The following is a 114325-nucleotide window of genomic DNA, read 5'->3' as shown; positions in this document are numbered from 1 at the left end:
AAGCAGGAGCATGGTGCAGTGCAAGATTCAGCATAGGCGGTGATTCGCCAAAGTCAAGTTGTCAGGTCACTTACTACTGGGCCCTGTCAACTCCCTCACCTTGACAGTTTCAGCTCCAGTCTGAAAAGGTGAGTTTTATATACTGTCCCCGCAACTCCTGTCCGCAAATGGAAGGATGGGGTCGCCACTTCTTTCTGCTAGTTCTTGCTATCGGTACTGACGTGCAGGGCCATCAATCGCGAGAGCATCACGGCGATATAGAGCTGTCCGGCCAGGGCTTCGGAGGTGGCAAGCGAACGTGCGATCGGGTGAACCGGCGTGATGTCGCCATAGCCCATGGTGGTGAGCGTCACGAAGCTGTAGTAGATCCACGTCAGCGCGCCGGGCGCGTCGCCGATCTCGCCGCTGAAGGCATCGGGATGAATCAGATGCACCAGTTCGTAGGCATCCGCATAAACCAGCCCGATCAGCAGCAACACTGCGATGGCGCCCTGGATGCGGTAATGGGTGACCGGGCCGCTGCGATACGCCCGTGCTGCAACGACCGCAGCAAACAGCAGGAGCATAACGAGGGTAGTGGCTTCGCGCCCGATGGCCAAGGCGTTCGAGGGCGATCCGGCGGCGGCCCAGCGCACCAGCAGCGTGGCCGCCGTCAAGGCCACCGCGGCGAGCCGCAGCCGGCGCGTTTCAGCAGTGGTGAAGGCGCCCGCGAGCAGCAGCATCGAAAAGGCAAACTCGGCCCCCCGCCGTCCTGCCGGGTCCGGGTTCAGCACTACGGGCAGCACAAAGATGATGACGGTGAGGAGAACAAGGACGATGGTCAGGCCGCGGTCAGCTTCCCAGAACCGCCGCACCCGCTCCCAGCCATGGGGTCTCATCGGCGAGGGGACGCTGTGGGCAGCGTGTCAACGGTATGGGTCAGCACAGATGTCTCTCCGTTCGCGATAGGGTGGGAAAACCAGTTTTTCAAGTTTACGTCAGGTCGTGCATTGACAGCCGGATTTGAAGGCCCAGAGTTTTCGGATGGGGCGCAACGATGAAATCGAGCTTGCGTCCGCAAGAAGCATGACCGCGAAAAGCGCGCTGCTGGAAAGGTAGGGATGCTGCGAGCGACACAACCAAACTGCTTGTCGAGCTGGCCGGCGATTCCCCCGAGAAAGGTCACCGGGATGACTACCGCGCAGCGTACCGGGATGAACTCGCTGGTGACGGACGGAACGGAAGTCTGCTAGCATTTTGCCTGCTGCTGCAGAACCGCTCCGCTGTTTCGCCCTGTGCTTGGCCCCCTCTTTCGCCCTTGCGGCAGACCTCCCATGCCATGACCCTGCTACACGATACCGACCACAGCCTGCTGGGGATACTGTTGCGCCTCAGCGAGCTGTTGCCGCCGGCGCACGCGCGCTTTCGTCCGCTGCTGGCGGACGCGCTGCTGTTCTTTCTCGACCACCTCTCGCCCCGCCGCCAGCAAGATATCTTCGCCGCCCAACTGGCGCTGCCGGCCAACGCCAGCCGTTCGCGGCGGCTTCTCGCCCTGTTTCGTCTCTGCCCCACCCTGCACAAACTGGGACAGGTCGTTGCCCACGACCGGCGCCTTTCCGGCGACCTGCGCCGACGCTTGCAGGAACTCGAGACGCTCGTCCCGACGGATTCGCTGGTTGCCGTCCGGCCGCTGCTCGAACGCGCGGTGAGCGATGTGGCTGGCCTGCACATCGCGAAAAAGGCACTCGCCGAGGCCAGCGTCGCCGTCATCGTGCCATTCGTCTGGCGGCCGGCCGGGAACAGCGCGCCGCAGCAGGGCGTCTTCAAGGTGCTGCGGGCAGGCGTCCAGGACAGGCTCGAAGAAGAACTCGCCATCTGGCCGGCGCTCGGAACCTTCCTCGAGGAACGCTGCGTCGCGCATGGGCTGCCGGTGTTCGACTACGCCAACACCCTCGAGAGCGTTGCCCACCTGCTCGCCAATGAAGTCCACCTCGACCGCGAGCAGGCCCATCTGCGCCAGGCGGCCGAGTTCTATGCCGGCTCGCCGGACATCGTCATTCCCGGCGTGTTCCCCTTTTCCACGCCCACCGTCACGGCCATGCAAAGGGTCGATGGCTGCAAGGTGACGTCCCAGGACTTGCCGGCGGGGGAGATGCGACAGCGCGCCGAACGACTGATCCGGGCCTTGCTGGCCCAGCCCTTCTGGAGCTGCGGCGAGGCCGGAGCGATCTTCCATGCCGACCCGCATGCGGGCAACCTGCTGGCGATGCCGGATGGGCGACTGGCCATCCTCGACTGGGCCCTGACGACGACCCTCACCAAACGACAATGCGAGTCGGTAGTGCAACTGGTTCTCGGCGCCCTGACGCTGAACGACCGGCGCGTCTGCGCGGCGATCGCCGCACTCGGCCAGTCGGTCGATGACGCCCAGGTTCAGGCCGCCGTCAGACAGGCGATCGGCCAGGTGCGCGGTGGCAGTTTCCCGGGATTTGAGTGGATGACCTCCCTGCTGGACTCCCTGGCTGCGACCTCGACGGTCCGCTTTGCCGAAGAAGTCAGCCTTTTTCGCAAGGCGCTGCTGACCCTGTCGGGCGTCGCCGCCGATGTCTCGCAGGAGATGACGATGGATGGCGTCCTCATCCGCGAAGGCGCGAGCCAGTTCATCAGGAGCCTGTGGTGGCGGCCCTGGGTCTGGGCGGACTCGCGCCGCAGCGGCAGCGCCCATCTCTCGAATGCCGACCTGTTCGGTCTCGGCGCCGAGCTACCGGCAAGCACGCTCCGCTTCTGCACACTCCCGAGTTGGCGCACGGCGCCGCGGCCACCGCGCAGTTGGGACTTCTTGTAAGATCTCGCCTCCGTTGCCGGGGGACTGGAGATGTCGATGAATCTGAGAGAAGCGCTGGGATACCTCACTGTGCCGCAGTTGAAGGAGCTGGTGAGCTACCTGCCGAGCGGCGCAACAACCGCGCGCAAGGACGACCTGATCGAACGAATCGTCGTCGCCATGCTCGGCCCTGAACTGAAGGCAATCTGGTCGGCGCTTGACGAGACGCAGCAGGCGGCCGTCGCCGAAGCAGCGCACCACCCGCTCGGCGAGTATTCCGATCGGCGGTTTCGCGCCAGGTACCAGCGCGCACCGGCCTTTCACGTGGTGGCGGCAAAGTCGTACGGCTATTCCAAGGGCAAGAGGACGGCCTTGTGCCTGTTCATCCAGTACTCGCCGGATGAGGCGCGCTACGTGGTGCCGACCGACCTGCGGCCCCGCCTGCAAGCATTCGTGCCGCTCCCCGCACCGCCCGGCATCGAGGCCTCGGAAGCCCTGCCGGAAAACCCGCGCTTGATCGTGCGCCTGACCGAACGCGAAGCCTTGCAGGAAGCAGTCATCATGTTGCGCACCATCGAGCAGGCGCGCGTGCAGGTCAGCGACAAAACGGCACTGCCGGGCAGTGCCACGCAGCGCCTGCTCAGCGACAAGCTGGCCGGTGGCGACTATTACGCCGCGGAAGAGAAACGGAACGAGTGGGACCAGGAAATCGGCCCGATCAAGGCCTTTGCCTGGCCCATGCTGTTGCAGGCCGGCGGTCTGGCGGTTGGCGTGGCAGGCAGACTGCAACTCAGCCCGGGCGGCGTCAAGGCCCTCAGCATGCAGCCGGCCCAGGTGCTGCGCGGGCTATGGCAGAAGTGGCTGAAAACCACCGTGTTGGACGAATTCAGCCGCGTCGACGCGATCAAGGGACAGAACTCCAAGGGGCGGGTGATGACCGCCGTCGCTCCCCGGCGGGCGGCCATTGAAGCCACCTTGCAGGCGTGCCCGATCGGCCGGTGGATCGCCGTTGAGGAGTTCTCGCGCTTCATGCGGGCGACAGATCGGGTCTTTGCCGTGACCCACGATGCCTGGAAGCTCTACATCTGCGAACGCCAGTATGGCAGCCTCGGTTATGACGGATCGGGCGGCTGGAACATCCTTCAGGATCGCTACATCCTCGCCTTTCTGTTCGAGTACGCGGCAACGCTCGGCCTGGTGGATGTCGCCTACTTTCATCCCGCCCAGGCGCGCGCTGACTATGGCGGTCTGTGGGGTGCCGACGATCTGTCCTTCCTCAGCCGCTACGACGGCCTCAGCGCTTTTCGTGTGACCCCGCTCGGGGCGTACCTGCTTGGTCGCGAGGCGGCCTACCAGCCGCCGGCCGTCGCCAGCAGCGTCGCCTTGTCGTTCTCCCCGGGGCTGTACGTCGAAGTCGTGCGAGGTGTCCTGGCGGCCGAGGAAACGCTGCTGCTCGACAACTGGGCAATCCCGGTGCAGGCCGGCACCTGGCAGCTCGACCGCGAAAAGTCGCTGTCCGCGATCGAGAAAGGTCACGACATCGCCGAACTGAAGGGCTTTCTTGAAAGCACCGGTGGCCTGCCGCTGCCCGCGCCGGTCGAATCGTTCATCAGGCTTTGCGAGCACAATGGCAAGGCGCTGAAGACGCTGGGCAGCGCCCTGCTGATCGAGTGCCGCGACCCGGAAATCGCCGCGGAGATTGCCGGCCGCCCGGAAACGTCCTCGCTGTGTCTGCGCGCCGGGCCCAGGACGCTGGTGGTTCGCACCAACCAGCTCACCAGGTTCCGCGAAAGGGTTCGTTCGCTGGGCTTCGGGATGGTCGCCTGAAGCAATCTCAACGTGCCGGCGGCGCAGGGCGGCAACGGCCGGACTCCTTCCCCGGCAGCAAGTGGTAGGCGCCCTTCCCTGGTCATCCTGGAGAAACACCCACATGTCGCACTGGACCTACCTGGCGATTGCCATCGTCGCCGAGGTAATCGGCACCTCCTTCCTCAAGAGCTCGGAAGGTTTCACCAAATTGCTGCCATCGGCGATTGTCGTCGTTACCTATGTGATCGCCTTCTACTTCCTGGGACTCACCCTGAAGACGCTGCCTGTCGGCATTGCCTACGCGGTCTGGGCCGGCGCCGGCGTGGCCCTGATCACGCTGGTCGGCTACCTGTTCTTCGGCCAGGCACTGGATGCGCCCGCGCTCATCGGCATCGTGCTGATCGCCTCGGGCGTGGCCGTCATCAACCTCTTTTCCGCCAGCGTCAGGCACGGCGGGAGCTAGGAACACAGGGCTGGCGCCTCGGCCGAAGCGAGCGACGGCAGCAGGGTGACGAAGGCCTTGGCGGGGACGCCCGCTTGCGGCGCGACCTCTTCTGACCTATGGCCATCCGCCGGTGAAATTGACAACCTGACCGGTGGTAAATGGGGAACGCCCGGATGCCAGGAATGCGATCAACTCCCCGATTTCCTGCGGCTTGCCGAGACGCCCCATGGGAACCTTGCTCGCGATCTCCCCGCGTCCGGCAGGGTCGTCGATGAATCGCGCACGCGGGTAATAGGCTTCGCTGTAGAGGTAGTTCGGTGCCACAACGTTCACCTGTATCCCGAATGGCGCTGCCTCTTTCGCCAGCGCCAGGGCGAAGGCCGTTGTCCCGGCACGCACCGAGGTGGCGACGGAGAACCCTGGTTCCGGCTGCAGATAACGCGCCGATGTGATGAAGACGAAGGTGCCGCGACGCGCCAGTTTCATCGGCGGCAACAGCAGTTGCGTCAGACGATACGGAAAGACGAGCAGGGCCTCTACGCTCTGGCGCAGCGTTTCAAGCGAGACCTCTTCTATTGGCAACGGCGTATTGGGAAAGACATCGTTGGAAACCACGGCACCGATCGTGAGCCCGCGTTCTTTCAACTCTTCGGTAATAGCATCAGGTGTTTGCCCGCGCAGCGCCACGGCGCCCGCATGCGCGATTTCAAATTCCGGGCAACGTCCGGGTCGACAAAGCCGGCATCGTGACAAACCAGCCGGGGTTGCTCTCGGAGTAATACTGGAACCGCTCCGGGGCCAACATATTGGCGTGCATGCGTCAGCAGCATGGCATCCATGATCAAGGTCCTCCGTTCACTGATAGATTATGGTCACAGCAGCGATGCTCGTCTGTTCGAGCGGCGTCGTTTCAGTTTCCTGTATGATCGGGCACCTCCGCGCTGGTCAGCACTTCCTCATCCGGCGTGGCCTCGTAGACCTTCTTGAAACCAGGACTACTTCTTGCCGCATCAGATGCCAGTGCGGCTAGCGCACAACTGTCGGCCAGGTCGTCGCGATGCGCCATCGCAAAATAGCGTTTGCCCAGCCGCACCAGGCGACTCGGCCAGGACTCTTTACGGGCCTGCCCGACTCCTGATTGACGAAAACTGTGGACGTCCATGAATGGCCTGTATTGCGTGCAGGTCTGCATTTCCGCCTGTGGCCGAGAGAGCCGCCGCTCGACAAACGGCTTCCAATCCTGGCTGCGCATGATCTGTCGACCTGGGTACCGCTGACTACTCTGAATAAGGGGCTGCGCCGGACACCGGCGCAGCATCGGCCAGGATGAAGAGCAGCACATTGCCGGGCTCCGACGTGGCGTCGCTGCGCAGGCCACCGATAAGGCCGTTGACCGGGCTGCTGTATTCCGCCACCACTTCGCCGAAAGCGTTGCGCTGGATGGCGACCTTTTGTCCTGGCGTGACCTTGGTATTCAGTTTGACCAACAATTCGATGAATCCACCGTGGGTGGTCAGCACGGGAATCGCATTCTTCCCGATGTAGACATTGGCATCGACTGCGGTGCGTCCGATCGCCCCGGGAACCATGCCGTAGTGCTTGAAGACGTTCATCGTGCCTTCGACGAAGATCGGAATCATGTCGAGATCCAGCCGCCGCGCCACACCCACCTCGGGCGTAAAACAGGGAATGCCCGCATCGATGTAGGCGTTGTGCAGCACACCAGGGTAGACCGGGTTGTCCCAGATCGCCGGAACGGGGTAGAGCATCATCATGGTCTTCACGTCCGGGATGCGCATGTCACCGATGTGAAAGGCGGCTGCGTCCAGGCCGGTGGTGCCGGTATGGAAGTCGATGGCCAGGTCGGTATTGGGCTTCAGCAGCCGGTTGAACACCAGCCCGGCCTGGCGGCTGACGGCACTGAAGCCATTTTCATTGCCGGGCCATTCGCGGTTCATGTCGGTCAGCTCGAAGCCGCGCCCGGAACTTGGCCAGCGGCGCTGCATGCTTTCCATTGCAGGGCGTGCAATGTCCAGCACCGCCATCACCGTGCCCGACATTTCAGCGGGGTTCAACTGGTTCATGACCGTTTGCACGGTGTGCACCGAACTCATCTCGTCGCCATGTACCCCGCTCGTCAGGGTAAAGCGCTTACCGGGCTTAGCCCCCTTGGCGACGATCACCGACACGTACCAGTACTGCCCGGTGGACATCTGCACACCCTGGAAGTACAGGAGGTGCTTCTTGCCAGGCGCCAGATCACTGGTGTTCAGAGAACTCACCACTTTCTTGCCATTGATCACATCCCCGGTGTAGACGGTGCTGATGCTGGCCGGGGCTGCAACGGCACTGCTTTGGGCTTGCGCCATGCCGATCCCTGTAAATGCGATAGCGGTGAGCAGGTTGACAAGCAGGAAAACAACCGTCTTCGTTTTCATGAGTACTCCTTCATCTGCGATTGCGCCGGGCGGCTTGCAGCATGGCAAGCTTGCCTCTACGCCCAACTTTGGTATCGGGAGACCGTTTTTCGCCATAATAAGGCCGCCAGCCGGACCTCTCGTAGAGGGATTCACATCACGCTGACCGCTTCCTCCTCCAGCGTGGGGTAATCGACATACCCTTTGGCACCACCCTTGTAGATCGTCGCCGAGTTCCACGGCGCCAGCGGCGCCTCGATTCGCAGACGTTCGACTAGGTCGGGATTGGCAATGAAATGCTTGCCGAAAGCGATCAGGTCGCCGCAGTCCGCTCGCAGGGCAGCCTCCGCGCGCTCACGATCGAAGCCACCGCAGAGGATCATCGTCTTCGAGTAGCAGGCCCGCAAGTGTTGCAGGAGATCACTTTGCGGGTCGTGCATCCAGCTGCCGGACTGGTCATAGACGTGGAGATAGCCAATCCCCAGCCGGTCGAGCTGGCAGGCGAGATAGCCGTAAGTAAAAAGGGGCGCCGGGTCGAACTGCATCTCGTGCGCCGTCCCAAGCGGCGAAATTCGGACGCCGACACGCTCCTTGCCGACGGTGGCGGTGACAGCCTCGACCGTCTCGATGAGAAAGCGCCAGCGCCCGCTGGTGGCCCCGCCGTACTCATCTCTACGGTCGTTGAGGTAGGGGCAACGGAACTGATCGAACAGATAGCCATTCGCGGCGTGGATTTCGACACCGTCGAAACCCGCTGCCATCGCGTTGTCGGCAGCTCGCGCGAAATCAGCGACGATCGCCTTGACCTCGCCGGTAGTCAGCGCCCGCGGCGGGTCGCAGGGAGCCAGTACCGGCTCACGGCTGCCCGTGAGTATCGGTACGCGGTCGTTCTCCAGACAAACCGTGCTCGGCCCAACCGGTGGCGAGCCATCGGCGCGCAGGCTGCAGTGACCGACGCGGCCAACATGCCAGAGCTGCAGGTAAATGCGGCCGCCTTCGCGATGCACCGCGCGGGTCACGTTCTGCCAACCGGCGATCTGCGCCGCACTGTAGATGCCAGGGGTACGAGCGCAGCCGCGCGCCTGCGGCGAGACAGGTGTCCCTTCGGCGATGATCAGGCCGGCCGAAGCGCGCTGTGCGTAGTATCTGGCAGTCATCGCCGTCGGCGCGAGGTGCCAGTCGCTGGCACGGTTACGGTTCATCGGCGCCATGACGACGCGGTTGGGCAGCGCCTGTGCGCCGAGCGAATAGCGGGAAAACAGTTTCTTGGACATTATTGGTTCACCTCCGTGGATGCGCTTTCCCGTCGGTATTGAAGCCACCTGCTTGCCATGCTCCTTGGGCGCTGGTGGCCAACAATCGGTCGGGAAGATTCATCGGTAGCGCGGGTTTCCCGCGCCGGGGAGAGCACTCGGTACTCTCGATTGTCAGGATGGCCAGGTGGCCATTCAGGGTCAGTGATCAGTTCGGTGGATGCTCAAGCGGTTCGGCAGAAATGATGGCTTCCCCAGGTTTCGGTTTGATGGCGGATCAAGCCGCGGCTGGCGGTCTCTGAACACGCCACAGCAAACAGGGAAACCAGACGCACCCCCAGGACAAGCCGTGCTCCCGCCTGTCAGGCGTCAGTGGACGCCAACTTCCCGCAAAGCGTTCGCGAACCAGCCAAGGATCACGAGTTGGCCCATGCTTCCCTGGGCGAAACCAGGATCAGCGCCTGGCCACCCAGCATACAACGCGCTCGCCGGCCTGCGGTTGACGGCGGGCAGATGAACAGCAAACGCCGGGCGCGATGGCGGACCGCGTCAATGCCCGCCTGGTCAAGGCTCGGACGATGCCCATGAGGTGGCGCGGATCACCGGCGAGATCGCCCGGAGCAGCGGATCGATCGGCGAAATCGCCGACCGCCAAGGCGAGGATCGACGCCGGCTGCAAACCCGCTGGCGGGTGCTGGCAGGTCGGGAAAGAACCGCCACCGGCGCATGGGCCAGACTCGGCAGTACAGCTTGCAGACCTGCCCATGAAAAGACGGCACCAGGGTGGGATACCCGGCCCCACGCCTGTCAACCATCGATTATTCTGGTCTATCGAACCACAGGTACAATACCCCCGTACAATTTTTCAGGAAAAGCGAAACATGTTTAAAGCCTACGTGCGGACCCTGGTCCTTATGGCTTCGGCATTTGCTCCGGTTGCTGCCATTGCCGGCGGGCCACAGTTGATCTGTTTTGGCAATGAGCCGTCGTGGAGCCTGCAATTCAGCGAACGAGGGCGGGCACAACTGATGCTGCCGGAGCGCAAGCCGCTCGACTACCGGGGGCGCGAGACGCGCCTCGATGCACTGAAGGAACGCGCCTGGCGCGGCCAACCCGCTTCCGGCAAGGGCGGTGAACTGGTCGCCTTTCTTCGCGAGTCGGCTTGCAGTGACGGCATGTCGGACACGCAGCATCCGGTGATGGTGCGGGTTTCGCTACCCGATGCCCGGTTGCTCGCCGGATGTTGTCGTATCCCGGCTTCGCCCAGTGCGAGTGCGCCCGCGCCACTCGCTCTGCAAGGGCCAACGTGGCAGCTTGCTGCCCCCGGCACTCAGGGGGCAGATCTGGCCGGTACGAAAACGCCTCCCGTGACAGCGCGCTTTGAGGGTGGCCAGGTCAGCGGCTTCTCCGGCTGCAACCGGTACATGGGCACGTTCACCCTCGATCGCGACAGCGTGGTTATCGGCCCACTGGCGGGAACCATGATGGCCTGCCCCGAACCGCAGATGGCAATCGAGAAAGCCTTCCTGGGCGCATTGACCGGCACCCTGCGCTATGCAATCAGCGGTGACGGGCTGACGTTGACCCCGGTTTCAGGCGTGCCGCTGGTTTTTCAGGCCGAGCCTGCACCGACGCTGCTGGGCGTCACCTGGAGCGTGACCGGTTTCAACAACGGCCGGCATGCGGTCGTCGGTCCCTTGCTCGGGACCACCCTGCGTATGACTTTTGACCAGGGCCAGGTTCACGGTAGCAGCGGCTGCAATACCTACCGCGCAGCCTACACCAGCGAGGGAAACCGGCTCGCCATCGGGCCCGTAGTCAGCACGCGCAAGGCCTGCTCTGCTGAAGGCGTGATGCAGCAGGAGCGCGAATTTCTGGCGGCGCTGGAGTCCGTCAAGGTGTGGACCATCAGCGGCGGCATGCTCGATGTACACCGCGCCGATGGCGAACGGGTATTGAACGCGATCAAGGCCCCCCGGTAAACATGCGCGGCCATAAGCGCTTGGACAGGCGCTGAAACAGCGAAGGCATGACCAAGGCTCACATCGGACCCGGCGGCAGGAGCGATGGGCGTGTTTCTGGTGAACCGGGTGCGCTTCGCATTCACGCGTCAGCGGCAACTCTGCCGCCTGGTCTTTTTTGGCCGGTTTGCTGTCGCCGGCAGGTCTGGCGAGCAGACTCCCGCACCCGACAACGAGCGGCTGTTTGTTACAATTCGTTCCTCAAGCCGGCTGGCTGCATTCGAATGAAGGAGTCATCATGCGCTATGTTTACATCGCTCTGATCATTGCGGCAACGGCGGTTGTCCTGCTATTCAAGATCCAGAACCTCACCTCCGTCACGGTTTCGCTGTTCAGCATGAGTTTGACTATGCCCGTTTCACTGCTGATGATCGGCGTCTACATTCTTGGCATGCTCTCCGGCAGTGCGCTGTGGTCGCTGCTGCGCGGCTGGGTGCACGGCGCAACACGCAAGGTGCCGTGACGCTTCCCGTCGAGCTGCTTCACATGATTGGCCATGAAGCTCAGCCAGAGTTCAGACCGTCATTCCCGCGCGTCCCAGAGTGATTGCCTCGGGCCAAGAGCCGGAATACAGAAAGCATGCGCGACAATCCCTCGGATGGCGGCTCTCGCCGAAATGGTTCGAAGCCTCGCCGCGGGCCGCGGCAAGAAAAGAGCCCTTGCATCACCTCTTTGTTGGGCAGCTGAATTTCGTGGCGAATCAGGAGACGCTTTGTCTTGCGTTGGGTTGGTTTTATTCATTGGGTTAAATCAAGGAAATTTTTTAACATGAGCAACTTTTGGGATTTGATCTGGCTGATCGTGTCATCCTTCGTTTTTATCGCTTACCTTCTGGTGCTGTTCCAGATTGTTGCCGACCTGTTTCGCAATACGGAAATGGGGGGAGGTTCAAAGGCCGTGTGGATCATCGGACTGGTCTTTATCCCGATGCTGACCGCCGTGGTCTACATTATTGCCAACGGCGGGGGTATGGCCAAACGCCAGCGCGCTGCCGTCGAGCGCGCCAGGTCTGATACCGATACCTACATTCGGCAGGTGGCCGGAAAGTCACCGGCAGAGCAAATCGCTGACGCAAAAGCGCTGCTCGATGCGGGCACGATCAATGCCGATGAATTCGCCCGGCTCAAGACGAAGGCGCTCGCCTAGGGATTGACGGAACCGTCTTCTGAAGCAGAAAAGTCAACGAGGTGCGCCCGGATGGGATGCGACCAAGCGGCTGCAAATGCTCTGCAAACACCGCTTTTTTCCCCTGCGCCTTGTAACACGCCACACGCAGAGGTGACGCAACCGGCATATTTTCTCACTGTTCCCTGCCCCGAATTTAGACATTGACAGGTATGCAGAGGGCAATGATACTTTGTAAACAGGACTTGTTTTATCAACCTGTGACCAAGCCGAGAGTTCAGCAGGTGGCTGCCTTTAAGGTGCGCTGGCGGCTGCAATGCGGCCAGTCTAAGCGGACGGCGGTGGTTTTCTTCGATGTTTTTTTTTCATGGAGAGTGCGATGGTGATGAAACAAGGTTTTCGGGCGGCGCTGTTCGGCGCCTGCGCGTTGTTGTCTGTGGCTTCGACCAGTGTTCTGGCCGATGAAGTTCCCCTGGTCACCGGCGAAATGTGGAGCAAGTCGTCGGCCGAGTTGAAGAAGGCGTATCTCATTGGCGTTGCCAACACACTCCAGGTCGAAGTGGCCTATGAGGGGGCGAATCCGCCACCCGATAGCCAAAGTCTGATCCCGCGCACTGCCAAGGGCTTGAAAGGCCAGTCGCTTGACAGTGTCACTGCAGCGCTCGACAAATGGTACGCCGCGAATCCCGGCAAGTTACAGCGACCGGTCCTCGAAACCATCTGGTTCGAAATCATCGTACCGGGACTTCAGAAATACAAATAACGGAGGCATGACATGACAAGAGTTCGTTTGATGGTGGTCATCGTGGCGGCGTCGAGTGTGATCGGCTGCACCAACATGAGCACACAACAGCAGGGAACAGTTAGTGGCGCGGCTATTGGTGCGGTTGCCGGAGCCGGCATCGCCTCCGTCGCCGGGGGCAGCGCCTGGACTGGTTTGGCGATCGGCGCCGCTGCCGGTGGTGTCGCTGGCAATATCAAGGGTAGTCAACGATAGCCACAAGGCCTGTCCGGCCAGCGCCATGGGCGTCGCTCCGGCGGTACCAATGGTGTTGGCCGCGTGCGCACGCGCGCGGATACGGGCTTCGACCAGCGCAGAGCAATGAGGGAGTTGATCGATGAACAGCCATGTCTTCTGTACGCTTGTCGCCCTCCTGCTTTCTGCAACGCTGCAACCCGCCTTTGCACAGAGCAGGCAAACCTTGAAGCAGCTTGACGAGCTCGACCGGAAATGCGAGGCAGCAAGAGACGCGGTCCTGCCCGGCATCCGGGAACAGTTGATTGCGGAGTGCATTTTGCCGCCGCCGACGCGACGAGTGCGCGCGCGGACGCTGGAGGAGTGCGAGCACTACTGGAACGACTTCGGGGTGATGCAGCGACAACGTGCCGCCCTCGACCTGCCCGAGTGCCAGGAAGCCTTCCAGGCGAGACAGCAGCATCGTTCGCGCTGACCTGCCGGGATCCCCAGCAAGGGTAAAGGCGATTGAAATTCATGCGCGCCTTTTCCGCGAGTCATTCCGGCTTGCACGACAGCAACCCAAATCCCAAGAGGCTTCCTGGAAGCTAGCGCCAGAGCAGTATGGCTGAGCACAGAATCCATTTCCCCCTGGCTCGGTTTGTGCCCGTAGGGGGGCGACCCCCTCAACTCCAGCGCCGGTCGGCAGTAAACAGGATGCTGAGCCAGGCCTGCTCGAGCGGGAAGCCAATTCCCTCCCAGATTCGGGCACGCAGCTTGTCGAGTTCAGGAACGCTGCCTGGCTTGAAGTCGGGCCCGACCACTATGTTGATCTCGATGAAGTGAATGCGCCCGGTCTTGGCGATGTGGGAGCTGTACTCGGCGATATCGTGCTCGGCCCGGATCTGTTGCATCACCGCTTCAACGCGCTGCACGATCTCATTATCGGGATGGGTGATCAGCAACACCTCGCGCAGATTGCTGTGCAGGATCATCACCGGCAGCGGAAGCAGCAGCAGGGCCATCACTGCCACTACCGCGCTGTCGGCGTAGCGCGCCCACCACTCGCGATAGGGTTCGGGCAGCACCCAGACCATGGCGAATCCAAGCAGCGTGACGAGGCTGAAGCCCAGGCTGATCATCCACTCGCGAGCATCGTTGCGAACCAGTTGCGAGCCGGTTCGATTGGCTACGCGCTTCTCGTAGATCCAGACGAGGGCGCAGACGACAGCGCTGACCAAGCCGTAGAGCACCACACTGAGCGTGTCGACCTTGTTACCGCCACTACGCAGGCCTTCGAGACCGTTGCCCAGGGCATAGAACAGGACGACCAGCAGGATCAGGTTGTTGAAGCTGTTGACCAGCGGTTCAATATGCGCGTAGCCATACTGGAAGCGCCGGTCGGCCGGTTTCTCGACGACCCGCGCGGCCAGCAGATAGAGGCCGGAACCGACCAGGCTGGTCAGCGCATAGAAGCCGTCGAGCATGACCGCCTCGGAGCCGATGTAGAGACCGTAGCCAATGCCGACAACCGCCAGCCCGATGATTGCGAACAGAGACACTCGCAGCGTGCGCTGCTCAAGCTGGTTGGACTGCTGCCTGGAAAGTCTGCGGTACATGCGTGGTAGGAAGGCTCGGGACAGCGGATCGAACATCACTTTGGCGAGTGTTCCGGTTTTTTCTGAGGAAGTCAATCCGGGGCAACCGAGTCAAGCGGAGCCATTGGCCAATGGCACGGGAGGGGGTTAACGTCCATTCCAAGCGCCCACACAGAGGCCGTCGCGAAGGGTTGCCGCGAGTGAGGCGTCTGCGTCGTTGCTCATCGTGCCCGCACCCTTCCCCGCCCGCGACAAGGATTTCCATGGTCGCCGCTCGGGAAGGGCCGCGCAACGCTCCGCGGGCGATGTACCCGGCAGGATTGGCGTTTTTTTGTGCCATTGCCACGACAGAAACGCCAGTCAAAGCCGGCAGGCCGTCAATCTCCATTCGCCTGCACGCGGGTCAACGCTATCATTCAGCCATCTGACCCCTACCGACGGAGAACCGCATGAATTCAACTTATTGGGGCGTTCCAACCCTGACAGTCCTGGCAACCCTGTTGGCGGTCGCGGGTTCTGTGCACGGGAGTGAAGCGGGTAACTGGCAAAGTTTCGTTTCGGTCACGCCGGTCTACCAGGGCAACGCCGACCTCGACCGCGGCGGTGATTTCAGCGTTGGCGGCGCGATCCTGCGCGGTGGGGTTGCCAAAGACCTCGGCGGAGGTAACCGCGCGGGTGTCACCCTCACCTACGACTACCTCGACTATTCGTTCTCCAACTCAGGCGCTTTCGGCCGCGTCGAGCCGTGGGGCATTGTTCAGCGTTACGGCGTGTCGCTACCGCTTTCGTTCGCGGTCGGAGACGGCTGGAGCGTAGGAGTCGTGCCCTCGGTGGACTGGTTCAAGGAAAACGGGGCGGACACCGGCGATTCGCTGACGTGGGGCGCCACGCTCTCCGGGTCCAGGCGCTTCGACGATGGCAATCGTCTCGGCCTCGGCGTCGGGGTCTTCGACGGGATCGAAAAAACCAGCGTGTTCCCGTTCCTGGTCGTCGATTGGCGCTTCGGGGACCGCTGGCGCCTGATCAATCCTCTTCCCAGCGGCCCGACCGGGCCGGCCGGCCTGGAACTCGACTACCGCTTTGATGGCGACTGGACTGCCGGTGTCGGCGTGGCCTACCGGGTGCTGCGCTTTCGCCTGAACGAGACCGGCCCGGCGCGTAACGGCGTCGGCGAAGAGAGCGGCGTGCCGGTATTCGTGCGCGTGACGCGCAACTTCACCGACCAGATGGCGCTGCACCTCTATGGCGGCGTCGTGGCCGGCGGCAAACTGCGCGTTGAAAATTCGTCCGGCCACAAGCTGAGCGACGAGGACTTTGACCCGGCGCCGCTCTTCGGCGCAACCTTCGTCGGACGCTTCTGAGAAATTGTACCGCGAGTCTTTAGTTTCCAGAGATTTTGCTGGCCAGCGATCGTCTGCTGCCGGTCGGGGACGATAGTTGAGCTAACGGGGTTTCAATGAATACCTTTCCCGCCTGCATGCGCGCAAAGCATGCCTTGCTTGCCGCCATGGCCCTCTCTGTTGGCGTGCTCGCCAGCGGCAAGGCAATCGCCGGCGGCATCATTCTTTATGAAGTCGGCACCGAGGACGTGGGCCTTGCCGCCGCCGGTTACGCCGCGCGCGCGCAGGACGCGACCACGGTATTGACCAATCCGGCGGGAATGGTGCGGCTGGACGGCACCCAGGTTCAGCTCGGTACGCAGTTGCTCTACAGCAACCTGAAGTTCTCCAATAGTGGCGCCAGCTCGCTCGCGCTTGGCAATAACGGCAGCGGCAATATCGTTGGCAACAACGGCTGGTTTCCGGGCGGCGGTCTGTTCATCAGTTACAGTGTCTCGCCCGATCTGAAACTCGGCCTGGCCGCGACCAGCACTTTCGGTTCGGTGCTCGACTATAACGACAACTGGGCCGGTCGCTACTACGTTCAGCAAGCGACCCTGATCGGTGCTTCGCTGCTGCCTTCGATCGCCTTTCGCGTCACTGACAAGCTCTCGCTTGGCGCCAGCGTCAATGCGATGTACGGCTATCTGAAGAACGAGACAGGAATAAACAACATCTTCGGCGCCGACGGCAAGCTCAGCATGAGTGACGGCACGTGGGGCTGGGGCGGCAATCTCGGCCTGATGTACGAGGCGACCCCCGGCACCCGTTTCGGCCTGACCTACAGCTCGCGGGTCAAACTCGATTTCGAACCGCAGGCGCGGTTCAGCGGCACCGGGCCATTGCTGACCGCGCTGCTTGATGCGCGGGGCTTGAACAGGACTACTGTCGACTTGGGAATCACGGTGCCGCAACAGGTGATGGGCAGTGTGTTTCATACGGTGAACGACCGCCTGGCGCTGCTCGGCAACGTCGGCTGGCAGCAGTGGTCGAAATTCGGCGATGTCGAAGTCGGCTTGGCGGACATCAACAATCCAACCAGCGTCACGACCAAGCTGGATTTCAAGGACACCTGGCACGTCGCAGTCGGCGCGCAATACCAGATCAGCGAGCCGTGGCGGCTTAATTTCGGTATCGCCTATGATTCGGCCTTTCAGTCAGGCAACGTATCGCCAATTCTGCCGACCAACCAGGGCTGGCGCTTTGGCGTCGGCGGCCAGAACCAGGTCGACAAGACTTTCGGCTGGGGACTCGCCGCAGAATACATCTACGGCGGTACCGGTGACGTGAACAAGCAGGCGCCGCTGCCGGTTGTTCTCGGCGGTCGGGGCAACCTGGTCGGTTCGTACGACAACATCGGCATACTTTATATGTCGGCGAACTTCAACTGGAAGTTCTGAGCGCGCTGCAGACTTCGTAGCTCATCGTCTGACGAAATAACCATTGGGACGGTTGCTCGACCCTGGCCTCGTCGATCAGCTGATTCGGCGCGCGGCTGACGGCTGACGGGCCTTCAAACTTGATCGACGGCCGAGCGGCATAACCGGCGCGGGCGTCGATCGATCAGGGCGCGGGCAGCGCCGTCCACGACGCGTCGGGATCGAATCGCGTCATCGCGCCAGCGATGGCCGCAGACCTCGGGCCCAGATCCTTCTGGTAAACCGTTCCGTCCTGGTTGACGACGAAGCTAACCAGGCCAGTCTCGCCATAGCGGGCTGGCCATCCGACCAGCGCGAAACCTTCGGTCATTCGTCCAGCGTTGACATAGTTGCGGGCGCCACCCTGTGCTGCTCTTCCCTGGGCCTTGAGAATCCTGAACCGGTAGCCATGGTAGCCATCCTTCAGGTCTTTCGTCTCCAGCAACGGACCCGCCGGGCTCTCCGGCTCGTCGGCAGCCGTTGGCCAGGAGAGGCCGTCCTGCTTGCCTGGTGAACTCAGTATCTTTTGCGCAAACTCGAGGACGCCGTCGCCGTTGCGGTCCTGCGCGGCGTACTCCCGTTGCGCATCCACGTAGGCGTACATGGTTTGTATCGCAGCCAGTTCATTTCGTCCGATACGGCGAGTACGCATTTCTTCCATTCCGGCCCGTGTATCGAAGATCCAGCCGCTGCCGCTGCGCACAAGCGGAATCGGCAATGTCCAGCCGCTGCTCACCTCGAGGCGCGCCAGCGTGTCGCTTTCGCGCAGGATGCTGTGTCCTCTTGCCCAGGCAGCGAGAAAAGCCAGGCGATCCTCGCTTGCCAGATCATCGAGCGACAGCAGGCGTTCGTCCTTGGAGCCTAGAATCGCCCGCATTTCGGCGTCGTCATTGCGCGCGAGACTATCCACCAGGGCTTCCGCTGCAATTTCCGGCGAGGCGAAAATCTTTTGCGTACCGGCGACAGCGCAGGAGACTGACATTGCCAGTGCGCAGATCAGCGCGGTTGTGGCCTGCAACCATCGATTGCTCATCATTGGACCTTTCATGGTCGGCCTCTTCCTATTGATTGCGCCGCTGGGCGGCGGCACCACCTGCGGGGCGCGAAACGTTGGCTTGCCGCTGCGGTGCATTGTGCCGCTGGGCGGCCTGGCTTGCGCGGCCACGGTCGATCTGTTGCTGTGTCTGCCTGCCGTTGTTGGCACCACGCAGCGCATTGTCGCGATTGGTTCGCGCAGCGCTTTCGTTGCGGTTCTGCGTCTGTCTGCGGTCGACGTTGCCTGCCCGATCCGGCACACGGCTGCGATCGATGTTGCTCGCACGGTCCTGAACCTGGCTGCGGTTCACATTGCTGGCTCGGTCCTGCGCCTGGTTACGGTCGATATTGCTGGCGCGGTCACGGGCCTGGCTCCGATCGATGTTGCCTGCCCGGTCCTGCACTTGACTGCGGTCGATGTTGCTGGCGCGGTCACGGGCCTGACTTCGATCGATGTTGCCTGCCCGATCCGGCGGCTGCGATCGATGTTGCTGCAAACCTGGCTGCGGTCGATGTTGCCGACCCGGTCGCGGGCCTGACCGCGGTCGATGGCGGCGGCGCGGTCGCCTGCCGGCGTTCTGTCGCCTCCCGGTGTCCGCTGTGGAATCTGGCTGCGGTCGATGTTGCGTAGCGCTTCGCGGTCCAGATTCTCGGCGCCGACGCGGTCGGACAGCGCAGCCCTTGCCTGCGCCCGTTGATCCTCGCGGCCGCGATACTCCTGGCGGCCGCCACGATCGCCGAGCCTGTCCTGCATGCGATCGCGCGTATTGGCGTCGCGATAGGGAACACCGCGGCGGTTGCCCGGGTTGTGGTTCCAGTTTACGTTCCGGTTATTGGAGTTGATGCGGTTATTGACGTTGATGTTGTTCCACTGATTGACGTTGATATTGACGTTACGCCGCCGCCAATCGACGCCACCCCACAGCGCGTACGTCACGCCAATGCCGACGCCCCACCAGATAACGGTGCTGACGGGGTTCCAGCCGAATCCCCAGCGCACTGGCGGCGGGAAGAAAAACGGCGGGAAGAGCGGGTGCCACCACGGGCCGAAGACATGGACCGGGTTGTAGATCGGCACGAAAATGACCTGCGGATTGGCCGGTGCGATGGTGATGATCTGGGTTGGTGGGGGCGGCGCCGTGGCGACGATGGTTTGCCGCGCTGGCGCTCCGGCTTCAAAAGTCACGATCTGTTGTTCGTTGGAGCTCAGGTTGCCGGCATCCTTGGCCTTGGCGCGCAGCAACTGCACGGAATCCATGACATCTTCCGGTTGCGCCAGGAAAGCGTCGCCAAGGTCCTGCACCCATTCAGGCTTTTCGCCAAGCATGGCAAGCACTTGCGGAAAGGCAACCAGCGACTGCACGCTGGGATCCCACGGCTTGTCCTGCACCGCCTTCACTGCATCGTCACCCTTCAGGCTGCGGTTGGCGAACGCCCAATCGGCAGCTTCCGCAACATCCTTCGGATAGGTGGATGCCATCAGCACCTGCGACAGCAGCGCGTCGGGAAAGAGCGCGACCGGCGCCAGCATCTGGTCGAGTCGCTCAGCGTTGAACTTGGGAGGGTCCGCGGCACGTGCCGGTGCCGCCAACAAGAGGAGCACTGCAGCAAATAGCGCGGCGACGCCACGCAGGATCGAATGCATTATTTGAGCTCCTTTTGGGCGATACGGGGCAAGACCCGACGACTTGCGCATTGTGGGAGGGAAACCGGGGCAGGTCAATCCAGCACGCTTGGCGGGCCATAAACTGCGCCCGCCGCACCCCGTGGTTATGTTGCGATCAGTCGCCCGCCGAGTTCGGCGGCAACAGCTCGGGCACTTCGAAAGGCTTCCCGCCAGCTGAAGGTACTTTCGGGGCCGTGCCCGGCAATATCTCGAAGTTCGGATGGAACACCACCATCAGGCTGCGCAGTTGGTCGAATGGCTTGCGGTCGCCCTCGAACTTCGCCTTGCCGGCCTTGATCAGGTCGTCGAAGGTGCTGGCGCCCATCATCACCTGGTTGAGGTCGCTGCGGTTCAGCGTGATCGTCAGATCCGGCTTCGCCGCCTGTTCGCCCTTGATGTTGGTCAGCGTCGCATTGCTCAGTTCGATCAGGTATTTTTCGCCGTTGTCGGGTGTCACCAGGTTGATCGTGAAACGCATGCCCTCGGCCTTCCTCGGGTCCATGCTGATGCCGAGGAAGTCGAGCCACTGCTCCGTGGACATCGCGCGGATCACGTCGGGCCCGGTCGTCCTGACCGGGTTGCCGCCGGGCAGCCCGTTGCGCAGTTCATAAGCCCCTTGCAGGTAGATGTTGCGCAGGGTCGGGCTTTCCTTCTGGTAACCGAGTTGCTCGAAGGCATCCGCCAGCAGATCCTTGGCCGGCTGGTTGCGCGGTTCGGCGAAGACCAGGCGATTCAGGATTTCCGTGGCCTCGCGGTATTTGCCCTGGGCGATCAGTTGCTTGCCCTTGGCCATGATCTTGCCCGAGCCGCCCATCATCTCGACGTACAGTGGCGCCGAATCCTTCGGCGAGAGCGGCACGATGGTAGCCGGATTGCCGTCCCAGTAGCCGAGGAAGCGATTGATGACGCCGCGACTGTTGTGCTGCTCCGAGCCGTGGTAGCTGTGCGCTGGCCATTGCTTCCACAGGCTGTCGGGAAGCTTGTACACGTTCTGGATCTCGTTGACCGTCACGCCGAGGTTGGCGTAGTGCAGCGACTGGTTGTTCAGGTTGGCGTAGGTGTCGCGCTGGACGCGCATCACTTCCTGGATGCGCGCATTGCCCCAGCGCGGCCAGCTATGCGAGGCGAACATCACTTCGGCTTCCTGGCCGAATTTCCACAGCGCGTTGTTGATCTGCTTCGACCAGTTCAGCGCATTGCGCACCGGCGCGCCGCGCGGCGTGTAGACGTTGTGGATGGTGCCGGTAATGTTTTCCGCCGCCCAGAAGGCCTTGAACTGCGGGAACCAGGTGTTCATCTCGACTGGCGCCTCGGTGTCAGGAGTATTCTGGAACACCATCTTGACGCCGTCGAGCGTCACTTCCTCGAAGTCCTTGCTGATGATCAGGTTGGGCGGGATCAAACCGACATTGCCATTGGCCACGTTCTTGCCGATCGACTGGTCTGCGTGGCCGTGCGGGTCACGCGGCAGCAGCACGGCGTACGAGTACTGTGTGCGGCGCGACATGGCGTTGCCCGAAAAGACGTTCTCGGAAATCGCCTCATGGAGGAAGCCCTCGGGGGCGATGATCTTGACCTTGCCGCTTGCCACGTCGGCCTCATCGACCACGCCGCGCACGCCGCCGAAGTGGTCGATGTGCGAGTGCGAGTAGACGACGCCGACGACCGGGCGCTTGCCGAGCTTCTCGTTGATGAGTTCAAGTGCGGCGCGGGCGGTTTCCTTGGCCGTCAGCGGGTCGAAGACGATCCAGCCGGTATCGCCCTTGATGAAGCTGATGTTGGCCAGATCAAAGCCGCGTACCTGGTAGATCCTACCCGGGACGACCTCATAGAGCCCGTAGGCCATGTTGAGTACGGCCTGGCGCTGCAGTGACGGGTGGATGCTCTGGAAGTCCTTGCCCGCCAGCAACCACTGGTAGCTGCCCATGTCCCAGGCCACGTGGCCGGCATCGGCCATGATCTTCTTGTAGGGTGGCTCGGCGATGAAGCCCTTCTTGGCCTCGTCGAAGTCACGCTTGTCCTCGAACGGCAAGGTAGCGGAGATACCCTTGCGCAGCTCGATGGTGAATTTCGACGGCAGGGTGCCCTTGGGGTCGAAGTGCTGGCCTTTTTCAGCGCCAGGGTTGGCCGTGCCGCTGCCATCGCCTGCGGCGACAACAGGGGGAGCAGCAGTCGCAACCATGAGGGCGAGCGCGAAGGCTGTCCTGGATCTGACTCTTGATTTCATTGGGTAAGCTCCTGTGTTCTCAGTTTGATCAAAGCGGTCTATATACCCGCATCAACGCATCACTTCTTGGCATCCGCCTTCCTGGGTGATCTGTTACCGTCGTTAGTGACCTCGTCCAGGAAAACTCTACACGGAAATATTACCCGCTTTCCTTTTTTTTGCTCTTGAATGCCGGCAACATTCACCAAGGGTACTGTTTTGGCGAATATGGCAAACCCGCAATACCCACAACTCCGGGCACAAAAGTATCCGCGGAGCAACGCTAAAACTTCACGAAGGGACAAGCCATCCGCTCGCCAAAATTCGGTGGAACATCGTGTTTTCGGGGCAGACAGGGCCCCGACAGGTTGACGCTTCGGTGCATTGTTCCGTCTGACGCATGAATCAAGGTCAGCGCCCTGAGCTACCCGTCATTCCGGTTTCGCGACCACGCTTGTTGCAGTAGCCCGCCGCAGAGCATGGCGCCGAGAAAGACGAGCACCTCCTCGTTGCCCAGCGCCAGGCCGGCAAGCGCCGGGCCGGGACAATAGCCCGCCAGCCCCCAGCCGACGCCAAAGAGCATGGCGCCCATGAGCAGTGGCCGGTCAATCGATTTCCTGGGCAAGGCCGGAAACTCAGCCTCAAACCAGGGCTTGTCCATGCGTCGCGCAAACTGGAAGCCGATCAGCGAGACGAGGACGGCGCTACCCAGCACACCGATCAGATCCGGGCTCCAGACACCGGACCAGTCGAGGAAGCCAAGCACCTCGCCGGGATTGGTCATTCCCGACAGCATCAATCCCATGCCGAACAAAAGCCCTGCTACCAGCGCCGACAGATCCGTTTTCATGTTGGCACCCCCAGCCAGTGGCGCAACAGGCTCGCCGCGAAAATGCCGGCTGCCATGAAGACCAGAACGGCCACCAGCGAACGCGGCGACAGACGCCCAAGTCCGCAGACCCCGTGTCCACTGGTACAGCCACTGCCCTGACGGGTTCCCCAGCCAACCAGCAAGCCGGACAAGATCAATACCCAGGACCCGGGATGCGGGCGGCTGACGATGTTCAGTGAGGGAAACAGGTGCGCTACAATCCCGGCGCCCGCCACAATACCGCCGAGAAACAGCCAGCGCCACAGCCCGCCCTCTTTCAGCCCGGTGAAGAGAATGCCGCTGATGCCGGCAATTCGCCCGATCGCGTGATAGAGCAGCACCGCCGCCGCGCCGATCATCAATCCCCCCAGCATGGTAAAGAGGTGGATGCCGGCGATCTCGCCGACAAGCCAGTGCGATGCGGGATCAAGCGAGGTCAGCACGGTGTTTCCCTGGCTTCAGCGTTACGGCGGGGCAAAGCCGGGCCCGGCAAATGCACAGCCGGATTAGGAAACTGGCCAGGTCTGCAGAATCGACCGATTCGGCGAGAAGCTGGCGCAGCGGTTTGTCGCCGGCAGTCGAGAGCTGGCCGCGACTCCTCGCGCAGCCGGCCCAGGCGAATGTGCCATGCGAGCCACCGCCGTGCGGTGCAAGGCCAAGCCACAGGAGTTTGCGAGGCAGACCGGGGGGCGGGGCCGCCACCAAGGTCTTGGCAGTATCAGCGCTCATTCTTCCTCTCTCAAAGAGTCATTCAACGGACAGCGGGAAGCAGGATGGCCATTTTAAACACCTGGCGCCTCGTTGCGAGCGCTTGCTGCCCTCGACGTGCGACCACTCTTGACCTTTTCTCGAAGAGCCCCTTGAAAAAAATCTCGCCGCTGCACGTGGAGATGAGGGCAGAATATGGAGTTATCCCGGTTCTCCAGGCCGGACTTTTCGGCATTGACCGTGCTCAGGAAGGCAAGGATACTTTGGGTTACTTCGGGTCGCTCTGGATTGTCGGGTTGAAATTCCTTTCCTTTGCCGAACGCGCTCCGCATCGGCATTCGACGCGCTGGCTTCGATGATCCGCTGGCGCTGGTTCCTGGTCTCGATCAGGGCGCTCGTCGGTCTGCCGCTCGCCGTAGCGCTCGCCACCATCGTCGCGTTGTTGGTGACCGGGGTGACAATCGACGTATCGCGCTGGCGCGACGCATCCGCGGAGCGCGTGTCCACTACACTCGGTCGCACGGTCACCCTGGAGGGGCCTTTCGAGCTGTCGCTGGGCCGCGCGGCGGAGCTGCGCATCGGCGGCGTGCGCATCCTCAACCCGTCAGGATTCGCGGCGGAGGCGTTCCTTGTGCTCGCTGAGGCACGCGTACGGATTGACCTCCTCGACCTGCTCGACACCCTGCGCGGTGACTTGCACCTGCACAGCATCGAGGCCAGCGATGTTCGCCTGTGGGTCGAGCGGGCAAGCGATGGGCGAAACAACTGGGAGCCGGCGCAGCAGAGTGCGCCGGCTCCCCCTCGGGGAACGATCAGCGTCGGGCAGATCACGCTGCATCGGCTGGCCATCGACTACTACGATGCGCGCACGGCGAGGCGCCACATCGTCGACCTGGACGAGCTTTCGGCGGGCGCAAAGTGGAACGAGGCGCTACGCCTGGCTGTGCGTGGCCGCCTGGGCACTGAGTTTCCGTTCGCTCTGACGGTCGAGGGCGGGCCTCTCCGGCTGCTCCAGGAAGCATCCGGGCCATGGCCGTTCACGCTCGACTTCGCATCTCCCGGCACGCGACTGCAAGCCAGCGGCACAATCGACGCGAGCAAGGGCGAGGCACACGTCAACTTCGGCGCCGATGCGGCGGCGCTCGTGCCGGCTGGGCGGCTCCCCGATACCAGGCTGCTGCATTTTAGTGACGGCGTGCTGAATGGCACACTGGTCGCGCCGGCCGATGCCGTCGCTGAATTGCCGGACAGCACGACGACGAACGAGCTTACCGGGGAACTCACGCTCGCTTTCGGCGGCGCCCGGCCACGCCTCAGCGGCGCGCTCAGCGTCGCCGCCCTCGACCTCCGCCCGTTCCTCGCCAGCGGTCAGGGCACACCGGACAAAGCGCTTGACTCCGCCGCGCTGCAGCGGCAAGTGCTGCCCCTGCGCGATCTTGTGCCGCTCGACGTCGAGGTTGATTTAAGTGTCGGCCGCTGGCTCGGGTTGCCCGTCGACATTCGTGACGCGAAGTTGGATCTGCGCGCCGACGCCAATAGCGTGCGAGTGCCAACCAGCGTCACGATGGCCAGCGCCCGATTCTCGGGTCGCCTCGACCTGGACACGGCAGCACCGACGCCGACGCTGGCGCTGCGTTTCGCAGCGAAGGAGGCCGCACTCGGCGACCTCGCGCGGGAGCTGACGGGCGCGACCGAGATTGAAGGCAGACTCGGGCACATCGACCTGCGCCTCGACGGACGTGGCGAAACCCTTGGCTCACTGGTGAGTGACCTTGAGCTTTCACTCAAGGCGGCGAACGCACACTTGAGCTACGGCAAACTGGCCGACGCACGCCCGATGGTCATCACGGTCGACACGCTCGACCTTGCGCTGCGCCGTGGCCAGCGACTGCGCGGCAGCGCGCGCGGGACGCTGCTCGGCGAGCCTGTGAAACTCTCGATGCGCGGCGGCACACTGCCCGAGATGCTGCGCGAGCTGGCAACCCCGATCGAACTCGAGATCGCGGCGGCGCCGGCGAAACTGCGCATCGAGGGCACGCTCGAGCGCCCCGACGCCGCGCGCGAAACCGCTCTGAGCTTCGCTTTTGAGGCCCGCCGCACAGGGGACCTGGCGCGCTGGCTGGGCGTCGCGCCGGCATCGAAACTGCCCCTCGCCCTGCGCGGTCGCGCGCGGATCGCCACTGACGCCTGGTACCTTGAGCAGACCAAGCTCAAGCTCGGTCGCAGCGAGCTGACGATTGATGCCAAACGCTCCCGCGTCGGCGATCGGCCGATCACCGTGGCGTCTGTGCGCGGTCCGCTGATCGATGTGCCGGAACTCGCGACCTTGCGCGCCAGCACCAGCCGGAGCAGCGACGAGCCGGTTTTTCCCGACGCCGCTGACCTTCCTGACGCTGACCTCAGCCTGGCATTGCAGCACGTACGCCTCGGCCGTACTGATCTCGAGGACGTCGCTTTCGTCGGCCGCGTCCGCGAGGCGCGTCTACTGCCGTCAGCGCTCAGCGGCACGGTCGCCGGCGTACCGTTCACGGGGCTGGTTGCGCTCAACCTGCGCGGCGACGTACCCGAAGCACGGCTCGATCTCTCCACAGGCGAAATCGACGTCGGCGCACTTCTGCGCGACATCGGCGCCGCAGAGGACATCGATGGGCGCGCGGACAAGGTGCAGCTCACCCTGCGCGGGCGCGGCAAGACCCTGCGCGAGCTCGCCAGGCTCTCTTCATTCGAGGCGCGCGTGATCGGCGGGCGCCTCAGCGTCCTCGGTGCGCTGCAACGTCCGGTCACCGAGTTCGGCGTTACCGAGGCCAGGATAGGTGCCCTGCCGGGCGAGCCGATCCGGGTTGCCCTCAACGGCACGCTCGACGAGACTGCGCTCGATATCAGGCTCAGCAGCGGACGACTCGTGGACATGCTGCGCGATGCGACGCATCTGCCCTTCTCACTGGTGGCGCAGGCAGCGGGGGCACGCCTGACGCTGGAGGGCGAGGTGGCACTGCCGCTCGGGCGCTCCGGTCAGATTACCTTCGAGATGAGCGGCGAGCGGCTCGACTCGCTCAGCGAACTGGCGCGGGTTGAACTCCCGGCGTGGGGTCCCTGGTCGCTGCGCGGCCCGCTGCGCATGACGCCGACCGGCTACGAACTGCAGGGGCTCTTGTTGAGCGTCGGGGAAAACCGACTCGAGGGAACGGGCACGCTCGACATGAGTGGAGCACGGCCGCGGCTCGACGTGCGGGTGAACGCGCCCAGCATTCAACTCGATGACTTCCCTCTGCCGGAACGTCTTGCCGAGGAAACGCCCAGGGCAAGCAGGGCCGAAGCCCTGCGCCTGACGGCAAGCAAGGTAGTCGGGCAGACCGAGCGCCTGCTGGGCGCCGGATTCCTGCGCCGGCTCGATGCCTACCTCGATGTGGAAGTACAGGAGGTGCTTTCCGGAAGCGACCGGCTTGCCGACGGTTCCCTGCGCGTCCAGGTTGTCGACGGGCGTCTGTTCCTCGGCCCGGCCATGGTCAATATCCCTGGAGGAACCCTGCGGCTCGCCGTTGCCTACGACCCGACCTTGTCCGAGATCGAGCTGGCCGCAGGCGCTTACGTCGAGCGCTTCGATTACGGCATCATTGCCCGCCGCCTGAGCCGGAAGGACGACACCAGAGGACTCTTCAGCATGAATCTGGAGTTTTCGGGCCGGGCACCGTCACTGAATACGATCATGCACCACGCCAACGGAAGAGTTGACTTTGCCGTTTGGCCGACGGAACTGCGCACTGGCATCTTCAGTCTGTGGTCGGTGAATCTCGTGCTTTCGCTGGTGCCCCTGATTGATCCAGGCGGGGACGCCCACCTGAACTGTGTCGTTGGCCGCTTCGACCTCAAGGACGGCAAGCTGCCCGACGACAAGATGATTATCGATACGACCCGGGTGCGCATTCGCGGCGCGGGCAGCGCCGACCTGGCGAGCGAAAAACTGGCGTTCGTCTTTCGCCCGCGCGCAAAGGGTTTCGCTCCGTTTCGCCTGCAAACCCCGTTGCGGGCCAGCGGAACGTTCACCGACTTTCGTTTTGGCATCAAGCGACGCGACCTGCTCGAATCGATTCTGCGTCTGATCGCGTCGCCGATCCTCCTCCCGATCGAGTGGCTCACCCTGGGCCCGCTGCCGCGCGACGGCGCGGACGTATGCACGAACCCGCTGCGAGCGATTGATCGCGAGCGCTGACTGCACCCGCGCGGGCGAGGCCTCGCAGACCGGTTCCCGGCGGCTGAAAAAACGGGATCAGCTGCTTCCGCCCGTTGCCGATCAGGTCGGCGCGCCCCATCTGCTTGAGGGCCTCGCGCAGCAACGGCCAGTTCTCGGGGTCGTGATAGCGCAAAAAAGCCTTGTGCAGGCGGCGCTGACGAGCCCCGCGCACAGTTTCGACGGCTTCCGAATCGCGGTCGACCTTCTTCAGCGGGTTCCTGCGGCTGTGATACATGGCCGTGGCGATCGCCATCGGCGTCGGCAGGAAGGTCTGTACCTGATCCAGACGGAAGTTGTTGCGCTTCAGCCATAGGGCGAGATTTAGCATGTCCCGGTCGGTGGTCCCGGGATGTGCCGCGATGAAGTACGGGATCAGGTACTGCTCCTTGCCTGCCTCCCTCGAGAACTTCTCGAACATCACCTTGAACTGCTCATAGGAACTCATGCCGGGCTTCATCATGTGCGCCAGCGGGCCTTCTTCGGTGTGCTCCGGGGCGATCTTGAGATAGCCGCCGACGTGGTGCGTGACAAGCTCCCGGACGTACTGCGGATCGCGCACCGCGAGGTCGTAGCGCAGACCAGAGCTGATCAGTACCTTTTTCACCCCGGGCAGCGCCCGCGCCTTGCGGTAGAGCTGGACCAGCGGCGTGTGGTCGGTGTCGAGGTTCTCGCAGATACCGGGAAAGACGCACGACAGACGGCGACACGCCGACTCGATCTTCGCGTCCTTGCACGCCAGGCGATACATGTTCGCTGTCGGTCCGCCGAGATCTGAAATGATGCCCGTAAAACCCGGCGTCTTGTCGCGGATTTCCTCGATCTCGTGCAGGATCGACTGCTCGGAACGGCTCTGGATGATTCTCCCTTCGTGCTCGGTGATCGAGCAGAAAGTGCAGCCGCCGAAGCAGCCACGCATGATGTTGATCGAGAAGCGGATCATCTCGAAGGCCGGAATCCTGGCCTCGCCATACGACGGATGCGGCCGGCGCTGGAAAGGTGAGGCGAAGACGCCATCCATCTCCGGCGTCGTCAGCGGGATGGGCGGCGGGTTGAGCCAGACGTCGCGCTCGCCGTGCGCCTGGACCAGCGCACGGGCATTGCCCGGGTTCGATTCGAGATGGAAGACGCGCGAAGCGTGTGCGTAAAGCACCGGGTCGGCGGCGACCTGTTCGTACGACGGCAGGCGGATTGCAGTCCGCGCCCGATCAAGCCTCGGCATGCGCTGGTGCGACTGCCAGTGCATCCGGATCACCTGCCCCCGGGCCTGTCCTTCGCTGCTGGCCGCCGGTGCGGGCTTCGCCGAACAGGCCGCTTTCTGGCCACCTTCCTGGCCAGCTTCCGGGGTCATCGCGTACGGGTCGGCATGGCGAATCAGCAAGCCCGGTGTATCGACCTCGGTCGAGTCGATTTCGGCCCAATCCTCGCCCGGCAGCCAGCCGCGCGGCACCATGAAAGCGGTGCCGCGCAGATCGTGGATGCCGGCGATCGGCTCGCCGGCGGCAAGCCGATGCGCAAGTTCGACGATCGCCCGCTCGGCGCTGCCATAGATCAACAGATCGGCCTTCGAATCGGGCAACACCGAGCGACGTACCTTGTCTGACCAGTAGTCATAATGAGCAATGCGTCGCAGGCTGGCTTCGATCGAGCCGATCACCACATTGCTGCCGGGAAAGGCCTCGCGACAGCGCTGTGCATAAACGACGACCGCGCGGTCCGGCCGCCGGTCGGGCTCGCCACCGAGTGTGTAGGCATCATCGGAACGGGGCTTGCGATCGGCAGTGTAGCGATTGACCATCGAATCCATGTTGCCGGCGGTCACGCCAAAGAACAGGTTCGGCTTGCCGAGCGTCCGGAAAGCCCTGGCCGACAGCCAGTCGGGCTGGCTGATGATGCCGACGCGAAAGCCCTGCGCTTCGAGGAGACGCCCGACCAGCGCCATGCCGAAGCTCGGATGGTCGATGTAGGCGTCACCGGTGACGAGAATGATGTCGCACGAATCCCAGCCGAGTTCGTCCATTTCGGCGCGCGACATTGGCAGGAAGGGTGCCGTGCCGAAACGGCTGGCCCAGTACTTGCGGTACGAGAAGAGGTTGCGGGGGGCGCTGCCCGGAGCCGCGTTTCGGAGAGTATTCATCGGCCCGCGATTCTACAGGAAGGGGATGCCAATCACCGGCACTACGACCGAATCGCCGCGCCCCTGATCCTGGAGAAGCGGGCTTAGCGCCGGCTGCCTGCAATACCCTTGACCTCGAGTTTGGCTCCGGTTGCATGATTGCTGCACCGCAGCTTGCCAAGCGCGAATTCAGTCTGTATCGTCGCGATCAACAGCTTATATCGTATACGATCCTCGGAGTTCCCTCGCCGCCGATGCCTTCAGTTCTTGAGCTTGTCGCCGCCCAGAAGATGCCACGCCTCAGCGCGTCGGATCATGTTGCGCAGACGCTCAAGAAAGCGATTGTCGATGGCTTGCTGCCGGCCGGTGAACTACTCCGGCAGGACGAGATCGCAGCCCATTTTCACGTCAGCAAGATTCCCGTTCGCGAAGCACTCAAGCACCTCGAGGCAAAAGGCCTGGTGACCTTCCTGCGCAACCGCGGCGCCGTCGTCGCTTCTCTGTCGACTGCCGAAATCGACGAGTACATGGAAATCCGGGCGATGCTCGAAGCGCGCGCGGCGCGTCTTTCAGCGCCCCTGATCAGCGACCAGGTCATCGAGCAGGCGCGCCACCATCTTGACGAGTTCGGCGGCGCCGGCGACGCCGGCCGCTGGGGCGAACTGAACTGGCTCTTTCATTCGACGCTCTACGCGGCAGCCGGACGACCGATCCTGCTCGCCGAAATCCGTTCCCTGTACAACAAGGTCGAGCGCTATGTACGGGCGCTCCTGTCCGTTACCACCGAAATGCCCAAGACCCAGCACGAACACGCCGAGATTCTCGGCGCGTTCGTCCGCCGGGACCCCGACGCGGCGGCAGAACTCACTCGGGCGCACGTGCTCGATGCGGGTGCGTCACTTGTCACTTACCTTAACGACCACCGTAGCAGAGGAGGCAACACATGAACAAACACATTCTCGCGACCGGCTTCAGCCTGTTCGCCCTCGCCGGCAGTAACGCCTGGGCCGATCACCTGGTCGCCATTGCCGGCCCGATGACCGGTCAGTACGCGTCGGCGGGCGACCAGATCCGCAAGGGCGCGGAGATGGCGATCGCCGACATCAACGCCAAAGGCGGTGTCGTCGGCCAGAAGCTGAAGCTCGAAATCGGCGACGATGCCTGCGACCCGAAGCAGGCCGTTTCGGTCGCCAACACGATGGTCAACAAGAAGATCATCTTCATGCACGGTCACTGGTGCTCGTCCTCGACGATCCCGGCGTCCGAAGTTTACGTCGAGGCCAACATACCGGTGGTCACCGTGTCGACCAACCCCAAGGTGACCGACCGCGGCCTCAAGAACATCTTCGCCATCGCCGGTCGTGACGATCAACAGGGCCAGGTGGCCGGTGCCTACCTGGTGGAAAAGTTCAAGGGCAAGAAGATCGCCGTCGTCGATGACAAGAGTGCCTACGGCAAGGGACTGGCTGACGAAGTGGCCAAGGCGATGGAGGCCAAGGGCGTCAAACCGGCGCTGCGCGAGTCGATCACGGCCGGCGAGAAGGATTACTCCGGACTGGTCAGCAAGCTCAAATCCTCCGGCATAGAGGTCATGTCCTACGGCGGTTACCATACCGAAGTGGCGCTAATCCTGCGTCAGGCACAACAGGCCGGCCTGAAACTGACAGTGATGGGCGGCGATACCATGTCCAACACCGAGCTGGCGACTGCGGCTGGCCCGGAAGCGAACAACGTGCTCTTCACCTTCGGCCCGGACGCGCGCAAGAACCCGAGTGCTGCACCGGTCGTCAAGAAGTTCCACGACGCCAAGGTTGAGCCGGAAGGTTACGTTCTTTATGCCTACGCCGCTTTCCAGCTCTTCGACCAGGCTGCCACCAAGGCCAAGAGCACGAAGTTCGCCGACATCGAGAAAGCGCTACGCAACGGCACCTTCGACACGGTGATCGGCAAGCTGTCCTTCGACGCCAAGGGAAACAGTTCGGCGCCGGCATTCGTCGTCTACCAGTGGAAAGATGGCAAGTACGACTACGTGAAGAAGTAATCGTCCGGGCGTGTCCGCCGACGCGCGGACACGCCCGCGCCCTGCCCCGGACGCTGCAGCGGGCCCTTCAGCTTACCGCAGCGCCGACCGCCGCCGTCCGGCGGAACTGAGGTCAAACCCGCGCGACACCTGGTGTCGACGCCGAATCCAATTGGAAGGTACGATGAGCGACGCCCATACCCCTCTACTACGCCAGCGTCTGCGCGAATATCATCGGATCGACGAAGCACAGGTCGTCGAGGAACTGATCGCACTGGCCCGTTTCACTCATTCCGAGCAGCGCGGCATCCACGACCGCGCCGCGCCGCTGGTCCAAACGGTGCGTGACAGCCGCCAGAACACGGGGGGCATCGACGCTTTCCTTGCCACTTACGACCTCTCGTCGCGCGAGGGGGTCGTCCTCATGTGCCTCGCCGAGGCGTTGCTGCGCATCCCCGATGCGGTGACCGTCGATCGCCTGATTCGCGACAAGATCGGCAACACCGAATGGGAGAAACGGCTCGGCGCCTCGCACAGCACCTTTGTCAACGCCGGCACCTGGGCACTGATGCTCACCGGCCGCATCGTCAATCTTGACAACGAAGACCGCAACCTCAGCGGCACGCTCAAACGCATGGTCGCGCGCGCCGGCGAACCGGTGATCCGGCAGGCCGTGATCACCGCCATGCGCATCCTCGGCAAGCAGTTCGTCATGGGCCGCAATATCCACGAAGCGCTGGACCGTGCGCGCAGCGCCGAGAAAGCCGGTTACCGTCACTCCTACGACATGCTCGGGGAATCGGCGCGCAGCAGCGCCGACGCCCTGCGCTATTTCGAGTCCTACAGCAAGGCGATCCGGGCGATTGGCGACGCCGCGGAAGGCCGCCCGGCTTTCGAGGCGCCGTCGATCTCGATCAAGCTCTCGGCGCTGCATCCGCGCTACGAGGTTGCCAACGAGGATCGCGTTCGCCAGGAGTTGCTGCCGGCGGTCAAGGAACTGGCGGTGCGGGCCAAGGCGCGCAACGTCGGCTTCACGATTGACGCCGAGGAAGTCGATCGGCTCGAAATGTCGCTCGACCTGATCGAGGCACTCGCCACCGACCGCGAACTCGCCGGCTGGAACGGCCTGGGACTGGCGGTCCAGGCCTACCAGAAGCGTGCGCTGCCCGTCATCGACTGGCTCGCCGACCTCGCCCACCGCGCCAACCGGCGGCTGATGGTCCGCCTGTGCAAGGGCGCCTACTGGGATGCCGAGATCAAGCTGGCGCAGGAACGTGGTCTCAGCGACTACCCGGTGTTCACCCGCAAGGTGTCGAGCGACCTGTCGTACCTCGCCTGCGCCAGACGCCTGTTCGCTGACCCGGCGGCTTTCTACCCGGCGTTCGCGACGCACAACGCGCACACGCTGGCCGCCGTCGCCGAGATCGCGATCAGCGCCGGCGGCAGCGACGAATGGGAATACCAGCGCCTGCACGGCATGGGCGAAGAACTTTACGACCAGATCGTCGGTGAAGACCGCTGGGGCCGCGCCTGCCGGGTCTACGCACCGGTCGGCAGCCACGAAGACCTGCTGGCCTACCTGGTGCGTCGCCTGCTGGAGAACGGCGCCAACTCGTCGTTCGTCAATCGCATCGCCGACGCCACCCTGCCAATCGACGACCTGATCGCCGATCCGGTAGAAAAAGCCGCCGCCCTGGCGGTCAAGCGCCAGGTACGCATCCCCTTGCCGCGCAACCTCTTCGGCGCTGAGCGCGCCAACAGCGAAGGACTGGACATGAACGACAAACCGACTCTCGAAAACCTGCGCAGCGCCATCGAGCAGAGCGCCCGCGTCAGCTACGTCGCCGCACCGCTGATCGGCGGCAGGCAGCGCAGCGGCAGCAGCAAGCCCGTTCGTTCGCCTGCCGACCAGCGCGAGGTCGTCGGTCAGGTGACCGAGGCCAGCGTTGCCGACGTCGCTGCGGCCATGGCCGCGGCGCAGGCAGCCTTCCCGGCCTGGGAGGGAACGCCTGCCAGCGAGCGAGCGGCCGCCCTCGACGGCGCCGCCGACCGATTGCAGGGACGCCTGCCGGAACTGGTCGCGCTGATTGTCCGCGAGGGCGGCCGGACGCAGGCCGACGCGGTCTCGGAGGTACGCGAGGCGATCGATTTTTGCCGCTACTACGCCGCGCAGGCAAGGGAGAAATTCTCGCAGCCGATCCCCCTGCCCGGCCCGACCGGCGAGCGCAACAGCCTGTCGCTGCACGGCCGCGGCGTCTTCGTCTGCATCAGTCCGTGGAATTTCCCGCTGGCGATTTTTGTCGGCCAGATCGCCGCGGCACTGGCGGCCGGCAATACCGTCGTCGCCAAGCCGGCCGAGCAGACGCCACTGGTCGCCGCCCTCGCCGTCGAGCTACTCCATCACGCCGGCATCCCTGGCGGTGCGCTCGCCTTCCTGCCGGGGGATGGCCGCATCGGCGCGGCGCTGGTCGCCGCACGCGAGTGCGCCGGCGTGGCGTTCACCGGGTCTACCGAGGTCGCCCGACTCATCGCCCAGGCCCTCGCCGGCAAGGAAGGTCCGCTGGTGCCGCTGATCGCCGAAACCGGCGGCCAGAACACCCTGATCGCCGATTCGTCGGCGCTGCCCGAGCAGATCGTGCGCGACGTCGTCGCCTCGGCCTTCAACTCAGCCGGACAACGCTGCTCGGCGCTGCGGGTGCTTTTCATCCAGACCGACATCGCCGACCGGGTGTGCGAAATGCTCGCCGGTGCGATGCAGGAGCTGCGCATTGGCGACCCGGCGGACCTGCGCACCGACGTCGGCCCGGTCATCGACGAGGCAGCACGCGGCGTGCTGCAGGCGCATGCGCGCTGGCTCGACAGTTTTGCCACGCCGATCTCCACCTGCCCGCTCGACGAGGAAGCGACGCGCCACGGCACCTTCTTTGCCCCGCGTGCCTATGCCATCGACAGCATCGCGCGGCTCGAGCGCGAAGTCTTCGGGCCGATCCTGCACGTCGTCCGCTGGCGTGCCGAGGATCTCGACCAGGTCTGCGAGGCCAGCGCCCATACCGGCTACGGGCTGACGCTGGGCATCCACAGCCGCATCGATGAAACGATCAAGCGCATCACCGACCGCCTGCACGTCGGCAACACCTACGTCAACCGCAACATCATCGGCGCCGTCGTCGGCGTGCAGCCATTTGGTGGCGAGGGACTTTCGGGCACCGGTCCGAAGGCCGGTGGCCCGCATTATCTCTACCGATTTGCCAGCGAACGCACGGTCTCGGTTGATACTACCGCGGCCGGCGGCAATGCCGGGTTGATGGCGCTGGATGCCGGCGAGTAATGCGAGTGCCACGATGCCGACCATACTCGTCCTGTTGGGCTGGCGTTTTTTCTTCTATGCGAATGAAGGAGACGAGCCCATCCACGTGCATTGCAGAAAAGGCGGCGTGGAGTGCAAGTACTGGCTTGATGTCGACAATTTTGATATTCAAGAGGCCTATTCTTACGAAATGTCAGCACGCGACAAGAAGCAAGTACGGCAAATAATATTCCAGCATTTCGATTATATTACCGACCAATGGCGGGACTTCCAGGAAAGGCGGCAGAGGTGAATAAACATCATCAAGTCGAGAATGTATCCATAGAGAGCGGCATGTTGAGCCTCGTGGTTGACGGCAAGAGAATTCAGCGTGAACTGAAGGAAGTCTCCCCACTCCTGGCAGCGGCAAGCGAAGAAGAACAGCAGGGATTTAGAGTTTCGCCGTCGGGATATGGCATTCACTGGCCGCTGCTTGATGAAGATATCTCAATAGATGGTCTACTTGGTATCGCGCATACGCAACAAGGAGGAGGACCATGGCTCTCGCATTACAACAACTGATCAACGGCCTGACGCTGGGTGCCGTCTATGGCCTGATCGCCATCGGCTACACGATGGTCTACGGCATCATCGGCATGATCAACTTCGCGCACGGCGACATCTACATGGTCAGCGCCTTCATCGCGGTCACCGTGTTCACCCTGCTCGCCACCTTCGGCATCAGCTCGATCCCGCTGTCGCTGCTGCTGGTGCTGCTGGTCGCCGTGCTGTTCACCTCGGTCTATGGCTGGACGGTCGAACGCATCGCCTACCGGCCGCTGCGCGGTTCGAGCCGCCTGGCGCCGCTGATCTCGGCGATCGGCATGTCGATCTTCCTGCAGAACATGGTGCAACTGACGCAGGGCGCGCGCGTCAAGCCGATCGCGCCGGTGCTGGTCGGCGGCATCGACCTGCTGACCATCGACGGCTTCACGGTTCGCCTGGCGTACTCGCAGATCCTCATCGTCTTCGTCACCGTCGCCCTGATGGCCGGCTTCACCTGGCTGATCACGCGCACCTCGTTCGGTCGGCAGCAGCGCTCGTGCGAGCAGGACCGGACGATGACCGCGCTGCTCGGCATCAACGTCGACCGCACGATCTCGCTGACCTTCATGCTCGGCGCGGCGCTCGCCGCGGTCGCCGGCGTCATGGTCACGGTCTATTACGGCGTCGTCGATTTCTACATCGGCTTCGTCGCCGGCATCAAGGCCTTCACCGCCGCCGTCCTCGGCGGCATCGGCTCGCTGCCGGGGGCGATGCTCGGCGGCCTGCTGATCGGCCTGATCGAGGCGTTCTGGGCCGCCTACCTGTCGGCCGAATACAAGGACGTGGCGACCTTCAGCATCCTGATCCTGGTGCTGATGTTCCGCCCTCCGGCCTGCTCGGTCGTCCTGAAGTGGAGAAAGTCTGATGACCACGCTCGTTCTCGCCCATCAAGGCATCTCGCCGGCCGAACGTTTCAAGGACGCGCGGCGGTCTCCCTCATCGCCCTGCTGCTCGGCATTCCGATGATCGGCCTGACCACCGTCGACCAGGGCGGCGCCTGCGCATCGCCACCCGCTGGCCGACGCTGTTCGCCTTCGTCGCCGCCTGCTTTGCCGGTCGCCTGCTGCTGCGCTATGGGCTCGACCACTGGCGGCTGCGCAAGCTGGCGCGTGAGCAGGCCGTGCGCGGCGGCGGGCGCCCGCAGCCTGGCGGCCAGTCCGCTGCTGACCTGGATCGGCTGGGGCGCACTCGGCGTCTCGCTGGTGCTGCCGATCGTCTTCTCCGACAACCGCTACGTCGTCGATACCGCGACCACGGTGCTGATCTACGTCATGCTCGGCTGGGGGCTGAACGTCGTCGTCGGCCTGGCCGGCCTGCTCGATCTCGGCTACGTCGCCTTCTACGCCGTCGGCGCCTACACCTACGGCGTCCTGGCGACCCAGTTCGGCTGGACCTTCTGGCAGGCGCTGCCGGTTGCCGGCTTGATGGCGGCGGCCTTCGGCGTCCTGCTCGGCTGGCCGACGCTGCGCCTGCGCGGCGACTACCTGGCGATCGTGACGCTCGGCTTCGGCGAGATCATCCGCGTCATCCTGGTGAACTGGACCGAGCTCTCCGGTGGGCCCGAACGGCATCAGCTCGATCCCCCGCCCCTCGTTCTTCGGCCTGCCGTTCAAGCCGCCCGGCGACGATCCGACCTTCGCCTCGTTCTTCGGCCTCGAATACTCGCCGAACCAGCGGATCATCTTCCTCTACTACCTGATCCTGGCGCTGGCGCTGCTCACCAACCTGTTCGTTTCGCGCATGCGCAAGCTGCCGATCGGCCGCGCCTGGGAAGCGATGCGCGAGGACGAGATCGCCTGCAAGGCGATGGGCATCAACGCGCGCAACGTCAAGCTCTCGGCCTTTGCCATCGGCGCCATGCTCGGCGGCTTCGCCGGCGTCTTCTTCGCCGCCCGGCAGGGCTTCATCTCGCCGGAATCCTTCACCTTCAACGAGTCGGCGATCATCCTCGCGATCGTCGTCCTCGGCGGCATGGGCAGCCAGCTCGGCGTCGTCCTCGCCTCGCTGGTCCTGGTGCTGCTGCCCGAACTCGGGCGCGATTTCGCCGAATACCGGATGCTGCTCTTCGGCGCGGCGATGATCCTGATCATGGTCTGGAAACCGGGCGGCATTCTCTCGCACCGCGAACCGACGCTGCGCTACCTCGGCGGAGGCAAGCAATGAGCGCCGCCTCTCCGCTGCTCAGCGTCGAGCGCCTGACGATGCGCTTCGGCGGCCTGCTGGCGATCGACGACCTGTCGCTCGACGTCGCCGCGCGCCAGATCACCGGCGTCATCGGACCGAACGGCGCCGGCAAGACGACCTTCTTCAACTGCCTGACCGGCTTCTACAAGCCGACGATCGGCAGCGTCCGCCTCAACCACCCGCAGCGCGGCGTGATGCGCCTCGAAGAGCTGGCCAGCCACCAGGTCGCGCGCACGGCGCAGGTCGTGCGCACCTTCCAGAACATCCGCCTGTTCCCGAAGATGACCGTGCTCGAAAACCTGATCGTCGCGCAGCACAACGCCCTGCAGCACGCCTCGCGGTTCTCGCTCGCCGGCATCTCTTCGGCCTGCCCGGCTATCGCCGCGCCGAACAGGCGGCGATGGACAAGGCGGTCGGCTGGCTCAAGCGCCTGAACCTGATCGACAAGGCCGACACCGCTGCCGGCGACCTGCCCTACGGCATGCAGCGGCGGATCGAGATCGCCCGCGCGCTCTGCGTCGACCCCCTGCTGCTCTGCCTCGACGAACCGGCCGCCGGCCTCAACCCGCGCGAATCGGCCGAACTCAACGAACTGTTGAAGCATCTGGCGCGCGACGAAGGCATCGCCATCCTGCTCATCGAACACGACATGAGCGTGGTGATGAATGTCTCGGACCACATCTGCGTCCTCAACTACGGCCGCAAGATCGCCGAAGGCACGCCGCTGCAGATTCAGCGCGATCCGAACGTGATCAAGGCCTATCTCGGCGAGGAAGACGCCGACGAAGAACTGCACCCGGAGGCCGTCCAATGATGCTGCAACTGTCGGGCGTGCATGCCCACTACGGCTACATCCACGCGCTGCACGGCGTCGATATCGATGTCCAGGTCGGCGAGGTGGTGACCCTGATCGGTGCCAACGGCGCCGGCAAGTCGACGCTGATGATGTCGATCTTCGGCCAGCCGCGCGCCTCCGGCGGGCGCATCGTCTTCGACGGCGAAGACATCACCCAGCTGCCGACGCACGAGATCGCCCGCCGCGGCATCGCGCTGGTTCCCGAAGGCCGGCGCATCTTTTCGCGCATGACGGTGCTCGAGAACCTGCAGATGGGCGCCGTCCTCGGCGAGGAGATGAACTTCGCGGTCGACCTGAAGCGCATGTACCAGCTCTTCCCGATTCTCGAGGAACGCTGCCAGCAGCGCGCCGGGACGCTGTCCGGCGGCGAGCAGCAGATGCTGGCGATCGCCCGCGCGCTGATGAGCCGGCCGCAACTGCTGCTGCTCGACGAACCCTCGCTGGGCCTGGCGCCGCTGTACATCAAGAAGATCTTCCAGATCGTCCGCGAACTGAACCGCGACCACGGGATGACCATCCTGCTCGTCGAACAGAACGCCCACCACGCGCTGCGCGTCGCGCATCGTGGCTATGTCCTGCAGCATGGACAGATCATCCTCTCGGGCACCGGGCGTGAGCTGCTGGCGAATCCGGAGGTGCACGCCGCCTACCTCGCAGGCGGCCACGCCGCGACGGCCGCCTGAGGCGTGGACGGGAGCAGACCGCCGCCGCGCTGGCTCCCCTTTCTGGTCCTCGGCGTCGGGCTGCTGGCGATCTCCTTCGGCGCCATCCTGGCGCGCTTCGCGCAGGGCCATGGCCTGCCCTCGCTGACCATCGCCACCCTGCGCCTGGGCCTCGCGGCGCTGATCATCACCCCGATCGCCCTCTGGCAGTCGGGCCGGACGCTGCGCACGCTGAGCCTGCAGCAAGCCCTGCTGACCTGTGGCGCCGGCTTCTTCCTGGCGCTGCATTTCGCCACCTGGATCACCTCGCTCGAATACACCTCGGTGGCCAGCAGCACCGCGCTGGTGACCACCAACCTGCTGTGGATCGGCATCGCCTCGTTCCTGCTCTTCGGCGAAAGGCCGAGCCGCCTGATGCTCGTCGGCATCATCATCTCGCTCTCCGGCAGCCTGCTGATCTTCTGGAGCGACAGTCGCAGCAGCGCCCCCGGCAGCAATCCGCTGCTCGGCAACTTCCTCGCCATCGTCGGCAGCTGGTGTTTCTCGGCCTACCTGCTGATCGGCCGCCGCCTGCGCGCCAACCTGCCGCTGCCGGCCTATGTCTGGCTGGCCTACGGCAGCGCCGCGATCTTCCTGCTCCTCGCCTGCCAGACCAGCGGCACGCCGCTGACCGGTTACACCCACGCCGCCTACCTGGTCGCCCTGGGCATGGCGCTCGGCCCGCAGCTGCTCGGCCATACCTCGTACAACTGGTCGCTCAAGCATGTCTCGCCGACCTTCATCGCCGTCGTCACGCTCGGCGAACCAGTCGGCAGCGCGCTGCTGGCCTGGATCTTCTTCGGCGAGTCGTTTGCCCTGATGCAGGGGGTTGGTTTCGTCCTCCTGCTCGTCGGAATCTATCTGGCGGCGCGGGGTGAGGGTCAATGACCAGAGCCCAAACGCCTGACAAGGTGGGAGCAGATTCCTGCAACCGAAGACGGTAGGCGGTGTCGCCCGCGTCTGCTCGACGCGGCGGCGTCAGTACGTCGCGACCCGAGCGGCCAGGCTGCCAGCTTGCGAACACACGGTTGGTCTACGCCAGCGCGTCGAGCGGACTGCGAACGCCTCGACCGCCCCGGCTGAGCACGTGCGTGTAGATCATCGTCGTGGCCACATCCGAATGACCCAGCAGCTCCTGCACCGTGCGGATGTCGTAGCCGGTATCGAGCAGCGATGTGGCGAACGAATGGCGCATGGTATGCGGGGTGGCCAGCTTGCTGATACCGGCATGGCGTAGCGCGTGGCGCATTGCGCGCTGAATGCTCTGGGCTTCGACGTGGTGTCGGCGTACCGCCCCCGAGCGCGGGTCGACCGATCGCTTGGCGGCGACGAAGACGTACTACCACGCCCATTCGCGTCCAGCATTGGGATACTTCCTCGCCAGGGCCCAAGGCAGGTAGACTTCGCCGTAACCTGCGGCAAGGTCTTCGTCGTGCAGCGCCTTCACCCGCGCCAGATGGGTCTTCAGCGAGGCGATGAGCGTGTCGGGCAACATGGTGACCCGGTCCTTGAAACCTTTCCCCTCGCGCACGAGGATCTCGCCGCGCGCGAAGTCGACATCCTTCACCCGCAGGCGCAGACACTCCATGATGCGCATGCCCGTGCCGTAGAGCAGCCGCAGGATCAGGCCGGCGGTGCCCTCGATCAGCGTCAGCAGGCGCCCGACCTCTTCCGGCATGAGCACCACCGGCAAGCGCTTCGGAGCCTTGGCCGATTCAACGTCATCCAGCCATGGCAACTCGGTCTCCAGAACCTCCTTGTAGAGGAAGAGCAGTGCGCTCTTCGCCTGATTCTGAGTCGATGCCGAAACCCGCCCGGCGACGGCAAGGTGAGTGAGAAACGCCTCGACCTCGTGCGCCCCCATTTCACGAGGATGCCGCTTGTTGTGAAAGAGGATGAAGCGTCGCACCCAGCCGCTGTAGGCCTGCTCCGTCCGTATGCTATAGTGCTTGAACCGGATGCGGTCGCTGAGCTGATCGAGCAGCCGCCGGGGTGGTTGCGGCGCATGGGGGGCATTGACGCAATTGCCGGATTTTTTAGGGGAAGGATCCATGGCGCACCTCATTGTTTTGTCAGAGACTTTTTCGTTTACTGTAACTATGTACAGTATAGTGACGCAAAGCTTTGCGTCAAGTAGGATTGCTACTTCACGTCAGGCATTTCATCACTTACCCAGCACCAGAAAATGACTTTCGATATCAAGGCCGGCGTTAAACGACTTGCTAGGAGAGCGCTCTCGAACTCGAGTAGCGGCCTCGCAGTTAAGGCTGAAGTACATCAGTTCAATGCACTCCTCGACGAAGCGAAGAAAAGATATCCAGAAAGCATAGACCTTCAGGCTTTGCAATCACAGTCGGATGTCAGTGGAACCTGGAAAAATGTACTGACCGATTTGATTGATCGGTTGAGTGATGCTCTAGATGCAGTGGACGATGATTTATTGGGGGACTCACCAAAGCTATCGGCAAAGTTTGGGATACTCCGTGCGGAAAGCCAATTGGACAAGGATTTTTCTGAATATGCATCAGAGTCTCGCCAATTAGGCCTATTGTTCTTCGATATAGATCATTTCAAATCACTAAATACTGAATTCACGGAGACGGTCGTAGATACAGAGATATTGGAACCGTTCCAACACTTTCTTATCGATCTGTTGCATCTACGGGGGTTTGGATATTCAGTAGGTGGCGACGAATTCATCGTTCTACTTCGTAACGTAGATCAAGCCGAGACAATTGCATTTGGAGAACGACTTCTTCGTGCAACTTCAGCACACCCCTTTAAAGTAGGTTCTAAAGAGGTTCAATTTACGCTTTCCATTGGAGTTTCCTGTTACCCGCAAGATGGACAGGCCTTTAGTGATCTTCGTCGTCACGCGAATGTCGCAGAAAACACTGCTAAGAAGGACGGTCGCAATAGAGTTGTACATATGTCGCACCGGGAATCTTCGCGTACACACTCTTCCGGATTGTCCGAACCGGACACTCGAAGATCCCCATCCGATGACCATTCAAGCCAGCTACCCAAGTTTACTTCTTCAAGTGAATGCTCATTTTTTGCAGAGCGATTCGCCGGAGCATTTCCTGGCATTCGCGGTCAAACGTGGTTCTCGGGCGAAGAGGCAGTGAAACGGCTCACAATTTTGCTGAAGCCTCCGTTTCGATTTTCTTCATCAAACGGAGGAGAAGTGACGCCAATTTGGTGGTTTCGATTCGGTAACAATGCAATAGATCATTTTGAGACATTAACTAACACTTCTGTTCTGATTGACCATCAAGAGATAAACGTAAGCCGCATTTGTGCGGTTCATTCCGAAAACTACAAGAACCTATTTGTTTATTTGGAGGCTGATCCTTCACCACCTACGGGCCTTTACCCACGTACAGAAGCGGAATTTGATGAGGCTCTTAGTAACTTCGGATACGTTTGGGAAGAGTATGGGTTGTTTCGTGGCACGCATCTCGTAAGTAGAGCTGAGTATGACGATGGCAGTACAGTAATTGATGGAGCGGTTGTGCCCATGAATGGGGAGTGCTTAATTAGGACCAGATACATCTCAAAGTACAACCTGATTATCTGTGCTAACCAATCGCCTATCAACGATCACCGCTTCGATCAGCGTTTGGAGAGTTTCTTGAATCGCCTGCTAACGGGCGAGGACTGTATCTCTGAGCTCCGTGATGAAGTGAGGCGTCTACCAAATGCCTAACATTTCATTCCACCGGACCTGCGCGAAAAACCGCGCAGGCCGGTGAATTCAAACGTTATGTGTCACAACCATGGACGAGCAAATGCTGAAACAGCACCCGCAATTCTTTGATGCTCAAGCATGGGCGCGCGTTTCGCTTCGAGAGGCACCACAGTTACAACCAGCCACTCTTGAAGTGGTTTCAGGGTTTACATTCCTCTGGAATTTCTTTGAAGGAGTCACCTGCAACGGAAGTGTATCTGTTCAAAAGTTGGGCCAGGTGGCGGAGCGCATGGCGAGTTCGCCAGCACTCGCAAACGATAGCGTTGAGCATTGCCTATCTTTTTATCGCTTTCGCTATCTAAACGGCGATCAATTGCAAGAGCGTTTCTACGGCCTGAACTTTCGTACAAATGACAGGCACGAACTCGTCGAAGCCGTCCTGAGAGGCACTGAGTCCGGTCTTAACACCAAATTGCACGCCCTACTTATCATTGCATACCGCATCCGAAACAATATGTTCCACGGCTTAAAGTCCGTGCACATCTGGGATGACCAAGCACAAAATATTTCCGAGGCAACCCGCATTCTTTCAATTGCGCTGGAAGCATTGAATACTTACATCGTTGAGCGCCCTCATGCCACATAACCCGGCGCTCCACCTCGCTCCCTATGGTCGCTGGACGCTGCGCGATAAAGCCGCGCAGGAGATAAAGCAGGAGATAAAGAGCAGGAGATAAAGGGGCCAGGGTCAATTAAAGGCCCAAGTTTTCATTCAACCCGGACTGGCGCGATAAAGCCGCGCCAGCCGGTTAATTCAGACGTTAGCCGGTTATTAACACCCCATACGCATATTTCCTGTTTTTCAGGCGGGGCTCGACTCTAAGCCATTGATTTTTCTAGTCGTTGGTTTTTCTGTCGTTTTGTAGTGCCATAATCGTATGCTGTTTTGGCCGATCCCCTTGCTTTTGTTGTACGATCGTGGGCATGTTCATACGACAGACGAGAACCGGCAACAAGGCGACGGGTGAAAGCTACGTCAGCTACCGACTGGTGCGCACCGAGCGCATCGGTGGCAAGGTCCGTCAGATCACGGTGTTGAACCTCGGCCGCCACTTTCCGATCAAGCAGGAAGACTGGCCGATCCTGTGCAGCCGCCTCGAGCAGTTGCTCAATCCGCAGGCGGTGATCCTGCCTTTGGAATGTTCGGAATCGATCGAGCGCACGGCGCAGCGTTACCATGCGCAGCTGGTTGCCCGCGCACCGACGATTTCGTTGGCGGCAGAGGGTGCGGCCGGATCGGCCGGCGACCCTCGCCCGCCTGCGGACTTCCAGGAAGTCGACGTGGACTCGCTGCAGGTGACGCAACCCCGGTCGGTGGGCGTCGAACACGTCGGTCTGCATGCGGCAAGCGAGCTGGGTTTGATCGAGACGCTGAACGAACTGGGCGTCAATGGGGTGGTGCAGGCATCGATCCTGGGCAACCTGATCGGCAGAATGGGCCAGCCGGGGTCGGAACTGGCGACCTGGAACTGGTTGCAGCAGCACAGCGCGCTGGGCGAGTTGATCGACGTCGACTTCCTGTCGATGTCGCACATGGGCCTGTATCGCGCCTCGGACGTCCTGATGAAACATCGGGAGGTGATCGAGACGCGTTTGTTCCGCACGGCCCGGACGCTCTTTGAACTGCCGGAGACGGTCACCCTGTATGACCTGAGCAACACCTATTTCGAAGGCGAAGCCAAGCTAAATCGCAAGGCCAGGCGCGGGCGTTCGAAGGAGAAGCGCAGCGACTGCCCGTTGGTGACGCTCGGTCTGGTGCTCGACGGCAGCGGCTTCGTCCGGCGCTCACAGACCTTCGCCGGCAACGTTGCCGAGCCCGGCACGCTGGCGTCCATGCTGGCCGGCCTGGGGACGCCGGCGGGAGCGCTGGTGGTGATGGATGCCGGCATTGCCACCGAGACCAACGTCGCCTGGCTGGTCGAGCACGGCTATCGCTATCTGGTGGTGCGTCGCGGGGGGATGCGCCAGTTCGATGAGACCCGCGCCGTGACCATCGAGACCGCCGGCGAGGCGTGGCTACATCTTCAGAAGGAGCTGAGCCCGGATGGCCAGGAGCTTTGCCTGTATTGCCACTCGCCGACCCGGCAACTCAAGGAAGAAGCGATGCTCGCGCTATCCGGTGGGCGCTTCGAGGCCGGATTGCAGCAAATGAGCGATGGCCTGCAAAAACCGAAGAGCGAAAAAGGCCTCGACAAGCTGTTGGAACGTCTCGGCCGACTCAAGCAGAAGAGCCGCGGCGCCAGCCAGCACTACCAAGTCAATCTCGTCACCGAGGATAGCGGCAAGACGGTGACGGCGATCACCTGGCAGAAGGTGCCGGTTCCCGGCACGATGGCGACGCATCCCGGCGTCTATTGCCTGCGGACCAACGAACTCGCCTGGGATGAAGAGAAACTCTGGCGTACCTACACGATGCTGACCGACCTGGAGAGTGTGTTTCGCAGTCTGAAAAGCGAGCTCGGCTTGCGACCCATCTACCACCACAAAAGCAAAAGGGGCCAGGGTCGCTTTAACTGGCAGAACCTGCTATCCTCAACGACATGCCCCGGCGCCCCCGCATTCATCTCCCAGGTCTTCCCCTGCACGTCGTTCAGCGGGGACATAACCGCGACGCCTGCTTCTTCGCCGAGGAAGACTACCTCGCCTACCGCGAATGGCTGGGCGAGGCTTGCAAAGCCACCGGCTGCGCACTGCACGCCTACGTCCAGATGACCAACCACGTGCACCTCTTGCTGTCTCCGCCGGAGTCCGAGGCTGTCTCCCGGCTGATGATTTCGCTGGGACGGCGCTACGTGCAGTACATCAACAAGACGTACCATCGCACCGGCACCCTGTGGGACAGCCGCTACAAGTCTTCTCTGGTGCAGGCCGATACCTATCTACTTCTTTGTCAGCGCTATATCGAACTCAATCCCGTACGCGCAGCGATGGTCGATGACCCCGCGCATTATCGCTGGAGCAGTTATCGGGCGAACGGACTGGGGCAACCTGACTCATTGCTGACTCCGCATGTGGTGTATTCCAGTCTCGGGGCAAACGAGGCTGACCGGTTGGCGAACTATCGGTCCTTGTTCCGCCCGGAACTGGATACGAACGCAATCAGCGACATCCGCATGGCCTTGGATCAAGGGCAGCCGCTCGGGGATGCGCGGTTTATCGACAGTATCGAACGGGCCACTGGACAGCGGCGCGAAATTCGCCCGCGGGGTCGGCCACGGAAGGCAATGCTTGAAGAAACGGGGCCACGGGACCAGATGTCACCTGATGTGTGGTAGAGTAGAGAACAGACTTGTCATTCTTTAGGCATAACCTAGCTGTTACCGCCCCTTTCGTCTGGCGGTGCCTCAATAGCCTTGCCATAGTTTGCGTCGCCTGCCCTCCCTCATCAAACCGTGCATGCGATTTGCCCGCACACGGCTTTCCGATGTTCTTCACACCGAGGCATGCGCCGTGTTCCAGCCTGCCGTCATCGGGACTTTGTACAGCCCATAGTTCGCATAGAGCTTCTGACGCGGAAACCGTAATAGCGCGGTCCCCCGATCACTGATCTTGTAACGGTTCATCAGGTGCGTCCGCAGACGTTCTTCCGCCTGCGTTTTCACCTTGCCGAGCACCTTGCTGGAATTCCGGTAGTGGAAATAGGCTACCCACCCGCGAAGGCTGGCATTCATATTCCTCACCACGTCACCCAGCGGCACTGGCGTGAGCCGTCGATCCGTCTGTTGCTTGATACGTTCCTTGATTTTCGCAAGCGATTTTGGCGCCGGGCAGACATGCGGATAACTTTTGCCCGACTTCCAACTCTTGCTCACCCTGATTGCAAATCCCAGGAAGTTGAAGCTTTCCTTCCGGGCATCAATGATGCGGGTCTTGGTCTCGTTTAACGTGAGTTCAAGTCGATCCAGCACTCGCCGCACCGTGGCGAGGGGCGCGTCAACTTCGCCCCCGCACAGCACGACAAAATCGTCCGCATAGCGAACGATCCGCGCCTTCAATTTCCAGCAGAGTTGATGCCTGTCCCAGATCCGATCCAGCAGATGCAGGTAGCAGTTCGACAACAGCGGTGAAATCACACCCCCTTGCGGAGTGCCTTTGCTGTTGGCTTTGCCACCGCCGACATGCTTCCGTGTGCCGTCCGCGTCCTCACCAATGACCGGCGCTTTGAGCCATAGCTTGATGACGTGCAAAATCGCACCATCAACAATGCGCTCGGCCACCACGGCCAGCAGTTTGGCATGCGGAATGCTGTCAAAGTATTTCGACAGATCGGCATCGATGACTTCCGTGTAGCCGCGATAAAGCGCTTCGGCAATTGCATCGACCGCATCGTGGGCCGATTTCTTCGGCCTGAACCCGTAAGAGTTCGGACAGAAGTCGGCTTCAAATATCGGTTCGATGACGAGCTTGACGGCCATCTGGGCAACACGGTCACGGATCGTCGGTATCCCCAGCGGACGCAGGCTGCCGTCCGCTTTAGGGATCATGACGCGCTGTACCGGACTGGGGTGGTAGGTCTTTTCTTTCAGGTCTTGGGCCAGCTCCGACAAAAACGCGTCTATCCCTGTCGTCTGCTCTATGGCCTCGAAGCTGATCCCATCGACACCGGGACTTCCCTTGTTGGCGCGGACAAGGCGGTAGGCATGATTGAGGATGTCTGCTCGCCAGACCTTGTCATATAGCGCATAGAAGCGATAGGCCGGTTCCTGCTTGGCCTTGGTGTAGAGCTTCCTCTGTAGTGGCCTGATCATTTCAGGGGTGGTTAGCATGACGCAATCCCCTTCTCCTTCACTCTTCGGTTGCATGAACAAAGTAGGGTCCCTTCCCTCGTCCGGGGTTGTGTTGTCCCGCGAACTCCAGCAGTACTATGAACCCCTCCGACTCCCGCTACGGTCTGCGGCGCTTTCGTTTCCTTATACGCTTCAGTCGGTGGTCTCCCCACCACCGTAACGGGTCTCCCGTGCTGCACGGTATTTCCTCCACAACATGCCACCCCTGCTACCCCGGGAGTCGATGGACGCCACTTCCGTTATTCCAGCGTCCTTCCAGCGGCCTTCCCCTTCAGGATACAGGGTCGGCTTCCCCATTTAGTGTGACGAGGCTACGTCTAGGTTCACTTGCGTTGCGGCCTGCTGCTTTGCCCTGGGAAACTTACGACCTCCGATTACTCGAACGCCGCTTCCCGGTGCTAGAAAGGCGTACGGACAACTCCTTTCACGGGACTTTAACCCGCTGGATATACCGCCGATCACGGCGAACAGCCAGGCCCCTTTTTCTTTCTTCGCCCATGCGGGGCGCACACTCTGCGGCCCACTGGACGCTGCGCGATAAAGCCGCGCAGCGCCGGTGACTTGTACGTTCGGCGACACGACGGGCCCCGCAGATGCAATTGCGTCCGGACTCGTGCCTGAAGTCGAAATGACCAGCCCGAAGTTTCGTTCGGTCTCACCAATCCTCGCCGTCGCGAGCGTCGATGGGGCGATTTCTTTCTACGAGTCAGTCCTGGGCTTTCGGCTCGGTTGGAAGTGGGGTGACCCAACGTCGGTCGCGTCGGTCTGTCGAGACGAAGTCGAGCTGATGTTTGAGTTGGCACCAGAGGCGGCCGCCGTGGTTCCCGCCAAGATGTACGTCGTGATTTCTGGCTTGGAGCAGTATTACGGCGAGATCGTTACGGCTGGCGCCAAAGTCATCTACCCGCTTGCGGTTCGCGACTACGGTATGAAAGACTGTCGAATCGTTGATCCAGATGGGAACGAGATATCGTTCGGTGAGCCGGTTGGCTAAATGGTACCTCGCGTAGAGTTGGACCGGGGTGAGGCCCATCCAGGCCGCCACCTGGCGGTTGTTCTTGAAGTCGTGTCCGCCGCCGATGCTGGCCAAAAGCGCGCTGGCGCCGATCGGGCCAATGCCCGGGCGTTTCATCAGGCGTTTGCTGCGCGCGTCGTCCCGGGCCGCTTTGGCGATGATGCGGTCGTACTCGTCGATGCGCAGATCGAGCCCATCGGCGTGGGCCAGCGGGTCGCCGATGCACCGGTTGGCGTAGCCTGGCAGGTCTTCAAGATGCGCCCCTATCTCCCGACGCAGGCAGGCGGCCTGTTGCGGCAGGATGATGCCCAACTCACTGATCAGTTCCGCAAGTTTGTCGCGAGCCACTTTTGGCTTGACCAGTACCGCCTTGCCGCTGTCATCAACGCCATGCACGGCAAAGACGTTCTTCGCCAGATCGATTCCGACAGTGATAATAGTCATCGACTTCCCCTTTCGTGGTCTTGATTTGATCGATAACTCTCATCATGGCACTCGTTGCCGTTTGCGGCTTCCGCCGCAGCCTCGGGACGGGGAAGTCCCTTTCATTCGTTAGCTCTCATACCCACTTGCCATGCGCTACCAAGGTCGTATCACCAAATGGACGGATGACAAAGGCTTCGGCTTCATCACACCCAATGGTGGTGGGGAGAAAGTCTTCGTACACATCAGCTCCTTTTCCAATCGCCAGCGCCGACCGGAAGGAAACGAACTCGTAACCTACGAACTCAAAACTGACGGTAAGGGCCGAGCGCAGGCGAATACCGTTGCGTTTGTCGGTGAAAAGCCCACTCGGTCGACCCCGCCCGGTCGCAGCAACATCCCCCCGCTATTTGCCGTTTGCTTTCTGGCATTTGTTGTTGGGGCAGTTATCGCCGGTCGCCTCCCGGTTGTCGTTCTTGCGCTCTACCTTGTTGCAAGTCTCGTGGCCTTCTTCGCTTACGCCTTCGACAAGTCAGCCGCCTTGAGAAATCAATGGCGAACACAAGAAAGCACGTTGCACTTATTCGCTCTTCTCGGTGGGTGGCCCGGCGCCTTGGCGGCACAGCGGCTGCTTCGGCACAAGTCGGCGAAGGCTTCCTTTCAAGCTACCTTTTGGGCCACCGTTGTGCTCAACTGCGGAGCACTCGGCTGGTTGTTTTCGCCCTCTGGCGCAAGAACGCTTCAGTCTGTACTGGGTGCCGCGTGAGGGCTAATCATCGCTTCGAGGGGACGGCCTGCAAGCTGCGCTTGCAGGTACCCTCCGCCCCTCAGGCTAAACGTCGGGCGGCGAAGCGAAGGCGTGGCAGCACGAAAGCTTCAGTGTTGACTCGGAGTGTGCCATCAGCATCCGATGGGCAAATTCATGAATGATCGCGTCAGACTAGCTAAGTACCTGTTCTCCCTTGAGGCGGCTCTAGGGATTCTGAGCATTGGAGGCGCCGCGCTTTTCGGAGCTGCCTACTCGTCCAAGAGCATGTGGCTGGCATTCCCTCTCATATTCGTGCCATTTTCTGCGTTGTGGGCGTTGTTCTGCTACGGGGCCTACAAAGGCCTCACCAGCCCAAATGTGTTCAGCAATCTTGTGTTCTGGCTGTTTGTCGTGGGGCATTTGTTTGCCTTTCCCATCGGCACTGCAATTTCCGGCGCATGCATCTGGCTGTGGCGCGACCTGTCACCACGTTCAAACGGCCGCCGAGGCACCGTCGTCGCCGAACAACGCGTTCCAGCCGACGGGCCCGCGACTGAACGCGGACCTTAGGCGCATGGCGTCCCAGGGATAGTCCGAAGGCCCACTGTCTCGCGTGTCGGAGCGTATCGGTTTTTCTTCTAAGCCAGTGATCGAGATGAGCCCGAGCATATCCACGTGGCGCGTGAAGAGAGCATCGCCAAGTTCTGGCTCGACCCGGTTCGTCTTCAAAGCAGTGGAGGCTTGGAATGAGTATTTCCGCGATTGACATCCAGATTCCCCTCGCCCAAGCCGTGAGGGTCACTCAGGATTCTTTGCACGTCGATCTTGCTGACGGGCGGACGATCTCTGTTCCGCTCGCATGGTACCCGCGCCTGCTGCATGCCACGGCTGATGAACAAAAAAGGTGGCGGTTAATTGGAATGGATCGAGGCATCCACTGGGAGGCTATTGACGAAGACATTAGTGTGGAAGGTCTGTTGGCGGGAAGAGCCTCTGGAGAGAGTCAGACCTCGTTGAAGAAATGGTTGAACTCACGATCATCGGGCCTGACCGGCGCTTAGAGCGGATCGGCCGCAAGCGGCCCGAAAAAACCTCGCCGCTTGCGGCCGATCCGCTCAAGCTTGACGTCAAGCCTGATGACACTCTTTGCCTTCCGGGGCATGTGAAGGAAACGGTATGTATGTGCCTGAGCACTTTGAAGAAACGCGCGTGGAAGAGCTTCACCGCGTGATTGGGGAGCACCCGCTTGGGGTACTTGTACTGGATGGGCCAAACGGCCTTGACGCTCATCATCTGCCCTTCGAGTTGAACCCCAATGCCGGCGCGCGCGGGCATCTGCTCGCTCACGTCGCGCGCGCCAATCCCCTGTGGCAGGAGGCGAAGGATGGCGATGAAGTTCTGGTGGTCTTTCGTGCCGCAAATGCCTATATCTCGCCCAACTGGTACCCGAGCAAGCATGAGTTTCACCGGCAAGTGCCAACCTGGAACTACCAGGCCGTCCACGCCCACGGGAGGATCAGGATTCGCGATGACGAGAGATTCCTGCGTGGTGTCGTGGCACGCCTCACCCGGGTGAATGAGGCGCGCACCGGGTCCGACAAACCCTGGAGAATGTCCGATTCCTCGAAGGAGTACATCGATCAGATGTTGACAGCCATTGTCGGCATCGAGATCGAGATTGCCAAGCTGATCGGCAAGTGGAAGCTCAGCCAGAACCGGGAGGAGCGAGATCGCATCAATGCGGCCGAGGAGTTACGCAAACGTGGCGAGCAGGTCACGTCCGCAGCCATGCTGGACACTCTGCTCAACAGGCACTGATGCCGCCCCGCGCGAGGCCGTCGCCGCTGCCTTCAGCGTGAGGTGAATTGCCTGTACCCTCTCCTGGACGCCACCCGTGTCTGCCAGTGCTGGCGATAGGCGCCGGCGTTGGCTTCGATCCACGCGAGGGCACGGAACTCCCGCTCCTCGAGCGGAAAGCGCTCCAGGTACGCCTCGATTACGGCAAGCTGCATGTGAAGAAAGTTCGTGTCCGAAGAATCCGGATGCGACAAGCTACCTGCCGGGCTGGAAAAGGACCAGGGCGCAGGGTCATCTGATGTATCCATGCTTTACTCCCACCGAGGCGAGTGGCCGTTGCTGCGGCAGGCCCGAAAACGCACTGGCGACCGCCGTCTGATCGCGGCTCCTGAATGGACGATTGCTCTGACCTGCACGAGTTTGTGCCGCGAGGATAGTTACAAACAGATTTAACTAAACCCGCTAACTTCATGTACGGTCGAACTATTGTTGTCCACCTTGCCGGGGAGTTGTCAACCCCGATCGGCAACCGGCAGCGATTTTTTGTGGTCACCGATGCAAAACCGAGACACTCACCAGACGCAAGCTGTCGGCGCTGCCGACCGCACGGCGCCCGCGTCCGCGCCATCGCTCGGTCGCCCTCCTCCCCCGGTCACACGCCCGACCAAGGAGACGTCCCCCGCGAAAAAATTGCCTCCCGAGAGCGAAGGGTGCGGCACAGAAGGCATGGAACCTGGGCAGGCCAGCGTCGATGCTCGGCTGGCCAGCCAGCAGTTCGCGCGTAAGGCCGTGCACCTCGATCGATCCCGGTGAAAGGCGTACCGGTGGCTTGACCAGTTGGTCGAAGCACTCGTACCGCAGGAGGCGGCGGTTGACGATTCGCGTCGCGCCGATCTGGATGATCTCGTCGCCTTGGGATGGGTGCAGACCGGTCGTCTCGGTATCGAAAACCGTGTAAGCGAGTTCGCTGAGTGGCCGGTCATCGAGTTCATGACTGCTGGCCGACCAACCAAACAGATCAAAATCGTAGAACTCCGGACGCTCTCCCGCCGTTGCTGCGATCATCGGCAAGGGGAGATTCCCGACGCGGTGTCAGGCGACCGGTTTCCGGTTCCTCCGGGTTCTGGGTTGACTCCCAGGGCGCGCTGGATCGCTATCAGCCCGGGCTCGGTGGCGGTGGCCTTGCGGACATGCAGCGTACCGCCATCACGCTGGCGGAAGGTCGTCGTCATCCGGCGCTGAACTTAGAGCGCCTCGCGCCTGGTCGCCCAACTGTCGTGAATGCCCGCCACTTTCTGCTTAATGCGAAGGAACTGCACGCAGTGGTAAGTCCGCACGACAATGAACAGACGGCCGTCGGCGCGGTCTTCCTTGCGATGAAAGACGGGCGGCAAGCCGGTTCGCTCTTGACTGCGCAATCACGATGCCGATGTCCGAGCGGCGTCAGCATCAAGCGGACGCCGCCGCCGGGACCCGGCTTGTTGCTCTCGCAGACGTGGGTTTCGGCGTCGATTTCATGCAGGCGCCAGAGCAGGAAGGCCGGGCCAGCGCACTACCCCAGCAACATGATTTGAATGCATCCCGCCGCACGCCCACCGTCCGGCCCCACAGGAACATCGCGGACCTTCATGGCTTCGTTGTCTCACCTGCGCAGCAAGTCAGCATCGAGGCTCACTGCGTTCCTTTGTTGGCTAATGCCAACATTGCCGAGGGTACCCGACCTGACTCTGGCGGTTGAGGGCAGTTGCCCTTGCACTGGCTCGCGTACAGGGTGAAGGCGGCGTTGAAAGGGTGGGCGCGTTGCTTGAAGGGGCCTTTGGCGAGGCCCTGGTGAACGGCGGCTGGGGTCATGAAGCCGATGCCGGAAAGGCGATGGCTGCCGTTGTACCGAGGGAAGGAGCGCTGGCAGTGGGCACGGGCCTCTTCGATGCAGCCGAAGCGGGCGCGACAGTCGGGACGATACTTCAGGGTCTTGCACTGGGCTTCCGAGAGCGGGTTGTCGCCGCAGAAATAGGGTGGGCCGGGATTTGGCGACCGTGAGGTCCATCAGCAGTTCGGCGAAGGTCCTGGAGCGGATGCTGGTGTGGCGATCGGCGTGCAGGGTCAGCGCTCCCGGCTGGATCCCCTGTCTGGCGATGGTCTCGGCAATCAACTGCTCTGCGAGTGATGCGCTCTCGCGTGCGGTGACGATCGCACCGCCTGTAGAGCGCGTCGGCCGGACTTATCCGCCCGTACCGCCGCGCGCCCGCGACGTCCATAAGAATCTTCGATTGACTGCGTTGCCAGCGCTATGGATACTCCAAGCGGTGCGGTTGAAATGCACATTCGTATCATTTTTGTTCTTTATCGAGGTCAACAAGGAGGGATGGCATGCGCACGATCACTACGATGCTATTGGGATTGCTGATGACGGGCCTGGCGGCGACGGCCGGCGCCAGTGGTGGCAGGGGCGGCTGGGAGAAGAGGATTCCCGAGTGCGGCAAGAACACCAAGGCCGTCAAACTTGTCGATTATGACGAAGACACAAGTGCGGGCGGCGACAAACCGATCAAGATCGTCACCTTCAAGGAAAAGAAGAAAAAAGGATGCTGGATCGACGTGAACGACCTTCACCCGACTCAGTCGGCAGTGGGAATGGGCGCCGTGGCGTGCAAGTCGGGCAAAATCAAGCGCAAGGCCGACGAGGGGAAGCTGAACGACTGGTTGCTCGAGGATAATCGCTGGGTTCCCCTGGTACGAGGTCCGGGCGGCAAGTTCTACCTGACCGACCATCACCACCTGTCGACCGCAGTCCTCAATGCCGACATCCCCGACAAGCAGAAAAGGCTGTACGCGTACTTGCTCAAGGATTGGTCCCACATGAAGGCGGAAGTCTTCTGGGAAAACATGAAAACGGAGAACCTGACCTGGTTGAAGAATCCGGACGGACAGCCGATCACGCCGAAGGAGCTGCCGGCGACTATCGACAAGCTGCAGGACGACCCGCTGCGCACGCTCTCGGCCTGGGTGCGGAGCAGTTGCGGTTATGTCAAGTGCAATCCGCCCGGCGTCACCGATGATGACGCCGCGGAAACCTGCGCGGGACGACTCTCGGATGTTGACTGCGCCAGCGCCTTCTTCGTCGAGTTCAAGTGGGCGGCGCACCATGCCACTGTTCCGGCAGTCAAGTCGGCTCTCGCCGAGGGTGCTTCCTGTTCGCAGCAGGCCCCATTGAACCAGGAATGCCTCGATCGCCAGCGTGAAAAGCTGGCCAGGGTACTCCCAGCGGCGATGACGGCGGCGGCGTCGCCGGAAGCGAAGGACTCAGTCGGCACCGGGGCCGGCTTCAATCCGAAGCCGCAGCAGGGTGTTGTGCCTCCCTGCGAATGATTGACAGCAGGTTGCGTCTTGACGCCGCAGCCTCTCGTGCATCGATTCCCTGGCTTGTGCCTCGCGTCCAAGTCAGGGAAATGGTCACACTCAACACGCGCCCACTCCGATCGCGTCTTTAAGGAAGCTGTGGCAGCGCTTGGCGACTTCTTCGTCCAACTCGCCTTTCAGAATTCGCACGACTAATTCTACTTTGTCAGATTGTCTTTCAATCTAATGCTGAGAGCATGGCGGCTTGCTTTCTGTAGGCGGATTCCATGGCTTTGTGCCGCCGTCGATGCCTATCGATGATGGATGCCGCGAGGTCTTCGTCGGTGACGATCTTGGTAGGCAGCCGATGGCGCATGATCTCTATCAAGTCACGGCAGGAGAGCAGTTCAGCCGTCTCGCGATGGGCCAGGCGCTCCTTGGCCAGGAACATGGTGGCGATCATGACCAGGGCCATGTGATGGTGCCACGCCTGCCAGCGGCGGACCTGATACTCGGCCATGCCGCAGGCGCTCTTGGCCTCTCGGAAGGACTGCTCGACGAAATGGCGCGCTCCCTGCATTTCCGCCAAGCGGCGCAAAGACGCCCTGGGCTTGGCATTGGACAGGCCGAATTTGAGTTTCGTCCCATCGAGTTCCCGTCGTACCAGGAGATGCCAACGGCTCGCCAACGGCGCCTCGCCGTCCCAGACCCACACCCGCTGGGTGAGATAGTCGGCCATCACCTCGCCCTTCTCGCCGTCACGGATCGACAGACGCCCCCAGGCGGATGCCGACTGCGTGGCTGCCCACGCGGCCACCGTCATGGGCACCGCCGTGGTCCGCAGCCGACGGGGCGCTCGACCCTTCGACGAACGACGAGCCGCCACCGCGGGTGCGGGATCCTGGAGATAGATCGCCTGATCCGAATGCACCTCAGCGAAGAAGATCTCTCCCTCGACATCCAGTTCCCCGAGCAGCCAGGGCAAGTGCCCGTAGCCGCCATCAAAGGCGACGAAAGAGAAGTGCAAGCCTTCCCGCCTCAGGCGAATTACCATGTCCAGAGCGATCTCGCCCTTGGTGCGGAACGTCTGCGCCTCCTCAGGCACCCCCACCGCCTCGCAACGTGTCGTATCTTTGGCCCACTTCTCCGGCAGATACAAGTCGGCATCCACCACGCTTGCTACGCCATCGCGCGTCACCGCCGCGAAGACGCCCACCTGACAGTTATCGACCTTCCCCAAGCGACCGTTCCACTGCCGCGCCACGCCCGCGGACATGTTTCCCTTCTTCCCGAACGCGCTCTCGTCCAGGAGTAGAGCGCTGGGATAGCCGAAGTGGGCGTTGGCATCGACCACCAGTTGCCGACGCACCGCGCGCCGATCCCAATTGGATTCGCTAAGCATATGATGCAGTGGCTGATAGCGGCTGTCGGATACGGTTTCCGCCATGCACTCCAGGTTACGGCGCGAACTCTGGAACAGCCCGTGCAGATACCGGCGCGCGGTGTCTTCTACCGAACGGGTCCGGCTTCGAAAGCAATGGAGATAGGGCGCGAAGTGCGAATCGAAGTGCTCGAGTGCCGAAGCGACCAGCGAAGATATGCTATCGACGTAATGGAGTTGACATTGTCATTTACAACTCCATGAATAGATTAAACAATCACGACGTATGGCATTCTAGCACATGACAAACGCAGATCACAGGAAGGCGAATACGAATCTGACAAAGTAGAACTAAAGTGGACCCCGAAAGGAAGTCAGACGAAGCCCCTCGTGCCAGGAGACCCGAAGCAGGTGGTCTACGGAGAGAAGGGATGCCATCGGTCACGGCAGCTGCCGCGCGATCAGCTCCTTCATGATTTCGTTGCTGCCGCCGTAGATGCGCGCCACCCGCGCATCCGCCCAGGCGCGGGCGATCGGGTATTCCCACATATAGCCGTAGCCCCCATGCAACTGCAGGCAGGCGTCGAGAACCTTGCTTTGCAGCTCGGTGCACCAGTACTTGGCCATCGACGCGGCCGTCGCGTCCAGTTCGCCCTTGATGTGCAGCTCGATGCAACGATCGACAAACACCCGTGCAATCTGCACCTCGGTCATGGCTTCCGCCAGCGTGAAGCGGGTGTTCTGAAAGTTCATGATCTCCTGGCCGAAGGCTTTGCGCTCTCGGCAGTAGCGGCTGGCCCAGCCGATTGCAGCCTCCGCCTGCGCGACGGCGCTGATGGCAATCTGCAGGCGTTCCCACGGGAGTTCCTGCATCAGATACGCAAAACCCAGGTTTTCGTCACCGAGAAGGTTTCCCACCGGCACACGCACATCATCGAAAAAAAGCTCGCCGGTGTCCTGCGCCTTCATGCCGATCTTCTTCAGTCGTTTGCCCTTCGTAAAGCCCGGCATCGTCGTATCGACCACCAGGAGGCTTATGCCCTTGGCGCCCTTCCCCGGGTCAGTCTTTGCCACGACGATTACCAGGTCACAGAGCGAGCCGTTGGTGATGAAGGTTTTCGAACCGCTGAGGACATAGTGCCCGCCATCGCGCACGGCCGTCGCACGGATGCCCTGCAGGTCGGAGCCGGCGGCCGGTTCGGTCATCGCGATGGCGCCGATCATTTCACCGCGAGCCATTGCCGGCAGGTACTGGCGCTTGAGGGCCTCGCTCCCGTAATGCAGGAGGTAGGGAGCAACGATTTCGGAGTGCAGCAACAGGCCGATCAGATTCTGCACGGCGTTGCGCGCGGGTTGCTCGAACAGCACGACACTGTAGCGCTTGTCGGCGCCGGCGCCACCGTACTCTTCGGGCATGGATGAACAGAGGAAGCCGGCAGCACCGGCCTTCAACCACAATTCACGATCGATGAAGCCTTGCTCCTCGTAGCGCTCATAGTGCGGCGCCACCTCGAGCGCTATGAAACGGTCGAGCGATTCGGCAAACTGGAAGTGCTCTTCAGCAAAGAGCGTACGTGGGATGGACATCGAGCACCCTACCCTGTCAAAGACGGAAGCCGCCGCAGACCGGCAGTTCGCCGGCGATGCAATCAGCTTCGGGACAGCATAGCACAGCATCACGATCGCCCCCGCAGCCTCTTCCGACGGTCCGCCGCGCCGGAGCGGCACCATGGCCTCCATCTGCTTGAGCCGACCGGGATGGACGCCGGCCTTGATCTGCCTGCCCCTGATATCCAGCGCAGCATCGCCGCCAGCAACGGCGTTTGTCACGCACGGATCGATCAGGCCCGTCGTTCACACTGGCCCGGCAGCGACCCGATTCCTTGGCCAGCGCCCGGCCAATACCGCAACCGGAACCGCTGGCGATGACCGCTTTTCCTTCGCGCTTTCGGTTTTCCTTTTCCGTTCGGGTCAGATGCATTCAACCGGGGAACCGCCGCGCCCGAGGGGCAGGGCCCGGCCGCAACCCCGCCAACGGCCGGCCCAAGCGGCCGCTCAATCGGCCCGCTGGTAAAGGGTCACGACACAGGCGCCGCCAAGGCCGAGGTTGTGCTGCAAGGCCAGTCTGGCATTGGCTACCTGACGCTCGCCGGCTTCTCCCCGAAGTTGCTCGACCAGCTCCGCACACTGGGCAAGGCCCGTGGCACCCAGCGGGTGCCCCTTGCACAGCAGACCGCCCGAAGGGTTGACCACCAGGCGGCCGCCGTACGTGTTGTCGCCATCGGCGACGAACTTCTCGGCGCCGCCCTCCGGACACAGGCGCAGCGCTTCATAGCTGAGGACCTCGTTCTGCGCAAAACAGTCGTGCAGTTCGACAACATCGAGATCCCCGGGTCCTATCCCGGCCTGCTGGTAGACCAGGTCGGCCGCCTCGCGGCTCATGTCGGCGCCGACCAGCGCGATCATGCTGCGTTTGTCGAAGGTTCCCGGGCGGTCGGTGGTCATTGCCTGCGCGGCGATGAAAACCCGCCGGTCGAGATTCCTCGTTTCGGCAAAGCCTTGCGAGACGAGAATTGCTGCCGCGGCACCACAGGTCGGCGGGCAGGCCATCAGCCGCGTCATACCCGCCTCCGCACAGATCAGCGGCGCAGCCATGACCTCCTCTTCACTCACCACCTTGCGCAGCAGCGCGGTCGGATTGTGCGCCGCATGGCGGCTCGCCTTGGCCCGCACCCGTGCAAAGACGTTCGCACCGACTTGGTAGCGCTCCATGTACTCCTTGCCGGCGCCACCGAAGTAGCGGAGCGCCAGCGGCACCGGATAGGGAGCAATCTCGTCGCAGAGCGTGTCGAAACGGGCAAAAGGCGACGGCCGGTCGCGCCAGTGCTCGGTCAGCGCACCCGGCTGCATTTGCTCGAAACCGAGCGCCAGCACGCAATCCACTGCGCCCGACTCGACCAGCTGACGCGCCAGGAAAAGAGCCGTCGATCCGGTCGAACAGTTGTTGTTGACGTTCACGATCGGAATGCCGGTCATGCCGACACCGTACAGCGCCCGTTGCCCCGAGGTCGAATCGCCATAGACGTAGCCGACGATTGCCTGCTGCACTGCCTGATAGCTCAATCCGGCATTCTCCAGCGCCTTTCGGGTAGCTGCCGCGGCCATCACGTCGTACGGGTCGGTCGCACCCGGCTTGCCAAAGGGCACCGTGCCCACCCCCGCCACAAACGCCTTGCCTTGCATCACGCTTTGCTCCCTTTAGCAGTACCTGGTGTCTGAAGGACGGTCGCTGCTCCTGTTCGGTTCCATCGCAATGGCCTACCGGAGGAGGCCTCTCGATCCGGTCGGGCAGGCCCGCCAAATGGTCATCGAAGAAGCCCAAGACCGAGCCGGCAACGACCGTCTACCTTTGCCCTGCCCACGGCGTCCCCGCAAGTCTGCGACTTCAATGGCTCACTACAGTCCGTCGCGACTCCGGCGCCAAGCGTGTCTTGCTGGTGCCAGAAGGGGCACCGGAGCGAAAGCGGCGCCGACATCCCGCGAAAAGCCCCAGGGTCAAGGAGTCTGCGCAAAGTATCTCCGTCCCGGACTACCGCCGTCAAGCTTCCGCTGCGCATGGAAAGCCGTAGAACCGGGGTCCTGCTCCAAACCAACAGCCAGTACTGAACCACAAAGCCCCCCTTCAGGCGAAGAGGTCTTGAAGCGTCGACGTGCCGGCGCAACCAACGGCATCGTCGCCAAGCTGACAGTGAAACAAGCCCCGCTGCGCGCGAATCTACGCCGTCAGCCGCTGGCCAAGGCCGCGGTATATCTGCCTGGCAACGAGCAGCGACGGGATCAGCGCACGATCCTTGATGTCGCCGGCCTTCATGCCTGACACGATCAGCGCCGCATGCACGCAGCGCCGCATGTCCGGCCGCACCACGACCTCGAGTGCGTCGAGTTGAGCGAGCAGGCGCGCCTCACGATAGCGGAAAGCCTGCCCCAGCCCTTCTTCCAGCAGCCGCGGGAGTTCGGGATTCGGATCGTCGGTCAGCAGGCAGTAACGTGGCCGTCCAGCTTCTGGCAGCAGCGGCAGCAAGGTGCAGAAGGCATCGGCGCGGACGCTGCCGGCGATCAGACGAGCAACGAAAGGCTCGCCGAGCTTCTCGCCAACGAGGTCCGAGACGGCGTCGGCACGGCCGGCGAATTCGAGCAGCGGCGTGCCCCGATGGCGCCCGCTGACCCGCACCCGATCGCCCAGGCGGTAGCGCAGCAGGCCACCCGCCTGGGTGACGAGCAGTCCGTAGTCCGCACCATCTTCGGCATCTTCGAGCAGATGCAGGCGGCCGTCGTCGTCCTCGAGTTCGAGAAAGACCTCGTCGATCAACGGCAGGTTGCCGCCCGCCTGAACCAGTGGCACGGTAATCGGCGCTTCGGTGGCGAGCAGGCCCTTGCCTTGCAGCCTGGCCTGCGGCAGATAGCCCGCGAGTCTTCGGGCCGGCGCCGCGGCCGCCTCGGCAGTCCAGCAGGAAACGAGTTGCAGCGCGGGCCAGACCTCCTGCCAGCACAGCGGGTCGGCAGACAGCAACCTTCGCCGATCGACCGGCAGTGCCGGCAACAGCCGTTCGCGATGGCTTTCGAAGTGCTCGAGCAGGATCAGCAGATAGCTCGGATTCCAGACCGACACGACCTCCAGATCGTGCGCAGCGACCAGCGCACACGCCAGGGCATCGCGAAACGCCACCGGCTCCCGCAGTCGCGGCGGCGTGACAATGAAACGCCCGAGCAGCAGGCGCAAGGCGCCGCCGAGATATTCGCGGTCGTCGTCGAAGGCGTCCGCGTCCACCAGCGGCGGCGACACGCTCATGAACGTTCGCCCCGAGCGAAGCCGCAGCGCGCGCGTCAGCAAGTCGTGCGCCCAGATCGCAAAAGCACTACGAAAAGCGCCGAGCAGGGCGTCGTTGTAGGGAATACGCTTGATCGTGCCCGAACTGCCGGAGGTCGGCTCGTAGCAGCGCGTGCGACCCGGTGACAGCGCCGCTGTGTCACCGCTGCGCTGCGCCTCGATCCACGGCTCGATGGCGGCGTAGTCGATGACCGGCACTTTCGCCCGGAAGGCGTCGAGGCGGTCGTCGGCCCGCAGACCCAGCGACCTCGCGTACCCGGTCGCGCTCCCCGCCCGCAGGATCCGGGCCAGCGTCGTGCGCTGCGTCATCGCCACATCGTCGAGCGCCAGCGCGAAACGCCACGCGCGCGGCGCGCACCAGGCGCGCAGGAGCGGCGCGGCGACCGCCCCGGACAGGTTCACGGCGAGTTCCGGATGCGGCGGCCGACGCCCACGTCGGTCCGCACCGGCAGCACCGCACCGTCTTCGATGCGCACTCCCGGCCCCAGCCGCGAACCGGCCCCGAGCAGGACGCCGTCGCCGATACGGATTCGCCGGACGTAGAGCACCAGACCTACGTCACGACGTTTGACGAGGTGCGCGTAGCAAGCGACGCGGTGCCCGAAAACGACGCCATCGCCGACCTCGAGCAGGCTGCGGTCAGTGATTTCGACTAGTGGCGTCCAGTAGACCCCGCGACCGACGCGGCTGCCCCACAGCCGCAGCCACCGGCTGTAGAGACCCGGCACCAGGCGCAGCGCCGCTTCGAGTGCCGGCAAGGCGGTGTACATCAACTGGCACTGGTGTCCTCCCCACCACGGCGCATAGCGCGGCTCGTCGATACGCGAGGCTCCCTCGACCAGCGGCCACAGTGCGCCATGCAGTCGAAAGGTCGCAACCGGCACCAGGTAGAGCACGGCGAGCAGAGCCATAACGCTGACCACACCCGGTGCGCTGACCAGATAGAGAACGCTGGCGCCCGACCCGGCGAGCCACGCCAAGGGGAACAGAGCGAAGAGCCGCGCGCGCAGGGTCATACGCGGAACTCGATCTCGTGTTCGACCGTCGGCAATCGGCACGGGTCATCGCCACGGGCGATGGCGTCGCGTAGCGAGTCCACCAGGCGATGGATCAGGTCTGCCGGGGTATCGCGAAACTGGGCGCCGTAGCGCCCGATGTTCTCCGCCTGACGCGCAAGAATCGCTATGTCCTGGTCGATGATGCGCTGGCCGTGGCGACGCACGAACGGCGCCACCAGCGCGTTCCAGACGCCGAAGCGATAGGTCAGGTCGGTGTACACCAGCGTTTCGCGATCATCGACCGGCACTGCCTGCGAAGTGATGATGAACACCCGGGTGCCGATTTCATAGACCACGCTGGTGACGTTCGGCACATGAAAACTGTCGCGGTGGCAAATCTCATGACCCTGCGGATTGAGGAACCAGCGATAGCGGCCGAGATTGTCGCGCTCGTTGCGATAGCTGACCTGCACCGCACCGTTTGCTCGCCTGACCGTCGCCGCCAGCGGCTCGCCACGCGTTGAGCGGAAGAGGCCCTGGTGCACGAAGGCCGTGTGCGGGATGTCGATGAAGTTCTCGACACAGTTGGCGACGCTATTGGCAAAACGGTTCTGCAGCCGCAGGGTCCGCCAGCCGGCCTCGCCGTAGTGCGGCATCGGGAACGGCACGATCCCGGCTACCGCGTCGCGCTTTGCGCGCACGTAGACGAAGCCGTCCTGCTCGATCACCGGGTAGGGCGGCGAGCAGTGCGCCGGCAGATCGCAGCTGGTCAGCGACGGAATCGCCACCACCCGCCCCTCGCCGTCGTAGCGCCAGCCGTGGTAGGGGCACGACAGCAAGCCGGCACGCACGATGCCCGCCGACAGCGGCGCATTGCGGTGCAGGCAACGGTCGCGCAACACCGTCGGCGCGCCGTCCTCGCCGCGGAAACACACCAGCCACTCGTCGAGCACACGCCGTGCGAGCGGCCGAACCGGCGTCAACTCGCGCGACTCCGCCACGACATACCAGTAGTCATCAAAGGGCATCGGGTCAGTCTACCAGAGACCTCGCGGCAGCATCCTGGCAAACAGACCACTGGTTCCCTGTCGGCAGCTGTGGTCTGCATTCAACCAGCTGTTGCCACCGACTTCCCGAGCCCGCCATAAACAAACGCAATTGACGCTGGTAACCCGGCTGTATATATTTCTTCCAAGTGCCGTTAAATCATCTCTCCCAACCATGATTCCGGCACAGGCATCAGGTGCAGGGCTGCAGCAAGGCACCGCGGTGATCGGCAGCAGTGGTCTGACTGGCCAGCCCTGACAGGGGACGTTAGACAGGGCCGGCCCGTGAGAGACAGATGCCCCTCACCGCCGGCCGAAGAAGCAGTCTGCCGAGCGAACGACGCCTGAGCCCTGGCGAGAGGAGACGAAGCAATGCCAGACCTCGAACTCGACATCAAGATGATTCTGTTCGGCGGTTCGCAAAGGACCATCGAACCGCGCAGAACCGCCGCTACCACCCAACGTGCCCGTGTGCAGATCGTGATCGGCCGCGACGCAACGCCCTGAACCCATTACCCACTTCAGCGAGGGACACACCATGGCCAGTTACCTGCATCCCGGCGTCTATATCGAGGAACTTCCGAGTGGTTCGCGACCGATCGAAGGCGTCGGCACCTCCACCGCCTGTTTCATCGGCTACGTTACCCGCGGCCCGGTCGGCGAGCCGACCCTGATCAGCAGCTTCGACGACTATCAGCGCAGCTTCGGTGGTCTGCGCGAAGACAACGGCAGCAACCGTGGCGACGACATGGGACATGCGGTCAGCGCCTTCTTCCTCAATGGCGGTGGCAAGGCGTACATCGTGCGGGCGGTCGCCACCGGCAGCGCGGCCGCCGCGTCCGGCGCTGTCCGCGACCTCGCCGACACCACCGATCTGCTCGAGATCGACGCCGCCAACCCCGGCACCTGGGCTGACGGCCTGGTCGTCCGCATCACGCCGCGTACCCTCGGTGCCACGACCACCTTCACCCTCTCAATTGGTACCCTGGATGGGGCAAACTTCGTCGCCCAGGAGAGCTTTTCCGACCTCGTTCCAGAGCCCGGCACGCCGACCGAGATGGTCAGCGTCGTCAACTCGGCTTCGACCCTCATCCACCTGACGCTGCCGGCTGGCGGCGCCGCCGCCCTGCGCACCCGTCTGGAAGCGGCGACGCCGGTGTCGATCACCCTGGGCACTGGCGGCGACGGCAATCGCCCGGCGCTCGCCGACTACCAGGCGATCCTCACCCCCCTGCTCAAGGTGCGCGACATCAGCATCCTGCTGCTTCCCGGCATCTTCTGGGGAACCGCCGCCAACCAGGCGATCATCAATGCGGCAATCGCGCATTGCGAAGACATCCGTAACCGCATGCTCATTGTCGACCCCGAACCCGGCAACGAACTGAGCAGCGAAACCGAAGTGAATGCGCTCGGCCTGCCGACCTCCACCTACAGCGTCACCTACTATCCCTGGGTGCGTATCGCCAACCCCTTCTACAATCCCGATTCCAACCCCGCCGCCGCGCGCACCCTGCTCGCCTCGCCGGCGGCGATGGCTGCCGGCCTGTGGGCCAAGACCGACGGTCGCCGCGGCGTCTGGAAGGCACCGGCAGGAATCGAGTTCCCGCTGCTCGGTGCCGCCTCGCTCGAATACGTGGTCGAGGATCCGGAGCAGGATTTCCTCAACCCGGCCGGCGTCAATGCCATCCGCCGCCTGCCCGGCTTCGGACCGGTGGTATGGGGCACCCGCACCCGCTCGACACGGGCCAACCCCGAATGGCGCTACGTGCCGGTCCGACGGACGGCGATCTTCATCGAGGAGAGCATCTACAACGGTATCCAGTGGGCCGTCTTCGAGCCGAACGACCACCGCCTGTGGGCCTCGCTGCGAGCCAACATCGAGAGCTTCCTGAACGGGCTGTTCCGGGTCGGCGCCTTCCAGGGCGAGAAGTCAAGTGATGCCTACTTTGTTCGCTGTGGCCTCGGGCAAACCATGACCCAGGGCGACATCGACCGCGGCCAGGTGATCGCGCTTATCGGCTTCGCGCCACTCAAGCCTGCCGAGTTCGTGATCGTCCGCATCCAGCAGAAGGTCGCCCAGGAGTAATCGTCGCAACGACATTCCGCACGGCGGGAGACCCCCCGCCATGCCGGCTCCGGCCGGCCACAGCTAAGGAGATACGCAGATGGCTGCCCCAATGTTTCCGGTAAATACGCACCGCCACGACCCCTACCGCACCTTCAAGTTCCAGATCCTGGTCGACGGCCGACCGGTCGCCGGTCTCAAGAAGATGAGCGCCCTCAAGCGCAAGACCGAACCCGTCAAGTGGCGCGCTGCAGGCGACCCGAGCACCGAACGCATCCTGCCCGGTGGTACCAGCTACGAGGCCATCACTCTCGAACAGGGCCTGTCGCACGACCCGGTGTTCGAGAACTGGGCCAACCTGGTGAACAACTTTGGCGGCGATGCGGCGATGTCGCTGAAGAACTTCCGCAAAGACATCATCATCAATGTGCTCAACCTCCAGGGCCAGGTCGCGATCTCCTACAAGGTCTTCCGCGCCTGGGTTTCGGAGTATCAGGCGCTGCCCGACTTCGACGCCGGCACGATGAACGCCGTCGGCATCCAGAGCATCGTGCTGCAGCACGAGGGCTGGCAGCGCGATGCCGCGGTCGCGGAGCCGGCCGAGACCTGAGACAGAAACCCATGGTGGCCATGCTACGCCAGCTTCCTGGCGGCTTCCCGGACGCGCAGGGCAGGCGCCGCAGCTACGCCTTCCGGCGCGCCGACGGAGCCCTCGAGATGGCGCTGGCAGACGCGGTCGACGAAGCAGGCGACACGCCGGACGCGGTCTCTCGCGCGCTGCTGGCGAGCCTCGCCGAACTTGCCGGCGAGCCACCGACGCGCACGGCGGTGGATGCCCTCTGCGTTGCCGACCGGCAGTTCCTGATGCGTGCGCTCGATACCCATCTCGGCCATCAAGGCGGCTGGTTTGACGCTACCTGCACGCAATGCGCGACGCCGTTCGATTTCCGCCTCGACCCCACGCAGCTGCCGATCAAGCCAGCCGGCGAGCACTTCCCGCTGGCGCACCTGCAGCTCGGCGAGCTGCCGCTGACCCTGCGCGTGCCCACCGGCGCCGACCAGATCCGGGTGCTGCACGAGCCGGCAGAGTCGCGCCGCGAAGCACTGCTGCGGGCGCTCGAGGTGGTCGACCCGAAGAGCGGCAGTGCCCTGCCCGCGCAGCTCAGCCGTGAGCTGTACGAACACTGCGAAACGGCGCTCGAGGCGGAGGCTCCGGAGCTCGCCTGCACGGTATCCGCCACCTGCCCGGAATGCGGTCAGGCCAATGCCGTGGGCATCGACCCCTATGGCGCCCTGGCGCGTACCCCGGCCGGGCTGCTGGCCGAGGTGCACCGGCTGGCCTGGCACTACCACTGGAGCGAGGCCGAAATCCTCGCTCTGCCGCGTCATCGTCGACAGCAGTATCTGCGGCTGATCGACGCCGCGCGTGGCATGACTGGCTAGGCAGGGCCATGGGCATCCTCGACGACACCCTGTCCGACGCCAGCCGGCCCCTGCCACGCCTGACCGTGCGCCGTGCGCCGGCAGATGCGCCCGAATTCGACTCTGAGCCACCGGCCGACGACGGCGATGCGCTCACGGTCTACCGACTCCAGAAGGATGGCGGGCACCTTCCGCCAGTGGCACCACCCGCCCCACGGGCGTTGGACGCAGGCAGCTTTGATGCGGGCTCACTCCACGCCCCTGTTGGGTATTTTTACGACGCTTCGCGCCAGTCTTTTATCTCGATTGATGGCCTGGAAACAGGTAAAGAACCGGTACGCACGTGGAACTCTGACGCTACGGATAAGCAAGAGCGATTGGCTTCTCCAGACTTCTCTCATCGGTTGTCATACGGTGTGTTGACTGGGTCCTCAATCTCCTCAAGCCAAGTTCCCTCCCCGTTTGACTACTCTGGCAAACTTGTTCAGCGGATTGACAGCTCTGATGGAATGCGACGGACAACGGGGCGCGGTGCCCCTTCTGGAGAACCCTCACCCCTCGTTGCTGCCGCGGCAACGCCCGCCGCCACCAGCGGCGCCACCACCTCGGCCAGCGAGGCAGATGACCGCACTATCGCGGCGACGGGTCCGGACGCCAGTGCTCACTCCGCCCTCCCGGCCGACTCCCGCGCCCAACCCGCCAGCGAACCATCGCGCGAACGCGCATACGCCGCCGTGGACACGTCGTCGGCCACAACAGGCACCGGCGCGGGCAGCAGACGGGTGGCGTCGGCCGGGTTCACGCCGGCCAGCCCTCGCCCGCCGGCCGGCGGACAGAATTCGGCACGCTCGGGCACTGCCCTGGCGGCAGCGCCGCAGCTGTCGATCGGACGCATTGACGTGACCGTGATCGCACCAGCGCAGCCGCCAGCACGGCCGCCCGCGGCGCCCTCCGACGCCTTCCTCAGCAAGCACTACCTGAGGCGATTGTGATGCGCTGGACAAGCCATCGTCTGTTCCTCGCTGCGCCGGCGAACCGCCGGGCGGCCGGGCCCGACAGCGGCCTGCCGCCCGCCCAACGGGAGACATGAGCCATGGCCGTCGGCCTCTCCTCGCTCGCGCAAGTCTGCCGCAGCGTTGCCCAGCAGCTGTCGGCCGGAATCAACGCGGCTGACCGCTCGCGCATCGACGTGCTGCTGGGTACCCCCGCCGCGGCCGCGCCAACCGACACCGACACCAATCATCGCCTCAACCTGTTCTTCTTCCGCTTCGAGCCTTCGGGTTTCGACGCCGACCTGTTGCCGGGAGAAACCTGGCTGCTGCGCATGCACTGCCTGGCGACGCCCTTCTGTGTCGACGAAAACCCGATCCCGGCCGGCGAGAACGACCTGCGGGTAATCGGTGAGGTGCTGCGCCACTTTCACGAGAACCCGCTGTTCGACCTGCCGGTGGAGAGCGAAACCTTCCGCGTCCAGGTGATCTTCCTGACCCTCGGACTCGACCAGTTGAACCAGCTCTGGGCCACCCAGGGCGATACCGTCTATCGACCCTCGGCACTCTTCGAGGTCAGCCTGGCACCGGTGATTCCGCGCGTTGCCGCACTACCGCCAGCGCTCACCGGCGCCATCGGGCTGGGCGTACGCGCGACGATGGACGCGACAGCGGTCGGCATCGCCGCGACACCACCCGAGCTGCCACGGCTGCAACCGGACACGCGCCAGGCAGACTGGGTGCCGGCCCTCTGCCTGGTCGACGGCACCAACTGCCGGCAGTCGATCTCGCTGCCGCTCGGCAGCCCACAGCTCGCGGCCTTCGCGCCACGCGCCTGGGTCGCAGGCGCCGCTGGCGCGCCGGTCAGCCTGCGCTGGGAAACCTGGGAGCCGGCCAGCGGCTGGGTCGCACAGGCGCCATCGGCACCCTTTGCCATCGTCGACACCGTGATCGACCCTGACGCCGTCGCTGGCGCCACCCTGCAGAACACCGCCCTGCCCTTCACCGACCGCGCCGGCCAGATGCTGCTCCACGCCGAGCGCAGCTTCGTGCGCTTCGATGGCGTCGTGCTGACACTGCGCAGCAACCCGGTCCTCCTCACGCTCTTCGAGGTCGCACCGTGAACGCCCCGCACCCCGAGTTGTCGTCGCTCATCCAGCTCACCCCGGAGTGGGAGCGGGTGCAGCTGCTCGCCTACTGCGTCTCGCTGAACCGCGGCGGCAGCGAAGTCGGTGCCGCTGATCTGGCGCGCCTGCGCGAGCTGCAGGGCGCGGTCGAAGCGCTGCGCTCACCGGAAGGTGTCTGGGAACAGCTGCTCGGCGAGCGACTGACGCCGGTCGAGTACGACATCCTTGCCGCCGTCGCTGCGCCCGAGTTCGAGCCGCGCCTTGGCTGGACCTACCAGAACCTGCAGTCGGGACATAAGGAACCCTGGCCGTGCCGTGCGCTGCTGCATGAACTGTTTGCCCTCGAGCCGCACCAGGGCGAGAACCTGCGCGCCGCGCTGGCGCCCTCGGGCACACTGCGCCGGGCGCGGCTGATCGCCGTTGCGCGCGACGAAGCCTGGCAGCCACTGCAGCCAGAGAACGGGCTGATCGCCCGTATCGCCGGCCGACGCTGGCAACCGCCGGCGCCCCCCGGCTCCGAAGCAGTGCTCGGCGGCGCCAGCTGGGATGATCTGGTGCTGCCCGCCGACCGGCTGCGCATGCTGCGCGAGTTCATGCTGTGGATCGAACACCGTGCCACCGTCGAAGGCGACTGGGGCGCGCCCTGCGGCGGTGGACCGGTGGCGCTTTTCGCTGGCCCCTCGGGTACCGGCAAGACCCTCGCTGCGCGCGTCATCGCCAGCGCGATGGACTGGCCGCTGTTCCGCATCGACCTTGGCCGTCTGGTGTCCAAGTACGTCGGCGAGACCGAAGAGAATCTCAACCGTCTGTTCGATGCCGCGCACGACCAGCCGATGGTGCTGCAGTTCGACGAAGCCGACGCGCTGTTCGCCAAGCGCGGCGAGATCAAGGAAGCGCGCGACCGTTACGCCAACATGGAAGTCAGCCACCTGCTGAGCCGCATCGAGACGCACCGCGGCCCGGTGATCCTGACGACCAACCTGCGCCGCAACCTCGACGCGGCCTTTACCCGCCGCCTGCAGATGGTGGTCGAGTTTCCGCGTCCCGACGTCGACGCCCGTGCCACGCTGTGGAGCCGTCTGCTGCCACCGCGCGCGCCACTTGCCGCCGGCGTGGACGTCGCCGAACTGGCCAGCGCCGTCGCCCTCACCGGTGGCCAGATCCGCAACGCCGCCCTGCATGCCGCCTACCTGGCGGCCGGTGCCGCTGGCGCCATCGGTCCGGCCGAACTGGCGCTGGGGATCTGGCGTGAGATCAACAAGGACGGCCGCGAGTGTGCCCGCGGCGAACTCGGCCCCCTCGCCGCCCATCTGCCGCGGGAGTGTTTCGATGGCTGATAGCCACCAGCCTGCCATGGCGCCGGCGGCGCTGCCGCAACTGCGCATCGACACCCTGGCGCTGCGTCTGCCGGCGGGCTTCGAGCAACGAGCCGCGCGCATCGGACGGCTGACCGCCGAGGCCCTCGCTGCTTCGCCCCCGACAGCGCGCGCGGCAACCATCGCGCAACTGCAGCTTGCACCCCAGACGGTACAGCAGCAGTGGAGTGACCGGCGCATCGCCACGCAACTGGCACAGGCGATCCGCCTGCGCATCGACGGAGGTCTTTGATGCTCAACCCGGTGAAGGGATTCCTGCTCGAGTACGCCCTGTCGGTGCCACCGCTGGTGCTGGCCTTCGACTTCAATCCGCAGCAGATCACGCGTAATCGCTCGGTGACCATCACCCTCGGCAGCACGCCGGCAACCCGCGGCGGCTTCGACTTTTTCCTCCCCACCGAAACCCCGCGCGTCTCACAGGGGGTGTCGCTCGAACCCGAGAGCTTCGACGTCGAAATCCTGCTCGACGCCACCGACCGCATGAACGACGGCGACGCCATCGCCTGCTCGCTGGGCGTCGAGCCCGAGCTGGCAACCCTGCGCAGCATGGTCGAACCGAAGACGCAGGGGCCGGGCGGCGTGCAGATGCTGGCCAGCCTCGGCATGGGCGGCAGCCGCGCCTTCCAGCGCAACGAGTCGGCGTCGGTAATGCTCTTCGTCTGGGGAACGCATGTCCTGCCGGTCTTCCTGAAAACAGTCGATGTCACCGAGAGCGCCCATCTGCCGAGCCTGGTCCCCTACCGCGCGACGGTCAAGCTGACCATGCAGGTGATCGAAGGCAACAACCCCTTCTACCTGATGGAGAAGGTTCGCCAGACCGCGTTCGCCGCGCTGCACACCGGCCAGGCTGCAGCTGCCGCCATCGGAGGGCTGCTCTGATGTTTACCAAACGTTCGCGGTACCTCGGCAGCCGCCGCTTCGAACCGAAGGAGGATGGCAGCCTGCCCTTCCGGGGCGTCCGCGCCCGCGTCATTGGCAGCGCAACGCCGGTCCTCGAGCACGTGCTCCAGCCTGGCGAGCGGCTGGACGCGCTTGGCGTCAATTACTTCAACGACCCCTACCTCTGGCACCGGATCCTCGATGCCAACCCCGACCTGCTTTGCGCCGCGCAGCTGGAGATCGTCGGTGCGCCACAGTTGCCACGCGTCGGCGACCAACTGCTGCCGGCAACCGACAGCGTTACCGACTTCGGCGAGGTGCTGCTGATCCCGCGCGCCAAAGAGGGTGGCACATGATCACCGACCTGCTCTCCGGGTTTTCGCGCGAGCCCGCCGAATGCCTCGTGCGCATCAACGACACGCCGATCGAGTCGCTCTACCCGCTGCTCGCCGAAGTGACGGTCGAAACCGGCCGCAATGCCCCCGATTCCGCAACGCTGACCTTCGAAACGCGCCGCGACGAGCGCGGCGAATGGATGGTGCAGGACGCCACCGGCCTTTTCGACAATACGCCGCTGATGCGCGAGTGGAACCGCATCAGCATCGTCGCGGCCTTTGGCAACCACGAAGAAGAAGTATTGCGCGGCTTCATCCGCCAGATCCGCGCCGAGTATCCCGAAGATGCCGGCGCTGCCAAGCTGGTGGTCGAATGCCAGGATGAATCGCTGCAGCTCGATCGCGAACACCGCCGCCGGTCGTGGGGCAGCGAGCAGTTGCCCAGCTCCGACCTGCAGATCCTCGGCGAGACCCTGGGCAACTACTCCGGCCTCACCCCCGACCCGATGAACGCCAGCGGTCAGGCACGCATCGTCGGCCTCAACCAGGACGGCACCGACATCGCCCTGCTGCAGGCACGCGCCGAAGAGAACGGCTACGAACTCTATTTTCGCCGCGGGATGGTGTACTTTGGCCCGCCACGCGTCGGCCTGCCGCTGCCGCAACCGACCCTGACCATCTACGCCGGCAAGGCCGGCAACTGCATCTCGATCAACGTCACCGCCGACGCCCATCAACCCGACGCCGTCGCCTTCGACCTGGCGGCGGAAAGCGGCGACGGTTCGAGCGAAGTGATCGTCGAACCCGATCTGCCGGTGCTTGGCACCGAGCGCGCCGGCAACCCCGAGGCAGGCCTGCCGGCCTTCGTCTGGCGGATGAGCGGCGACGCCGGCACCAGCGAGGCGGTGCTCCGCGCCAAGGCCCTGCACAAGGCCAACGAAGCCGACCTGCACAAGATCCAGGCCGAAGGCGAACTCGACGGAACGCTCTACGGGCATGTCCTGCTGGCCGGCCTGCCGGTCGGTGTAGACGGCGTCGGCAGCCGGCTGGCCGGCCTCTACTACGTCGATGGCGTCACTCACACCTTCAACGCCAGCGGCTATCGTCAGCGTTTCCGCCTGCTGCGCAATGCCTGGGGCGACAACCTCGACAGTCTGCCGGGCGCCGGGCCACTGGCCGCTGTGATGGGCGGCGTCGACCTCTCCTTCGGCGTCGGACTGGGACTATGAGCGACACCGAACGCGCCCTCGTCCAGACGCTGCGCAATCAGCGCACCTACGGCAAGTATCGCGGCTTCGTCGTGGACAACGCCGACCCCGACCGGCGCGGCCGCGTCAAGGTGCAGGTGCCGGCGCTCCTCGGCGACCAGGCCACCGACTGGGCATTGCCCTGCGTACCCTATGGCGGCCTTGCCGACCAGGGCTGGTTCTGTGTACCCGAGGTTGGCGCCCAGGTATGGGTCGAGTTCGAGGGCGGCGACCTGACCTACCCGATCTGGACCGGCACCTTCTGGCAAGCGGCGGGCGATCCACCGGCGGAAGCCACCGCGCAACCGCAGTCCCACGTCTTCAAGACGGCCGGCGGCCACTACCTTTCCTTCGAGGACAGCTCGGGTTCCGAGCAGGTCCATCTGCAGCATGCCGGCGGTGCCACCCTCGACATCGACGCCGAGGGCACGGTGGCGCTGACCGACCAGAACGGCGCCCATCTGACGCTCGATGCCGCTGCCGGCGAACTGGTGCTCGAGGACGCCAACGGCAACAGCCTGACGATGACCGCCAGCGGCGTGACGGTGCAGGACGCCAGCGGCAACAAGATCGAGATGGCTGCCTCGGGAATCACCGTCAAGGCCATGAAGATCGTCGTCGACGGCCAGCAGGTGCTGCTTGGCGGCGAAGGCGGCGAACCGGTGATCAAAGGCCAGAGCTTCCTGACCCTGTTCGCCACCCATATACATACCTGCACCGCGCCCGGCAGCCCGACCTCGCCGCCGATTCCGCAGGGCGAAATGTCCAGCCTCTCGTTCAAGGTGAAAACCGCATGAGCCGCCGACTTGCTGATCCGCCCTACCTGGCGTTTCCCCTGCGCATCGCCCGCCCCGCCGAGGCGCCGGCTGGCGACCTGCGCCACTGGCCGCGCCTCGCCAGCCGGGGACAGCACATTCGCGGCCAGATCGAACAGATCCTGTTCACCGTCCCCGGCGAACGCGTCTTCCGCCCGGAGTTCGGCGCCGGCCTACGCACCCTGCTCTTCGAACCCAACGCCTCGCCGCTGTGGCAGGTCACCCAGCGCCGCCTGGCCGCGGCACTCGGCGAAGCGCTGACCGGCGAGGTCGATCCGCGTTCGCTGGAGATCGAGGTCAGCGGCGTCGACGCCCAACTCGTCGTGCGCATTGCCTACACCCTGGCAGCGATCGGCCGGCGCGAAGAACTGGTCCTCACCGGAGGGAACAGCTGATGGCCCTCAACCCCACCGTACGCCTGGAGTATGCCGGCGGCTGCCCGGACTGCGGCCGGCGTCACGTCGAGCTGCCGCCGGTACTGCCCACGATCGGCGATGATTTCGACTGGGATCTGCGCGACTACGACGGCTTCCGCCTGTTCATGCTCGAGGCGCTGGCCGCGCGCTTCCCCGAGCGGCATCGCTGGACGCCGGCCGACGTCGAGGTGGTGTTGGCCGAAGTGCTCGCCGCCCAGCTCGACAAGCTTTCCGACATGCAGGACCGCGTCGCCGCCGAGTTCACGCTGGAAACCGCCCGCCGGCCGGAAACCGTCCGCCGCCTGCTGTCGCTGATCGGCTACGACGCCCTGCGCCTGGCACAGGATCTCGGCGAGCCGCCTTTCGACCGCCCGCCGGCTGCCGGCGATGGCCGCAGTGCCAGCGAACGCCTCGAACAATACTGGCTAGACCATCCCGAGCGCATGGATCTGGCGCGCCTGGCCGGGCCACGCGCGATCCGCAGCCAACACCGCATGGTCACGCTCGACGACTTCGCGCTGCGACTCGAGGAACATCCGCTGGTCGAACGCGCACACGCCTGGGAATCCTGGGGCGGGTCGTGGCAGGTGATCCGGATCGCGGTGATTCCCGCCTTGCGCCGTGATCTCGATGCGACCGGCGCCTGGCCGCAGGCGCTCATTGACGCCACCGTCCGCTTCCACGCCGAACGCGCCCTGCCGCTGCCGCGCCTGGCGGACGGCCCGAGCCTGCGCGCCATCCTCCTGCCCTACCTCGAAGCCTACCGCATGGCAGGCCAGGCGGTGGAACTGGGACGCGCGGTGGAAGTTGGCGTGCTGCTCGCGCTGTCGATCCAGGTCGCCGGCAACCACTACCAGAGCGAGGTGCGCGACGCTGTCTCGCAGGCACTGGGAACCGGGCCGGGCGGCTTCTTCGCGCCGGGCCGCCTGCGCTTCGGCGAGGACCTGTGGGCCAGCGACATCGTCCAGACGCTGCTCGCCCTGGGCGGCGTCAGCAACGTCTGCCTGAATCGCTTCAAGCGCCTTGGCGATCGCTTCCCGGACCAGGCCAGCAGCGGCCGTATCGCGCTCGATGGCCTCGAAGTGGCGATCTGCGACAACCTGCCCAACCTGGCCGCACGTGGCTACTTCCGCCTGGCGCTGCACGGCGGACTGCGAGGCTGACATGGCACGCGACCTGACCCGCTGGAACCGTGCCGGACTCGACCGTGTGCGCTATGTCGATGGCAACGCGGCGGTGTTTCTCGAACGCATGCGCGCCCGGTTGGCGGCCGACTTCCCGCAATGGCCGGCCACCGCCGCGGCCGACGCCGCGCCGAGGGAAGCGATGGAAGCGGTCTATCAGCGCAACCCGGACGACCTGCTGTGGCAGCTCACGCGCGGCTACGCCCGCGCCAGCCATGTCCTCGCGGAATCGCTCGACGCCATCGCGAATGAAGGCTGGATCGGCACGGCAACGCAATGGGAAAGCCTGCGCCGGCTCACCGCCATGCTCGACTACGCGCCGCACCCACCGGCCTCGGCGTTCACCGAACTGGCGCTGGACTACAAGCCGACGGTGTCGAGCAGGGTGGCGGCAGGATTCCAGGTCAAGTACTCGCCGCCAACGGGCGGCAAGCCGCTGATCTTCGAAACGCTGGCCGACCTCGACGGTGACGCGGCGCTCAATGAACTGCGCCCGCTGGGCTGGGACCGCAACCCGCTGCGCCTGAGTGGCGCCACCCTGGTCCTCGCCGGGCGAATCGACAAGCTGAAGACGGGCGAACCGCTGCTCCTCGAGGACGAGCGCGACGGTCGCCTGCAGGCGCATCTGATCGTCGGCGCTCTGGTCGCCGCGGGCAGCACGACGATCCATCTCTCGCCACCGGTTTCGCGCCACGACGGCTTCCTGCGCGGCTATACGCGCTGTCACCTGCTGCCGACCGACAAGCTGCGGGCACTCGGGCCGCGCACCACCGGCGCCGAGGTTGGGCGCAGCCTGCGCATCGCCGGCAGCCTCGAAGGTCTGCGGGCCGGCGATCTGGTGGCCATCGGCCGACCGGAAGCGAAGCCCCTGTACCGTCGCATCAAGGCGGTACAGGGCGAACACCTGGTATTCCACGAGCCGCTTGGCGTCGTCGACCTGGCCAACAGCACGCTGATGACGCCGATCACCGTGCCGATTGCCCACCTCGGTGGCAACCGCCGCCTGATCCCGCCACCGAACATCACGCCGCCACGCGCCGGCTGGCGTGTGCGCAGCCTCTACGTTGCCGGCGACTGGAGCTGGCTGAACGGCCGCTGGCTGGCCGACATCCGCCACGCGGGCAATCCGGAGCGCGAATACCTGCCGGTTTATGAATGCATCAACGCCGATTACTTCCCGCCGGCCGGTGACAGCCAGCGCGAACAGGTGCTGGCCGGCTATACAGCGGTCACGCTGACCTGGTCGCCTGACGAGGACCGCACCGCCAGCGGCCAGTCGCTCGGCCTAGACAATCCGCAGGCCCTGCTGGTGGCGCCACGCGCGCCTGGCCCCTGGCGGCCCGACACCTTCCTGCAGAAAAGCGACGACGGCCGCCTGAGCGAGCCACTGCTCGTCGAGCAGCCGAAGAAGCTCGCTCCCGGCGACCTCGCAGTGGTCGCTCGTGGCGGTTGCCTGGCATGGGCGAGGCTACGCCACGTCAGCGTCGATAGCGAGAACGCGCAAGCCCGACTGGAAACTGTCGGTGGCTGGCAGGATCGCGGCGACGGACCGTTCTACCTCGAAAGCAGCCGCGCCTTCGGCCATTTCAGCGAGACCCGCGAGTTGCTCGACGGTCGCGTCAACGAGGCGCCGCTGACCGACGCCCGCATCCCGCTCGGCAGCCTGCCGCCGGCCTTGCGGCCGGGTCGCCAGGTACTCGCCGACAATGGCCGGACGGTGGTATCGACCCGCGTCAGCGAAATTTCCCCCGCCGGCGAGTCGCCCTGGCTGCACCTCGCCGCCCCACCGCCCAAGGGCAGCAGCTTCGGCAACCTGCGTCTCTTGGCCAACGTCGTCCTCGCCGCACATGGCGAAACCAGGCCGGCCAAGGCGCTCGGCAGCGGCAGCGGTGCCGCCAATCATCAGCGCTTCCTGCTCGATGTCGCCGATATCAGCTTCGTCCCCGACCCGGCAATGCCGGCCGGCGTACGCGCCGACCTGGCGGTCAGGGTTGCCGGCGAGCTGTGGACGCAAACCGCCAACCTGCGCGATTCCAGCCCTGCCAATGCCCACTACCAGGTCCGCCAGAGTGAGGACGGCACGCTGTGGATCGAGTTCGGCGACGGTCGCAATGGTCGTCGCCTGCCGACCGGCGGCAACAACGTGCTGATCACCTACCGTCAGGGTGTTGGCGCCGCCGGCAACCTTCCCGCAGGCAGCCTGCTCCGGCCGGTGCATCCGCACCCGCTGCTCAGCGGCTGCCGGCAGCCGATGGCGGCTTCCGGCGGCGGCGAGCGCGAGTCGGTCGCGGCGCTACGCGAGAATGCCGCCGCAGCCTTGCTGGCACTGGAGCGTGCCGTCTCGCTCTCCGACTACGCCGCGCTGGTGCGCGCCAACGCCGGTGTTGCGCAGGCCAGCGCCTTCCGCCTGGCGACCGGCCGCGGTCAGCGCGAGAAGGTCGAAGTGGTGGTCGTCCCGGCCGGCGGCGGCAGCTTCACGCCGGCGCTCAAGGCCAGTCTCGAAGCCTTCCTGCTGGCGCATTCACTGCCTGGGGTGCAGACCCTGGTCAGCCCCTATCAGCCACTCGCGGTGCGCCTCAAGGCGACCGTGCGCGTGCGACCCGAAGCCTTCGAAGCCGATGCCGTGCGGGTGGCGGTGAGCGCTGCGCTGGCCACCGCCTTCGCGCTCGAACGCCGGCAACTCGGCCAGGTGCTGTATCGCGGCGAAATCTATGGTGTGGTCGATGCCGTGATCGGCGTCGAGAACAGCGATGTCGAGATTCTCATCGATGCCGGCGCGGCGACCGCTGCCCGGCGCGTGGCGCGCGATGGCAGCGGCCGCGTCCTGTCGGTACACCCGCAGGCGCGACAATGCGTGCACCTGGCGAACAGCGCCGATATAGAGGTTCGCGTGGAGGACTTCAGCTTATGAGCACCCGGCCGATGGATTTCGCCACCCTGCTCTACCGGCAGCTGCCGGAGGTCTTCCGCGAGCGCGACAACAGCAGCGAGCTGCCCGACGGTAGCCGCTTGCCGGGCGATCTGGCGCGCCTCTGCGCCACCTGGGGTGACCTCCTAGACGCTCTCTACCGCACCCAGCTGCAGCGTTACTACGACATCTTTCCCGACCAGGAAGGGGATCGCGACGCCGAAGGACTGGCGCGCGGCTGCCAGCCATGGGTTCTGCCCTACCTGGCGCAATTGCTCGATGTGCAACTGATCGCGCCGCTCGAAAGTGGTCGCCGTGAAGAAATCGCGCGCGCCATCGCCTGGCGCCAACGCAAGGGAACGCCGCAGTCGGTGGAGGAGATCGCCGACAGCATCGCCGGCATCGAGGTGGAAGTCAGCGAAGGCTTCCGCCGGCTGGCGACCACCCCGCGCGCCGGTTTCACGCTGCTGCCGGAGAGTGTGTTCGGCGAGCCTGACGGCCGCTTCGACCGTCGTTTCCGCCTGCAACGAGTCGAGCATCCGGGTCTGCCGGGTGGCAGCGTCGATTTTCGTCGTGCCTCGCGGGCGATCCGCGCCGATGCCGACAGCCCGGCCAGCCAGACCACCACCTTCGCCGGCACGGCGGTCGCCTGGCGGCAGAAATGGCCGCACGGCGTGCCCTGCTTTGCGCTCAGCTTCCAGGACGTGGCGGCGCGCACCGCCGACCTGCGCACGGCCGGCGCGGCGCGCGGGCACGCCCATCCGCGCCGGGTCATCCTGCACGCACCTCCCTTCGCGGGCTTCTTCGCGCCGCAACCGGTTAGCGTGCAGTGGACAGCGATCCGCGACGCCGTCATCGCCGGCGACGCCCTGCCGGCGGATCTGCCGCTGCGCCTGGTCAGCGCCCCGGGCAGCCGCACACTCAGCGGGCTCGGCGAGACGCCGGTACGCATCCGGGGCGTCGTCGAACTTGACGAGGTGCTCGACTGGAGCTTCGCCAACCTCTGGTTTGACAACCGCCTGGAGGTCAGCGATGGTCGGGTCGCAGCGACCGGTTGCGCCTTCCGCGAGCTGCAGATGAACACCGTTGATGCGGCGCGCCCGGTGCTGGCGGCACACGCCAGCCTGTTCAAGCGACTGCTGGCGCCACGCAGCCTGGTCAGCGGCGAGTACCTGACGATCCTCGAACGCCTGGTCTGCGAGCGGCTGCAGCTCAGCGACTCGATCCTGATGCCGGCACCGCACAAGGACCTGCTCGACAATGATGTGCCGGTCGGCGGCTGCATCCGCTTCTCGCGCCTGCCCTACATGCCACTGCCGCCCGATCCGGACGACCCCTCGCTGGCCAATGATCCGCGCTGGCAGGCGCAGGGTCGGCGCTCGATGCTGCGCCTGCACGCCGCCAGTTGCACGACGCTGACGCCGATCTTCTGGAACACGGATTTCGGCGAACCCGGCTGCGCCGTACTGCACCCCTCGGCCGACGATCGCCTGCGTTTCGGCGCCGAGGACGGCGGCGAGATGGGCGCTTGCCACGTGCTTGCCTACACCCTGCGCGAACGCGCGGTGATCGACAAGCTGAAGGATTTTCTGCCGGTGGGCATCGAAGCGGTGCTCGCCCCTGATGCGAGCCTGGTCTGCGCTCCGCCGCAACCGAGATAGGACATAGCCCATGAAAACCCAGATCTCCCGTGACACCTTCCAGCCCAACCGGCGCTATTCCGGAGTGCAGCTGCAACAGGGCCGGATGATCGTCGATGCCGACTGGAACGAGCTGTCAGACATCGTGCGTGCCCGCCTCGAAGCCGCTCTCGCCGACGCCGTATCCTCCGGCGCTCCGAAGGTCGGCGGCCTCGAACTGTTCTTCTCCGGCCCCAACCTGCTCGTGCGACCAGGCCGCCTGTACGTCGAGGGAGTACCGGCGACGCTTGATGGTCCCGACAGCGGCGTCGCGCTGACCGCCCAACCCGATTATCCGCATTCCCCGCCGCTGCCGGCAGCCGGCAACCTGCGCTTCTATGCCGACGTCTGGGAACGTTCGGTGAGCGCGCTCGAAGACGCCGAGCTGATGGACCCCGGTCTGCACGGCGCCGACACCGCGACGCGCAGCCAGACCATGCTGCAGATCAAGTGGTGCGACCCGGCGGTCAACCCGGCCGACGCAACCGTCAACCCGGTGCTCGGCAGCGCACCGCTGAGCCTGCGGCTACGTTCGATCGCCGCTGCCGGCGACCCCTGCGACCCCTGTGCCGCCGAAGTCGAAGTCGATGAGCGGATCGGCAATTACCTCTTCCGGGTTGAGGTGCATGCGGTCGCCCGCTCCGGCGGCGATACCCTGGTCACCCTCAAATGGTCGCGTGACAACGGCGCCGAGGCCTACGCCGTCGGTGCCACACCGGCCGGCTTCGGGCAGGGCTCGTGGGTCTGGGAGTACTTCGATGCGGCAAGCGAAAAGCAGCTCGGCAATCACCTGACCAGCGGCTTCCAGCCGCGTCGCGGAATTCTCAGCGAAAGCTTCACGCTGCCTGCCGCGGCCGGCGATCCGCGCGATTTCGTCCGCCAGTGGGACGGCTTTGCCACCATCAATATCAGCAGCAACGCCCTCGTCGCCGGCAGCGACCGCGGCACCACCCTGTCGGGCGGGATTGCCACCGAGGCGCACGGTCGGGTGAACATCGCCGGCGGCAGCTTCTCGGCCAACCTTGAACTGCTCGAACTCGATCTCGCCTACAGCGGACGCAACTTTGTCGCCGGCGACTACTGGCTGGCGACCGTGCGCGAAGCCGTCCAGGCGAGTGGCGACCTGGTGCTCGCCGCGCAACCGCCGCGCGGGCCGCGTCACCACTACCTCGAACTGGGCCAGCGGGTCGCCGGCGCGCTGGTCGCACCGCCAGGCGTCAGCGCCGATGCCCACAGCCGGCGGATGAACTTCCCGCCGCTCGCCAACCTCACCGCTGCCGACGTTGCCTTCAGCGAACCGGCTGGCTGCAGCGGCCTCTACGCCGGGGCGCCGAACGTTCAGGAAGCCCTCGCGCGCATCTGCCAGATCGGCGCCGCCAACGTCGGTGTCACGCTGCCGGCACCGCTGCCGCCCAACACCGTCGCCAGCCTGCTGGCGGCCCAGCTCGGCGCCGGCTGGCCGGACCTCGACGGCCAGCCGCGGACCCCATCGGTCCAGGACATGCTGCAGGCACTGCTACTCACCGCCAATGCCGCCGCACTGCCCTACACCGTGCCGGCCTGCGGCACGGCCGCGGCGCCGACCGTACGCAGCCTGCTTGGCCTGGCGCCGGGCCCGAACCAGGTCGGCGCCGTGCTGCAGAACCTGCTGTGCAACCTCAGCGGCGACCGGCTGCCACTCAACCCGGCGACACTGACCTGCCCCGATCTGATCAACTCCGGCGAAACGACGCTGCAGGGGGGCCTCGATTTCCTCTGTCGGACGCGCCTTACCAGCTGCGCGGTGACCGTTCCGGTCGGCCAGCTCGAAACCCTGCTGCGCGACTTCTCCACCGGCAATGCCAGCGATCTCTGGCTGTGCCTGCTGCCCGGCGAGCACCGGATCGAAGCCGCGCTGGACGTGGCCGGCAAGCGCAGCCTGCGCATCAGCGCGGCGGCGGCCGGCGCCAGTACGATACGCGTGGTCACCGGAGTGCTCCGCCTGGAGGCCCAGGAACTGGGCCTCGAAGGGATCGGAATGGTCTGCGTCAGCGCGTCGCGCGTTGTCTTGCGGGCCAATCGCCTGGTTGCCAACCGCTGCACCTTCAGCCGCAACAGCAGCAGCAACGCGCTGCCACCGATGATCCGTCTCGAGGCCCTGGCCAACGGCGCCGAACTGATCTGGCGCGACAATGTGATGAGCGACACCTGGTCGCGGCCAGTCCAGCCGGGCGGCGGCCTCGACCTCTTCAATCCGAATCTGGTCGGCAACGCCGCGGTGGTGGCCGCCGCCAACAACATCCGCAACAACCCGACGATCTACGAGGATGTGGCGCTCTACGAGCAAGCTGCCGGACAACTCGCCGACGCCATCAACGGCATGAGCGGTGGCGAACGGCTGGCCTGGCGAGACCGGGTCAACAATGCCCCACGCGGTGCAGCACGGGCCGGCGGCGGCATCGAGCCGACGGGCCGCGCGGCGCTGATCAACAATGCGCTGCTGATGGAAAGTCAGCCACTCCTCGCCAACGCCAGCTTTGGCCAGCGCGACCGCTTTGAAACGCAGGCCAGTTTCGTCAATTCGATCGACCGCATCAACGCGGCTGGCGGCGCGACCAGCGCCGTGCGCGACGAGATGGAAGAACTGGTCGCCATCCTCTTCGAGTTCGGCTACGGAGTCGCGCTCGGCGTAGCCAGCAACCAGCTCTCGGGAAGCCTCACCGACAACCATTTCGACGGCGAACTGTTGCTGATGAACGGCCTCGACAGTGGCCTCGACCCACAGGACGTGACCATCGCCGCGCGCACCGGCGCCGTCGCCAACAGTGTCAGCAATGGCGCGGTTGGCCACCTGAGCCTCACCGGCAACCGTATCCAGCGATTGTGGGCGCGCCTGCCCAACGGCTCGGTCGGCAACAATACCCTGCTGCAGACTGTCCCCGGCTACGCCTCGCTGTCGCTCTCGAGCAACCAGTTCTTCGAGTTCGGACATTCGGTCGTCGCGGCCGTGCTTACCGTGCAGGGCAACCGCTTCATCGATGGCGGCACGGGCAGCCGCTCGATCGCCCGGCTGCTTGCCAATCGCACGGCGATCACCGGCAACGTGGCCGCTGCCGGCAACGAGGCCGCAGTGATCACCGTCGTCGGCCCGACGATGGCAAGTTCCGCCAACCTGGTGAGCATCAACCGCGTGTAGGGCAGGAACCGGCGCCGGCAGCAGGGCCGCGGTCCGCCCGTCCGATCACAGGAGAGGAGGTAGAACATGCATACCCACCTGATCCGTTTGCGCAGCCGCGCCGGTGCTTCCCGCAGCGGCAGCGCCGCGCCCCATCCGCAGCATGCCCGCGCCGGCGCCGAACAGGTTGCCAGTGCCCTGGGCAGCCCGCTGCAGACCAAACTGACCCTCGGCGCCCCGGCTGATGCGCACGAGCGCGAAGCGGATGCCGTCGCCGAACGCGTCCTGCGCATGCCCGAGGGGGTCGGCCCGTTGCATCCGGTCGGCGAAGGCATCCAGCGCATGTGCGCCGAATGCGAGGAGGAGGAGTCCGTCCAGCGCAAGACAGCCGAAGAAGAAAGCGAAGAGGAGGAAGTGCAGACCAAGGCGGCGGCCAATGCAGCCGTGGCCGGCCCGGTCGCCAGCGACACCGCCGCCGGTATCCAGGCGCAACGCGGCCGTGGTCAGCCACTTCCGGCCAGCGAGCGTGCCTTCTTCGAACCGCGTTTCGGTGCCTCGCTCGACCACGTCAAGGTCCATGCCGACGACAGTGCCGCCGGTCTCTCTGCCAGCCTTTCGGCACGCGCCTTCACCGTTGGCCGGGATGTCTTCTTCGGCGGCGGCGAGTACCGGCCGGGTACCGCCTCTGGCCGCCACCTGCTGGCGCACGAGCTGACGCACGTCCTGCAGCAGGACAGTGCCTCGGCAACGCAGGTGCGACGGATGTCGATCTCGCAGTACAAGTTCACCAAGGGCACTTGCGGCGAACGCAATGTCCAGTGGGTATTCAGCCTCGATACGGCGGCTGCCACCGACGGTTACATCGTGCAGAAGGTGGTGCCGACCGAAGTCACCATGGGCTGCAGCATCCTCGGCGGCGCATCGCCGGCGGTGGAAGTGTATTGGGAGGCCTGGAAGATCAAGAAGGGCGACAAGGTCGACTGGACCACGACCCGCGATTCGTGGACCGACGGCAGCAGCTACCCAGCCCACCCCAACGGTAGCGGCAGTCAGGTCACGCCGGGAGAGGTGAAGTTTTTCCCGATTTCCAAGACCGGCGATCTGGGCGATTTCGGCGTTGCCCCGGCGACCAGCAACGGCTGGGGCCCGGGCAAGGTCAAGCGGGCCGGCGACCTGCCCTCGACCGCCAGCGAACCCTCGTGGTGGGGCGACAAGCCGGTCGAAGGTCCGGCAACCCGCATGGCAAGTTCCAGCTGGAGTTGCTGCGATGCCGACCCGAAGAAACACACCAGCGAGGTCAAGGCGAAACCCTGAGCGAGAGCGTCTACCGCCATGCAAGCGATCGCCGTGCGCAGCAGGCAATACCGGGCAGGTCACGGCCATGCACGGAGTGCCGGGAGCGCCCGGTGAAGATTACCCGACGGCGGCAAGCGGCGCCCACCTGGCAACCTGCGGCCTCTTTGCCACACCCGCGCACCGACGGCGGCGGCGTGCGCGAGGTCATCCGGCGACAGGACAAGCCACCGGCGAAGCAAGGACCAGCGGCCTCGGCGCTGGCCACCGGCGTCCTGCGCAGCAGCGGCTTCGGTGACTGGCACTATGTCGCTTACCTCGACCAGAAAACCATCCTGCTCGCCCGCAACGTCGCCAGCGGCAACCGCGAGCGACGCATCGGCACCATCCCGTGGATCACCCGCAACCCGGGCAACATCACGGTTTCCCAGAAGCCCGAGCAGGAGACCGGCCCCGGCCCCAAGGAAGCCTTCCGGCAAGGCGCCTACGCCAAGGGCGGCGTGACCCAGCAGGACCGGGACACGCTGCGCTACGCGGTCTTCCCCAGCGTCGCCGAGGGACTGGCAGCGATCTGGCCACAACTCGTCGTGCTCAACCAGAGCAACGGCGGCAAGCTCACCCTGCTCGGCGCGATGAAGATCTTCAAGGGGGTTGAGGCCAACGAAACCGCAGCGGTGAAGGATAGCTACGTGGCGGGCATCGCCGATCTGCTGACTGACATAATCCTCGAACACGGGGACAGCGAAGAAGGCGCCGCAGCCGGCCCAGGCTCGGTCCGCGCCGAAGCGCGCAAGGCGGCACTGGCGATCCTCAATACACCGATGAGCGAGCTCAGCGCGGCCGACGTGCGCTTCGACATGGCCCGCGAGGCATTGGTACACAAGGAAGGCGGGCTCAACGCGCCGGGCGTCACCTACCAGTGCGACCAGGGCTTCCTGGCCAACAGCAGCGGCTCCTACACCGACGCCCAATGGACGGCGATCGAAGCGCTAAAGGCCTCGGCGCCGGTGCTGGGCGAACTGCGCCGCGTGCTCGCCTGCGCCTGAACTACCGTCATGCAGACCGCGACGCTGATCCAGAAGCCGCCCCGCCAGGCACCCGGCGCGCACCATGCGCGCCAGCGCCGAAGCAGCGAGCCGCGTCGCACCGTCACGCCCGGCCCGGCCCGACAGGGACAGACCGCCAGCGGCAGCCCGGTGGCGCAGGCGCTGCGGCCGCAACTCAGGCTCGGCCGGGCTAACGATGAGACGGAACAGCAGGCCGACCGCATCGCCGAGCACGTCAGCAAGGCGCCGGCGGCGGGCAGTACCCCGCCGGCACCGCCAGCGGCGAGTGCCGCCGCCGTCCGCCGGGCGCTGACCGCCGGTGGCAGCGGCCCGACCGAGGCGGCGAACGAAGACGCGCTGCTGCCGGAAACGATCGAGGAGCGTCTGCTGGCGCTGCAGGCAGGCGGCCAGCCGCTGCCGGAGGCGACGCGCCGGGACATGGAAGCACGCCTCGGCATGAACCTGGCGAGCGTGCGCATCCACACGGACGGTGAGGCGGCGCAGCTCAACGAAGCCGTCGGCGCGGACGCCTTTGCGCTCGGCGAACACATCGCCTTCAATCACGGGCGCTTTGCGCCGGCCGAGCCAGCCGGCCGCCACCTGCTGGCACACGAGCTGGCGCACGTCGCGCAATACCGGCAGCAGGCCGGCGCCATCGAACAGGCGCCCGTGCGGCGCGGCTTCTGGGGCGATATCTACGATTCGGTGGCCGACACCCTCGGTGACATCGCCGACTGGGCGTGGGACAAGGTGCAGGAGCTCGGCTGGCGGCTGGTGCGCTCGATCTCGCCGGAGCTCGAGCGGACGCTGCGCGCGATCCTCGACGAAGGCATCCTGGCCTGGCTGGGCCGCCAGGTGGCGCGCGCCTGGGACGCCTACATCGGCACCCTGCGCGCGCTGGTACCATTCGACGGTCCGCGGCAACTGATCGACCTCTTCGCCGGCATGGTTGAACGTGCGGCAGCGATCGTCTCGGCGTTGGCGTCGGGCGATTGTGCGCCGCTGATGGCGGCGATCGATTCGTTGAAGACCTTCGTCGTAGACACTGTCGGCGTCGCCTGGGACCGGCTCACAGAATTCCTGCAGCCAATCGGCACCTTCTTCAGCGAGCTATGGGACAATTTCGGAGCCCCCGCCGTGCGCTGGCTGCAGGATTTCGGTGGCGCCGTCTGGGAAGGGATCCAGGAGCTCGGCCGACGGTTCTGGGAGTGGATCAGGCCGGTACGCGAGGCCGCCGAGCGGGTGTGGAACTGGTTCAAGGATCTGCTCTTCGGCTCCTCCGAGGGCGACGACAGCGGTGCCAGCCAGGGCGGCGTGCTCGGCTGGATCAGCCGCAAGGCGGGCGAGGCCTGGGACTGGGTCAAGGAACAGACGCGCCCGGTGTGGCAGCCAGTGGCCGAGTTTGCCGGCCAGGTCGCCGAACTGATCCCCCCGGCGTTCGTCCGCGAAATGGGCGAACACGCGCAGCAGCTCTCAGCCGATCTCGACGCCGCCGGCGGTGGCATGGAAGGCGGCGACGGCGTGCCGCAGAACCGCGACACCCTGGCGTCAGTACTGCCTTCGGTGGAAAACATCATCGCGACCGTGCGGCGGATCATCGTCGGTGCCGGTGAGTGGATCTCCAGCCGCATCGGCGACATCGCCGGCGCGATCAGCGGACTGATCGGCCGCCTCGAGGCAAACACCCTGCTCTCCTGGCTGGGCGCAGCCTTCGGCTGGCTTTCCGAACTCGTCGGGTCGCTGGCGGGCTGGGCGCGCGAGCATGTCAGCGGGCTCTTCAACTGGCTGGTGCAGGGATTCGACGCGCTAACGCCGTTCATCCAGCTGGTCCTGGAAACCGTGCGCAAGGTCATCACCATCGCCGGCGACCTGCTGCAACTTCCCCTGCTGATCCTCAATTCGATCTGGCAGCGGGTACCGGCGTGCATCCGCGAGCCAATCGAGAACTTCATCCGCAACCAGATCCTTGCCCGCATCCCCGTCTTTGGACAGTTCTTCAGCGATCCCGAACTCTGGCCGCGTGTGCAGCAGACGGCGCTGGCGATCCTGCGGCGGATTTTCGTCGACGGCGACATCGCTGGCGCCGCCTGGCTCTTCTTCCAGTCGATCCTGCGCATCCTCGGTTTGCCACCGGAACTCGTCGTTCAGGTGCTGGCCAAGGCGGCGGCAGCGATCGGCGACATCCTGACCAATCCGATCGGCTTCCTGATCAACCTGCTGCGCGCCATGGGCGCCGGCATGATGGGCTTCTTCAGCCGCATCGGCACCCACCTGCTGACCGGCTTCACCGGCTGGCTGTTCGGCGCGGTGCGCGAAGCCGGCATCACCCCGCCGGCGGACTTTTCGCTGCGTTCGGTCCTCGGCTTCGTCCTCGAAGTGCTCGGCGTGACGGTGGACCACATCTTCGAGCGGCTGTCCACGCGTCTCGGCCCGGAAGTCGTCGCCCGCCTGCGCAGCATGCTCGACATCGCCACCGGCGTCTGGGGCTTCGTTGCGACGCTGGTCAACGAAGGTCCGGCCGGTCTCTGGCGCGAGCTCAGCGAACGCCTGTCCACCCTCTGGGACAGTGTCGTCGAAGGCGTCGTCGGCTTCATCACCGAACGGGTGATCGGCTGGGCTTCGCGCTGGCTGCTTTCACTGCTCGACGTCACCGGCATAATGCCGGTGATCAACACTCTGATCGCCATCTATCGCGCCATCGAGTCGTTCATGGAGTACCTGCGCGAACTGCTGGAGATCGTCTCGCGCGTGCTCGACGGCGTCATCGGCATCGCTCACGGCGCGATCGACGAGGGCGCCGCCTTCCTTGAAGACGCCATGGCCGGAGCGCTGCCCGTTGCCATCGGCTTCCTCGCCAACCAGGCCGGACTCGGCCGACTGTCGGCGCGGCTACGCGAGATCCTGGGCGGGCTGCGCGAACGCGTTGACCTTGCGATCGACTGGCTGATCGACCGCGCCCTGCGTCTCGGCCGCGCCGTCCTCGACCTCGTGCGCCGCGGTGCCGCCACCGTGCGCCGGGGTGTCAGCCGGCTGCGCGAATGGTGGCGCGCACGGCACGGCTTCCGTGCCGACGACGGCGAGGAGCACAGCGTCTACATCCAGGGCAGCGGCCGCTCGGCGCAGATCATGGTCGCCAGCGACCCGACCCCGTACGCGACCTTCATCCGCAACACGACGGTGCCAGCCAACAAGCGCGCCGACAAGGAACGCGCCGCCGACATCGCGCAGCGACTCGACGACGCCATCGATGCCGCCGCCCGTTCACCGGTCGGGGCGCCGACCACGGCAGCCGCCGCTCCCGGCGCGCCAGCGGCCGCCGATCACGCCACGATCATCGACGGGCTGATGGGCGAACTGGCCGAAGCAACGGCCAGCTTCATGCCCACCGGCGGCGCCAACCCGCCGGCAACGCCGCCGGTGTACGGCAACGCCAACAGCGCCGGCTACGGCAGCAGCGCCACCGTCCTGCGCCTGACCAGCAACCGAAATTTCCGCGGCAGCGCGCCGAGCCGTTCGCTGCACACCCCGGCCTACACCCGCCTCAACCAGCGCCGCTCGCGCATCGGCGCCAGTGGCAGCTACTATGTCCTTGGGCACCTGCTCAACCACAACCTCGGGGGCCCCGGCGACACCTGGCGCAACCTGACACCGCTGTCGCAGGGGGCCAACAACCGGCGCGGCGACTCGATGCTGCATGGCTTCGAGAAGCTGGTCAAGGACTCGGTGGACGCCACCCGCCCGGCCGACCGCAAGGTCGTCAACTTCATCGTCACCGCCAGCTACACCATGCCGACACGTGCCGGCGACGCCCAGGAAGCCCTGGCCAATGCGCGTGCCGCGACGACTGCCAGCGAAAGGAGCCGGTGGCTGGCGGTCAGGGAAGTCGTGCAGGAAGAAGCCACGGTGCCGCGCACCGTCAGCCTGAATGCCTATGCCCTCAATCCGGATGGTGGCCGCGGCGAACGGATTGGCTCGGGCGACGACGTCGAGAACATCCCAAGCGCTGAGCAGGATATAGACCAGTACGGCGTGACCCCGCGCCCGGGAATCATCGAGGAGCATCGCAGTGAGCTCTGAGAACCGCGCACCGGATATCCCCGCGCAACTCGCCAGACCACTGAGCGAACCCTTCGCTTTCGCGCTGCTCACCTGGCCGGCGGCGGCAGCCGCCATGCACTGGTCGTCTGCTGACGATCTCGCCTGGCGCGTCGCTGCCCTGCTCTGGCTCGCGCTGTTCCACTTCGCGGCCTACGGTCGCGGCCGCGGTGCGGCTTTCGGCAACACGATGCTGCTGATGAGTGGCGTCGTCGCGTGGGCCTGGGGGAGCTTCCCCGAGGGATCGACCCTGGCTGCCTTCCCGGTCCTGCTGATTGGTCTGCATGGCGCACAGCGCGCGCTGCTGCGGCGCCAGCACGCAGCCATCGGGACGCTGCACGCGGCGGTCGAGGACGCCGGACCCAGCGCTTGAGGGCCAGCTGCAGCCACCGGCAATGATCACGGCCCGCGCCCGTTGCCCGCCGTGTCATCGGGGCGTGGCAGCGTCCAGCGAAGGCCCTGCCATCGAGAAGAAGATGCAGGCGCGCCAACGCCAGGGCTGCCAGCTTGGTACAATGCCGGATTGACCGTCCCGCAGGCTCCCGACCATGAAACGCAACCGCTTCTCTTCCCGCAAACGCATCTCGGCCGACGCCACCGAGCTGAGCCGTCTGGCCATCGGGCTCGCCGAATCCGGCAGCAAGCTGGAGGACCAGTTCTGGCAGGGTCGTCTGGTTGAACTCGTCAATCGGCTGTTCCAGGATGGCACCGAGGATGACTTCACAGCGCGCTGGACCGCCTGTTCGACGCGCATCCGATGGCGCATGACGATCTCGCCGACATCATCGAGGCGAACGCCGAGTCCACCGTGATCACGCATCAGCGGGCAGGACCTTCGACATTCTGCTGATTGCAACGCCGGTCCTGGCCTGGTCCCGCTTTTCGATCCCGGTGTCGGCGATCCCGAAAAGCACCCTGCAGACGCTCAAAGTCCATCTCGGCGCGCACGTATTCGCTGCCGGCGTGCGCCTGTCGCTTGCCGACTACCTGTACAGCCCGGATCAACTGCCACACAGCTTTGTCGATACCTGGCAACTGATGCGGCAACTGGGAACAGCCGCGCTGGCCGGAACCGATCTCAGCATCGACGCTTCGGCCATGCCCGAGACCAATCGTTTCCTGTCCGATACGCGCTACCTCGTCGGTGCCTCGCCGTGCCGCGTGCAGCCCATCTTCCACTGGAACGAGGCCGACAAGAGCACCCGTGAGACGGTGCTCAAGGAGTGGCTGAGGCAGGGCGGGCCCTGCTTCGAGGCATTGCTCACCGGCTGTGCCTATCAACCCCTGCTGGCTGACGCCTACCACGCCGCCTGCCGGGCGGCCGACAGCGCGTCGCGCCCGTACTCGCTGAATGCCTCGGTGGCATTCCTGCAGAGCGCCCTCGGACTGCACCGGAAAGCCTGCGCGCCGTGATCGGCGCCTTCCACGACCAGCGGCTCGAGGAATACCGGATCGGTTTCGGCCCGACGCGACAGCGACTGATCTTTCATGGTGTCGTCTGGCCCTTGCTTGGCATCGAGGATGAGACCACCGATATCGCCGGCGAGATCGAAACGGCCCTGCGCAAAGCCGGCATCAAGGAAGTGCTCGTCCTCGACCAGCAGTTCCCCTACGAGTTCTGTGACGACTGCGGCGCGCCGCTTTATCCGAATAGCGAAGGCGATACGGTGCACGCCGAGATGCCGGAGCAGAACAACGCGCCATCGCAAACGCTGCACTGAAGCGCCGCCCACCATCGATCATGAGCAATAGCGATTTGCTGCAACGCAGCCTCGCTGCCGTCTGGCACCCGTGCACCCAGATGAAGCAGCACGCGGCGGCGGTCGAGGGCCTGCCGCTGGTGCCGATCGCCCGCGGCAAGGTGTCTGGCTGTACGACTTCGACGGCCGGCGCTACCTCGACGGCATCAGCTCCTGGTGGGTCAACCTGTTCGGCCACTGCAACCCGCGCATCAATGCCGCGCTGCGCGAGCAGCTCGAGGAACTCGAACACGTCATCCTCGCCGGCTTCACGCATCGGCCGGTGGTCGAGCTGTCCGAACGCTGTCGGCGCTGACCGGCGGCGAACTCGGGCATTGCTTCTACGCTTCCGACGGCGCCTCGGCGACCGAAATCGCGCTCAAGATGTCCTTCCACTCCTGGCAGAACCGCGGTCGCCGGGAGAAGCAGGAATTCCTCTGCCTGGCCGGCAGCTATCACGGCGAGACCGTCGGCGCGCTGGCGGTCACCGACGTCGCGCTGTTCAAGGACGCCTACGCGCCGCTGATGCGCCCGGCCAGCACCGTGCCAGCCCGGATGCACGCCTGGCCGGAAGCAGGCGAAAGCGCCGTCGACGTCGCCCGCCGCGCTGCCGCCGCGCTCGAAGCCATCTCGAGCACCATCACGAGCGCCGCGGCGCTGATCGTCGAGCCGCTGATGCAGTGCGCCAGCGGCATGGCGATGTACGATCCGGAATACCTGCGCCTGGCCCGCAGCCTCTGCGACCGCTACGAGGTGCATCTGATCTGCGACGAGATCGCCGTCGGCTGCGGCCGCACCGGCACCTTCTTCGCCCATCAGCAGGCGGCGATCACGCCGGACTTCCTCTGCCTGTCGAAAGGCATCTCCGGCGGCTACCTGCCGCTGTCGATCGTGATGACCACCGACGCGGTCTATGCCGATTTCTACGACGACGCCACCAGCCGCGGCTTTCCTCCACTCGCACTCCTACACCGGCAACGCGCTGGCCTGCCGCGCGGCGCTGGCAACGCTGGACATCTTCGCCGAGGATCAGGTGATCGAGCCAATCGCAGCCTCGCCGGGCACCTCGCTGATTGCCTGCAGCCGCTGGCCGGGCACCCGCAGGTGCGCCACTGCGCCAGCGAGGCATGATCTGCCGCCTTCGACGTTGTCAGCGACGACCCGCAGTTCTCGCGCCGCTTTTACCGGCACGCGCTGGCCAACGAGATCCTGCTGCGACCGATCGGCAATACGGTCTATTTCATGCCGCCCTACGTCATCGGCCGCGAGGAATGCGAGTTTCTCGTCGCGCGCGCGACCGCCGCACTGGAGGCTGCGCTGCGCTCATGATCTGGGAAGAACTGCAAGGCGAACTCGACGCACTGCAGCGCGACGGCCTCAAACGCACGCCGCCGGACCCTCGAACTCCCCTGCGGACCGCAAGCACAGGTTGACGGCCAGCCGCTGATCAGCTTCTGCAGCAACGACTATCTCGGCCTGGCCAACGACCCGGCGCTGGTCGACGCGGCCTGTGCCGGCGCCCGCGTCTGGGGCGTCGGCAGCGGCGCCTCGCATCTGGTCAGCGGCCACCTCGGAGCGCACGCCGCGCTGGAGCAGAAGCTCGCCGAATTCACCGGCTTTGCGCGCGCCCTGCTCTTCTCCACCGGCTACCTGGCCAACCTTGGCATCGTTCCGGCGCTGGTCGGGCGCAACGACGCCGTCTTCGCCGACCGCCTCAACCACGCTTCGCTGATCGACGCCGTGCAACTCTCGCGCGCCGACAGCCAGCGCTACCCGCACGCCGATCTGCCGGCGCTCGAGCGCCTGCTCGCCACCAGCACCGCCCGGCGCAAGCTGATCCTCACCGATGCCGTGTTCAGCATGGACGGCGACCTCGCTCCCCTGCCCGGCCTGCTGGCGCTGGCCGAGCGCTTTGACGCCTGGCTGGTGGTCGACGACGCACATGGTTTCGGCGTGCTCGGCGGCAGGGGCGCGGCAGCCTCGCGCACTTCAACCTGCCAGCGGCCGAGCGCTGGTCTATATGGGCACTCTCGGCAAGGCCGCCGGCGCCGCCGGTGCTTTCGTCGCCGGCAGTGCAACAGTCATCGAGTGGCTGCAGCAGCGCGCCCGCAGCTATATCTTCACCACCGCCAGCAGCCCGATCATCGCCTGCGCGCTGGCTTCCAGCCTTGACCTGATCGCGGCGGGTGACGCACGTCGGCAGCACCTGTGGCAACTCGTCGCCCAATTGCGCGACGGTCTTGCGGCCACGCGCTGGCGCCTGTTGCCCTCGCCAACGGCAATCCAGCCGGTAATCATCGGCGACAACCATGACACCTTGCGGATCGCCGGTGCCCTTTACGCACGCGGCCTCTGGGTGCCGGCCATCCGTCCGCCGACGGTGCCGAAAGGAACGGCGCGCCTGCGCGTCTCGCTGACCGCCGCGCACAGTGAAGCGCAGCTTGCCCGACTGGTCGACGCCCTGCGGGAGCTGGCATGACACGTATCGTCGGAGCGGGTCCGGACCTCGCGCTGATCCACGGCTGGGGGCTGGGCAGCAGCGTCTGGCAACCTCTGATCGCCGCCTTGTCGCGCACCTGGCGAGTCCATCTGGTCGATCTGCCCGGCTACGGCGATTCATCGGCCGGCAGCCCGGATTTCACCCAGGCGGCCCGGGATCTGATCGACGCCCTTCCGGATCCGGTTACCCTTTGCGGCTGGTCGCTCGGTGCGATGCTGGCCATGCGCGCGGCCGTGCTGGCGCCGCAACGGGTTGCCGGCCTGCTGCTGGTTGGCGCCACTGCAAGTTTCACCCAGCGCGGCGACTGGTCTCCGGCGCAGACCCCGCAAGTGCTCGACAGCTTTTCAGACAGCCTGAAGCGTCAGCCGGAACAGACGCTGCAGCGCTTCGTCGCACTGCTTTGCCAGGGCGACCGGCAGGCGCGGGCGCTGACCCGTACCCTGCTCGCCTGCCTGCGCCGCCAGCCGGCGCCCGCGGTCGCCGCGCTGGGCCATGGCCTGGACTGGCTGCGGGAAGTCGATCTGCGTCCGCTGCTGCCGACGTTGACGACGCGCAGCCTGCTGATCCACGGCGAGAATGACCGTCTGAACCCGGTCGCTGCGGCGCAATCCCTGTCAACTACCCTGCCCGATGCCCGCCTGGAGGTCTTCGCCGGTGCCGGGCACGCGCCTTTCCTGACCGACCCCGAACACTTCGTCCAGTTACTGGAGAATTTTTGCCATGCCCGACCTGCCACCTAGACAGCGGGTGCGCGAGTCCTTTGAACGCGCTGCAGCCTCCTATGACGATGCCGCGGTCTTGCAGAGGCAGGTCTGCGAACATCTGCTGGCAGCATTCGATCCGTATCCCGAGCCGACCAGCATCCTCGACGCTGGCTGTGGCACCGGCTATGGCATCCGCCTGCTGCGTGGCCGCTGGCCGGCCGCCCGCATTACCGCGGTAGACTTCGCTCCGGCCATGCTTTCCCTGGCACGTCTCGACGCCGACCTCTGCCTGGCCGCCGACATCGAGGCGCTGCCCTGCCAGAACGCAACGTTCACCACCTGGTGGTCGAATCTGACCGTGCAGTGGTGCGATATCGACAAGGTCCTGCGCGAAGCGCACCGCGTCCTGCGTCCCGAAGGACAACTGGCGTTGAGCACGCTTGGGCCCGAGACCTTCGGCGAACTGCGCGCGGCCTTCACCGGTATCGACGGCCACCGCCACACCCTGACTTTCAGTGAACCGGCCGCGATCGAACAGGCCCTGCAGCGTGCCGGCTTCTCTGCCATCAGGCTGCTTCGCCAGACGATCAGCCTGCACTACCCAGACCTCAGGAACCTTCTACGTTCGATCAAGGACATCGGCGCCAACTCGGTCGGTGAAGGCGCGCGCAGTGGCCTGCTCGGGCGCCAGGCCTGGCAGCGCGTACAGGCGGCCTACGAAGCGCACCGCACGCCCGCCGGCCTGCCCGCGCGCTACGACGTCATTCTGGCCTGCGCGCGCAAATGAAGAACGGTCACGCCTGGTTCATCACGGGTACTGATACCGAGATCGGCAAGACCTTCGTCGCCTGCGCGCTGCTGCACGCCTTGCGCCGAACCGGGCTGAGCGCGCTGGCGATGAAACCGATCGCCGCCGGCTTCGATGAAAACGGTTTCAACGACGACGTCGAGCGCCTGCTCGCCGCCTCGTCAGTCCAGCCACCGCGGGCGCTGGTCAATCCCTACGGCTTCCGCGCCGCGATTGCGCCGCACATCGCCGCCGAGGAGGAAGGCCGGTCCATCGAGCTGGCGCACATCGTCGACGCTTTCGCGCAACTGCAGGCCATGGCCGACGCCGTTCTGGTCGAGGGTGTCGGCGGCTTCTGCGTACCGCTCGGCGCCAGCTGCGACACGGCCGATCTGGCAGCGCTGCTCAAGCTGCCGCTGATCCTGGTGGTTGGCATGCGGCTGGGCTGCATCAACCACGCCCTGCTGACCCAGCAGGCCATCGCGGCGCGCGGGTTGCCACTGGCCGGCTGGGTGGCGAACCGGATTGATCCGGCCATGTCGCGCTTCGCGGAAAACCTCGCCGCCCTTCAGGCGCGACTGCCGGCGCCACTGCTCGGCGTCGTCGAATACGGCATGACGCCCGAGCAGGCAGCGCTGACGCTGCGCCTTCCCGACCAGCCGCTGCCGGCAATCACCCAAATGCGGTTCCCGGGCTGAGAGGCTGCAAAGGGGACCCGTCGATCGCCGGCAGCATCCCCGACCGCTGGCGCCGAGCTCGCTCGCGCCCGTCAGCTACAGCATGTTCTCGAGAAACGCTCGCGTGCGCGCGTGTTCGGGGGAGGAAAACATTTCCCTTGCCGGACGTGCCTCAATGACTTCCCCGCCATCCATGAAGACCACGCGGCTCGCCACCTCGCGCGCAAAGGCCATCTCGTGGGTGACCACCAGCATCGTCATGTGTTCTTCGGCCAGTTCGCGTATCGTCCGCAGCACTTCGCCGGTGAGTTCCGGATCGAGCGCCGAGGTCGGCTCGTCAAAGAGCATGATGTCCGGATCCATGGCCAGCGCGCGGGCAATGGCGACGCGCTGCTTCTGCCCGCCGGAAAGGCGCGAGGGGTAGCTCGCCTGCTTGTCGAGCAGGCCCACCTTGCGCAGCAATCCCTCGGCGACCGGAACGATCTCGGCACGGCGCAGGCCCTTGACCGTGATCGGCGCCTCGATGATGTTCTGCAGCACCGTCAGGTGCGGAAACAGGTTGAAGTGCTGGAAGACCATCCCCATCCGGCGGCAGATGCGCCGGATGTCGGCCTCGGGCGCATAACGGCAGACGGCATCCTTGGCGGAAGACACCAGCGTTTCGCCGGCGATGTCGATGCGTCCACGGTTGATCGTTTCGAGGTGGTTGAGGCAGCGCAGGAAGGTGCTCTTGCCCGAGCCCGACGGGCCGATGATGGCGACCACTTCGCCCTTGCCGACATCCAGGGAAACACCCCGGAGCACTTCCACTGCGGCAAAGCGCTTGTGAACGTCTAGGGCGTGGATCATCGGGCTATCCATCGTAGACCGCATACTTTCTTTCCAGACGCTGGAAGCCCAGCGTGAGGACCAGCGTCATCAGCAGATAGAAGGCGGCGGCAACGATAAAGGGCGTCGTCGTGAAGTCGCGCTGGACGATGCCGCGCGCTGCCCGCAGCAGGTCATTCATCGCCAGCACGTAGATCAGCGACGTATCCTTGACCAGCGTGATCGTCTCGTTGCTCATCGGCGGCAGGATCCGCTTGAGCACCTGCGGCAGGACGATCCGGCGCATCGTTTGTGCGTAGCTCAACCCAAGCACCCGCGCGCCTTCGTACTGACCGCGATCGATCGACTGGATGCCGGCGCGGAAGATCTCGGCGAAGTACGCGGCATAGTTGAGGACGAAGGCGACGATCGCGGCCGGAAAGTCGGGCAGGCGGACGCCGATCACCGGTACGAAGGGCAGGGCAAAGTAGATGAACAGCATCTGCAGCATCAACGGCGTGCCGCGCATCAGCCAGATGTAGCCATTGACCAGGCCGCCGAGGACGGCAAAACCCGAAATCCTGATCAGCGCCAGACCCAGGCCAAGCGGCACGGCGAGCACGAAGGTCAGCAGAAAAACCTGGAGCGTGACCCCCGTGCCCTCGAGCAGGGGGCCCATGATCTCAATCACATAGCTCATGTGCCCGGTCCCGACAGGAAGCGCTTTTCATCGTGGCAGCGACCGGACATGCGGTGGCGAGGTGTCACTTGAACGGCACGCGCTTACTTCTTGATGATGTCCTTGCCGAACCACTTGCTCGAAATCGCCGCGGCCGAACCATCCTTCTTCATCTCGTCGAGCGTCTTCTGCAGCCTGGCCATCAACTCGGTGTCGTCCTTGCGGGTGCCAACGCCGTAGTCTTCGGTCCCGAAGTTTTCCTCGAGGACCCGGTATTCACCCGGCCTCTTGGTCGTGTAGTAGCGACCGACCACCTCATCAACGACCAGCGCGTCGAGCCGGCCCGCGCTCAGATCCATCAGCGCGGTGACATTGTCACCGAACTTCTTCAGTTCCTTTAGCGACTTGGCGGTCGCCGCATCCTTCTCGATGGCGTCGATCGCGCTGCTGCCGTCCTGCACGCCGACCACCTTGCCGGCAAGGTCGGCCTTGACCTTGACCGGCGACTTGTCGGTGACGACGATGATCTGGCGGTTCTCGAGATAGGGCGTGGTGAAGAGGATTTTTTCCTTGCGCGGCTCGGTGATCGTCAACCCGTTCCAGAGCACGTCCACCCGCTTGCTGGTCAGTTCGGCTTCCTTGGCATTCCAGTCAATCGGCTTGAACGTCACCTCGGCGCCGAGCCGCTTGCCGGCTTCCCTGGCGAGATCGATGTCGAAGCCGACCAGCGCGTTCTTCTCGTCGCGGAAACCCATCGGCGGAAAGTTGTCGTCGAGGCCGACGACGATCGCGGCGGCCGGCGCGGCGGCCGCCTTCCCTTCGGGCGCACTTTCCTTCTTGCCGCAACTCGCGACCAGGGCAACAGCCAACACGACGACCGGGAGTATTGCAGTCCTTTTGTTCATCTTTCTTCCTGTCACACCACATGGTTATAAGGGTAAAAACGCTGCCCGACCTGGTCCGGCCCGGCAGTATACCGAATTCGGGGCGACCTCCGGGTCGGAAAATCGGCGAACGCGGCAGCCGCAGCTTCCTGCGCGACGACAGGGCATAGCGCCAAGCGCAGTTCGGCAAGCCGGACCGATCACGAAAACAGGAGCCTTGCTCTGGTCGACCGCGGCGGTGTCCTCTGCTGGTGATTTGTCGGACAATACCGCCACTCCTCGGACTGCCAAACCAGGCGGCGGCGACGAGGGTCCCTGAACCTGGCAAGACAACCAACAAGAACGCAACGGGAGAAGCACCCTGATCGCCAAGACCCCCCTCGGCACCAACGCGGCATGGCGCCACAACCTGCTCAGTCCCTGTCGGGACGGCCGCTGGCAACGCTCCGATCTGCCCATGGAACTGGTTTCGCCAATCACCGGGCATGCCGTTGCGGCAACGACCGCAGCCGTCCAAGCGGACGACACCCTCGCCGAATCGATGGCACGGCACGACACCATCGAACTCATCGAGGTCGACTGACTATGCAATGGATCGCCCCCTCCGAAAAAGACGCCGCCTCCACCTCGCTTGAAAAGCGTCTGTGGGATGCCGCCGACCAGTTCCGCGCCAATTCCGGCCTCAAGGCGCAGGAATACTCCGGCCCCATCCTTGGCCTGATCTTCCTGCGCTTTGCCGAGGTGCGCTTCGCCCTCCAGCGCGCCAGGCTTGAAGGCGCCAGGGCATCGTCAAGCGCGTTTTCCAGGCGAAGCAGCCGAATCGATGAACCCGCCGCCTACCACGCCGAAGGCATCCTCTACCTCGCCCCCGAGGCACGCTTCGACTATCTGCTGATGCTACCCGAGGTCGCCGACATCGGCGCCAGGGTCAACGCCGCGATGCGCGAGATCGAGAAGCACAACCCGCAACTCGCCGGCGTACTGCCCAAGACCTACAACCTGTTCACCAGCACCCTGCTGAAGGAACTGCTCAAGAAGGTCTCCGAGATTCCGGCGACGCTCGACTACGACGCCTTCGGCCGCATCTACGAATACTTCCTCGGCGCCTTCGCCATGACCGAAGGCCAGGGTGGCGGCGAGTTCTACACGCCGAGCAGCATCGTCAAGCTGCTCGCCGAAATCATCGAACCCTTCCATGGCCGAATCCTCGACCCGGCCTGCGGCTCCGGCGGCATGTTCGTGCAGTCAGCGCGCTTCGTCGCCGAGCACCAGAAAAACCCCGCTGCCGAACTCGCCATCTGCGGCGTCGAGAAAACCGACGAAACCGGCCGCCTGTGCCGCCTCAACCTCGCCGTGCATGGGCTGGAAGGCGACATCAAGCACGGCGGCAACATCAACAGCTACTACGACGACCCGCACAGTGCCACCGGATCTTTCGACTTCGTCCTCGCCAATCCGCCCTTCAACGTCAATGCGGTGGACAAGGAACGGCTTGCATACATGGTCGGCGCCGGTCGCCGCTTCCCTTTCGGCCTGCCGCGCACCGACAACGCCAACTACCTGTGGATACAGCTTTTCTACTCGGCGCTCAATGCCAAGGGCCGCGCCGGCTTCGTCATGGCCAACTCGGCGTCCGATGCGCGCTCGTCCGAGCAGGAACTGCGGCAGAAGCTGATCGAAGCGCGGGCCGTCGATGTCATGGTCGCCGTCGGCCCCAACATGTTCTACACCGTCACCCTGCCCTGCACGCTGTGGTTCCTCGACAAGGGCAAGGCCCGATCCAAACACGCGAAACGCGCCGACACCGTGCTCTTCATCGACGCCCGCCACATCTACCGGCAGGTCGACCGCGCCCACCGCGACTGGACGCCGGCGCAGATCGGCTTCATCGCCAACCTGGTCCGCCTCTATCGCGGCGAGGCGCTCGACACCACTGTCGGCGGTGACGAGACGGCGGCTAAGCTCGGCGAAATCTTCCCTCCCCTTCAAGGGGAGGGCCAGGGAGGGGATGGGTTGGTCTATCGTGACGTTCCCGGTCTGTGCAAGGCGGCGACGCTCGCCGAGATCGCAGCCCAGGGCTGGTCGCTCAACCCCGGCCGCTACGTCGGCGTCGCGCCGGGCGAGGAAGTGAGCGACGAGGACTTCAAGGAACAGCTCGAAACCCTGAACGAGGAACTGGAATCGCTGAACGCCCAGGCGCTGGAGTTGCAAGCCCGTATCGCGCAAAATGTCGCATCGCTACTGACCTGATTCACGGAGGAAAACCATGAGTGCCGCCATCGAAGCCAGCATCATCGAACATCTCCACCGACTGGATGACCAGCGCCAGGCCCAAGTCCTCGACTTCGTGGAGTACCTCGCGAGCAAATCAAGGACGGCGTCGCCGGCAGTCGCCTGGCCTCAAATCGATCCGTCGCGCGATCTGGCCAAATTCATCCAGGCACCACAGAAGTGTCCGCAGGAATTCGACCCGATGCGCTACAGCGGCACCGTCCAGTGGCCGGTCGATGGCCTTGCCTATCAGGAAGCCATACGCCAGGAATGGGAATGAGGGCGGTATTCGACACCAATGCAGTGATCTACCTGCAAAAGGGACTGCTTTGCCAGCCGCTGCCGCCGGGTGAATACTTCATCTCCGTCATCACGGAACTGGAACTCCTGTCCTTTCAGGGTCTCGACGCCGCCCAGCAGACCTGGCTCGAAGCCTTCCTGGCCGATATCGGCATCGTCGAACTCGACGGGCCGGTCAAACAACACACCGTACGATTGCGCCGCGAGCATCGCCTGCGCCTGCCCGATGCCATCATCGCCGCCAGCGCGTTGGCCTGTGACGCCACCTTGCTGACCAACGACCAGCGGTTACTGGCGCTCCCCGGCGTGCGCTGCCAGCCGCTTGAAGTCCGGCATGAGTGATTTGCCGGGTATCGCCGAGGCATGGCATCGGGAAGCCCTGCGCCGCGCCGAAGAACTTGACCTCGGACTGGTGGATACGGTTTCCGCCGAAGAGGTGCGTTGTGCGGTGCGAAAGCTTTTGGCGCGCCCGGTTGGACTGACGCCGGAGCCGGCCATCACCGCGAGTGGGGCGGAGATTCTGGAGCCGTGAGGATAGCAAGCAATTGGCCAACAGCAAAACTTGGCGATGTTATCGACTTGTTCGATTCTCAACGCGTGCCGCTGAACAGTCGGCAACGACAGGAGCGGCAGGGCAAATTTCCCTACTACGGTGCACAAGGGGTCATTGACCATATCGACGGCTATATCTTCGACGGTCGCTACATCCTTGTTGCGGAAGACGGTGAGAATCTTAACAGCAAGAATCTCCCACTTGCACTCTTCGCCGCCGGGAAGTTTTGGGTCAACAATCACGCCCACATCCTACGTGGGAAGCCCAACATCGCAGACGACACGTTCCTTCTCGCATGTCTAAATAATGCCGACATCAAGCCGTTTGTAACCGGCGCGGCTCAGCCGAAGTTATCTCAGGGAAACATGCGGCTGATTGAAATCCCATTCCCCCCGCTACCCGTCCAGCAACGCATCGCGGGCATCCTGTCGGCCTACGACGAACTCATCGAGAACAGCCAGCGGCGCATCAAGATTCTCGAGTCGATGGCCCGCGCCCTATATCGCGAGTGGTTCGTCCACTTCCGCTTCCCCGGCCACGAAAGCCACCCCCGCGTCGCTTCCCCCCTCGGCCAGATTCCGCAGGGGTGGGAGGTCACAACCTTTGGCGAGCTTTACAACACCGGCTCAGGCGGCACGCCAAGTCGGGCGCGCCCTGAGTATTTTGAGAGCGGCACAATTGATTGGGTCAAGAGCCAAGAGTTGCTCGACGGGTTCGTGCTATCAACCGAGGAGCACATCACCGAACGCGCGCTGAAGGAATCTTCTGCCAAACTCTTTCCAGCGAACGCAGTGTTGATTGCGCTCTACGGTGCAACCATCGGCAAGCTGGCGATTCTTTCGCGCGCAGCAGCAACCAACCAAGCGTGCTGCGCGGTTCTTCCGAAGCATTCGGCGTTTGGGCGCGAGTTTGCGTTTCTAACGCTGCTCCTGAATCGGGAGCGAATCATTGGCCTACGACTTGGCGCAGCCCAACAGAACATCAGCCAAGTGCTGTTGCGGAATTTCGAATGTTTGAAACCTGCTGATGAGCTTGTGCTCTGTTTCTCAGATCAGACCGCACCGTTCTTCAATCAAATTCTCACGCTCCAGCGCCAAATCCAAAACCTCCGCCGCACCCGCGACCTGCTGCTGCCGCGCCTGCTTTCCGGGCAGGTTGCGGTCGACGCGCTTTCCGGGGCGATTTCCGCTTCGCCGGTCGCCGCGTCCTGCGGCGCTGCGGGGGCGATGGGGCCGGGGTCTTGAAGCCGTCCCGCGGCAATGACATTCCTACTAATCTGTTGCTGTTTTAGTAGACATCCACTCGGCACGGCCACCCCACCGCCATTGCCAACAACGCGCCATGCGCCTATATTCGCTATTCGCGAATAGCGAATATAGGAGTTTTCGGTGGCCGGTTCAAAGTCCAACCCCCAAATCGTGCTGCGTCCGCAGGATCTGGTGGTGCTGCTGCGCCTGGCGCTGGAGCGCGGCCCGGCGCCGACCTATGCGGCGCTGGCGGCCGAACTGGGCATGACGGCATCGGAGGTGCATGGGGCGGTGGAGCGGGCGGTGGCCGCCCAGCTTGCCCACAAGGACACGAGCGGCAAGGCAGCGGTGATCCTCGCCGCGCTGCGGCTGTTCGTCCAGCACGGCGCGCGCTACTGCTTTCCAGCCACCCGCGGCGGGCTGACGCGGGGCATGCCGACCGGCTACGCGGCAGCGCCGCTGAAGGACCTGATCGTGCCGGGGGGCGACCCGTTGCCGGTGTGGCCGCACAAGGACGGCACCGTGCGCGGCGTGGCCTTTTATCCTCTTTACCCGAGGGTGCCGGATGCGGCCGGGCGCAACCCGGCGCTGTACGAGTTGCTGGTGCTCTTCGATGCGGTGCGCGGCGGTAGCGCCCGCGAACGCGCGCTGGCGATCGATCTGCTGGAAAAGCGCTTGCAGCCATGAACGCCAACGATCCCAACGTGGCCCTGCTCGAGGTCGTCGCCGAGCGGCTGGGTGACGATCTGTGCAAGGAAATGGTCTTTGTCGGCGGTGCAGTGGCCGGATTGTTGATTACCGATCCGGCGATGCCGGCGATTCGTCCGACGGAAGATGTGGACCTGGTCTGTCAGGCCGTGGTGCTGTCCGACTACCATCGGGTCGAGGCAGCGCTGCGTGCGCGTGGCTTTGTGCCGGACATGCGCCCGGGAGCGCCGGTCTGTCGCTGGCAGGTGGGATCGGTGGCGGTGGATGTGATGCCCACCTTGGAAGAAATTCTCGGTTTTGCGAACCGCTGGTATCCGCTGGCGCTGGAGACGGCCCAGGCAGTCGCGCTGCCCGGCGGTCGCATCATCCGCCTGATCGCCGCGCCGGTGTTCCTGGCCACCAAGCTGGAGGCGTTCGACGGGCGCGGCGAGGGTGATTTCCTGTTCAGCCATGATCTCGGCGACCTGCTCGCGGTGGTCGATGGGCGCGACGCGCTGCAGGATGAGTGCCGCACCAGCCCGCCCGAGCTCAGGGTCTATCTGGCCGAGCGTTTTCAGGGCCTGCTGGCACTGCCGGCGTTCATGGACGCTTTGCCGGGGCATTTGCCGGGCGATGCGGCCAGTCAGGAGCGTCTGCCCGACTTGCTCGCCAAACTCAATGCCATCGCCGGTCTTCAGTTGCCATGATCTCCCACGCCTATTCCGAAGACCAGCTCGTCGAGCAGCCCGCCATCGGGCTGTTCGCCGCGCTCGGCTGGCAGACGGTGTCGGCGCTGGACGAAGCCTTGGGCGCCGACGGCACGCTGGGGCGCGAAACCCGGGGCGAGGTGGTGCTGGTCGAACGCCTGCGCGCCGCGCTGGGCAAGTTCAACCCGACCCTGCCACCAGAGGCGATCGCCAACGCCGTCGACGAGCTGACCCGCGACCGTTCGGCGATGAGCCTCGAGGCCGCCAACCGCGAGGTCTACCGGCTGCTCAAGGAAGGCATCACGGTGTCGGTTCCTGACCGCGAGCACGGCGGCCAGAGTGGTGGCCAATGCACCGAACGCCTGCGTGTGGTGGATTGGGAAACGCCGGAGAACAACGATTTCCTGCTCGTCAGCCAGTTGACCGTGACCGGCCCGCTCTACACCTGCCGGCCCGATCTGGTCGGCTTCGTCAATGGCCTGCCGTGGGTGGTGATCGAACTCAAGAAACCCGGTGTCCCGGCGCGGGCTGCCTTCGACGAGAACCTCAGCCATTACAAGCAGCAGATTCCGGCGCTGTTCTGGAGCAACGCGCTGCTCATCGCCAGCAACGGCACCGACAGCCGCGTCGGTTCGCTGACCGCCGACTGGGGCCGCTGGGTGGAGTGGAAGCGCATCGAACGCGAGGACGAAGCGCGCCGGGTGTCGCTGGAAGTGATGCTGCGCGGCACCTGCGACCCCGCTCGCTTGCTCGATCTGGTCGAGAACTTCACGCTGTTTTCCGAGCACAAGGGCGGGCTGGTCAAGGTCATCGGCCAGAACCACCAGTTTCTCGGCGTCAATAACGCCATCGCCTCGCTGCTGGAGGCGCGCAAGCTGGGCCACGGACGCGGCGGCGTGTTCTGGCAGACGCAGGGCAGCGGCAAGAGCTTTTCGATGGTCTTCTTCGCGCAGAAGGTGCTGAGGAAGCTGGCCGGCAACTGGACCTTTGTGGTGGTTACCGACCGCGTCGAGCTGGATGAGCAGATCGCCAAGACCTTCAAGACCACCGGCGCGGTGAGCGAGGCCGAGGGCGACGCCTGCCACGCCGCCAGCGGCGCCCACCTGCGCGAACTGCTGCGCGGCAACCACCGCTACGTCTTCACGCTGGTGCACAAGTTTCAGACGCCGGAATTGCTCTGCGAGCGTTCCGACGTGATCGTGCTGACCGACGAGGCGCACCGCAGCCAGTACGACACGCTGGCGCTCAACATGCGCGCCGCGCTGCCCAGAGCGATGTTCCTGGCCTTTACCGGCACGCCGCTGATTGCCGGCGAGGAACGCACCAAGGAAGTGTTCGGCGATTACGTTTCGATCTACGACTTCCAGCAGTCCATCGAAGACGGCGCCACGGTGCCGCTGTTCTACGAGAACCGCACGCCGGAATTGCAGCTCGTCAATCCCGACCTGAACGAAGACATTTACCGCCTGATCGAGGATGCCGAGCTCGACGCCGATCAGGAGGCAAAGCTGGAAAAGGTGCTGGGGCGGCAATATCACCTGATCACCCGCGACGACCGCCTGGAGACCGTGGCACAGGACATCGTGCGGCACTTCCTCGGGCGGGGATTCTTGGGCAAGGCGATGGTGGTGTGCATCGACAAGGCGACCGCACTGCGCATGCACGACAAGGTGAAGGCGCATTGGGCGGCGGAAACGGCACGGGTGCAGGGGGAAGTGGGCGAACTGGCGTATCTGTCGAGTGGTGGCGAGATGACACCAGAACAGGCGCGGCGCGACCTGCGCATGGCCGAGCTGAAACAACGGCTGGACGTACTGACCAGCACCGACATGGCGGTGACCGTCTCACCGGGACAGAACGAAATCCAACAGATGCAGGCCAGAGGCCTCGACATCGAGCCGCACCGTAAGCGCATGAATGACTCACAGCCCGGCTTGGATGAAAAGTTCAAGGACACCGACGACCCGCTGCGCCTCGTCTTTGTCTGCGCCATGTGGCTGACCGGCTTCGACGCGCCGAGCTGCTCGACGGTGTATCTCGACAAGCCGATGCGCAACCACTCGCTGATGCAGACCATCGCCCGTGCCAACCGGGTGTTCCCCGGCAAGCATAGCGGGGTCATCGTCGATTACGCGAACGTCTTCGCCTCGCTGGAAAAGGCACTGGCGATCTACGGCGCCGGCAAGGACGGCAAGAGTCCGGTCGAGGACAAGCAGCAACTGGTCGAGGAACTGCGCCAGGTGGTGCTTGATGCGACGGCCTTCTGCGCCGCGTACAAAGTGATGCTGGCCGAGATCGAGGCGACGCCGGCCGGCAGCATGGAGCGACTGTCGCGCATCCAGGACGGCATGAACGCCCTGATTTCGCCCGACCCGCTGCGCCGCGACTTCCTTGCCCATGAGCGGCTGGTCAGCACGCTCTACAGTGCCGTGAAGCCCGATCCGGCGGCACTGGAATTTGCCAGCCGCGTGGCCTGCCTGACGACGCTGGCCGAAACCATCCGGGTGAAGCTGAACCCCAACCCGCCGGACATTGCGCAGGTGATGAGCGGCATCAACACCCTGCTCGACGAGTCGATTACCGGCCACGAGATCCGCCAGTCGGGGCCGTCGCCGCTTGACCTGTCGAAGATCAACTTCGAGGCGCTGGCGCAGCGCTTCAAGAAATCGAAGCACAGGAACACCGACCTTGAAGTGCTCAAGGCGGCGATCCGCGCCCAGCTGGAAAAGATGATCCGGCTCAACCGCACCCGCGCCGACTTCGCCGATAAATTCGAGACTCTGATCGAGAGCTATAACGCCGGCAGCCGCAGTATCGAGGAACTGTTCGAGGAGCTGGTGAAGCTCTCCAACAGCCTGAGCGACGAGCAGGAACGGCATGTGCGCGAGAACATCAGCGAGGAAGAGCTGGTCATCTTCGACATCCTGACTCGACCGGCACCCGAACTCAGTGCGGACGAACGCGCCGAGGTAAAGAAGGTGGCACGAGATCTCCTGGCACGGCTCGAGGGCCGGCTGGTGCTCAACTGGCGGCAGAAATCCGCTGCCCGATCACAGTTGAAGCTCACTATCGAGGACATGCTCGACAACGGCCTACCGCGCGCCTATACGCCGGAGCTTTACCATCAGAAATGCTCGGCGGTGTTCGAGCATGTGTATGAAAGCTACCCTCAATGATTCCGCCGGAAATCGGCCAGCGAAGCCAGCCTGAGTTCTGGATCGGTGACCCTTCTAACCGTCACGGGCGAAAAAAAGCCCGACCGGCAAACGGTCGGGCTTTCTGAAAGGCTGAGGAAGACTGCGCTCAGGCGCGTTCGAAAATCACCGCAATACCCTGACCACCGCCGATACACATGGTGACCAGCGCGTACTTGCCGCCGGTCCGCTGCAGCTCGTAGATCGCCTTGATGGCGATGAAGGCACCGGAGCAACCGACCGGGTGACCCAAAGCGATGGCACCGCCGTTCGGGTTGGTTCTCACCGGATCGAGACCGAGGCCCTTGTTGACCGCGATGGCCTGTGCAGCAAAGGCTTCGTTGGCTTCGATGACATCCATCTGGTCCAGCGACAGGCCGGCCTTCTTGAGCGCCAGCTTGGTCGCCGGGATCGGGCCTTCGCCCATGAGGTCGTTCGGCACACCGGCGACGGCGTAGGACACGAGGCGCGCAATCGGCTTGTGTCCCGCACTGGCAGCCAGGTCGGCAGCCGCAAGCACGAGGAAGGCCGCGCCGTCATTGATACCAGAGGCGTTGCCGGCGGTGACCGTGCCGTCCTTGCTGAAAGCCGGCTTCATCTTGGCCAGTGCTTCGATGGTCGTTCCCGCCTTGACGTGCTCGTCGGTATCGAAGACGACATCACCCTTGCGGGTCTTCATAACGATCGGCACGATCTGCGACTTGAAGCGGCCCTCGGCGATGGCGGCGGCGGCGCGACGCTGCGACTCGACCGCGAAGGCGTCCTGCTCTTCGCGGCTGATGTTCCACTTCGTCGCCAGGTTCTCTGCCGTGACGCCCATATGACCCACACCAAAGGGATCGGTGAGCGTGGCGACCATCATGTCGATTGCCTTGGCGTCGCCCATGCGTGCGCCGGAACGCATCGCCGGCAGCATGTATGAACCGCGCGACATGACTTCGACCCCACCGCCGATACCATAGTCGGCGTCACCGAGCATGATGTTCTGAGCGGTGGTCACGACACCCTGGAGACCCGATGCGCACAGGCGATTGACCGCCATGGCCACGGAATCCATCGCCAGACCTGCCTGGATCGAGGCGACGCGGGAAACATAGGCAAAGCGCGAATCGGTCGGGATGCAGTTGCCGACAGTAACGTAAGTGATTTGCTGCGGATCGACACCGGAACGGGCGATCGACTCCTTCATCACGGTGCCAGCCAGCTCATGCGGCTCCATGTTGGCGAGTGAACCACCGAAGGTGCCAATAGCTGAACGGACCGCGCTTAGTACAACGACTTCTCTGCTCATGAAGAAACTCCTGTAATTGATCGATCAACCGCCTACCAGACTGGCAAGCCCCAACAAAAGCAACAACAACCACCACAGCACCAGCACCCGCCAAACCAGCCCGACGGCACTCTCCATGAAGTCAACGTCTGCTTCTTCACCGGTACCGATCTCTGCCCGCTCGGCAACCTCACCGACGTCAAGCACCGGCATCCCGAGGCGGACCCCCAAGGCACCAGCGCCGCTCGCCAGGACAATCCCCAGACCATCGCCTGGCCATTGGTCGGCTCGCGTGCGCCAGCACTAGACCGCATCCTCGAAATCGCCGACGATGGCGAAAGCCGCAGCAGTCAGCCGCACAGGAAGCCAGTCAATGATAGCAAAGGTTCGCCGTGCAAAAGCTCCGAAATGACCATCTTCTGCGCCGCCTCGCCCGCCCCAGGCATCGGCCAGGAAGGCAGAGACGCGATACAGCACCGCGCCGCAAGGGCCAGGCAGGAGAAGAAAGCACACTAAGACGCCGAAAACACGGCGATGCGACGCGCAAAGCACCTCCTCGATCGCCAGTCGAGCGATCTCGGAGGAGGACAGACCTTCCGCCGCTCTACCCCGCCACTCGGCAAGCAGTCTGCGCGCCTGCGCCACGTCACCCGTGCGAAGCGCCAGCTGAATGCCCGTATAATGGCGACTGAACTGGCGGAAGCCCATCGTCACATAGAGGAAAGCGACGGTCCATAACCAGGCGAGCAAGGGGCTGAGTCCGGCAAGGAAGAGATGGATGGCTGCAGTGACGAAGACCAGCCCACCGACGCCAATCAGCCAGGCGACGACTCCATTCTGGCGCTCGCCCGCATTGAACCGGCTTTCGAAAAAGCCGGCCAGGGCGGAAAGTGGCTCGTGGACAAACTGACGGTACGGCAGTGGCCGGACCTGCTCAAGCAGCAGGACGGCAAGCAGGGAAAACAGGCTCATCCTGAAGTCTTGTTGGGCGACACGGTGCAGGCTTGGCAGTTTGCGTCGGCCCAGTAGCCAAATGGGCACCATATCATAATTCATCGGGACTTGCAGAAACCCGACACTTCACGCAACATCGCTCCGCCGCTTCTGGAAAGCCTTCAAGGATGAATCTGTCGTCTGTTTTGTGTAAAACGCCGAAGGGCCTTGAGGAGATATCCACCCGCGCGAATCGCCTGCCCTCCCGAGTACGAGCCATGTTGATCATGGTCGATGGCCATCGTACCGGCAACGAACTCGTCGCGCTCAGCTCTTCCAGCGCCGAGGGCAAGCGGCACCTTGCGTCCTTGCTCAACGGCGGCTTCGTTCAGGTTCAGCCTGCGCCGGGAAGCAGCGCGGAACAGGTGCCAGACGCTCGCCCGGCGCTTCCCGACGAGGACATCAGCCTGGCCAGGAGCTATGCCGCACGCACCTTGATGGATTTGCTGGGGGCGCAGGCTGGCGCGCTGATCGCCGAGATCGAGAAAGCGAAGACGCGCGACGAACTTCTGCATCAGCTCGTGAAACTGCGCGCCGCACTGCGCGCTGCCCCGGATCAGAAAGCGGCACAGCAGTTTCTGGAAAAACTCGTGCTGGTGCTCGACTAGCGAACGGCGACGCCAAGGGCGCGGCAAAGGGAGATGATGATCCCTGCGGTGGCGCCCCAGATGAAGTACTCGCCATAGGGCATCGCGTAGTAGTGCCGGAGTTTGCCCCGATAGTGCAGGGAGTGCTGCTGGTGGTTGACCGGATCCAGCAGGAAAGCGAGCGGCACCTCGAATGCCTCCGCCACTTCAAATGCGTCGAGTTGCAGGTCAAAAGGCGGCGTCACCATGGCCACCACCGGGGTGACCCGAAAGCCGGTACTGGTCAGGTATTCGGGCAGATAACCGGCGATCTCGACATGCGCCGGTGACAGCCCGATCTCCTCAGTGGCCTCGCGCAAGGCCGTGTGTGCGGGCGACAGGTCGGCCGGCTCACGTCGCCCCCCTGGAAAACTGATCTGACCAGGATGGTCCTTCAGATGCGCGGTCCGTTGTGTGAGCAACACCGTCGGCCCCTCCATCCGCTGGACAATCGGGAAGAGCACGGCAGCCGGCGTCAGTTCCTCGTCGCCGACGCCGTCTTCCAGCACAAAGTGAGTCCGGGAAGGCGATGCGTCCAGAACCAGCCGTATCCGGTCCAGATCGACGGCACGGCTGCTGGCTGCTGGCGGACCAAGCACCGCCTCAGTTGATGACAACCGGCTCATCCTCGATCTCTGCATGGACCGCGGCAAGCGCATCCTGCAGGGTTTCATCCGCGAGGGCGTTGATCGTGCTCGCCACCAGATCAGCCGGCTTGACGGCGCCAAGCGGCAGGTGACTGCTGTCCAGACTGGCAATCAGTGCAGCCGTTGCACCCACCACCTGCAGTAGCGTCTGCCGCTCGCCCATCAGAAGCTCAAGCTCGCGGCCCAACATGGATAGCTTTTCGCTGCGATGACTCATATTCGACTTCTCCTAGTAGCGCTTCCTGAGGGTCATCGTCTGACCGTCACGCTGCATTTCCATACGGTTCAAGAAACTCATGCCCAGCAAGACAAAGGGCATCTCCTGTTGATGGACCAGGGCATCCACGTTGTTCATTACGATTTCGCCCACCCGTACCGAATCGAGTTTGACGCGCGCCACCAGTGCCTGACCATTGGCTGTATTGACCACCGCTGTCGGACCCTTGCTGGTATCCAGGCCGATGCGCCGCGCCTCGCTGGCACCAAGCGAGACCATCGTCGCGCCCGTGTCCACGAGAAAGCGGACTGTCGTTCCGTTGATGTTTCCAGTGGTCACGAAATGGCCGCTGCCGTCAGCGGTCAATGTCGCCTTGCCGCCGCCGTCACCTGAAGATTGCGCGGCAACGTTCTGCCCAACCCGCAGAACCTGCTTCCTTCCATTGGCCTCGATGGTGGCGCTCTGACTATCGACAGAAAGCACTGTGACGCCTTCAGCGGTCCTGCTGCCAACCGCAACAGTTCGCGGCGCCCCACCGTCAATCGTCAGCAATGCCTTTCCCGGAAAGACACCCGCCAACCCGACATCCACTGCCTGCGCGCCTGAGCAGAGGGCATAAAGAGATAACACGGCCGTGTACCGGCTCGGTGCCCACCCGAGCCACCTCGCGCTTTTCTCGACACAGTGAATCAGCATTCCGTTTCCTCCATCAGCCAGGCACATTTGGCCATCAGAATCTCGATCGACCAAGGCATTTTGCCACATTCAGGCAGCGGCGCCGGCGCTGATGCGCGCAGCGCGCCGATCAGCAGCGATCAACGGCATTTCGGCGGAAGGATGGGTATCGCAGAACGGCGAGCACGGAATGGCGCCGTACTCGACACCGGCGGCTGTACAACGCGCAGTATCCTGCTTGCCCGCTCGCCGCTGGTCGCAGACGTGCGACTGGCCCCACCAGCGGCCGAACAGGGCTGTCATCTGGGCGGGCACATGGCCCGCGGCGAGGGAATCAGCGATAAACCAGGACGGGAATCTTGGAGTGCGTGAGCACCTTGTTGGTTTCGCTGCCGAGCAACAAGGCAGTGAAGCCCCTGCGACCATGCGAGGCCATGAAAATCAGGTCGCAGCCCGCCTGGGTTGCCGCGTCGATGATTGCCTGATAGGGAATGTCGCTGGTCAGCGACAGCTTGTCGACCTGAACACCCGCTGCGTCGCACAACTGGACAACGAAATCCAGGGTCTGCTGTGCCTGCTGCTCGGCAAGTTCGGCAAACTTCTCCGGCGTCGTCGGGTCAATCAAGGCGCCTTCACCATAGTAACTCACCGGGTACTCGGGTTTCGCAAAGAACGCCGTAATGCGGGCCCCCGCCTCCCTGGCGAACGATACTGCCCGGCGTGCAGTCTCCTTTGAAAGCTCGGAGCCATCGGTAGGGACAAGGATGTTCTTGAACATGGCGTTACCTCCACTGTCGAATCAACCAACTATAGGCACGAAACAAGCAACGGCTGTTGATCGAAATCAAATGCCTTGTTTGATGTCGATCAACGCTGGCAACCGCAACCCGGCCGACAATGCCAATCTTCATTCGCCGAGGTTCCTCATGCACGCAATCACGGATTTCATGGCCAACGATCATCGCGCTTGCGATGCGATGCTGGTCGCGGTCGAGCACACTGTCGCCAAGCGCAACTGGGAACTGGCCAGGAGCGAGTTTGCCCACTACCGGGACGGCATGCTGCATCATTTCGCCGCCGAAGAATCCGTTCTGTTTCCTCTCTTTGAACAGACAACCGGCATGTACCAGGGGCCGACACAGGTGATGCGCGGCGAACATGCCCAGATGCGCCTGCTGCTGACGGCGGCTGCCTCGGCACTGGCAGAGCAGGATGTCGACGATTATGCCGGCAACGCCGAAACCCTGCTGATCATGATGCAGCAGCACAATGTCAAGGAAGAGAACGTGCTTTATCCGATGTGCGACCAGCATCTGGCTGATCAGGTCAAGGTGTTGCTGCCAACATTGCAGACGCAGATTGCGGGCCAGGTTGAAGTGCCAACATGACCCCGAGCAATGCTGACATCGTGATCGACGGCCGTGGCCTCGAACCACCGGAGCCGCTGGTACGCACCCTGGAAGCGCTCGACCAGATCGGTCCGGCGGAAACACTCCTGGTCCTGCTTCCCCATGAGCCCTACCCGCTTTACCGCGCACTGCAGCTCAACGGTTTCTCCTGGCAAACCACCCGCCGGCCAGACGGCACGGTCGAAGTCCTGATCCAGCATCAGCCACAGTAATGCAGGCCCTGCTGTCCTTCGAACAGGCGCCTCCGATTGCTGCACCGTTCCGCTTTTTTCTCACCGCCCCGCTGTTTGCCATTCTCGCCGGCACGTTGCTGCTCTGGAGTGGGCCGGAGCTCCTGGCCTCACGCTGGACGCCGTCGGCGCTGGCGCTGACGCATCTGATCACCGTCGGCTTCATGCTGCAGGTGATGCTCGGGGCGATGATCCAGATCCTGCCGGTCGTGGCCGGGGCGAACATGGCTCGGCCGCTGCTGTTGTCGTCCCTGGTGCACGCAGCGATCGTGCCTGGCGCCCTGCTGCTGACAGCAGGCCTCCTGACTTCACAGCCGTTCGTCTTACGACTGGCCGTGCTGCTGCTGGGCATCGGCATCGCGCTCTTTCTCGGCGCGGCTGGTCATGCGCTGGTCGGTGTGCGGTCGACCAATCCGACCATCCAGGGCCTGAAGCTGGCATTGATCGGTTTGGCCGTGACTGCTGGCCTGGGAATGCTGCTGGCAGTCGCGCGCGACGGATCGTCTGGACTGCCGGTCCTGCAACTGACGGCGATACACCTCGGATGGGGCCTGGTCGGCTGGGGCGGCATCCTGCTTGCTGCCGTCGCCCTCGTTGTGGTCCCGATGTTCCA

Annotated in this window: 100 protein-coding genes and 12 pseudogenes (1 of these 112 only partly in view); 77 read left to right on the top strand and 35 right to left on the bottom strand. The window is 64.2% G+C overall.

What is annotated here, in order from left to right:
* Positions 1-197 precede the first annotated feature (197 nt).
* Positions 198-854: a potassium channel family protein gene (locus tag V5B44_RS10325; RefSeq protein WP_332358954.1), complete on the bottom strand. Its 657-nt coding sequence runs from the start codon at positions 852-854 to the stop codon at positions 198-200.
* Between the two features lie 464 nt (positions 855-1318).
* Here V5B44_RS10325 and V5B44_RS10320 point away from each other — a divergent pair, with 464 nt between their 5' ends.
* From V5B44_RS10320 to V5B44_RS10310, 3 genes are all read left to right on the top strand, one after another.
* Positions 1319-2824 carry an AarF/UbiB family protein gene (locus tag V5B44_RS10320; RefSeq protein WP_332358953.1) on the top strand — a complete coding sequence of 502 codons (1506 nt, stop codon included), beginning with the start codon at positions 1319-1321 and terminating at the stop codon, positions 2822-2824.
* Positions 2825-2860: 36 nt separating this feature from the next.
* Positions 2861-4630, top strand: a complete 1770-nt coding sequence (locus tag V5B44_RS10315; protein WP_332358952.1) for a hypothetical protein — start codon at positions 2861-2863, stop codon at positions 4628-4630.
* 103 nt (positions 4631-4733) lie between these two features.
* The gene (locus V5B44_RS10310; protein ID WP_332358951.1) at positions 4734-5075 is read left to right on the top strand and encodes a DMT family transporter; all 342 of its coding nucleotides are present in this window, start codon (positions 4734-4736) and stop codon (positions 5073-5075) included.
* A 96-nt stretch (positions 5076-5171) separates the two neighbouring features.
* Here V5B44_RS10310 and V5B44_RS10305 read toward each other — a convergent pair whose 3' ends face one another.
* From V5B44_RS10305 to V5B44_RS10290, 4 genes are all read right to left on the bottom strand, one after another.
* Positions 5172-5744, bottom strand: a complete 573-nt coding sequence (locus tag V5B44_RS10305; RefSeq protein WP_332358950.1) for an SDR family oxidoreductase — start codon at positions 5742-5744, stop codon at positions 5172-5174.
* A 223-nt stretch (positions 5745-5967) separates the two neighbouring features.
* Positions 5968-6249 carry a hypothetical protein gene (locus tag V5B44_RS10300; RefSeq protein ID WP_332358949.1) on the bottom strand — a complete coding sequence of 94 codons (282 nt, stop codon included), beginning with the start codon at positions 6247-6249 and terminating at the stop codon, positions 5968-5970.
* Between the two features lie 85 nt (positions 6250-6334).
* Positions 6335-7495 (bottom strand): M14 family metallopeptidase, encoded by a 1161-nt coding sequence (locus V5B44_RS10295; RefSeq protein WP_434735432.1) that lies wholly within the window; start codon positions 7493-7495, stop codon positions 6335-6337.
* A 131-nt stretch (positions 7496-7626) separates the two neighbouring features.
* Positions 7627-8748, bottom strand: coding sequence for an alkene reductase (locus tag V5B44_RS10290; RefSeq protein ID WP_332358948.1), 1122 nt, complete (start codon positions 8746-8748; stop codon positions 7627-7629).
* Between the two features lie 860 nt (positions 8749-9608).
* Between V5B44_RS10290 and V5B44_RS10285 the strand changes: the two genes are divergently transcribed.
* The 7 genes from V5B44_RS10285 to V5B44_RS10255 all read left to right on the top strand — a co-directional run bounded on the left by V5B44_RS10285 (position 9609) and on the right by V5B44_RS10255 (position 13324).
* Complete coding sequence (locus tag V5B44_RS10285) at positions 9609-10709, top strand: META domain-containing protein (RefSeq protein ID WP_332358947.1); 1101 nt, start codon at positions 9609-9611, stop codon at positions 10707-10709.
* 84 nt (positions 10710-10793) lie between these two features.
* A complete protein-coding gene (locus V5B44_RS10280) occupies positions 10794-10976 on the top strand; it encodes a hypothetical protein (protein ID WP_332358946.1) in 183 nt (60 codons plus the stop codon).
* A gap of 10 nt (positions 10977-10986) precedes the next feature.
* A complete protein-coding gene (locus V5B44_RS10275; RefSeq protein WP_332358945.1) occupies positions 10987-11211 on the top strand; it encodes a DUF1049 domain-containing protein in 225 nt (74 codons plus the stop codon).
* Positions 11212-11516: 305 nt separating this feature from the next.
* Positions 11517-11894 (top strand): SHOCT domain-containing protein, encoded by a 378-nt coding sequence (locus V5B44_RS10270; protein ID WP_332358944.1) that lies wholly within the window; start codon positions 11517-11519, stop codon positions 11892-11894.
* A gap of 358 nt (positions 11895-12252) precedes the next feature.
* Positions 12253-12636, top strand: coding sequence for a hypothetical protein (locus tag V5B44_RS10265; RefSeq protein WP_332358943.1), 384 nt, complete (start codon positions 12253-12255; stop codon positions 12634-12636).
* Positions 12637-12648: 12 nt separating this feature from the next.
* Positions 12649-12870, top strand: coding sequence for a YMGG-like glycine zipper-containing protein (locus V5B44_RS10260; RefSeq protein WP_332358942.1), 222 nt, complete (start codon positions 12649-12651; stop codon positions 12868-12870).
* A gap of 121 nt (positions 12871-12991) precedes the next feature.
* Positions 12992-13324: a hypothetical protein gene (locus V5B44_RS10255; RefSeq protein ID WP_332358941.1), complete on the top strand. Its 333-nt coding sequence runs from the start codon at positions 12992-12994 to the stop codon at positions 13322-13324.
* 190 nt (positions 13325-13514) lie between these two features.
* On the opposite strand, the gene V5B44_RS10250 is transcribed toward V5B44_RS10255, so the two are convergent.
* Entirely contained in the window at positions 13515-14447 is a 933-nt protein-coding gene (locus V5B44_RS10250; protein WP_332358940.1) for a cation diffusion facilitator family transporter, read from the bottom strand.
* Between the two features lie 479 nt (positions 14448-14926).
* Between V5B44_RS10250 and V5B44_RS10245 the strand changes: the two genes are divergently transcribed.
* Entirely contained in the window at positions 14927-15787 is an 861-nt protein-coding gene (locus tag V5B44_RS10245) for a hypothetical protein (protein WP_332358939.1), read from the top strand.
* A 95-nt stretch (positions 15788-15882) separates the two neighbouring features.
* Positions 15883-17205, top strand: a complete 1323-nt coding sequence (locus V5B44_RS10240) for an OmpP1/FadL family transporter (protein ID WP_332358938.1) — start codon at positions 15883-15885, stop codon at positions 17203-17205.
* A gap of 163 nt (positions 17206-17368) precedes the next feature.
* On the opposite strand, the gene V5B44_RS10235 is transcribed toward V5B44_RS10240, so the two are convergent.
* The 6 genes from V5B44_RS10235 to V5B44_RS10210 form a co-directional block, all read right to left on the bottom strand.
* Positions 17369-18259: a DUF2950 domain-containing protein gene (locus tag V5B44_RS10235; RefSeq protein ID WP_332358937.1), complete on the bottom strand. Its 891-nt coding sequence runs from the start codon at positions 18257-18259 to the stop codon at positions 17369-17371.
* Between the two features lie 25 nt (positions 18260-18284).
* Entirely contained in the window at positions 18285-18569 is a 285-nt protein-coding gene (locus V5B44_RS10230) for a hypothetical protein (protein WP_332358936.1), read from the bottom strand.
* The gene (locus V5B44_RS10225) at positions 18566-19903 is read right to left on the bottom strand and encodes a DUF3300 domain-containing protein (RefSeq protein ID WP_332358935.1); all 1338 of its coding nucleotides are present in this window, start codon (positions 19901-19903) and stop codon (positions 18566-18568) included. Before V5B44_RS10225 ends, V5B44_RS10230 begins: the two co-directional genes overlap by 4 nt.
* A gap of 136 nt (positions 19904-20039) precedes the next feature.
* Entirely contained in the window at positions 20040-22151 is a 2112-nt protein-coding gene (locus V5B44_RS10220) for an alkyl/aryl-sulfatase (RefSeq protein WP_332358934.1), read from the bottom strand.
* Positions 22152-22554: 403 nt separating this feature from the next.
* Entirely contained in the window at positions 22555-22980 is a 426-nt protein-coding gene (locus tag V5B44_RS10215; RefSeq protein WP_332358933.1) for a YeeE/YedE family protein, read from the bottom strand.
* A complete protein-coding gene (locus V5B44_RS10210; RefSeq protein ID WP_332358932.1) occupies positions 22977-23444 on the bottom strand; it encodes a YeeE/YedE family protein in 468 nt (155 codons plus the stop codon). Before V5B44_RS10210 ends, V5B44_RS10215 begins: the two co-directional genes overlap by 4 nt.
* Positions 23445-23861: 417 nt before the next feature.
* On the opposite strand from V5B44_RS10210, the gene V5B44_RS10205 reads away from it, so the two are divergent.
* Both V5B44_RS10205 and V5B44_RS10200 read left to right on the top strand, forming a co-directional pair.
* Complete coding sequence (locus tag V5B44_RS10205; protein WP_332358931.1) at positions 23862-24068, top strand: hypothetical protein; 207 nt, start codon at positions 23862-23864, stop codon at positions 24066-24068.
* Positions 24065-27919 carry an AsmA family protein gene (locus V5B44_RS10200; RefSeq protein WP_332358930.1) on the top strand — a complete coding sequence of 1285 codons (3855 nt, stop codon included), beginning with the start codon at positions 24065-24067 and terminating at the stop codon, positions 27917-27919. The genes V5B44_RS10205 and V5B44_RS10200 overlap by 4 nt, the downstream gene beginning before the upstream one ends.
* Here V5B44_RS10200 and V5B44_RS10195 read toward each other — a convergent pair.
* On the bottom strand, positions 27843-30074 hold the full coding sequence (locus tag V5B44_RS10195) for a YgiQ family radical SAM protein (RefSeq protein WP_332358929.1): 2232 nt from the start codon (positions 30072-30074) through the stop codon (positions 27843-27845). The two genes, V5B44_RS10200 and V5B44_RS10195, sit on opposite strands and share 77 nt — an antisense overlap.
* A gap of 134 nt (positions 30075-30208) precedes the next feature.
* On the opposite strand from V5B44_RS10195, the gene V5B44_RS10190 reads away from it, so the two are divergent.
* The 10 genes and pseudogenes from V5B44_RS10190 (at position 30209) to V5B44_RS10145 (ending at position 40594) form a co-directional block, all read left to right on the top strand.
* Positions 30209-31000, top strand: a complete 792-nt coding sequence (locus tag V5B44_RS10190; RefSeq protein ID WP_332358928.1) for a GntR family transcriptional regulator — start codon at positions 30209-30211, stop codon at positions 30998-31000.
* On the top strand, positions 30997-32094 hold the full coding sequence (locus V5B44_RS10185; protein ID WP_332358927.1) for a branched-chain amino acid ABC transporter substrate-binding protein: 1098 nt from the start codon (positions 30997-30999) through the stop codon (positions 32092-32094). The genes V5B44_RS10190 and V5B44_RS10185 overlap by 4 nt, the downstream gene beginning before the upstream one ends.
* 163 nt (positions 32095-32257) lie before the next feature.
* Positions 32258-35401: a bifunctional proline dehydrogenase/L-glutamate gamma-semialdehyde dehydrogenase PutA gene (gene putA, locus V5B44_RS10180; RefSeq protein WP_332358926.1), complete on the top strand. Its 3144-nt coding sequence runs from the start codon at positions 32258-32260 to the stop codon at positions 35399-35401.
* Between the two features lie 13 nt (positions 35402-35414).
* Positions 35415-35672, top strand: coding sequence for a DUF4160 domain-containing protein (locus V5B44_RS10175; RefSeq protein WP_332358925.1), 258 nt, complete (start codon positions 35415-35417; stop codon positions 35670-35672).
* Positions 35669-35941 (top strand): DUF2442 domain-containing protein, encoded by a 273-nt coding sequence (locus tag V5B44_RS10170; RefSeq protein ID WP_332358924.1) that lies wholly within the window; start codon positions 35669-35671, stop codon positions 35939-35941. The genes V5B44_RS10175 and V5B44_RS10170 overlap by 4 nt, the downstream gene beginning before the upstream one ends.
* Positions 35917-36830 (top strand): annotated as a pseudogene (locus V5B44_RS10165) (ABC transporter permease subunit). Before V5B44_RS10170 ends, V5B44_RS10165 begins: the two are co-directional and overlap by 25 nt.
* Positions 36830-38128 (top strand): annotated as a pseudogene (livM, locus tag V5B44_RS10160) (high-affinity branched-chain amino acid ABC transporter permease LivM). The pseudogenes V5B44_RS10165 and livM overlap by 1 nt, the downstream one beginning before the upstream one ends.
* Positions 38125-38963: pseudogene (locus V5B44_RS10155) on the top strand (ABC transporter ATP-binding protein). Before livM ends, V5B44_RS10155 begins: the two co-directional pseudogenes overlap by 4 nt.
* The gene (locus V5B44_RS10150) at positions 38963-39688 is read left to right on the top strand and encodes an ABC transporter ATP-binding protein (protein WP_332359111.1); all 726 of its coding nucleotides are present in this window, start codon (positions 38963-38965) and stop codon (positions 39686-39688) included. The pseudogene V5B44_RS10155 and the gene V5B44_RS10150 overlap by 1 nt, the downstream one beginning before the upstream one ends.
* A 3-nt stretch (positions 39689-39691) precedes the next feature.
* A complete protein-coding gene (locus tag V5B44_RS10145) occupies positions 39692-40594 on the top strand; it encodes a DMT family transporter (RefSeq protein WP_332358923.1) in 903 nt (300 codons plus the stop codon).
* Positions 40595-40739: 145 nt separating this feature from the next.
* Here the strand turns inward: V5B44_RS10145 and V5B44_RS10140 are convergent.
* Positions 40740-41759, bottom strand: a pseudogene (locus tag V5B44_RS10140) (integron integrase).
* Between the two features lie 132 nt (positions 41760-41891).
* Between V5B44_RS10140 and V5B44_RS10135 the strand changes: the two are divergent.
* The 4 genes and pseudogenes from V5B44_RS10135 to V5B44_RS10120 form a co-directional block, all read left to right on the top strand.
* Positions 41892-43415, top strand: a complete 1524-nt coding sequence (locus tag V5B44_RS10135; protein WP_332358922.1) for a GGDEF domain-containing protein — start codon at positions 41892-41894, stop codon at positions 43413-43415.
* A gap of 70 nt (positions 43416-43485) precedes the next feature.
* Positions 43486-44043 (top strand): hypothetical protein, encoded by a 558-nt coding sequence (locus tag V5B44_RS10130; RefSeq protein WP_332358921.1) that lies wholly within the window; start codon positions 43486-43488, stop codon positions 44041-44043.
* Between the two features lie 338 nt (positions 44044-44381).
* Positions 44382-46169 carry an IS1634 family transposase gene (locus V5B44_RS10125; RefSeq protein ID WP_332358920.1) on the top strand — a complete coding sequence of 596 codons (1788 nt, stop codon included), beginning with the start codon at positions 44382-44384 and terminating at the stop codon, positions 46167-46169.
* Positions 46094-46732: pseudogene (locus V5B44_RS10120) on the top strand (transposase); the annotation flags it as partial. The gene V5B44_RS10125 and the pseudogene V5B44_RS10120, both read left to right, overlap by 76 nt.
* A 156-nt stretch (positions 46733-46888) precedes the next feature.
* Here V5B44_RS10120 and ltrA read toward each other — a convergent pair.
* Positions 46889-48223, bottom strand: a complete 1335-nt coding sequence (gene ltrA, locus V5B44_RS10115; protein WP_332358919.1) for a group II intron reverse transcriptase/maturase — start codon at positions 48221-48223, stop codon at positions 46889-46891.
* Positions 48224-48872: 649 nt separating this feature from the next.
* Here ltrA and V5B44_RS26630 point away from each other — a divergent pair.
* Entirely contained in the window at positions 48873-49238 is a 366-nt protein-coding gene (locus tag V5B44_RS26630) for a VOC family protein (RefSeq protein WP_434735435.1), read from the top strand.
* Positions 49239-49256: 18 nt separating this feature from the next.
* On the opposite strand, the pseudogene V5B44_RS10110 reads toward V5B44_RS26630, so the two are convergent.
* Positions 49257-49703, bottom strand: a pseudogene (locus V5B44_RS10110) (transposase); the annotation flags it as partial.
* Between the two features lie 130 nt (positions 49704-49833).
* Between V5B44_RS10110 and V5B44_RS10105 the strand changes: the two are divergent.
* From V5B44_RS10105 to V5B44_RS10080, 6 genes are all read left to right on the top strand, one after another.
* Positions 49834-50448: a cold shock and DUF1294 domain-containing protein gene (locus V5B44_RS10105; RefSeq protein WP_332358918.1), complete on the top strand. Its 615-nt coding sequence runs from the start codon at positions 49834-49836 to the stop codon at positions 50446-50448.
* Positions 50449-50592: 144 nt separating this feature from the next.
* On the top strand, positions 50593-51000 hold the full coding sequence (locus V5B44_RS10100) for a hypothetical protein (RefSeq protein ID WP_332358917.1): 408 nt from the start codon (positions 50593-50595) through the stop codon (positions 50998-51000).
* Between the two features lie 105 nt (positions 51001-51105).
* Positions 51106-51180 carry a hypothetical protein gene (locus V5B44_RS10095; RefSeq protein ID WP_332359110.1) on the top strand — a complete coding sequence of 25 codons (75 nt, stop codon included), beginning with the start codon at positions 51106-51108 and terminating at the stop codon, positions 51178-51180.
* On the top strand, positions 51177-51491 hold the full coding sequence (locus V5B44_RS10090) for a DUF2442 domain-containing protein (RefSeq protein WP_332358916.1): 315 nt from the start codon (positions 51177-51179) through the stop codon (positions 51489-51491). Before V5B44_RS10095 ends, V5B44_RS10090 begins: the two co-directional genes overlap by 4 nt.
* A complete protein-coding gene (locus V5B44_RS10085) occupies positions 51452-51661 on the top strand; it encodes a hypothetical protein (protein ID WP_332359122.1) in 210 nt (69 codons plus the stop codon). The genes V5B44_RS10090 and V5B44_RS10085 overlap by 40 nt, the downstream gene beginning before the upstream one ends.
* Positions 51607-52248: an FMN-binding negative transcriptional regulator gene (locus tag V5B44_RS10080; RefSeq protein WP_332358915.1), complete on the top strand. Its 642-nt coding sequence runs from the start codon at positions 51607-51609 to the stop codon at positions 52246-52248. The genes V5B44_RS10085 and V5B44_RS10080 overlap by 55 nt, the downstream gene beginning before the upstream one ends.
* Positions 52249-52280: 32 nt before the next feature.
* On the opposite strand, the gene V5B44_RS10075 is transcribed toward V5B44_RS10080, so the two are convergent.
* A complete protein-coding gene (locus V5B44_RS10075) occupies positions 52281-52442 on the bottom strand; it encodes a hypothetical protein (RefSeq protein WP_332358914.1) in 162 nt (53 codons plus the stop codon).
* A gap of 499 nt (positions 52443-52941) precedes the next feature.
* Positions 52942-53268, bottom strand: a pseudogene (locus V5B44_RS10070) (3'-5' exonuclease); the annotation flags it as partial.
* Between the two features lie 1329 nt (positions 53269-54597).
* On the opposite strand from V5B44_RS10070, the gene V5B44_RS10065 reads away from it, so the two are divergent.
* Entirely contained in the window at positions 54598-55596 is a 999-nt protein-coding gene (locus tag V5B44_RS10065; RefSeq protein WP_332358913.1) for a ParB/Srx family N-terminal domain-containing protein, read from the top strand.
* 208 nt (positions 55597-55804) lie between these two features.
* Here the strand turns inward: V5B44_RS10065 and V5B44_RS10060 are convergent, their stop codons facing one another.
* The 6 genes from V5B44_RS10060 to V5B44_RS10035 all read right to left on the bottom strand — a co-directional run bounded on the left by V5B44_RS10060 (position 55805) and on the right by V5B44_RS10035 (position 63861).
* On the bottom strand, positions 55805-57157 hold the full coding sequence (locus tag V5B44_RS10060; RefSeq protein ID WP_332357861.1) for an IS701 family transposase: 1353 nt from the start codon (positions 57155-57157) through the stop codon (positions 55805-55807).
* A 231-nt stretch (positions 57158-57388) separates the two neighbouring features.
* Positions 57389-58534, bottom strand: coding sequence for an acyl-CoA dehydrogenase family protein (locus tag V5B44_RS10055; protein WP_332359109.1), 1146 nt, complete (start codon positions 58532-58534; stop codon positions 57389-57391).
* 468 nt (positions 58535-59002) lie between these two features.
* Positions 59003-60190: a lipid-transfer protein gene (locus V5B44_RS10050; RefSeq protein WP_332359108.1), complete on the bottom strand. Its 1188-nt coding sequence runs from the start codon at positions 60188-60190 to the stop codon at positions 59003-59005.
* A 532-nt stretch (positions 60191-60722) separates the two neighbouring features.
* Positions 60723-62237 carry a GH3 family domain-containing protein gene (locus tag V5B44_RS10045; RefSeq protein WP_332358912.1) on the bottom strand — a complete coding sequence of 505 codons (1515 nt, stop codon included), beginning with the start codon at positions 62235-62237 and terminating at the stop codon, positions 60723-60725.
* Positions 62234-62851, bottom strand: a complete 618-nt coding sequence (locus V5B44_RS10040; RefSeq protein ID WP_332358911.1) for an acyl transferase — start codon at positions 62849-62851, stop codon at positions 62234-62236. Before V5B44_RS10040 ends, V5B44_RS10045 begins: the two co-directional genes overlap by 4 nt.
* Positions 62848-63861 carry an aromatic ring-hydroxylating dioxygenase subunit alpha gene (locus V5B44_RS10035; RefSeq protein WP_332358910.1) on the bottom strand — a complete coding sequence of 338 codons (1014 nt, stop codon included), beginning with the start codon at positions 63859-63861 and terminating at the stop codon, positions 62848-62850. Before V5B44_RS10035 ends, V5B44_RS10040 begins: the two co-directional genes overlap by 4 nt.
* Positions 63862-64251: 390 nt before the next feature.
* On the opposite strand from V5B44_RS10035, the gene V5B44_RS10030 reads away from it, so the two are divergent.
* From V5B44_RS10030 to V5B44_RS10015, 4 genes are all read left to right on the top strand, one after another.
* Positions 64252-64386 carry a hypothetical protein gene (locus tag V5B44_RS10030; protein WP_332358909.1) on the top strand — a complete coding sequence of 45 codons (135 nt, stop codon included), beginning with the start codon at positions 64252-64254 and terminating at the stop codon, positions 64384-64386.
* A 31-nt stretch (positions 64387-64417) separates the two neighbouring features.
* Positions 64418-65965 carry a phage tail sheath family protein gene (locus tag V5B44_RS10025; RefSeq protein WP_332358908.1) on the top strand — a complete coding sequence of 516 codons (1548 nt, stop codon included), beginning with the start codon at positions 64418-64420 and terminating at the stop codon, positions 65963-65965.
* A 79-nt stretch (positions 65966-66044) separates the two neighbouring features.
* Complete coding sequence (locus V5B44_RS10020; RefSeq protein WP_332358907.1) at positions 66045-66554, top strand: phage tail protein; 510 nt, start codon at positions 66045-66047, stop codon at positions 66552-66554.
* 11 nt (positions 66555-66565) lie between these two features.
* Positions 66566-67387 (top strand): hypothetical protein, encoded by an 822-nt coding sequence (locus tag V5B44_RS10015; RefSeq protein WP_332358906.1) that lies wholly within the window; start codon positions 66566-66568, stop codon positions 67385-67387.
* On the opposite strand, the gene V5B44_RS10010 is transcribed toward V5B44_RS10015, so the two are convergent.
* Complete coding sequence (locus tag V5B44_RS10010; protein WP_332358905.1) at positions 67384-67554, bottom strand: hypothetical protein; 171 nt, start codon at positions 67552-67554, stop codon at positions 67384-67386. The genes V5B44_RS10015 and V5B44_RS10010 overlap by 4 nt on opposite strands.
* 905 nt (positions 67555-68459) lie before the next feature.
* Here V5B44_RS10010 and V5B44_RS10005 point away from each other — a divergent pair.
* The 24 genes and pseudogenes from V5B44_RS10005 (at position 68460) to bioD (ending at position 96337) form a co-directional block, all read left to right on the top strand.
* Positions 68460-69479 (top strand): Pvc16 family protein, encoded by a 1020-nt coding sequence (locus V5B44_RS10005; RefSeq protein WP_332358904.1) that lies wholly within the window; start codon positions 68460-68462, stop codon positions 69477-69479.
* Positions 69476-70819, top strand: coding sequence for an ATP-binding protein (locus V5B44_RS10000; protein WP_332358903.1), 1344 nt, complete (start codon positions 69476-69478; stop codon positions 70817-70819). Before V5B44_RS10005 ends, V5B44_RS10000 begins: the two co-directional genes overlap by 4 nt.
* Positions 70812-71090, top strand: coding sequence for a hypothetical protein (locus V5B44_RS09995; RefSeq protein ID WP_332358902.1), 279 nt, complete (start codon positions 70812-70814; stop codon positions 71088-71090). Before V5B44_RS10000 ends, V5B44_RS09995 begins: the two co-directional genes overlap by 8 nt.
* Complete coding sequence (locus V5B44_RS09990; RefSeq protein WP_332358901.1) at positions 71090-71737, top strand: hypothetical protein; 648 nt, start codon at positions 71090-71092, stop codon at positions 71735-71737. The genes V5B44_RS09995 and V5B44_RS09990 overlap by 1 nt, the downstream gene beginning before the upstream one ends.
* The gene (locus V5B44_RS09985; RefSeq protein WP_332358900.1) at positions 71737-72093 is read left to right on the top strand and encodes a hypothetical protein; all 357 of its coding nucleotides are present in this window, start codon (positions 71737-71739) and stop codon (positions 72091-72093) included. Before V5B44_RS09990 ends, V5B44_RS09985 begins: the two co-directional genes overlap by 1 nt.
* The gene (locus V5B44_RS09980; protein ID WP_332358899.1) at positions 72090-73301 is read left to right on the top strand and encodes a phage late control D family protein; all 1212 of its coding nucleotides are present in this window, start codon (positions 72090-72092) and stop codon (positions 73299-73301) included. The genes V5B44_RS09985 and V5B44_RS09980 overlap by 4 nt, the downstream gene beginning before the upstream one ends.
* Complete coding sequence (locus V5B44_RS09975) at positions 73298-74116, top strand: phage baseplate assembly protein V (protein WP_332358898.1); 819 nt, start codon at positions 73298-73300, stop codon at positions 74114-74116. The genes V5B44_RS09980 and V5B44_RS09975 overlap by 4 nt, the downstream gene beginning before the upstream one ends.
* A complete protein-coding gene (locus V5B44_RS09970) occupies positions 74113-74529 on the top strand; it encodes a GPW/gp25 family protein (RefSeq protein ID WP_332358897.1) in 417 nt (138 codons plus the stop codon). The genes V5B44_RS09975 and V5B44_RS09970 overlap by 4 nt, the downstream gene beginning before the upstream one ends.
* The gene (locus tag V5B44_RS09965; protein WP_332358896.1) at positions 74529-75713 is read left to right on the top strand and encodes a hypothetical protein; all 1185 of its coding nucleotides are present in this window, start codon (positions 74529-74531) and stop codon (positions 75711-75713) included. Before V5B44_RS09970 ends, V5B44_RS09965 begins: the two co-directional genes overlap by 1 nt.
* Position 75714: 1 nt before the next feature.
* A complete protein-coding gene (locus tag V5B44_RS09960; protein WP_332358895.1) occupies positions 75715-78645 on the top strand; it encodes a baseplate J/gp47 family protein in 2931 nt (976 codons plus the stop codon).
* A complete protein-coding gene (locus V5B44_RS09955; protein WP_332358894.1) occupies positions 78642-80303 on the top strand; it encodes a phage tail protein in 1662 nt (553 codons plus the stop codon). The genes V5B44_RS09960 and V5B44_RS09955 overlap by 4 nt, the downstream gene beginning before the upstream one ends.
* A gap of 10 nt (positions 80304-80313) precedes the next feature.
* On the top strand, positions 80314-83496 hold the full coding sequence (locus V5B44_RS09950; RefSeq protein WP_332358893.1) for a DUF6519 domain-containing protein: 3183 nt from the start codon (positions 80314-80316) through the stop codon (positions 83494-83496).
* Positions 83497-83562: 66 nt separating this feature from the next.
* A complete protein-coding gene (locus V5B44_RS09945) occupies positions 83563-84789 on the top strand; it encodes an eCIS core domain-containing protein (protein ID WP_332358892.1) in 1227 nt (408 codons plus the stop codon).
* 92 nt (positions 84790-84881) lie between these two features.
* Positions 84882-85814, top strand: coding sequence for a hypothetical protein (locus V5B44_RS09940; RefSeq protein ID WP_332358891.1), 933 nt, complete (start codon positions 84882-84884; stop codon positions 85812-85814).
* A gap of 9 nt (positions 85815-85823) precedes the next feature.
* Positions 85824-89891, top strand: coding sequence for an eCIS core domain-containing protein (locus V5B44_RS09935; protein ID WP_332358890.1), 4068 nt, complete (start codon positions 85824-85826; stop codon positions 89889-89891).
* Positions 89881-90282 (top strand): hypothetical protein, encoded by a 402-nt coding sequence (locus V5B44_RS09930; RefSeq protein WP_332358889.1) that lies wholly within the window; start codon positions 89881-89883, stop codon positions 90280-90282. Before V5B44_RS09935 ends, V5B44_RS09930 begins: the two co-directional genes overlap by 11 nt.
* A gap of 175 nt (positions 90283-90457) precedes the next feature.
* A pseudogene (locus tag V5B44_RS09925) lies at positions 90458-90613 on the top strand (DUF2863 family protein); the annotation flags it as partial.
* A gap of 53 nt (positions 90614-90666) precedes the next feature.
* On the top strand, positions 90667-90759 hold the full coding sequence (locus V5B44_RS09920) for a hypothetical protein (protein WP_332358888.1): 93 nt from the start codon (positions 90667-90669) through the stop codon (positions 90757-90759).
* A pseudogene (locus tag V5B44_RS09915) lies at positions 90750-91630 on the top strand (DUF2863 family protein). Before V5B44_RS09920 ends, V5B44_RS09915 begins: the two are co-directional and overlap by 10 nt.
* A gap of 20 nt (positions 91631-91650) precedes the next feature.
* A pseudogene (bioA, locus tag V5B44_RS09905) lies at positions 91651-92977 on the top strand (adenosylmethionine--8-amino-7-oxononanoate transaminase).
* Positions 92974-94127: pseudogene (gene bioF, locus V5B44_RS09900) on the top strand (8-amino-7-oxononanoate synthase). Before bioA ends, bioF begins: the two co-directional pseudogenes overlap by 4 nt.
* Positions 94124-94888 (top strand): pimeloyl-ACP methyl ester esterase BioH, encoded by a 765-nt coding sequence (bioH, locus tag V5B44_RS09895; RefSeq protein ID WP_332358886.1) that lies wholly within the window; start codon positions 94124-94126, stop codon positions 94886-94888. Before bioF ends, bioH begins: the two are co-directional and overlap by 4 nt.
* Positions 94869-95639 carry a malonyl-ACP O-methyltransferase BioC gene (bioC, locus tag V5B44_RS09890; RefSeq protein ID WP_332358885.1) on the top strand — a complete coding sequence of 257 codons (771 nt, stop codon included), beginning with the start codon at positions 94869-94871 and terminating at the stop codon, positions 95637-95639. Before bioH ends, bioC begins: the two co-directional genes overlap by 20 nt.
* On the top strand, positions 95636-96337 hold the full coding sequence (gene bioD / locus V5B44_RS09885) for a dethiobiotin synthase (protein WP_332358884.1): 702 nt from the start codon (positions 95636-95638) through the stop codon (positions 96335-96337). Before bioC ends, bioD begins: the two co-directional genes overlap by 4 nt.
* Before the next feature lie 75 nt (positions 96338-96412).
* Here bioD and V5B44_RS09880 read toward each other — a convergent pair whose 3' ends face one another.
* The 3 genes from V5B44_RS09880 to V5B44_RS09870 form a co-directional block, all read right to left on the bottom strand.
* On the bottom strand, positions 96413-97165 hold the full coding sequence (locus tag V5B44_RS09880; RefSeq protein WP_332358883.1) for an amino acid ABC transporter ATP-binding protein: 753 nt from the start codon (positions 97163-97165) through the stop codon (positions 96413-96415).
* A 4-nt stretch (positions 97166-97169) separates the two neighbouring features.
* Positions 97170-97823, bottom strand: coding sequence for an amino acid ABC transporter permease (locus V5B44_RS09875; protein WP_332358882.1), 654 nt, complete (start codon positions 97821-97823; stop codon positions 97170-97172).
* Between the two features lie 83 nt (positions 97824-97906).
* The gene (locus V5B44_RS09870) at positions 97907-98707 is read right to left on the bottom strand and encodes an amino acid ABC transporter substrate-binding protein (protein ID WP_332358881.1); all 801 of its coding nucleotides are present in this window, start codon (positions 98705-98707) and stop codon (positions 97907-97909) included.
* A gap of 436 nt (positions 98708-99143) precedes the next feature.
* Here V5B44_RS09870 and V5B44_RS09865 point away from each other — a divergent pair, with 436 nt between their 5' ends.
* From V5B44_RS09865 to V5B44_RS09825, 9 genes are all read left to right on the top strand, one after another.
* Positions 99144-99269, top strand: a complete 126-nt coding sequence (locus V5B44_RS09865) for a hypothetical protein (RefSeq protein WP_332358880.1) — start codon at positions 99144-99146, stop codon at positions 99267-99269.
* Between the two features lie 2 nt (positions 99270-99271).
* Positions 99272-100936, top strand: coding sequence for a type I restriction-modification system subunit M (locus tag V5B44_RS09860; RefSeq protein WP_332358879.1), 1665 nt, complete (start codon positions 99272-99274; stop codon positions 100934-100936).
* 16 nt (positions 100937-100952) lie between these two features.
* Positions 100953-101237 (top strand): hypothetical protein, encoded by a 285-nt coding sequence (locus tag V5B44_RS09855; protein ID WP_332358878.1) that lies wholly within the window; start codon positions 100953-100955, stop codon positions 101235-101237.
* Positions 101234-101599, top strand: a complete 366-nt coding sequence (locus V5B44_RS09850; protein ID WP_332358877.1) for a type II toxin-antitoxin system VapC family toxin — start codon at positions 101234-101236, stop codon at positions 101597-101599. Before V5B44_RS09855 ends, V5B44_RS09850 begins: the two co-directional genes overlap by 4 nt.
* Positions 101592-101789, top strand: a complete 198-nt coding sequence (locus V5B44_RS09845; RefSeq protein ID WP_332358876.1) for a hypothetical protein — start codon at positions 101592-101594, stop codon at positions 101787-101789. The genes V5B44_RS09850 and V5B44_RS09845 overlap by 8 nt, the downstream gene beginning before the upstream one ends.
* Entirely contained in the window at positions 101786-103054 is a 1269-nt protein-coding gene (locus V5B44_RS09840; RefSeq protein WP_332358875.1) for a restriction endonuclease subunit S, read from the top strand. The genes V5B44_RS09845 and V5B44_RS09840 overlap by 4 nt, the downstream gene beginning before the upstream one ends.
* A gap of 144 nt (positions 103055-103198) precedes the next feature.
* Positions 103199-103744 carry a hypothetical protein gene (locus V5B44_RS09835; protein ID WP_332358874.1) on the top strand — a complete coding sequence of 182 codons (546 nt, stop codon included), beginning with the start codon at positions 103199-103201 and terminating at the stop codon, positions 103742-103744.
* On the top strand, positions 103741-104451 hold the full coding sequence (locus V5B44_RS09830; RefSeq protein WP_332358873.1) for a hypothetical protein: 711 nt from the start codon (positions 103741-103743) through the stop codon (positions 104449-104451). Before V5B44_RS09835 ends, V5B44_RS09830 begins: the two co-directional genes overlap by 4 nt.
* On the top strand, positions 104448-107627 hold the full coding sequence (locus tag V5B44_RS09825) for a type I restriction endonuclease subunit R (RefSeq protein WP_332358872.1): 3180 nt from the start codon (positions 104448-104450) through the stop codon (positions 107625-107627). Before V5B44_RS09830 ends, V5B44_RS09825 begins: the two co-directional genes overlap by 4 nt.
* 127 nt (positions 107628-107754) lie before the next feature.
* Here V5B44_RS09825 and V5B44_RS09820 read toward each other — a convergent pair whose 3' ends face one another.
* Both V5B44_RS09820 and V5B44_RS09810 read right to left on the bottom strand, forming a co-directional pair.
* Positions 107755-108936, bottom strand: coding sequence for an acetyl-CoA C-acyltransferase family protein (locus tag V5B44_RS09820; RefSeq protein ID WP_332358871.1), 1182 nt, complete (start codon positions 108934-108936; stop codon positions 107755-107757).
* Positions 108937-108960: 24 nt separating this feature from the next.
* Positions 108961-109887, bottom strand: a pseudogene (locus V5B44_RS09810) (CobD/CbiB family protein).
* A 239-nt stretch (positions 109888-110126) separates the two neighbouring features.
* Here V5B44_RS09810 and V5B44_RS09805 point away from each other — a divergent pair.
* Entirely contained in the window at positions 110127-110516 is a 390-nt protein-coding gene (locus V5B44_RS09805) for a hypothetical protein (RefSeq protein WP_332358868.1), read from the top strand.
* Here the strand turns inward: V5B44_RS09805 and V5B44_RS09800 are convergent.
* The 5 genes from V5B44_RS09800 to V5B44_RS09780 all read right to left on the bottom strand — a co-directional run bounded on the left by V5B44_RS09800 (position 110513) and on the right by V5B44_RS09780 (position 112851).
* Complete coding sequence (locus V5B44_RS09800) at positions 110513-111160, bottom strand: CoA pyrophosphatase (RefSeq protein WP_434735431.1); 648 nt, start codon at positions 111158-111160, stop codon at positions 110513-110515. The two genes, V5B44_RS09805 and V5B44_RS09800, sit on opposite strands and share 4 nt — an antisense overlap.
* Positions 111138-111398, bottom strand: a complete 261-nt coding sequence (locus V5B44_RS09795; protein WP_332358866.1) for a hypothetical protein — start codon at positions 111396-111398, stop codon at positions 111138-111140. Before V5B44_RS09795 ends, V5B44_RS09800 begins: the two co-directional genes overlap by 23 nt.
* 12 nt (positions 111399-111410) lie before the next feature.
* Positions 111411-111881: a retropepsin-like aspartic protease family protein gene (locus tag V5B44_RS09790; protein ID WP_332358865.1), complete on the bottom strand. Its 471-nt coding sequence runs from the start codon at positions 111879-111881 to the stop codon at positions 111411-111413.
* Between the two features lie 282 nt (positions 111882-112163).
* Positions 112164-112376 (bottom strand): hypothetical protein, encoded by a 213-nt coding sequence (locus V5B44_RS09785; RefSeq protein ID WP_332358864.1) that lies wholly within the window; start codon positions 112374-112376, stop codon positions 112164-112166.
* A 31-nt stretch (positions 112377-112407) separates the two neighbouring features.
* Entirely contained in the window at positions 112408-112851 is a 444-nt protein-coding gene (locus V5B44_RS09780) for a universal stress protein (RefSeq protein WP_332358863.1), read from the bottom strand.
* Between the two features lie 148 nt (positions 112852-112999).
* On the opposite strand from V5B44_RS09780, the gene V5B44_RS09775 reads away from it, so the two are divergent.
* The 3 genes in view from V5B44_RS09775 to V5B44_RS09765 are tightly spaced (each overlapping or abutting the next) and all read left to right on the top strand, a layout consistent with a single transcriptional unit that may run on beyond the window.
* Complete coding sequence (locus V5B44_RS09775) at positions 113000-113461, top strand: hemerythrin domain-containing protein (RefSeq protein ID WP_332358862.1); 462 nt, start codon at positions 113000-113002, stop codon at positions 113459-113461.
* The gene (locus V5B44_RS09770) at positions 113458-113694 is read left to right on the top strand and encodes a DUF2249 domain-containing protein (RefSeq protein ID WP_332358861.1); all 237 of its coding nucleotides are present in this window, start codon (positions 113458-113460) and stop codon (positions 113692-113694) included. Before V5B44_RS09775 ends, V5B44_RS09770 begins: the two co-directional genes overlap by 4 nt.
* Positions 113694-114325, top strand: partial view of a hypothetical protein gene (locus tag V5B44_RS09765; protein ID WP_332358860.1) — the beginning only. Its footprint extends 688 nt past the window's final position; only the first 632 of its 1320 coding nucleotides appear in the window; the start codon lies at positions 113694-113696; the stop codon falls past the right edge of the window. The genes V5B44_RS09770 and V5B44_RS09765 overlap by 1 nt, the downstream gene beginning before the upstream one ends.

The organism is Candidatus Accumulibacter necessarius, from assembly GCF_036625085.1.
This window is presented reverse-complemented; position numbering and strand designations above follow the sequence as displayed.

Coding starts and splice junctions, on each gene's coding strand:
- V5B44_RS10265 (WP_332358943.1), top strand. CDS start 12,253: ATGGTGATGAAACAAGGTTTTCGGGCGGCGCTGTTCGGCGCCTGCGCG.
- V5B44_RS09945 (WP_332358892.1), top strand. CDS start 83,563: ATGCATACCCACCTGATCCGTTTGCGCAGCCGCGCCGGTGCTTCCCGC.
- V5B44_RS10135 (WP_332358922.1), top strand. CDS start 41,892: ATGACTTTCGATATCAAGGCCGGCGTTAAACGACTTGCTAGGAGAGCG.
- V5B44_RS26630 (WP_434735435.1), top strand. CDS start 48,873: ATGACCAGCCCGAAGTTTCGTTCGGTCTCACCAATCCTCGCCGTCGCG.
- V5B44_RS10015 (WP_332358906.1), top strand. CDS start 66,566: ATGGTGGCCATGCTACGCCAGCTTCCTGGCGGCTTCCCGGACGCGCAG.
- V5B44_RS10105 (WP_332358918.1), top strand. CDS start 49,834: ATGCGCTACCAAGGTCGTATCACCAAATGGACGGATGACAAAGGCTTC.
- V5B44_RS09950 (WP_332358893.1), top strand. CDS start 80,314: ATGAAAACCCAGATCTCCCGTGACACCTTCCAGCCCAACCGGCGCTAT.
- bioD (WP_332358884.1), top strand. CDS start 95,636: ATGAAGAACGGTCACGCCTGGTTCATCACGGGTACTGATACCGAGATC.
- putA (WP_332358926.1), top strand. CDS start 32,258: ATGAGCGACGCCCATACCCCTCTACTACGCCAGCGTCTGCGCGAATAT.
- V5B44_RS10150 (WP_332359111.1), top strand. CDS start 38,963: ATGCTGCAACTGTCGGGCGTGCATGCCCACTACGGCTACATCCACGCG.
- V5B44_RS10280 (WP_332358946.1), top strand. CDS start 10,794: ATGGGCGTGTTTCTGGTGAACCGGGTGCGCTTCGCATTCACGCGTCAG.
- V5B44_RS10130 (WP_332358921.1), top strand. CDS start 43,486: ATGGACGAGCAAATGCTGAAACAGCACCCGCAATTCTTTGATGCTCAA.
- ltrA (WP_332358919.1), bottom strand. CDS start 48,223: ATGCTAACCACCCCTGAAATGATCAGGCCACTACAGAGGAAGCTCTAC.
- V5B44_RS10085 (WP_332359122.1), top strand. CDS start 51,452: ATGGTTGAACTCACGATCATCGGGCCTGACCGGCGCTTAGAGCGGATC.
- V5B44_RS09920 (WP_332358888.1), top strand. CDS start 90,667: ATGGCGCATGACGATCTCGCCGACATCATCGAGGCGAACGCCGAGTCC.
- V5B44_RS10200 (WP_332358930.1), top strand. CDS start 24,065: ATGATCCGCTGGCGCTGGTTCCTGGTCTCGATCAGGGCGCTCGTCGGT.
- V5B44_RS10020 (WP_332358907.1), top strand. CDS start 66,045: ATGGCTGCCCCAATGTTTCCGGTAAATACGCACCGCCACGACCCCTAC.
- V5B44_RS09975 (WP_332358898.1), top strand. CDS start 73,298: ATGAGCGACACCGAACGCGCCCTCGTCCAGACGCTGCGCAATCAGCGC.
- V5B44_RS10005 (WP_332358904.1), top strand. CDS start 68,460: ATGGCCGTCGGCCTCTCCTCGCTCGCGCAAGTCTGCCGCAGCGTTGCC.
- V5B44_RS09970 (WP_332358897.1), top strand. CDS start 74,113: ATGAGCCGCCGACTTGCTGATCCGCCCTACCTGGCGTTTCCCCTGCGC.
- V5B44_RS10285 (WP_332358947.1), top strand. CDS start 9,609: ATGTTTAAAGCCTACGTGCGGACCCTGGTCCTTATGGCTTCGGCATTT.
- V5B44_RS10300 (WP_332358949.1), bottom strand. CDS start 6,249: ATGCAGACCTGCACGCAATACAGGCCATTCATGGACGTCCACAGTTTT.
- V5B44_RS10270 (WP_332358944.1), top strand. CDS start 11,517: ATGAGCAACTTTTGGGATTTGATCTGGCTGATCGTGTCATCCTTCGTT.
- V5B44_RS10295 (WP_434735432.1), bottom strand. CDS start 7,495: ATGAAAACGAAGACGGTTGTTTTCCTGCTTGTCAACCTGCTCACCGCT.
- V5B44_RS10025 (WP_332358908.1), top strand. CDS start 64,418: ATGGCCAGTTACCTGCATCCCGGCGTCTATATCGAGGAACTTCCGAGT.
- V5B44_RS09880 (WP_332358883.1), bottom strand. CDS start 97,165: ATGATCCACGCCCTAGACGTTCACAAGCGCTTTGCCGCAGTGGAAGTG.
- V5B44_RS09965 (WP_332358896.1), top strand. CDS start 74,529: ATGGCCCTCAACCCCACCGTACGCCTGGAGTATGCCGGCGGCTGCCCG.
- V5B44_RS09995 (WP_332358902.1), top strand. CDS start 70,812: ATGGCTGATAGCCACCAGCCTGCCATGGCGCCGGCGGCGCTGCCGCAA.
- V5B44_RS09780 (WP_332358863.1), bottom strand. CDS start 112,851: ATGTTCAAGAACATCCTTGTCCCTACCGATGGCTCCGAGCTTTCAAAG.
- V5B44_RS09845 (WP_332358876.1), top strand. CDS start 101,592: ATGAGTGATTTGCCGGGTATCGCCGAGGCATGGCATCGGGAAGCCCTG.
- V5B44_RS10235 (WP_332358937.1), bottom strand. CDS start 18,259: ATGATGAGCAATCGATGGTTGCAGGCCACAACCGCGCTGATCTGCGCA.
- V5B44_RS10255 (WP_332358941.1), top strand. CDS start 12,992: ATGAACAGCCATGTCTTCTGTACGCTTGTCGCCCTCCTGCTTTCTGCA.
- V5B44_RS09865 (WP_332358880.1), top strand. CDS start 99,144: ATGGAACTGGTTTCGCCAATCACCGGGCATGCCGTTGCGGCAACGACC.
- V5B44_RS10250 (WP_332358940.1), bottom strand. CDS start 14,447: ATGTACCGCAGACTTTCCAGGCAGCAGTCCAACCAGCTTGAGCAGCGC.
- V5B44_RS09855 (WP_332358878.1), top strand. CDS start 100,953: ATGAGTGCCGCCATCGAAGCCAGCATCATCGAACATCTCCACCGACTG.
- V5B44_RS10290 (WP_332358948.1), bottom strand. CDS start 8,748: ATGTCCAAGAAACTGTTTTCCCGCTATTCGCTCGGCGCACAGGCGCTG.
- V5B44_RS10240 (WP_332358938.1), top strand. CDS start 15,883: ATGAATACCTTTCCCGCCTGCATGCGCGCAAAGCATGCCTTGCTTGCC.
- V5B44_RS10050 (WP_332359108.1), bottom strand. CDS start 60,190: ATGCAAGGCAAGGCGTTTGTGGCGGGGGTGGGCACGGTGCCCTTTGGC.
- V5B44_RS10030 (WP_332358909.1), top strand. CDS start 64,252: ATGCCAGACCTCGAACTCGACATCAAGATGATTCTGTTCGGCGGTTCG.
- V5B44_RS09785 (WP_332358864.1), bottom strand. CDS start 112,376: ATGACAGCCCTGTTCGGCCGCTGGTGGGGCCAGTCGCACGTCTGCGAC.
- V5B44_RS09805 (WP_332358868.1), top strand. CDS start 110,127: ATGTTGATCATGGTCGATGGCCATCGTACCGGCAACGAACTCGTCGCG.
- V5B44_RS10215 (WP_332358933.1), bottom strand. CDS start 22,980: ATGAAAACGGATCTGTCGGCGCTGGTAGCAGGGCTTTTGTTCGGCATG.
- V5B44_RS09800 (WP_434735431.1), bottom strand. CDS start 111,160: ATGAGCCGGTTGTCATCAACTGAGGCGGTGCTTGGTCCGCCAGCAGCC.
- V5B44_RS10065 (WP_332358913.1), top strand. CDS start 54,598: ATGCGCACGATCACTACGATGCTATTGGGATTGCTGATGACGGGCCTG.
- V5B44_RS09820 (WP_332358871.1), bottom strand. CDS start 108,936: ATGAGCAGAGAAGTCGTTGTACTAAGCGCGGTCCGTTCAGCTATTGGC.
- V5B44_RS09875 (WP_332358882.1), bottom strand. CDS start 97,823: ATGAGCTATGTGATTGAGATCATGGGCCCCCTGCTCGAGGGCACGGGG.
- V5B44_RS09830 (WP_332358873.1), top strand. CDS start 103,741: ATGAACGCCAACGATCCCAACGTGGCCCTGCTCGAGGTCGTCGCCGAG.
- V5B44_RS10175 (WP_332358925.1), top strand. CDS start 35,415: ATGCCGACCATACTCGTCCTGTTGGGCTGGCGTTTTTTCTTCTATGCG.
- V5B44_RS09795 (WP_332358866.1), bottom strand. CDS start 111,398: ATGAGTCATCGCAGCGAAAAGCTATCCATGTTGGGCCGCGAGCTTGAG.
- V5B44_RS10195 (WP_332358929.1), bottom strand. CDS start 30,074: ATGAATACTCTCCGAAACGCGGCTCCGGGCAGCGCCCCCCGCAACCTC.
- V5B44_RS09935 (WP_332358890.1), top strand. CDS start 85,824: ATGCAGACCGCGACGCTGATCCAGAAGCCGCCCCGCCAGGCACCCGGC.
- V5B44_RS10275 (WP_332358945.1), top strand. CDS start 10,987: ATGCGCTATGTTTACATCGCTCTGATCATTGCGGCAACGGCGGTTGTC.
- V5B44_RS09960 (WP_332358895.1), top strand. CDS start 75,715: ATGGCACGCGACCTGACCCGCTGGAACCGTGCCGGACTCGACCGTGTG.
- bioH (WP_332358886.1), top strand. CDS start 94,124: ATGACACGTATCGTCGGAGCGGGTCCGGACCTCGCGCTGATCCACGGC.
- V5B44_RS10220 (WP_332358934.1), bottom strand. CDS start 22,151: ATGAAATCAAGAGTCAGATCCAGGACAGCCTTCGCGCTCGCCCTCATG.
- V5B44_RS10320 (WP_332358953.1), top strand. CDS start 1,319: ATGACCCTGCTACACGATACCGACCACAGCCTGCTGGGGATACTGTTG.
- bioC (WP_332358885.1), top strand. CDS start 94,869: ATGCCCGACCTGCCACCTAGACAGCGGGTGCGCGAGTCCTTTGAACGC.
- V5B44_RS10190 (WP_332358928.1), top strand. CDS start 30,209: ATGATTGCTGCACCGCAGCTTGCCAAGCGCGAATTCAGTCTGTATCGT.
- V5B44_RS10310 (WP_332358951.1), top strand. CDS start 4,734: ATGTCGCACTGGACCTACCTGGCGATTGCCATCGTCGCCGAGGTAATC.
- V5B44_RS09860 (WP_332358879.1), top strand. CDS start 99,272: ATGCAATGGATCGCCCCCTCCGAAAAAGACGCCGCCTCCACCTCGCTT.
- V5B44_RS09985 (WP_332358900.1), top strand. CDS start 71,737: ATGTTTACCAAACGTTCGCGGTACCTCGGCAGCCGCCGCTTCGAACCG.
- V5B44_RS09770 (WP_332358861.1), top strand. CDS start 113,458: ATGACCCCGAGCAATGCTGACATCGTGATCGACGGCCGTGGCCTCGAA.
- V5B44_RS10260 (WP_332358942.1), top strand. CDS start 12,649: ATGACAAGAGTTCGTTTGATGGTGGTCATCGTGGCGGCGTCGAGTGTG.
- V5B44_RS09955 (WP_332358894.1), top strand. CDS start 78,642: ATGAGCACCCGGCCGATGGATTTCGCCACCCTGCTCTACCGGCAGCTG.
- V5B44_RS10040 (WP_332358911.1), bottom strand. CDS start 62,851: ATGACCCTGCGCGCGCGGCTCTTCGCTCTGTTCCCCTTGGCGTGGCTC.
- V5B44_RS10035 (WP_332358910.1), bottom strand. CDS start 63,861: ATGCCCTTTGATGACTACTGGTATGTCGTGGCGGAGTCGCGCGAGTTG.
- V5B44_RS09850 (WP_332358877.1), top strand. CDS start 101,234: ATGAGGGCGGTATTCGACACCAATGCAGTGATCTACCTGCAAAAGGGA.
- V5B44_RS10225 (WP_332358935.1), bottom strand. CDS start 19,903: ATGCATTCGATCCTGCGTGGCGTCGCCGCGCTATTTGCTGCAGTGCTC.
- V5B44_RS10080 (WP_332358915.1), top strand. CDS start 51,607: ATGTATGTGCCTGAGCACTTTGAAGAAACGCGCGTGGAAGAGCTTCAC.
- V5B44_RS10315 (WP_332358952.1), top strand. CDS start 2,861: ATGAATCTGAGAGAAGCGCTGGGATACCTCACTGTGCCGCAGTTGAAG.
- V5B44_RS10125 (WP_332358920.1), top strand. CDS start 44,382: ATGTTCATACGACAGACGAGAACCGGCAACAAGGCGACGGGTGAAAGC.
- V5B44_RS10055 (WP_332359109.1), bottom strand. CDS start 58,534: ATGTCCATCCCACGTACGCTCTTTGCTGAAGAGCACTTCCAGTTTGCC.
- V5B44_RS09980 (WP_332358899.1), top strand. CDS start 72,090: ATGATCACCGACCTGCTCTCCGGGTTTTCGCGCGAGCCCGCCGAATGC.
- V5B44_RS10075 (WP_332358914.1), bottom strand. CDS start 52,442: ATGCAGCTTGCCGTAATCGAGGCGTACCTGGAGCGCTTTCCGCTCGAG.
- V5B44_RS09990 (WP_332358901.1), top strand. CDS start 71,090: ATGCTCAACCCGGTGAAGGGATTCCTGCTCGAGTACGCCCTGTCGGTG.
- V5B44_RS09825 (WP_332358872.1), top strand. CDS start 104,448: ATGATCTCCCACGCCTATTCCGAAGACCAGCTCGTCGAGCAGCCCGCC.
- V5B44_RS10090 (WP_332358916.1), top strand. CDS start 51,177: ATGAGTATTTCCGCGATTGACATCCAGATTCCCCTCGCCCAAGCCGTG.
- V5B44_RS10100 (WP_332358917.1), top strand. CDS start 50,593: ATGGGCAAATTCATGAATGATCGCGTCAGACTAGCTAAGTACCTGTTC.
- V5B44_RS09775 (WP_332358862.1), top strand. CDS start 113,000: ATGCACGCAATCACGGATTTCATGGCCAACGATCATCGCGCTTGCGAT.
- V5B44_RS09870 (WP_332358881.1), bottom strand. CDS start 98,707: ATGAACAAAAGGACTGCAATACTCCCGGTCGTCGTGTTGGCTGTTGCC.
- V5B44_RS10185 (WP_332358927.1), top strand. CDS start 30,997: ATGAACAAACACATTCTCGCGACCGGCTTCAGCCTGTTCGCCCTCGCC.